96 protein-coding genes, 3 tRNA genes, 1 pseudogene and 1 other annotated feature (2 of these 101 only partly in view) are annotated in these 115,343 nt (G+C 59.8%); of the genes and pseudogenes, 40 read left to right on the top strand and 60 right to left on the bottom strand.

Translation table 11 applies throughout. From position 1 onward, the window contains the following. The 3 genes from NKT35_RS21855 to NKT35_RS21865 all read left to right on the top strand — a co-directional run. Window positions 1-2,334 carry the 3' portion of an NfrA family protein gene (locus NKT35_RS21855; RefSeq protein WP_254297265.1) on the top strand. 300 nt of this gene lie to the left of the window's left edge, so only the last 2,334 of its 2,634 coding nucleotides appear in the window; the start codon falls outside the window, past its left edge; it ends in the stop codon at window positions 2,332-2,334. Then, the gene (locus NKT35_RS21860; protein ID WP_254297267.1) at window positions 2,331-3,218 is read left to right on the top strand and encodes a DUF4434 domain-containing protein; all 888 of its coding nucleotides are present in this window, start codon (window positions 2,331-2,333) and stop codon (window positions 3,216-3,218) included. The genes NKT35_RS21855 and NKT35_RS21860 overlap by 4 nt, the downstream gene beginning before the upstream one ends. Window positions 3,219-3,314: 96 nt before the next feature. Beyond that, window positions 3,315-3,390: transfer RNA gene (locus NKT35_RS21865), tRNA-His, on the top strand. A gap of 387 nt (window positions 3,391-3,777) precedes the next feature. Here the strand turns inward: NKT35_RS21865 and NKT35_RS21870 are convergent. Beyond that, the gene (locus NKT35_RS21870) at window positions 3,778-4,059 is read right to left on the bottom strand and encodes a hypothetical protein (RefSeq protein ID WP_254297269.1); all 282 of its coding nucleotides are present in this window, start codon (window positions 4,057-4,059) and stop codon (window positions 3,778-3,780) included. A 660-nt stretch (window positions 4,060-4,719) separates the two neighbouring features. On the opposite strand from NKT35_RS21870, the gene NKT35_RS21875 reads away from it, so the two are divergent. From NKT35_RS21875 to NKT35_RS21905, 7 genes are all read left to right on the top strand, one after another. Further along, a complete protein-coding gene (locus NKT35_RS21875; RefSeq protein WP_254297272.1) occupies window positions 4,720-5,502 on the top strand; it encodes a methyltransferase domain-containing protein in 783 nt (260 codons plus the stop codon). After that, window positions 5,499-5,786 (top strand): hypothetical protein, encoded by a 288-nt coding sequence (locus NKT35_RS21880; protein WP_254297274.1) that lies wholly within the window; start codon window positions 5,499-5,501, stop codon window positions 5,784-5,786. The genes NKT35_RS21875 and NKT35_RS21880 overlap by 4 nt, the downstream gene beginning before the upstream one ends. Next, window positions 5,764-6,444, top strand: a complete 681-nt coding sequence (locus NKT35_RS21885; RefSeq protein WP_254297276.1) for a queuosine precursor transporter — start codon at window positions 5,764-5,766, stop codon at window positions 6,442-6,444. The genes NKT35_RS21880 and NKT35_RS21885 overlap by 23 nt, the downstream gene beginning before the upstream one ends. 42 nt (window positions 6,445-6,486) lie before the next feature. Beyond that, window positions 6,487-7,272: a helix-turn-helix domain-containing protein gene (locus NKT35_RS21890; protein WP_254297278.1), complete on the top strand. Its 786-nt coding sequence runs from the start codon at window positions 6,487-6,489 to the stop codon at window positions 7,270-7,272. 280 nt (window positions 7,273-7,552) lie between these two features. Further along, window positions 7,553-7,628, top strand: a tRNA-His gene (locus NKT35_RS21895). A 48-nt stretch (window positions 7,629-7,676) separates the two neighbouring features. Continuing rightward, window positions 7,677-7,752, top strand: a tRNA-His gene (locus NKT35_RS21900). 169 nt (window positions 7,753-7,921) lie between these two features. After that, complete coding sequence (locus NKT35_RS21905; RefSeq protein ID WP_254297280.1) at window positions 7,922-8,596, top strand: GntR family transcriptional regulator; 675 nt, start codon at window positions 7,922-7,924, stop codon at window positions 8,594-8,596. On the opposite strand, the gene NKT35_RS21910 is transcribed toward NKT35_RS21905, so the two are convergent. Continuing rightward, window positions 8,590-9,501 carry a LysR family transcriptional regulator gene (locus NKT35_RS21910; RefSeq protein WP_254297282.1) on the bottom strand — a complete coding sequence of 304 codons (912 nt, stop codon included), beginning with the start codon at window positions 9,499-9,501 and terminating at the stop codon, window positions 8,590-8,592. The two genes, NKT35_RS21905 and NKT35_RS21910, sit on opposite strands and share 7 nt — an antisense overlap. Before the next feature lie 100 nt (window positions 9,502-9,601). Here NKT35_RS21910 and NKT35_RS21915 point away from each other — a divergent pair, with 100 nt between their 5' ends. After that, window positions 9,602-10,441: a pirin family protein gene (locus NKT35_RS21915; RefSeq protein ID WP_254297284.1), complete on the top strand. Its 840-nt coding sequence runs from the start codon at window positions 9,602-9,604 to the stop codon at window positions 10,439-10,441. 78 nt (window positions 10,442-10,519) lie between these two features. Here the strand turns inward: NKT35_RS21915 and NKT35_RS21920 are convergent, their stop codons facing one another. From NKT35_RS21920 to NKT35_RS21930, 3 genes are all read right to left on the bottom strand, one after another. Then, the gene (locus NKT35_RS21920; RefSeq protein WP_254297286.1) at window positions 10,520-10,939 is read right to left on the bottom strand and encodes a response regulator; all 420 of its coding nucleotides are present in this window, start codon (window positions 10,937-10,939) and stop codon (window positions 10,520-10,522) included. Window positions 10,940-11,043: 104 nt separating this feature from the next. Beyond that, the gene (locus tag NKT35_RS21925; protein ID WP_254297288.1) at window positions 11,044-15,942 is read right to left on the bottom strand and encodes a hemagglutinin repeat-containing protein; all 4,899 of its coding nucleotides are present in this window, start codon (window positions 15,940-15,942) and stop codon (window positions 11,044-11,046) included. Window positions 15,943-16,102: 160 nt separating this feature from the next. Beyond that, on the bottom strand, window positions 16,103-17,758 hold the full coding sequence (locus NKT35_RS21930) for a ShlB/FhaC/HecB family hemolysin secretion/activation protein (protein WP_254297290.1): 1,656 nt from the start codon (window positions 17,756-17,758) through the stop codon (window positions 16,103-16,105). A 205-nt stretch (window positions 17,759-17,963) separates the two neighbouring features. Here NKT35_RS21930 and NKT35_RS24125 point away from each other — a divergent pair, with 205 nt between their 5' ends. Continuing rightward, entirely contained in the window at window positions 17,964-19,283 is a 1,320-nt protein-coding gene (locus NKT35_RS24125) for a methyl-accepting chemotaxis protein (RefSeq protein ID WP_305883444.1), read from the top strand. 84 nt (window positions 19,284-19,367) lie between these two features. Here the strand turns inward: NKT35_RS24125 and alr are convergent, their stop codons facing one another. Continuing rightward, a complete protein-coding gene (alr, locus tag NKT35_RS21945) occupies window positions 19,368-20,438 on the bottom strand; it encodes an alanine racemase (protein ID WP_254297292.1) in 1,071 nt (356 codons plus the stop codon). A 4-nt stretch (window positions 20,439-20,442) separates the two neighbouring features. Next, entirely contained in the window at window positions 20,443-21,750 is a 1,308-nt protein-coding gene (locus NKT35_RS21950) for a D-amino acid dehydrogenase (RefSeq protein WP_254297294.1), read from the bottom strand. A 139-nt stretch (window positions 21,751-21,889) separates the two neighbouring features. Here NKT35_RS21950 and NKT35_RS21955 point away from each other — a divergent pair, with 139 nt between their 5' ends. The 3 genes from NKT35_RS21955 to NKT35_RS21965 all read left to right on the top strand — a co-directional run bounded on the left by NKT35_RS21955 (window position 21,890) and on the right by NKT35_RS21965 (window position 24,218). Further along, on the top strand, window positions 21,890-22,378 hold the full coding sequence (locus NKT35_RS21955; RefSeq protein ID WP_254297295.1) for an Lrp/AsnC ligand binding domain-containing protein: 489 nt from the start codon (window positions 21,890-21,892) through the stop codon (window positions 22,376-22,378). 176 nt (window positions 22,379-22,554) lie between these two features. Next, complete coding sequence (locus NKT35_RS21960) at window positions 22,555-23,682, top strand: methyl-accepting chemotaxis protein (protein ID WP_254297298.1); 1,128 nt, start codon at window positions 22,555-22,557, stop codon at window positions 23,680-23,682. Between the two features lie 68 nt (window positions 23,683-23,750). Further along, window positions 23,751-24,218, top strand: coding sequence for a YbaK/EbsC family protein (locus NKT35_RS21965; protein WP_254297300.1), 468 nt, complete (start codon window positions 23,751-23,753; stop codon window positions 24,216-24,218). Between the two features lie 6 nt (window positions 24,219-24,224). Here the strand turns inward: NKT35_RS21965 and NKT35_RS21970 are convergent, their stop codons facing one another. From NKT35_RS21970 to NKT35_RS22015, 10 genes are all read right to left on the bottom strand, one after another. Continuing rightward, window positions 24,225-25,268, bottom strand: coding sequence for an ABC transporter ATP-binding protein (locus tag NKT35_RS21970; RefSeq protein WP_254297302.1), 1,044 nt, complete (start codon window positions 25,266-25,268; stop codon window positions 24,225-24,227). A gap of 1 nt (window position 25,269) precedes the next feature. Continuing rightward, a complete protein-coding gene (locus tag NKT35_RS21975; RefSeq protein ID WP_254297304.1) occupies window positions 25,270-26,871 on the bottom strand; it encodes an ABC transporter permease in 1,602 nt (533 codons plus the stop codon). A 75-nt stretch (window positions 26,872-26,946) separates the two neighbouring features. Then, window positions 26,947-27,939, bottom strand: a complete 993-nt coding sequence (locus NKT35_RS21980; RefSeq protein WP_254297306.1) for an extracellular solute-binding protein — start codon at window positions 27,937-27,939, stop codon at window positions 26,947-26,949. 155 nt (window positions 27,940-28,094) lie between these two features. Beyond that, window positions 28,095-29,300: a flagellar assembly protein T N-terminal domain-containing protein gene (locus tag NKT35_RS21985; protein ID WP_254297308.1), complete on the bottom strand. Its 1,206-nt coding sequence runs from the start codon at window positions 29,298-29,300 to the stop codon at window positions 28,095-28,097. Window positions 29,301-29,363: 63 nt separating this feature from the next. After that, entirely contained in the window at window positions 29,364-30,077 is a 714-nt protein-coding gene (locus NKT35_RS21990; protein ID WP_254297310.1) for an LPP20 family lipoprotein, read from the bottom strand. A 113-nt stretch (window positions 30,078-30,190) separates the two neighbouring features. Next, window positions 30,191-31,105, bottom strand: coding sequence for a GlxA family transcriptional regulator (locus NKT35_RS21995; RefSeq protein ID WP_254297312.1), 915 nt, complete (start codon window positions 31,103-31,105; stop codon window positions 30,191-30,193). Further along, a complete protein-coding gene (locus NKT35_RS22000) occupies window positions 31,098-32,003 on the bottom strand; it encodes an EamA family transporter (RefSeq protein ID WP_254297314.1) in 906 nt (301 codons plus the stop codon). Before NKT35_RS22000 ends, NKT35_RS21995 begins: the two co-directional genes overlap by 8 nt. Beyond that, complete coding sequence (locus NKT35_RS22005; protein ID WP_254297316.1) at window positions 31,990-32,202, bottom strand: DUF1737 domain-containing protein; 213 nt, start codon at window positions 32,200-32,202, stop codon at window positions 31,990-31,992. The genes NKT35_RS22000 and NKT35_RS22005 overlap by 14 nt, the downstream gene beginning before the upstream one ends. Window positions 32,203-32,258: 56 nt before the next feature. After that, complete coding sequence (locus tag NKT35_RS22010; protein WP_254297318.1) at window positions 32,259-32,828, bottom strand: isochorismatase family protein; 570 nt, start codon at window positions 32,826-32,828, stop codon at window positions 32,259-32,261. A gap of 100 nt (window positions 32,829-32,928) precedes the next feature. After that, entirely contained in the window at window positions 32,929-33,546 is a 618-nt protein-coding gene (locus tag NKT35_RS22015) for a LysE family translocator (protein WP_254297320.1), read from the bottom strand. Window positions 33,547-33,726: 180 nt separating this feature from the next. On the opposite strand from NKT35_RS22015, the gene NKT35_RS22020 reads away from it, so the two are divergent. The 5 genes from NKT35_RS22020 to NKT35_RS22040 all read left to right on the top strand — a co-directional run bounded on the left by NKT35_RS22020 (window position 33,727) and on the right by NKT35_RS22040 (window position 43,115). Continuing rightward, on the top strand, window positions 33,727-35,169 hold the full coding sequence (locus NKT35_RS22020) for an aminotransferase-like domain-containing protein (RefSeq protein WP_254297322.1): 1,443 nt from the start codon (window positions 33,727-33,729) through the stop codon (window positions 35,167-35,169). An 86-nt stretch (window positions 35,170-35,255) separates the two neighbouring features. Next, window positions 35,256-39,632: an EAL domain-containing protein gene (locus NKT35_RS22025; protein ID WP_254297324.1), complete on the top strand. Its 4,377-nt coding sequence runs from the start codon at window positions 35,256-35,258 to the stop codon at window positions 39,630-39,632. 187 nt (window positions 39,633-39,819) lie between these two features. Then, a complete protein-coding gene (locus tag NKT35_RS22030) occupies window positions 39,820-41,139 on the top strand; it encodes a glycoside hydrolase family 19 protein (RefSeq protein ID WP_254297325.1) in 1,320 nt (439 codons plus the stop codon). Between the two features lie 194 nt (window positions 41,140-41,333). Next, complete coding sequence (locus NKT35_RS22035; RefSeq protein WP_254297327.1) at window positions 41,334-42,479, top strand: 50S ribosomal protein L11 methyltransferase; 1,146 nt, start codon at window positions 41,334-41,336, stop codon at window positions 42,477-42,479. A gap of 99 nt (window positions 42,480-42,578) precedes the next feature. Then, window positions 42,579-43,115 (top strand): P-loop NTPase family protein, encoded by a 537-nt coding sequence (locus NKT35_RS22040; protein WP_254297329.1) that lies wholly within the window; start codon window positions 42,579-42,581, stop codon window positions 43,113-43,115. A 68-nt stretch (window positions 43,116-43,183) separates the two neighbouring features. Here NKT35_RS22040 and NKT35_RS22045 read toward each other — a convergent pair whose 3' ends face one another. From NKT35_RS22045 to uvrA, 6 genes are all read right to left on the bottom strand, one after another. Beyond that, window positions 43,184-43,564, bottom strand: coding sequence for a hypothetical protein (locus NKT35_RS22045; protein ID WP_254297331.1), 381 nt, complete (start codon window positions 43,562-43,564; stop codon window positions 43,184-43,186). 129 nt (window positions 43,565-43,693) lie between these two features. After that, complete coding sequence (locus NKT35_RS22050; RefSeq protein WP_254297333.1) at window positions 43,694-45,121, bottom strand: hypothetical protein; 1,428 nt, start codon at window positions 45,119-45,121, stop codon at window positions 43,694-43,696. After that, a complete protein-coding gene (locus NKT35_RS22055; RefSeq protein WP_254297335.1) occupies window positions 45,118-45,879 on the bottom strand; it encodes an ABC transporter ATP-binding protein in 762 nt (253 codons plus the stop codon). Before NKT35_RS22055 ends, NKT35_RS22050 begins: the two co-directional genes overlap by 4 nt. Window positions 45,880-45,982: 103 nt before the next feature. After that, a complete protein-coding gene (locus NKT35_RS22060; RefSeq protein WP_254297337.1) occupies window positions 45,983-46,288 on the bottom strand; it encodes a thioredoxin family protein in 306 nt (101 codons plus the stop codon). 98 nt (window positions 46,289-46,386) lie between these two features. Further along, window positions 46,387-46,833: a VOC family protein gene (locus NKT35_RS22065; protein WP_254297339.1), complete on the bottom strand. Its 447-nt coding sequence runs from the start codon at window positions 46,831-46,833 to the stop codon at window positions 46,387-46,389. 62 nt (window positions 46,834-46,895) lie between these two features. Further along, window positions 46,896-49,727, bottom strand: a complete 2,832-nt coding sequence (gene uvrA / locus NKT35_RS22070; RefSeq protein ID WP_254297341.1) for an excinuclease ABC subunit UvrA — start codon at window positions 49,725-49,727, stop codon at window positions 46,896-46,898. A gap of 174 nt (window positions 49,728-49,901) precedes the next feature. Between uvrA and NKT35_RS22075 the strand changes: the two genes are divergently transcribed. Continuing rightward, complete coding sequence (locus NKT35_RS22075; RefSeq protein WP_254297343.1) at window positions 49,902-51,263, top strand: MFS transporter; 1,362 nt, start codon at window positions 49,902-49,904, stop codon at window positions 51,261-51,263. Window positions 51,264-51,338: 75 nt separating this feature from the next. Here the strand turns inward: NKT35_RS22075 and NKT35_RS22080 are convergent, their stop codons facing one another. Further along, window positions 51,339-52,013 carry a YiaD family glycine zipper/OmpA-like lipoprotein gene (locus tag NKT35_RS22080; protein WP_254297345.1) on the bottom strand — a complete coding sequence of 225 codons (675 nt, stop codon included), beginning with the start codon at window positions 52,011-52,013 and terminating at the stop codon, window positions 51,339-51,341. A 452-nt stretch (window positions 52,014-52,465) separates the two neighbouring features. Here NKT35_RS22080 and NKT35_RS22085 point away from each other — a divergent pair, with 452 nt between their 5' ends. Further along, entirely contained in the window at window positions 52,466-52,933 is a 468-nt protein-coding gene (locus NKT35_RS22085) for a single-stranded DNA-binding protein (RefSeq protein ID WP_254297347.1), read from the top strand. Between the two features lie 826 nt (window positions 52,934-53,759). Then, complete coding sequence (locus NKT35_RS22090; RefSeq protein ID WP_254297349.1) at window positions 53,760-54,017, top strand: hypothetical protein; 258 nt, start codon at window positions 53,760-53,762, stop codon at window positions 54,015-54,017. A 621-nt stretch (window positions 54,018-54,638) separates the two neighbouring features. On the opposite strand, the pseudogene NKT35_RS22095 reads toward NKT35_RS22090, so the two are convergent. The 4 genes and pseudogenes from NKT35_RS22095 to NKT35_RS22110 all read right to left on the bottom strand — a co-directional run bounded on the left by NKT35_RS22095 (window position 54,639) and on the right by NKT35_RS22110 (window position 60,011). Then, a pseudogene (locus tag NKT35_RS22095) lies at window positions 54,639-55,861 on the bottom strand (IS3 family transposase). Next, window positions 55,467-55,583, bottom strand: a sequence feature (AL1L pseudoknot). It overlaps the preceding pseudogene by 117 nt. Window positions 55,862-55,922: 61 nt before the next feature. Then, window positions 55,923-57,608, bottom strand: coding sequence for a YcaO-like family protein (locus tag NKT35_RS22100; protein ID WP_254297350.1), 1,686 nt, complete (start codon window positions 57,606-57,608; stop codon window positions 55,923-55,925). Further along, window positions 57,605-58,768 (bottom strand): hypothetical protein, encoded by a 1,164-nt coding sequence (locus tag NKT35_RS22105; protein ID WP_254297352.1) that lies wholly within the window; start codon window positions 58,766-58,768, stop codon window positions 57,605-57,607. The genes NKT35_RS22100 and NKT35_RS22105 overlap by 4 nt, the downstream gene beginning before the upstream one ends. A 34-nt stretch (window positions 58,769-58,802) precedes the next feature. Continuing rightward, complete coding sequence (locus NKT35_RS22110) at window positions 58,803-60,011, bottom strand: MFS transporter (protein WP_254297354.1); 1,209 nt, start codon at window positions 60,009-60,011, stop codon at window positions 58,803-58,805. Window positions 60,012-61,295: 1,284 nt separating this feature from the next. Here NKT35_RS22110 and NKT35_RS22115 point away from each other — a divergent pair. Genes NKT35_RS22115 through NKT35_RS22125 form a run of 3 tightly spaced genes read left to right on the top strand, consistent with a single transcriptional unit; the run spans window position 61,296 to window position 64,186 of the window. Continuing rightward, window positions 61,296-62,492, top strand: coding sequence for a hypothetical protein (locus NKT35_RS22115; RefSeq protein ID WP_254297356.1), 1,197 nt, complete (start codon window positions 61,296-61,298; stop codon window positions 62,490-62,492). Window positions 62,493-62,522: 30 nt separating this feature from the next. Then, entirely contained in the window at window positions 62,523-62,828 is a 306-nt protein-coding gene (locus tag NKT35_RS22120) for a hypothetical protein (protein WP_254297358.1), read from the top strand. Next, window positions 62,825-64,186 carry a hypothetical protein gene (locus tag NKT35_RS22125; protein ID WP_254297360.1) on the top strand — a complete coding sequence of 454 codons (1,362 nt, stop codon included), beginning with the start codon at window positions 62,825-62,827 and terminating at the stop codon, window positions 64,184-64,186. Before NKT35_RS22120 ends, NKT35_RS22125 begins: the two co-directional genes overlap by 4 nt. A 299-nt stretch (window positions 64,187-64,485) precedes the next feature. Here NKT35_RS22125 and NKT35_RS22130 read toward each other — a convergent pair whose 3' ends face one another. The 6 genes from NKT35_RS22130 to NKT35_RS22155 all read right to left on the bottom strand — a co-directional run bounded on the left by NKT35_RS22130 (window position 64,486) and on the right by NKT35_RS22155 (window position 71,166). Continuing rightward, the gene (locus NKT35_RS22130) at window positions 64,486-64,962 is read right to left on the bottom strand and encodes an FKBP-type peptidyl-prolyl cis-trans isomerase (RefSeq protein WP_254297362.1); all 477 of its coding nucleotides are present in this window, start codon (window positions 64,960-64,962) and stop codon (window positions 64,486-64,488) included. Between the two features lie 175 nt (window positions 64,963-65,137). Beyond that, complete coding sequence (locus NKT35_RS22135; protein ID WP_254297364.1) at window positions 65,138-66,286, bottom strand: branched-chain amino acid ABC transporter substrate-binding protein; 1,149 nt, start codon at window positions 66,284-66,286, stop codon at window positions 65,138-65,140. Window positions 66,287-66,385: 99 nt separating this feature from the next. Further along, window positions 66,386-67,645 (bottom strand): NAD(P)/FAD-dependent oxidoreductase, encoded by a 1,260-nt coding sequence (locus NKT35_RS22140; protein ID WP_254297366.1) that lies wholly within the window; start codon window positions 67,643-67,645, stop codon window positions 66,386-66,388. Window positions 67,646-67,648: 3 nt separating this feature from the next. Next, window positions 67,649-69,223: an aldehyde dehydrogenase (NADP(+)) gene (locus NKT35_RS22145; protein ID WP_254297368.1), complete on the bottom strand. Its 1,575-nt coding sequence runs from the start codon at window positions 69,221-69,223 to the stop codon at window positions 67,649-67,651. 20 nt (window positions 69,224-69,243) lie between these two features. Then, window positions 69,244-70,191 (bottom strand): dihydrodipicolinate synthase family protein, encoded by a 948-nt coding sequence (locus NKT35_RS22150; protein ID WP_254297370.1) that lies wholly within the window; start codon window positions 70,189-70,191, stop codon window positions 69,244-69,246. Between the two features lie 48 nt (window positions 70,192-70,239). After that, complete coding sequence (locus NKT35_RS22155; RefSeq protein WP_254297372.1) at window positions 70,240-71,166, bottom strand: 4-hydroxyproline epimerase; 927 nt, start codon at window positions 71,164-71,166, stop codon at window positions 70,240-70,242. 469 nt (window positions 71,167-71,635) lie between these two features. On the opposite strand from NKT35_RS22155, the gene NKT35_RS22160 reads away from it, so the two are divergent. The 6 genes from NKT35_RS22160 to NKT35_RS22185 all read left to right on the top strand — a co-directional run bounded on the left by NKT35_RS22160 (window position 71,636) and on the right by NKT35_RS22185 (window position 76,438). Beyond that, a complete protein-coding gene (locus tag NKT35_RS22160) occupies window positions 71,636-72,829 on the top strand; it encodes a tyrosine-type recombinase/integrase (RefSeq protein ID WP_071109815.1) in 1,194 nt (397 codons plus the stop codon). Next, window positions 72,816-73,412, top strand: a complete 597-nt coding sequence (locus tag NKT35_RS22165) for a hypothetical protein (RefSeq protein ID WP_071109814.1) — start codon at window positions 72,816-72,818, stop codon at window positions 73,410-73,412. The genes NKT35_RS22160 and NKT35_RS22165 overlap by 14 nt, the downstream gene beginning before the upstream one ends. Before the next feature lie 755 nt (window positions 73,413-74,167). Beyond that, entirely contained in the window at window positions 74,168-74,386 is a 219-nt protein-coding gene (locus tag NKT35_RS22170; protein WP_199153865.1) for a helix-turn-helix transcriptional regulator, read from the top strand. A 30-nt stretch (window positions 74,387-74,416) separates the two neighbouring features. Continuing rightward, entirely contained in the window at window positions 74,417-75,142 is a 726-nt protein-coding gene (locus tag NKT35_RS22175) for a hypothetical protein (protein ID WP_254297374.1), read from the top strand. A 14-nt stretch (window positions 75,143-75,156) separates the two neighbouring features. Continuing rightward, window positions 75,157-76,146 (top strand): P2 family phage major capsid protein, encoded by a 990-nt coding sequence (locus NKT35_RS22180; protein ID WP_254297376.1) that lies wholly within the window; start codon window positions 75,157-75,159, stop codon window positions 76,144-76,146. A 10-nt stretch (window positions 76,147-76,156) separates the two neighbouring features. Then, window positions 76,157-76,438: an Ogr/Delta-like zinc finger protein gene (locus NKT35_RS22185; protein WP_254297378.1), complete on the top strand. Its 282-nt coding sequence runs from the start codon at window positions 76,157-76,159 to the stop codon at window positions 76,436-76,438. A 38-nt stretch (window positions 76,439-76,476) separates the two neighbouring features. Here the strand turns inward: NKT35_RS22185 and NKT35_RS22190 are convergent, their stop codons facing one another. Continuing rightward, window positions 76,477-76,953 (bottom strand): hypothetical protein, encoded by a 477-nt coding sequence (locus tag NKT35_RS22190; RefSeq protein WP_254297380.1) that lies wholly within the window; start codon window positions 76,951-76,953, stop codon window positions 76,477-76,479. Window positions 76,954-77,275: 322 nt separating this feature from the next. Here NKT35_RS22190 and NKT35_RS22195 point away from each other — a divergent pair, with 322 nt between their 5' ends. The 6 genes from NKT35_RS22195 (at window position 77,276) to NKT35_RS22220 (ending at window position 83,835) form a co-directional block, all read left to right on the top strand. Continuing rightward, complete coding sequence (locus NKT35_RS22195) at window positions 77,276-77,452, top strand: hypothetical protein (RefSeq protein ID WP_167359404.1); 177 nt, start codon at window positions 77,276-77,278, stop codon at window positions 77,450-77,452. After that, entirely contained in the window at window positions 77,449-77,772 is a 324-nt protein-coding gene (locus NKT35_RS22200) for a DUF1484 family protein (RefSeq protein WP_254297382.1), read from the top strand. Before NKT35_RS22195 ends, NKT35_RS22200 begins: the two co-directional genes overlap by 4 nt. A 10-nt stretch (window positions 77,773-77,782) precedes the next feature. Continuing rightward, entirely contained in the window at window positions 77,783-80,584 is a 2,802-nt protein-coding gene (locus NKT35_RS22205; RefSeq protein ID WP_254297384.1) for a toprim domain-containing protein, read from the top strand. 784 nt (window positions 80,585-81,368) lie between these two features. Beyond that, window positions 81,369-81,965, top strand: a complete 597-nt coding sequence (locus NKT35_RS22210) for a toll/interleukin-1 receptor domain-containing protein (RefSeq protein WP_254297386.1) — start codon at window positions 81,369-81,371, stop codon at window positions 81,963-81,965. Then, window positions 81,966-82,370: a hypothetical protein gene (locus NKT35_RS22215; protein WP_254297388.1), complete on the top strand. Its 405-nt coding sequence runs from the start codon at window positions 81,966-81,968 to the stop codon at window positions 82,368-82,370. It abuts the gene before it with no gap. 298 nt (window positions 82,371-82,668) lie between these two features. Next, complete coding sequence (locus tag NKT35_RS22220; RefSeq protein ID WP_254297390.1) at window positions 82,669-83,835, top strand: toll/interleukin-1 receptor domain-containing protein; 1,167 nt, start codon at window positions 82,669-82,671, stop codon at window positions 83,833-83,835. A gap of 524 nt (window positions 83,836-84,359) precedes the next feature. On the opposite strand, the gene NKT35_RS22225 is transcribed toward NKT35_RS22220, so the two are convergent. Further along, window positions 84,360-84,569: a hypothetical protein gene (locus tag NKT35_RS22225; protein ID WP_254297392.1), complete on the bottom strand. Its 210-nt coding sequence runs from the start codon at window positions 84,567-84,569 to the stop codon at window positions 84,360-84,362. On the opposite strand from NKT35_RS22225, the gene NKT35_RS22230 reads away from it, so the two are divergent. Then, on the top strand, window positions 84,554-85,216 hold the full coding sequence (locus NKT35_RS22230; RefSeq protein WP_254297394.1) for an AraC family transcriptional regulator: 663 nt from the start codon (window positions 84,554-84,556) through the stop codon (window positions 85,214-85,216). The two genes, NKT35_RS22225 and NKT35_RS22230, sit on opposite strands and share 16 nt — an antisense overlap. A 92-nt stretch (window positions 85,217-85,308) precedes the next feature. Here the strand turns inward: NKT35_RS22230 and NKT35_RS22235 are convergent, their stop codons facing one another. After that, entirely contained in the window at window positions 85,309-85,881 is a 573-nt protein-coding gene (locus NKT35_RS22235) for a hypothetical protein (protein WP_254297397.1), read from the bottom strand. Then, window positions 85,874-86,158 carry a hypothetical protein gene (locus tag NKT35_RS22240; RefSeq protein WP_254297399.1) on the bottom strand — a complete coding sequence of 95 codons (285 nt, stop codon included), beginning with the start codon at window positions 86,156-86,158 and terminating at the stop codon, window positions 85,874-85,876. The genes NKT35_RS22235 and NKT35_RS22240 overlap by 8 nt, the downstream gene beginning before the upstream one ends. Before the next feature lie 635 nt (window positions 86,159-86,793). Between NKT35_RS22240 and NKT35_RS22245 the strand changes: the two genes are divergently transcribed. Further along, window positions 86,794-87,693 (top strand): helix-turn-helix domain-containing protein, encoded by a 900-nt coding sequence (locus tag NKT35_RS22245; RefSeq protein ID WP_505190933.1) that lies wholly within the window; start codon window positions 86,794-86,796, stop codon window positions 87,691-87,693. Window positions 87,694-87,760: 67 nt separating this feature from the next. Here the strand turns inward: NKT35_RS22245 and NKT35_RS22250 are convergent, their stop codons facing one another. The 22 genes from NKT35_RS22250 to NKT35_RS22355 all read right to left on the bottom strand — a co-directional run. Further along, window positions 87,761-88,510, bottom strand: coding sequence for a hypothetical protein (locus NKT35_RS22250; RefSeq protein ID WP_254297404.1), 750 nt, complete (start codon window positions 88,508-88,510; stop codon window positions 87,761-87,763). Next, window positions 88,507-91,521 (bottom strand): conjugal transfer protein TraG N-terminal domain-containing protein, encoded by a 3,015-nt coding sequence (locus NKT35_RS22255; protein ID WP_371926406.1) that lies wholly within the window; start codon window positions 91,519-91,521, stop codon window positions 88,507-88,509. The genes NKT35_RS22250 and NKT35_RS22255 overlap by 4 nt, the downstream gene beginning before the upstream one ends. A 4-nt stretch (window positions 91,522-91,525) precedes the next feature. Continuing rightward, a complete protein-coding gene (locus NKT35_RS22260) occupies window positions 91,526-92,461 on the bottom strand; it encodes an ankyrin repeat domain-containing protein (protein ID WP_254297406.1) in 936 nt (311 codons plus the stop codon). Next, a complete protein-coding gene (locus NKT35_RS22265) occupies window positions 92,445-95,819 on the bottom strand; it encodes a conjugal transfer protein TraG N-terminal domain-containing protein (protein WP_254297408.1) in 3,375 nt (1,124 codons plus the stop codon). Before NKT35_RS22265 ends, NKT35_RS22260 begins: the two co-directional genes overlap by 17 nt. Window positions 95,820-95,828: 9 nt before the next feature. Further along, a complete protein-coding gene (locus NKT35_RS22270) occupies window positions 95,829-97,286 on the bottom strand; it encodes a conjugal transfer protein TraH (protein WP_254297410.1) in 1,458 nt (485 codons plus the stop codon). Continuing rightward, a complete protein-coding gene (traF, locus tag NKT35_RS22275; protein ID WP_254297413.1) occupies window positions 97,286-98,278 on the bottom strand; it encodes a conjugal transfer protein TraF in 993 nt (330 codons plus the stop codon). Before traF ends, NKT35_RS22270 begins: the two co-directional genes overlap by 1 nt. A 193-nt stretch (window positions 98,279-98,471) precedes the next feature. Beyond that, the gene (traN, locus tag NKT35_RS22280) at window positions 98,472-102,338 is read right to left on the bottom strand and encodes a conjugal transfer protein TraN (protein WP_254297415.1); all 3,867 of its coding nucleotides are present in this window, start codon (window positions 102,336-102,338) and stop codon (window positions 98,472-98,474) included. A gap of 34 nt (window positions 102,339-102,372) precedes the next feature. Further along, the gene (locus NKT35_RS22285; protein WP_505190934.1) at window positions 102,373-103,578 is read right to left on the bottom strand and encodes a TraU family protein; all 1,206 of its coding nucleotides are present in this window, start codon (window positions 103,576-103,578) and stop codon (window positions 102,373-102,375) included. Next, on the bottom strand, window positions 103,536-104,678 hold the full coding sequence (locus NKT35_RS22290; RefSeq protein WP_254297419.1) for a TrbC family F-type conjugative pilus assembly protein: 1,143 nt from the start codon (window positions 104,676-104,678) through the stop codon (window positions 103,536-103,538). Before NKT35_RS22290 ends, NKT35_RS22285 begins: the two co-directional genes overlap by 43 nt. A 37-nt stretch (window positions 104,679-104,715) precedes the next feature. After that, window positions 104,716-105,231 (bottom strand): signal peptidase I, encoded by a 516-nt coding sequence (lepB, locus tag NKT35_RS22295; RefSeq protein WP_254297421.1) that lies wholly within the window; start codon window positions 105,229-105,231, stop codon window positions 104,716-104,718. After that, entirely contained in the window at window positions 105,212-105,874 is a 663-nt protein-coding gene (locus NKT35_RS22300; RefSeq protein ID WP_254297423.1) for a TrbI F-type domain-containing protein, read from the bottom strand. The genes lepB and NKT35_RS22300 overlap by 20 nt, the downstream gene beginning before the upstream one ends. Then, window positions 105,867-108,308: a type IV secretion system protein TraC gene (traC, locus tag NKT35_RS22305; RefSeq protein ID WP_254297426.1), complete on the bottom strand. Its 2,442-nt coding sequence runs from the start codon at window positions 108,306-108,308 to the stop codon at window positions 105,867-105,869. Before traC ends, NKT35_RS22300 begins: the two co-directional genes overlap by 8 nt. Before the next feature lie 4 nt (window positions 108,309-108,312). Continuing rightward, the gene (gene traA, locus NKT35_RS22310; protein ID WP_254297428.1) at window positions 108,313-108,699 is read right to left on the bottom strand and encodes a TraA family conjugative transfer protein; all 387 of its coding nucleotides are present in this window, start codon (window positions 108,697-108,699) and stop codon (window positions 108,313-108,315) included. Window positions 108,700-108,752: 53 nt separating this feature from the next. Continuing rightward, window positions 108,753-109,208 (bottom strand): TraV family lipoprotein, encoded by a 456-nt coding sequence (locus NKT35_RS22315; RefSeq protein WP_254297430.1) that lies wholly within the window; start codon window positions 109,206-109,208, stop codon window positions 108,753-108,755. A 7-nt stretch (window positions 109,209-109,215) separates the two neighbouring features. Beyond that, window positions 109,216-110,709, bottom strand: a complete 1,494-nt coding sequence (locus NKT35_RS22320; protein ID WP_254297432.1) for a TraB/VirB10 family protein — start codon at window positions 110,707-110,709, stop codon at window positions 109,216-109,218. Next, window positions 110,706-111,647 carry a TraK domain-containing protein gene (locus NKT35_RS22325; RefSeq protein ID WP_254297434.1) on the bottom strand — a complete coding sequence of 314 codons (942 nt, stop codon included), beginning with the start codon at window positions 111,645-111,647 and terminating at the stop codon, window positions 110,706-110,708. Before NKT35_RS22325 ends, NKT35_RS22320 begins: the two co-directional genes overlap by 4 nt. 3 nt (window positions 111,648-111,650) lie before the next feature. After that, window positions 111,651-112,370 carry a TraE/TraK family type IV conjugative transfer system protein gene (locus NKT35_RS22330; protein WP_254297436.1) on the bottom strand — a complete coding sequence of 240 codons (720 nt, stop codon included), beginning with the start codon at window positions 112,368-112,370 and terminating at the stop codon, window positions 111,651-111,653. After that, window positions 112,367-112,645: a type IV conjugative transfer system protein TraL gene (gene traL, locus NKT35_RS22335; protein ID WP_254297438.1), complete on the bottom strand. Its 279-nt coding sequence runs from the start codon at window positions 112,643-112,645 to the stop codon at window positions 112,367-112,369. The genes NKT35_RS22330 and traL overlap by 4 nt, the downstream gene beginning before the upstream one ends. Next, entirely contained in the window at window positions 112,646-113,380 is a 735-nt protein-coding gene (locus tag NKT35_RS22340; protein ID WP_254297440.1) for an OmpA family protein, read from the bottom strand. 229 nt (window positions 113,381-113,609) lie between these two features. After that, window positions 113,610-114,473, bottom strand: a complete 864-nt coding sequence (locus NKT35_RS22345) for a thioredoxin domain-containing protein (RefSeq protein WP_254297442.1) — start codon at window positions 114,471-114,473, stop codon at window positions 113,610-113,612. A 6-nt stretch (window positions 114,474-114,479) separates the two neighbouring features. After that, window positions 114,480-115,112, bottom strand: coding sequence for a thioredoxin domain-containing protein (locus NKT35_RS22350; RefSeq protein ID WP_254297445.1), 633 nt, complete (start codon window positions 115,110-115,112; stop codon window positions 114,480-114,482). Next, on the bottom strand, window positions 115,102-115,343 hold the final stretch of the coding sequence (locus NKT35_RS22355) for a GspE/PulE family protein (RefSeq protein WP_254297447.1). The gene runs 1,015 nt beyond the window's last position; only the last 242 of its 1,257 coding nucleotides appear in the window; its start codon lies beyond the right edge, outside the window; it ends in the stop codon at window positions 115,102-115,104. The genes NKT35_RS22350 and NKT35_RS22355 overlap by 11 nt, the downstream gene beginning before the upstream one ends.

The raw sequence follows: 115,343 nt of genomic DNA on the forward strand, positions 1-115,343 counted from the left end.
GCCACGCCCGGCGACGAGCGCATCGCCGAAGCGCTGCATCGATTGCAGACCGCCGACACGCAGCCCCCCTCCAAGCCCGCCCAATCGGCCACTCCCGCCAATAACAATGCCAGCCCTCCGCCTGCAAGCGCAGAAACCGCCGCTCCCTGCAAAGACCCGCTTTGCCTGGCCGAGCAAGGCATGCGCGCCTTGCAAGCCGGCCGGCTCTCCCAAGTCGAATCGCTGCTGGCGCAAACCGGCTTCGCCGCCAGCAAGCCCGGCCGCGCGCTGCGCCGCCAACTAGCGCAAAGCGCCATCGCGCAAAACCAGCCGCGGCTCGCCATCGCCCAACTGGACTGGCTGGCGCGGAACGACAGTCTCGGCGCGGCGGAAGCGGAACAGTGGCACCGGCTGCTGCGGCAACAAGGCCGCCAGGACGAGGCCGATGCAGCGCTCCGGCGCCTCCCCGGCCAATTTTTGCCAACAGAACGCTTCGATTTGGCCCTACGCGAAAACCAGCCCGTCCAGGCCGAATCGCTGGCCGGCAAACTGCTGGCGATCCATGGCGACACATTGCTGGACTCGCTGAGCTTCCGCCTGGAGCAAGCCGGCTACGGCGCGCCTGCCGCCCGCCTGCTGCTGGCAAGCTACCCATTCGCCCGGCAAGAGGAGGCGCTTCAACTGCGATTGCTGCACCGCCTGGCCGCCGTCATTCCGCCCACCGTCAACCCGGCTCAGCGAGACAAACTGGCCCAGCCGCTGCCTACGCCGGCCTTGCGCGAAGCGCAGGCCTTATTGCTGAAACAGTTGGATGATTGCCGCTCCATTCGCGCCGTGCTGGGCGACGGCTCCCCGCATTACGGCGCGCAAAGCTGGCTGCTGCTCGGCGACTGCTACCGCCAAGACGCGCCGGGGCTCGCCCAGCATGCCTATGCGCGGGCCAGCCAACTAGACGGCGGCGCACAAGCTGACAAGGCGCTGGCCTACCAAGCCTATGCCAACCGCGACTATGCAAGCTCGCTGGCCGGCTGGAAGCGGGTGTTGCTGAACGATATGAATGCCCAGGACAGGCTGGCGGCCGCGGCCAGCGCCGTGCAGTCCCACGATTGGCCTCAGGCTGAAATCTGGCTGGACGCCAGTCGCGACAGCGATCAAGCGGCCTATCACTGGCTGCGCGGCCTGTTGGCGGCCGACGGCCATGGCGACCAGCCGCTGGCCATCCGCGAAATCTCGCGCGCCGCCGCCATCGATCCGCAGCCCGCCTATTACGCGCGGCTGGCCTCGCTGCAAAACCAAAGCGGCCAAGCCACTGAAGCCTTGCAAACCTTGCGCCAGGCCACGCAGATCGCGCCGGACGACGCCGAACTGCTCAGCCAGCTGGGCTATGCCGAATGGCAGACGGGCCATGCCGCCGCCTCGGCAAGCGCCCTGGAGCGAGCCGCGACGCTGCGCCCCGGCGACCCGGCCTTGACTCGCCAACTGGTTTTCGTCCACGCCCGGCTGCAAAACAACAGCCAGGCGCTGAGCTATGCCGAGCAAGCGCTAGACGCCTGGCCCGCCCCGGCTGGCGATGAAGAAACGGAACAGCGCTTCGCCCTGAGCCGGCTGCACGAGGAACTGAGCCGCCGCTGGACCTTCAGCCTGGACGCCTGGAGCGGCAGCAATCCCTCGCCCTCCTCCGGCGCCAACGCCAGCCAGGCCTACCGCGGCTATTCGCAGATGATGCTGGATTACCGCCTGGGCGACCCGGCCTCGCGCGATGGCCGCACCCTGTCGGCCTATGCTCGCCTGTTCGCCGGCTCCAGCGAACAGGCCTTGCCGCTGGATGCGCCCATGCTGGGCGCAGGCCTCAACTGGAAGCCCTGGCGCGATCAGGTGATCTATCTGGCGGCGGAGCAGCAAACGCCATTAAGCGGCGCCGCCGGCCAACGCTCTGACCAGATGCTGCGCGTCAGCGCCTCTTTCTTCAACGCCGGCCGCTACAGCGACGACTGGCATCCTCTCGGCCAAGGCTGGCTGGCGCAGAATCTCTATCTCGATCTGGCGCGCTACCTGCAGGCGCAACGCACTGCCTTCAGCGCCGACTACCGCCTCAGCTACCACGCCAAGATCGCCGAAGGGCAAACGCTGGAACCCTACAGCCACCTGCAGGCCAGCGGCAGTCGCGAACCCGGCGCGGCCGACTACAACGATCTGCGCCTGGGCGCGGGGCTGCGCTGGAACCTATGGCAGGGACAAGACCGCTACAACGCCTATCCCAGCAAGGTCAGCGTCGGCATGGAGTTCCAACGCCCGCTGCATAGCAGCTACTCGCCCGGCAATGCGGTGATTTTCTCGATAGGAGGCCGCTGGTGAAAACCTGGATCGCGATTCTGCTGCTGGCGCTGGCCCTGCCCGCCCAGGCCATGCGCGCCGTCTTCTACCAGCCGCAATTGCGCGACCAAGCCGTGGCCGCGTCCGAATGGCCCGGCATCTTCAATGCCTTGCGGCAGCAAGGTTTCGACGCCGTGGTCTGGCAATGGACTCGCCATGGCGCGGCGTTTGCCGATGGCGAAGAGCGGAGCTGGCTGCTGGCGCGGATGAGCGAAGCGCGTGCCGCCGGACTGGCGCAGATCGTCGGTCTGGCGGCGGACCCGGATTTTTTCCAAAAACAGCAGGCCGGCAAGGAAACGCTGGCGCCTTATCTGCAAGCGCTGAGACGGCAAGACGCCAGCCAAGCCGCAGGCCTGCTGCATCAACTGGGCGTGGAGGCGATACAAGGCTGGTATTTGCCCGCCGAAGCGGATGACCGCAATTGGCGCGAGACGGACAGGCAGGCGCTGCTGACTGACTACTTGCGCCAAACGCGCGAGGATTTGTCCGCCTTGCTGCCGCGGCCGGTCTACATCAGCGCCTTTTTCAATGGCAATGCCGCGCCGGACGCTTTTGGCCGCTTGCTGGACGGCATCGCCGCCAGCGGCGTCAAGGTTTGGCTGCAGGACGGCGCCGGGGCCAGCCGCCTGAGCGCGCCGGAGCGCGCGCTGTATCTGGATGCCCTCGCTGCTTGCGGCCAGCCGCGCGTCGCCGGCATCGTGCATGAGCTGTTCCTGGACCAGGGACACGGCGAAGCGTTTTCCCCTTCCCGGCCGCCAGCCGCGCAAGCCGCCGCCAGCCTGGCGGCAGCGCCTTGCCCAAACCTCAATCAGCTATGGTTTTCCCTGCGCTACCTGCCCGGCGTGGGCGAAAAACTGCCGCTTTGAATGTCCGGCACGCAATTCGCAAAAAATGCTTGCGCAGATACTGATGTTCTCATATACTTCGCCTCCTCGCTGATCGGCAACCGGTCAGCAACGGCGGTGGATGTAGCTCAGTTGGTAGAGTCCCGGATTGTGATTCCGGTTGTCGTGGGTTCGAGTCCCATCATCCACCCCAAGCATTTCAGCAAAAAGCCCGACTTGATCGGGCTTTTTGCTTTTATGAATTGACCCGTCTCGATTCTTCAAATACGAAGATCCCAAGCCCGCCTCACAAGATCCGGCCTATATCCCGGGCATCGCTTCACGAACTGCTCCGCGCTTATATTTCATTACCCGGAACGCCGGCTAACGCGCATTGCCGCACAGCCCCCCCCTCCTCAGCAGCCCGCCTTTCCAAACCTGAATCCACTGCGGCTATAGCGCCGCTTTCTCACATCCATCACAGCCGCGCCACTGCAATCAACCGCCTATCCACCAGCCTTTGAAGAAAGAGAACTGTGCAAAGTGCGAGTGCAGTGCCGACAGGGATCATCTCGAAAATTTTCAAATCAAGCTCGCAACACTACTTGATCTCCCAACCCGGTGGCGAGTTCGGATAGCTTATCCAATATGTCAAGCACTCCTTATCAAGCGTATCACTCCATTGATAAATGCCCGCCTCGTTGTAATAAATGACAGGTTTGTGATCAATATAACCAATCACATTCAATTTTGTACGATAGTAGGGAGAAGAAAGCATATCGCTAATCGAAACTTCATCAACCAGAACCAAATCAGAAATATTTTCATGCGGCTGCGAGCACAATTCAAATTCCGTAAACTCTTCATCAGACAGGGAGGACACGTGGTCGCCAACGATTTTGGCAAAGATATTCTTAAATGACAGCAATCGCTCGCAAGCCGGGCTTCTACTTGTATATTTTCCTGATCTCATGATGAATATTTTCAAATAAGTGAATAGGAAGGTGTGAGTATTTAGTGTAGAAAACAAAAAACAAGCAAACTACGTTCCTGCCCCATAAAAGCACCGCGCTTCAAAATTAATCGACGCGACCTCCTAGTTTCAAATTTTGATTGTCTCACTGAAAAACAAGCGGTAGGCATAAAATGCTCTACCTCACTATCGAATCCACCATCCAAAAAATTGAATACCAGAGCGTATTAAAAATTAAAAAAACATGAATTTCATGCGCAAACAGAAACCAAGCCACATTCTGACCGATTAACCACCGCCACGAGCTCCCCACCCAAAAAGCAGGATTTATTTTAATCAATTCATTACTAATGAATATATTACGAATCAAGCCAATGACTGACTCCCCACGAAATCCTAACAATTTTGTTGCCAATGTCAATAATTTGTTTCTCAAGCTGTAAGATTTTCACATCACCATCATTTTATTTCTCTTGCAACTCAGGCAGGAAAGTCAGAAACCTGTGTGCCCTCCGATAAAAATATGGCATTATCAATATCTGAATTTTACAAATTAGCCCTTAAGACATTATGGATTTCAATGAAAAAGCCTCTGTTTACGAGCGAATCTCAACCTCTCAACGGCGAGCAGCGGAACACTTGGCATCCCTGCTCACCTTCATCAATGACGGCGATACCGTATTAGATGTCGGGTGTGGAACAGGCTACTTCACCGAACTGCTGCACAAGAAAACCACGCACGTGGAAGGCATTGATATTGCTGAGAAAATGATCAAAACAGCATTGGAGTTGCGTCCATTTATAAAATTCAGCATTGCAAACGGCGAAGAGTACGCATCAGAAAAGTCATTCTCTTTGATAACGACCAATTCAGTTACTTATTACTTTAAAGATCTACTTGGCACATTTAAAAGATTTTATAATCTTCTAAATCAGAATGGCGTATATGCATTGCAAGCGCAAACCATCGTCACGCCCGAATTCAGCATAGCCATCAATAACTTGCATCACAACGCAGTCACTGAGGATATCTTCTCCAGCTTCAAAATGCCAACCAATCAGCTGGAACAGTATGAATATGAAAGTCTTATACAAGCCGCCGGATTCGAGATATTTCATAGTGAAGAAATCTCATATAGAACAAAAGTCAGCATTGATGAGGCTTTAGATGTTTTCAAATCAGGCACAGCCACGCCGTTACTTGATCAGAAAGCATATGGCAAACAATTGACCGATCATTACATCAGGGAGTTCTGGAGCGTCATTCGTTCTGGAATTGAAAAGCAGGCCTCAAGCAGTAGCGAAGTGACCCTCACCATTCCACGCACTTACATCCTTGCAAGAAAACCATGAAAAAAATTCTCTCAATATTATTTCACACACTTTTTGAAATAAATTATGGGAGTCGATTCAAGGTGGATAGCGTGAGGTATGCGCCAGAAGAAAATAACTACATCATTAATTACATACAAACAGGAAAGCGGGTAGCCCTGGCGCAAACCGCACTTGAAATATATCGAAATGATTTTTTAATGAATGGATTTAGCAAAAAAGACTGCGCCGAAATTGGAAGATTTGCGGGCGAATCCATTGAAAAACAAAGGATGAGTAGATATGGAAAGCCAACAATCTCCTAAGTATTACGCATTTATAGGCATGCTATTGGTTACACTAAATACCACATCAAACATCATGGCCGGCCGCATAATACCAGCCGAAGTATTCGGCTTGAATATCATTCTTCCAGGCGGCATCATCGCCTTCCCCGCTACATTTTTTCTGCTGGACATTGTTACTGAGTTTTACGGGTACAAGAATGCCAAAAGACTGATTTGGTTCAACTTAATCTGCCAAGGTACTTTTGCGTTATTAATCACGCTGATCTTATCTTTTAAAACCAGCATCACTCCAGAGAAAGATGCTGCCTTCCAGTCCTCTCTAGGCACTTCCCTTCTGATTTTTGTCGCTTTCTTTAGCGCGTCACTGGTGGCTGACACATTTAATTGCAAGCTGATGGCCAAATGGAAAACATATACAAACGGTAAGCATCTCTGGGTTCGCGCATTTGGCAGCACCGCCTTAGGTGAACTATTGTTTAGCGTAGTATGGGTTTCGATTTACTTCTTCGGCACACTCCCATCTTCGCAAATGATGACCATCATCTTATCGCAATATGTCATAAAATTACTGTACGAAGCCTTCTGCCTACCGCTAACGTATCTTGCCGTTTATTTACTTAAAAAACACGAAACCTATCAACCAATCAGGTATGAAAACTTCAACCCGCAAGCGTAAATTAAAATGTTTAAAATAAAACGAAATGCGCTAGAAAACATCATGCAATCCAATGGTGTCTCCATCATCTCCTTAAGCGAGAAAATTGGGCTGGCAAAATCCACCCTTTCAAAGATTATTAATGGACACACCTCAAAACCTGATTACAAAACAATAGACTCCATCTGTCTGCACCTTGGCATTGACAGAAGTGACATCATTACATACGAAGATTTAGAATATACCGATCAGGCCTTTGATGTTGAGAAATTAAGAGAAAATCTACTAGACCTGATGAGATCACACCAGATCCTTAGCTCGCACGAGCTGAGCGTCAAATCTGGCGTGGCTCAAAATGGCATTGAAAGAATCCTAAACGGCGTAAACAAGAGCAAACCCTACTCAAAAACTTTATACGGAATTGCAAATTACTTCGGATTAACTGTTTCACAACTCAAGGGGCTTGATGAGATTCCACCCACAAGAAAAAAAGATGAAGCCGATAGGTTTTTATTTATCAATTCTTCTGAATTAAACATCTTAAGCAAACCGCGCTTTCCGGCGCATCCACGCAATCACACGCCCCCAATGCACGCCAAATTCATGGCCATTCACATTGATGGCGATGCCTACTTTCCGCACTTCAAAAAAGGAGCGACGGCAATCGTAGATTGCTCCGAAAAAGCGCAAGAAAATGACTATTTAGTCGCGATAGCCTGTGGCACAGAGGCTGATTTTTTCATACTTAAAAATGGAAATCTATTCTCCATTTCAAACTCAAATACATTCAAACTAGATAGTGTTGAAATTATTGGGAAAGTTGTCGAGTTAAAACTTTCATCACTGTAAATGACGCGGCAACGGCAAGCGAAATCCGATGAGCTTGGCATTTGCCAAACAAGCAGTCATGACCCGCTCCCGACACCAAGCCTTGCCCCTCCACCCGCCCATCTCCCCATCAAGCGCCGACAGACCCGAACAAGCCAAACCACATCACAAGCTTTCGGCTGCTGATATTAAAATGGCCCCTAAAAAAGGCTGCGGCGCGCGATTCACAAAAATGCTTGCGCGCCTGCCGATGTTCTCATATACTTCGCCCCTCGCTGATCGACACCGGTCAGCAACGGCGGTGGATGTAGCTCAGTTGGTAGAGTCCCGGATTGTGATTCCGGTTGTCGTGGGTTCGAGTCCCATCATCCACCCCAGACAATTTGCAGGATAGCGGCCTAGCCGAGATCCAAACCGTTTCGGCGGTGGATGTAGCTCAGTTGGTAGAGTCCCGGATTGTGATTCCGGTTGTCGTGGGTTCGAGTCCCATCATCCACCCCATTCCATTCGACAAAGCCCGGCCTTGCGCCGGGCTTTGCGCATTCCGCACACTATTTCTTATAAAATCGCGACAAGAATGTACAATTTTGCTGCTTGCCTGCCGCGCCCAGCTCCGTAATAATCGAATACATTTGCATGTATCCGATTGACTGACAGACAAGAACCCACCATGACCACCCTGCAGCCGATCAAGCGCCAGACGCTTACCAGTGCCGTAACCGAATCCCTGCGCCGCCGCATCCTGTCCGGCGAGTTTGCCGATGGGCAGCAGCTGCGCCAGGAAGCCTTGTCCAATGAATACGGCGTCAGCCGGGTGCCGGTGCGCGAGGCGCTGCGCCAGCTTGAAGCGGAAGGACTGATCCAGATCATCGACCACAAGGGCGCCCTGGTGTCCAAGCTGTCGCTGGAAGACATTCTGGAGTTGCTGGAAGTGCGCGCCATGCTGGAAGGCTCGCTGCTGAAAGCCGCCATCCCCTGTCAGACTGCGGCCGACCACGACGCGGCCGAGCAAACCCTGCGCGAGTTTGAAACCGCGCTCAACAACAATGATGTCCGCCACTGGGGCGAAATCAACTCCCGCTTCCACTTGGCGCTGTATCGCGCCGCTCGCCGCCCCAACACGCTGGCGCTGATCGAACAGCTGCACAACAAAACCGACCGCTATACCCGGATGCAGATCCTGTTCACCCGCACCATGGAGCGCGCCCATGAGGAGCACACCCGGCTGCTGGAGCTGTGCCGCCAGGGCAAGGCCGAAGAGGCCGCCGAATTCCTGCGCTTCCACATCCTGTCCGCAGGCCACGCGCTGGAAAGCTATCTGAAAGGCCAACAGGCCAATCACTGAGGCATGGCGGCCCGCTGCCGCCAACGCGCCGCCGCGCGGCGCAGCGCATCGGCGAAATAGCGGCAGGCCGGCCCCGCCGCCTCGTCCGCCAGCACCAGATGCAGCGAGGCCTTGCGCAGCGCGCCGTTTTTCAGCGGCAACGGTTTGAGCCGGCCATCGCGCAAAGCGCTACCTATGCGATGCCGCGCCAGCCAGCCGAAAGCCAGCCCCGCCTCCACCATGGCGATGCCGGTTTCCGGCTGCGACACCGTCCAGCGTTGGTGCGCGCCCAGCCAGCCCTCGTCGCGCGGCTGGCGGCTGCCGGAATCGCGCAACACCACCTGCACTTCGGCGCGCAGATGCGATTCGTCCAAAACCCCTCCCAGGCGATGCAAAGAGTGGGAAGGCGCCGCGCAGGCGACAAACTCGGCATCCAGCAGCCAATCGCCCAAAAAGCCTTGCGGCAGCCTCCCCGCCACCGCCAGGTCCGCCTCGCCGGCATGCAGCATATCGTCGGCGCCGGACATCACCACCTCGTGCAATTGCAGCCGCGTTTCGCGGCAATGCCCGGCGAAATCGGCGCAAGCCTCCAGCATGACCTCCGCCGGCAGCAGGCTGTCCAAAGCGGCGCGCAGAACCGGCTCCCAGCCTTGCGACAGGCCCACCGCCCTCTCCTCCAGCCTTTGCGCCTGCCGCAGCAGGTCGCCGGCCTCGCGCAACAGCGCCTCGCCTTCGACAGTCAAGCGCATGCGCCGGCCTTCCGGCCGCAATAAAGCCACGCCCAATTGCTCTTGCAGCCTCGCCACCGCATAACTCACCGATGACTGGCTGCGGTGCAACTGTTCGGCGGCCTGGGCGAAGCCGCCGGTTTCGACAATGGCTTGCAACACCTGCCATTGCTCCAAAGTGGTTTTCGGCGCTCTCATATATCTAATAATTAGATCAATAAGCGCTATATTTTGCGCTTTTCCATCCGATTTTTCACTGTGAAAATACAGGCATCGCAACCGCAAGCAGGAGCAAGCCATGAGCGCCATCAGCCGCAAAGTGGAGCAAATCGTCACAGGCAAGGAAGTATCGGATGGCGCGGGCGTGCGCCTGCTGCGGGTGCTGACCCAGCCGCTGCAACGCCGGCTGGACCCTTTCCTGATGCTGGACGAATTCCGCTCCGACAACCCGGACGACTATATCGCCGGCTTCCCCAGCCACCCGCACCGCGGCTTCGAAACCGTGACCTATATGCTGGACGGCCGCATGCGCCACCGCGACAACGCCGGCAACGAAGGGCTGCTCGGGCCCGGCGGCATGCAATGGATGACAGCGGGCCGCGGCATCGTCCATTCCGAGCTGCCGGAGCAAGAGGACGGCCTGATGCATGGTTTCCAGCTATGGATCAATCTGCCGGCCAAGGACAAGATGACCACGCCGGCTTATCAGGACATCCAGGCGAACGCCATCCCGCAATGGAGGGACGAAGACGGCAACACCCTCAAGCTGCTGGCCGGCCGATTCGACGGCCGCGTCGGCCCGGTGGAGCGCGAGGCGACGCAGCCCCTTTATCTGGATACCGCGCTGCCGGCCGGCGGCCGTTTGTGGCTGCCGCTGCCTGCCGGCCACCATGCCTTTCTGTACCTGTATCATGGCGAGGCCAGCGTCGCCAGCTCAGCCATCCACTCCAGACAGCTGGCGGTGCTGGGCAATGCGGGAGAAGGCGTGGCCATCGCCGCCGGCGAAACTGGCGCCAAGCTGTTGGCTTTGGCGGCCAAACCGCTGAACGAACCGATCGCGCAATGGGGACCGTTTGTGATGAACACTCGCGAGGAAATCGAAGCCACGCTGGCAGACTATCGCGACGGCCGGCTCTGACGCCTTCGCCGACCATGAAAAACGCCGCGCTCCATTGGGGAAACGCGGCGTTTTTTCATATTGTGGCTTCGAGGCCGGCTACTCCGCCCGCGCAGGCCCCTCTCCGGCCTGCGGCTCGTCATCCATCAGACAGCTATCCAGCACATGACGCAAATCGTCGAGCCTGAACGGTTTCACCAGCATGCCGTCCATGCCCGCCTCCAAACAGCGCTGCTTGTCTTCGACAAAGGCGTTCGCCGTCATCGCCACGATGCGCGGCTGGCGCTTCAGATCGCTATGGCGGATCTGGTAAGTCGCCTCCAAGCCATTCATCACCGGCATCTGCACATCCATCAGGATCAGACGGTAATCGGCATGCAAAGCCATCTCCACAGCCTGCTGCCCATCCTCAGCCTGATCCGCCTTCAACTCCAGCCATTCCAGCATCTGTTCAAGCAAGGAGCGGTTGAGCGGGTTGTCCTCCACCAGCAGGATGGTAGCCGCCTGCTCCATTGTCATAAACACTCCCATGTGAAAACGGCGGCGAACCATGTCGCCACCGTTATTTGCTTCAGTATAGCTTACCACGCGGAAAGCGCGCGGCTCCCCGCATGCTTGGACTATCAACTTCCAGACTGGATGCCGCCCGCCACTGTCTGCGGCTGATTATCGCGCTCGGCGTGAATCAGCGGCGCCTTGCCGGAAGTGACGTCCTTGACCGCCTGCTGGATGATCGCCGCCGGCGTGCCATCCACCTTGACGCCGCCGGCGCCGGTGTAGCTATTGGTCTGGATGTCGCTGCTTTCCACCTTGGCATCGCCCAGGCTCACCTTGCCGGCGCTGGATTTGATCTGGCCGCCGGTCAGTTCGGCCTTGCCGCCCACCGCCAGGTTGACGCCTTGGTCGCCGCTGATGGCGCTGACGCTGCCCACGCTATTGTCAGTCTTGACGCTGACGTCGATCACGCCCGATACCTGGGTGCCCTTGTCCTGCGGGTTCAGCAGCTTGTCTTTCAGGGTATTGCCGCCCTTGCGCAAGACGCTGTCGACCGCGCCGGACTTGGCCTCGCCGCTGGTCGGCTTCTCCGGCAGCGTCACGCTGCCGCCGTTGGCGTCCTTGCTGAAAGCCACCGGCTGGGTGGTGTCTTCCTTCAGGCCGTTCTTGAAGGCGAAGCTGTTGTACTTGTCTTCCACCTTGTCGGCCACGGTATTGACGGCCTCGGTCGCCTTGTCCTTCACCTTGCCGGACAGCGGGCCAGTCAGATTGGCCGCCTGATCCACCAGGCTGGGATCCTTGGCGTTGGAGCTGTTGACGTTCAGGCCAAGCTCCACATGGGTGCTGTTATTGCGGTCTTGCTGGCTTTGCACCACCACATTGCCGCCCACGCTGCCATCCACCTTGCCACCGGCGATATTGCCGCCCGCCAAGGTCAGCTGGCCGTCGGCCTTGACGTTGACTTGCTCGCCCTTCACCGTCGCGTTGGCGTTGATCAGCTTGTCTTGCTGGTCCACCTTGACGTTGAAGCCGCCATTCGCCTGGTAGGTCTTGGTGGCGCCGTCAGCCTTGGGCTGGCCGTTTTCCTTGGCCACCTTGTTGTCGCTGCCGCCGCCCAGATTGGCATTGGCGCTCCAATCATTCTTCTGGCTGCTGTTCTGCGCCGATTGCAGGCTGATGCCGCCGTTGTCCGCCGTCAGATTCACCGTTTTGCCGGCAAGCTGGCTGCCTTGCAGCGCAATGGCGTTGTTGCCGGTCCCGCCGGCATTGACGCTCAGCGCGCCGCCGCTGGTCAGCTGCGCGCCAGCCTGAGTGGCGCTGCTGTCGTTCTGGCTGGACAGCTGCACGCCGCCGCCTACATTAAAGCCCTTGGACGAAGCGTCCTTGCCGTTGCTGTTGCTGCCGCCGGCATTGACGTTGAAGCCCCAGCTGCTTCCGGTCTTGCTGTCGCTGCCGGTAGCCGCCTGCAGGCTGATCTTGCCGTCAGATTGCAGTTTGACGTCGCCGCCGCTGCTCAGGCTGCCGCCCTGCACGGTCAGGCCATTGCCCGAGCTCAAGGCGATGCCGCCTGCCGACTGCACCGAACCGGTCACTGCCTGGCTGCTGGCGGTTTGGCTTTGCTGGCTGTTCACCGCCAGATTGCCGCTGCCGCCCAGCTTGTTGCCGCCGTCTATCGGGCTGGTGCTGATGCTCAGGCCCGCCGAGCCGCCCACGGTGCGTTGCTGGCTGCTGCTGGTATTGTCGGCCTGGGTCAGCGCCAGCTTGCCGCCGGCTTGGATGGCCGCCTGGCCGCTGCCGCCATTGATGGCCACGCCCTGGTAGCTCGCGTCGTTGTTCACCTGGACGCTGACGCCGCTGACGGACTGGATCGAGCCGGTTACGGCATTGCTGGACGCGCTCTGGCTGCTGCTATAGCTGCCCTGGCCGCTGCCCTTGACGTTCACGTCTTCGCCGGTGGTGGTGTAGACGCGCACGGTGGCGCCGCCTTCGCTGGCCTGGCTGCTCTGGCTTTGGGTATTGGCCGCCGCCGTCATCTGATGGCTGTCGGCGCTGATATTCACCTGGCCTTGCGTGGCCTGGTATTGCGTCGCCTGATCCTTCAAGGCGCCGCTCGCGGCCACATTGATGGACGAACCGGCAATGCTGGTGGCCTGCGCCGTGCTGCTCTGGCTTTGCGACTGCGCGCTGCCGCCGGTCGCGCTGATGTCCACGCCGAGGTTGGCCGCGCCAAGATTGGCCGCCTGGCCGGCCGCGCCCGCCACGTCGCCCTTGGCCACGCTGCTTCCGGCGTTGACGATGGGACGGGTGATGCCGCTGTAATCGACATTGACGCCCACATCCACGCCCCAATGGCTGGAGGTCTGCTGGGTGGACTGCTGGTTGACCGCCGCCTGGTTGTCGACGTCGCCCGCGGCGATCGTCACCGCGCCGCCGGACTTGATCTGGCTGCCCTGGTTCTGCACCGCGCCCATGCCGTTGCCGGCGGTGATGTCCAGCTTGCCGCCGGTCTTCACTTCGGAAACTTGCGCCGTGCTGCCATCCGCCACCGTGCGGCTGCTGTTCTGGCCGAACTCCAGGCCGGCGCCGCTCTTGTCCAGGCCGCCGGTCAGATACAGGCCGCCGCCGCTGACGGTGGTGGAGCTATCGTTATGGCTGCTGTTCTGCACCGAGTTCAGGCTGACGCTCCGGCCGTTCAGGCTGGCGTCGCCGGCGCTTTCCAGCTTGGAGCCGGACAAGGTCAGATCATTGCCCGCCGCCAGCTTGACGCTGCCGCCCGACAATTGCGAACCGGTCTGGCCGGTCTGGTCCAGCTGTTGAGTGGCGCTGGTATGCTCCAGACGCACCCCGCCGCGGTACTGCTTGTCACCCGTCTCGGCGCCGACGCCGCGCCAGGCCAGCTGCGTATCCTGCGATTGATTATGCGTTTCCGCCGCCTGGCTGGTGGCCTTGATATCGCCCACCGCCTGGATGTTCAGCGCTTGGGCGGCCTTGACCAGGCTTCCGGTGATCGCCACATCACCAGCGGAAATCAGCTGTAGATCGGCGTCGGACTTCAGCGCCGAACCCACCGCGGTCTGCTGGCTGGTGCTGCCCTTGCTGGAGCTGCTGGTGATGTTGAAGGCGGTGCCGGTGCGCTGATCGGTGCGGGTCTGGCTCAGATCCAGCGCGCTGTCGATCACGATGCCGCCGGACTTGGCCATGCCGTACGCGCCTTGCGCGCCCTTGGCCTGGCTGCCGTTGATCGCCACGCCTTGGTCGCCGTTGATGAACAGCTTGCCGCCGGCATTGACCGCGCTGCCGGTGTTGACCGTGGCGTTGCTGCTATTGTTCTGGTTGCCGCCGCCGCCTATGCCGCCCCAATAGGTCTTGCCGTTTTGGGTGCTGCTGCTGTTGGCGCTGGACTGGGCAGCCAGCGTGGTCTTGCCCTGGGCGGACAAAATCGTGTCGCCGCCGGATTTCAGAATCGCCGCCTTGGCATCGATGTCGCCGCTGGCGGTGATGCCCAGCGCGCCGTCGGCGCGCAGTTGCGCCTGAACCAGCCGTTGCTGGCTGCTGCTATTGTTCCAGCTGCCGGTCTCCAGCGCCGCGCCGTCGTTCTTGCGATTGCCGACATCGCTGCTGCTGTCGGTTTCGGTCAGGGCGGACAGCTTTACCTGGCCAACCGCGTCCAGCTTGATCTGATTGCCCGCCTGCACGCTGGCGCCGGCGATGGCGATATCCCCGCCAGTGCTGGCGATGGCGGCATCGTGGCCGGCCTTGATCCGCGCCACCGATTGCTCTTGGGTGGCGGCGTTCTTGTCTTGATTGAAGGCCCAGGAATTTTTCCAGGCGTGGTCGCTGCTGCTGGTTTTGCTTTCCGCCAACTGGCCATCCAGATTCACGCTGGCGGCTTTGACCGTCACATCCTGGCCCTGGATGTCGGCGGCGCCGACGTGGGCGTTGCCGCTGGCGGTCACCGATACGGCGTCGCCCTGCAAGGACGCGCGCTTGACGCTGGCGTCGGTCTTGCTGGAGCTGCTATTGCTTTCGCCGGTTTTCCAGATGAACCAGCTCTCGTCGTGCTTGCTGTCCTTGCCGGTTTCGCTGTCCACCCGGCCGCTGATGTCCACGCTCGCGCCGCTCAGCGCCAGCTGCTTGCCGTTCAGCTTGGCGGCCTGCACCGCCAGCGCGCCGGCAGAGTTGACCGTCAACTCGTCGCCGCCGGCTAAGTTGCCGCCTACGTTCACCCCGGCCCCGGCCGCAGTGCTGACGATATTGATGCGACCGGCCTGCATCGCGCCGAGGAAATAGCTGTCCAGATTGCCGACACCCTGCGGAGCCGCCGCGGTCGCCGTGATCTGGCCGCTGGCGTAATCGACGGTATTGAAGCCGGCGCGGACGCGGATGGCGTTGTCCGCCGTCACCGCGCCGCGGATGTCCAGCTTGGGCGCGATCAAGTCCAGCACCTGGACGCCGGACGCGCCGGAGCCGGCCACGCTCAGCGCGTTGCCGTTATTGGCGGCTTGCAGGGAGGCGATGGCGCCGTTCTGCAAATTGGCGTTGCCGACAACCAGCGAAGCGCGCGGGATGTTGATGAAGCCGCAGCCATTGCAAGCGATGCCGTTGGGGTTGGCCAGCACATAATCGGCGGCCTTGCCGAACACTTCCTGCTTGCCCAGCAGCAAGGAGGGATTGCGGCTGACCACTTCATTGAGAATCACGCTGGCGGCCACGCCGTTCAGCTGGCCGTTGGCGCCGAGCTGGCCCGCCAGCACAGATTGGCCGGCTTGCAGGGCATTGTTGAACACCGCGCCCGGCTGATTGACGTTGAAATCCTGATATTGATTGTGCGATACGCCCGCCGCGCTCGGCGCGACGATGTTGACCACCTGGGCGCCGTTGCCCGCGGTGGAAACCTGCGGTTGCGCGCCTGCGCCGCCGGCCGCGGTGATGCCCGCAGCCAAAGCCGATTCCGCCAACACGAAAGCCAAAGTCAAGGCCGCGGCGATCTTGCCGCTGGCCGACAAGCCGAATTTTGTTGTTCTCATTTGTACCCCTCGTTACCCAATCACCTGCGCACCCACGCCGGCGCATCAATAAAACAAGTGTTTGGTTTGCAATCTAAAGTCTTTTTTAAATCAAATCAATTGAAATACAGATTTACAAAGCTGTGTCATTTTGTTTCGTCGGATTTACGCGACAAATCTTTCACCACTGCCAGCTAAAACGCGCGAGCAGGATGTGCCCCTCCGCCGGCCAGGCCGCCGGCTTGTACAAGGGCCGGCTGTAATCCAGGTCCAGCGTGAAGCCCCGCATGGAGAACGTCGCGCCCGCCGTCGCGCCGGCGATGTCCAGCCAAGCTTCCCGGCTATCGCTCTGCAACACCCGGCCGCCATCCAGCCCCAATCTCGGCGCGAGCGTCCAGCCGCCGAACTGCCAGCGCCGGGACAAGGTATTGCGCCAATACCAGCCGGTGTCGCCCGCCAGGCTGTTATTGCGAAACCCCCTCACCGCGCTGGCGTCGGCCGGGTCCAGCTTTTCCACGCCCGGCAGCGGGTTCCGGCTGCCCTGCCCGTTGAGGCTGCTTTGCCATTGATAGGGCCCGCCGGGCAGCGCCAGCGTCTGATACAGGTTGAGCCCCAGCTTCCACTTGGTGAATTGCGGCGTCGGCGCGCCGGGCTGCCGCGCATCCGGCGCGTCCGCGCCCAGCCAGCGCGTGCCGCGCTGCACCTCGGCCTCCCATTGCAGCAGACCCGCGGGCAACACTCTCATCTGCGACAACCCTGCCTCCAGCACCGTGAGATTGGGGCTGCTGATGCCCAGCTGCACATCCTGGAAATAATTGCGCACCCGCTTTTGCGTCAATTGCAGCTCGGCGCTGAGGATCTGCCCCTGATCCCGGGAGAGCACGCGGTCCAGCCGCATGCCGGTTTGCGAGGTATTGCCGGACAACTGCACACTGGAGGACGGCAGCTGCAAAGGGTTCAGATAGTCGGCGCGGCTGGCCATCAAGCTCATCGTCCAATAGCCGTAAGGCAAGGAGAAAAACAAGGATTCGCTGCGGCTGTGGCGGACCGCAGGGTTTTCAGTCGTGGATTGCGCCGACAGATTGAAAAAATCGGACCAGCCCAGCGCGTTATCGATGCCCAAAGAGGCGCCCGCCTGCATGCGGCCGGTCGATTCGCGCCCGGTATTGTCCAGCGACAGCGCGCCGGATATCCGGCTTTGCGGCAGATTATGCAATTGCAGGATGGAATCGCCGGCCGCCGCGCCCGGCAGCACATCCACAGTGACGCGATTGGAGCGCAGGCGGTTAGCCTGATCCAAACCCTGGTCCAGATCATGCACATTCAGCGGCTGCCCGATGAGGCCGGGAAACAGATTGGCCGTCCTCAAGCCCGCATCGTCGCTACGGACTTCCGCCACCCGCCCCTCCACCACGCGCAAGGTCAGCACGCCATCGGCGTCCGGCCCCTCCGCATGAACCCGCGCGGCGATATAGCCTTTCTCCACATACTTGGCCGTCAGGGCGCGGCTGAAGCGGTTAAGATCGCTCAGCTCCATGCACTGGCCTTGCGGCAGGCCAATCGCGCGGACCTCGTCCTGACTCAGCAATGCGATGCCTGCCAAACGAACGCCGCGGATGGGCAAACATCCATCTTGACCCGTCATCGCCGGCGACGTTTGCGCGGCAGGCGATCTGCCGCCGTCCATCTGCCGCATTTTCTGCTGGAGAATCAAGTCATCGAAACGCCGGCTATTATCCTGCATCAAACGTCTGGCATCGCCGCCGTCATCCAGCGGCCTATCCGGCGCCGCCGCAACCGGCTTGGCGCAGACCAGTGCCGCCCCCAGCAGCAACATCGACCTCCCCATACCCCCGCACTCCGCCGCAATACATAAAACCTAACAAATTAACCTATTTTTTAAAATCAATCAGCTAAAAACACCCGTCCCCATGCGCGGTCTGCGTCGCGCCGCCATGCCGGCCACGTATTTATACATATTTCATGCCCCTATCCCGCCACTATGCTTATAGAGTGTTTTCACATTTAACTGGAGCGCTCCCATGTGGTTTGCCGGCGACAAGATGATCAACCAACTGGAAAACGCAGCCGAGGCCGCGCTGCGCGGCGAATCCGCCCAATGGCGGATCCAGGGCAATGAGCGCTGGCGCGCGCTGGGCGAAAAGCTGTCGCGGGCATGGGAGCATCAGGACCGGCAGCTTTCGCAGGCCGATAGCGAAAAACAGGCGTCTGACCGCAACCTCAACCAATTGCAAGACCAGCTGCGGCGCGCCGAAACCCTGCTGGATCAACTGAATGTCCGTTTCGACCTGGTCAACCGCGCAGCCAGCGAAGGCTTGTGGGACATGTCGGTGATCGCCGGCGACCCGGTCAATCCGGACAATGTGTTCTGGTGGTCGCAAACCTTCCGCGCGCTGCTGGGTTTTTCCGACGAGCGCGATTTCCCCAATGTGCTGGGCAGTTGGGCCGGACGCCTGCATCCGGACGACAAACCCCGCGTGCTGGAGGCCTTCGCTTCCCACCTGAATGATCGCAGCGGCATGACGCCCTACGACATTGATTACCGCCTGCAATGCAAAAGCGGCGACTACCGCTGGTTCCGCGCCCGCGGCGCCACGCTGCGCAACGACAAGGGCGTGCCGATGCGCGTAGCGGGCTCGCTGGCCGACATCACCGAGCAAAGACAGCAAAACTTGCAGCTGGAACGGGCGATGACCCGCTTCGAACTGGGCAGCGCCATGATGGCGGAAGGCCTGTGGGACATGGAGGTGGACCCGGTCAATCCGGTCAGCGGCAACAACGCCTTCTGGTGGTCGCCGCAATTCCGCAGGCTGCTGGGCTTCGACAGCGAGCACGATTTCCCCAATGTGCTGGAGAGCTGGTCCAGCCGGCTGCACGCGGAAGACAAGCAGCGCGTGCTGGACGCGTTTTCCGCCCACTTGAACGACCGCAGCGGCCAAACCGTCTACGACCTGGAATACCGGCTGCAATGCAAGAACGGCGAATACCACTGGTTCCGCGCCCGCGGCCAGACCAAACGCAAACCGGACGGCTCGCCGCTGCGCGTAGTGGGCGCGCTGATAGACATCGACGCGGAAAAACGCTCCGAAGCGCTGAACAGCGAAAGCCAACAGCGGCAGCAGCTGGAGAAAAGCCTCAGCGAAATCGCCGCCATCGTCAGCACCATCCAGTCCATCGCCGATCAAACCAATCTCTTGGCGCTGAACGCCGCCATCGAAGCCGCCCGCGCCGGCGAAACAGGCCGCGGCTTCGCGGTGGTGGCCGATGAGGTGCGCAAGCTGGCCGAACGCACCCGCGACGCGACGCAACGGGTGGAAAAACTGGTGGTGCAACGCAGCTGAGCAACCGCCGCTCCGCATGGAAAAGCGACAAGCCCGGCGAAGATTCGCCGGGCTTGTCGCATGCTTCAACCTGCCGCGCAGGGATCAAACGTAGACGAAGTGCGCCCGCTTGACGTTGCACAGCGGCTCATAGCCAATGGTGCCGGCATTCGCCGCCACTTCGTTGACCGATACCGCCTCGCCCCACAGCTCCACTTCGCTGCCCATGCCCGCCTCCGGCAGATCGGTCAGATCCACCGTCAGCATATCCATAGACACCCGGCCGATCAGCTGGGAACGCTTTCCATCTATCAGCGCCGGGCTGCCGCTGGACGCCAGCCGCGGATAGCCGTCGGCATAGCCGCATGCCACCAGGCCGACGCGAGTCGGTCTGTGGGTGATGAAATTGTCGCCATAGCCTATCGGCTCGCCTATGCCCAGCTCGCGCACCCCGAACACCTTGCTGGAGAAACGCATCACCGGACGCAAAGCCTTGTCTTGCTCGAAACCGGCCGACAGCGGCGTCACGCCATACAGCGCGATGCCGACCCGCCCCCAATTGCGCTGCGCGCGGGGGTGGCACAGAATGCCCGCCGAATTGGCGACCGACTCGTCTCCCGCCGGCAAGCCGCGCGTGGCGGCGTCAAACATCTCCAGCTGCGAGAAAGTCATCGGCACATCCGGCTCGTCGGCGCGGGCGAAGTGGGTCATCTTGGTGATCTTGCCCGCCTTGCCGCTGGCTTCCAACCGGCGCCAGGCCGCCTGATAGTCCTGCGGCAGGAAGCCCTCGCGGTGCATGCCGGAGTCCATCATCAGCCAGATATTGAAGGGTTTGGACGGCTGCGCCGTCTCCACCATGGCCAATTGCCGCTCGCTGGCCACCGCCATCCACAAGTCCAGCTCATCCACAAGCTGCAGCTCTTCGGCTTCGAACACCCCTTCCAGCAGCAAAATGGGCTTGGCGATGCCGGCGGCGCGCAACTGTTGCGCCTCTTCCAGGCACGCTACCGCGAAGCCGTCGGCGATGTCGGCCAAGGCCTGGGCGCAGCGAACCGCGCCATGGCCATAGGCGTTGGCCTTCAGCACCGCCAGCGTTTTATCGCCGTGGGCGGCGCGGGCCAGCTCGTAGTTATGCCGCAGATTGTCCAGCTTGATTGTCGCGATCAGAGGGCGCATCGCATCAGATTCCTTGCACCGCCGGACGGTAAACCGGCACCACCAGCGTTTCGCCCTGCTTGGCGTAGCGCTGCATGGACAAGCCATCCACGCTGATTTCCGGCTTCACGCCGGTGATCAGGTCGGCCAGCACCTTGCCGGAGCCGGCGCACATGGTCCAGCCCAGCGTGCCGTGGCCGGTGTTCAGCGACAGATTGGCGAAGCGCGTGCCGCCGATAATCGGCGTGCCGTCCGGGGTCATCGGGCGCAGGCCGGTCCAGAACGAAGCCGCCGGAATGTCGCCGCCGTTCGGGTACAGATCGCCGACCACCATTTCCAGCGTTTCGCGGCGGCGCGGGTTCAGCTCCAGGTTGTAGCCGGACAGCTCGGCCATGCCGCCGACGCGGATGCGGTTGTCGAAGCGGGTGATCGCCACCTTGTAGGTTTCGTCCAGGATGGTGGAAGTCGGCGCGCCGGCCGAGTTGGTGATGGGCACGGTCAGCGAGTAGCCCTTGACCGGATACACCGGAATGTCGATGCCCAGCTCCTTCACCAGATCGCGCGAGTAGCTGCCCATCGCCACCACGTAATGGTCGGCCGTCAGCAATTCGCCGCCGACGCGCACGCCGGTGATGCGCTTGCCGTCGTGGCGAATGCCTTCCACCGTCACGCCGAAACGGAACTCCACGCCCTTGGCGCGGGCCAGATCCGCCAGGCGGCTGGTGAACAGATTGCAATCGCCGGTTTCATCGTTGGGCAGCTGCAGGCCGCCGGCCAGCTTGTGCTTGACCGCCGCCAGCGCCGGCTCGACGCGGGCGCAGCCGTCCGGGTCCAGCACATTGAAGTCCACGCCGCACTCGCGCAGCACGGCGATGTCCTTGGCCATGCCTTCCACCTGGGCCTGGCTGCGGAACAGCTGCAGCGTGCCGCCCTGGCGGCCTTCGTAGTTCAGGCCGGTTTCGGCGCGCAGCTCCTTGATCTTGTCGCGGCTGTACTCGGCCAGCCGCATCATGCGGCCCTTATTCACCGCATAGGCTTTTTCATTGCAGTTGGCCAGCATTTGGGCGATCCAACGCAGCTGGTACCAGCTGCCGTCCGGGCTGATGGCCAGCGGCGCGTGGCGCTGGAACATCCACTTGATCGCCTTTTGCGGAATGCCGGGCGCGGCCCAGGGCGCGGAGTAACCGGGGGATATCTGGCCGGCGTTGCCGAAGCTGGTTTCCAGCGCCACGCCGTCCTGGCGCTCCAGCACCGTCACCTGGCAGCCCGCCTTGGCCAAATACCACGCGGTGGACACGCCCAGAACGCCGCCACCCAGCACGATTACCTTCATTGTCTTCTCTCCGATTGTAGCCATACCGCTACGGCTAGTGATTTTCGCTAGTATATGAATTAGCTACTGGTTTTTTTCACTGAAATTGACCACAATCAACGGGTACTTTATAAAATTTTGACGTGCTAGCAGTGAAAATATGAAGACCATCACTACCACCGGCAAGACGCTGGACAAGATGGACCGCAAAATCCTGCGCATCCTGCAAAAGAACGGCCGCATCGCCATGACCGAGCTGGCCGAGAAGGTAGGCCTGTCCACCACGCCCTGCACCGAGCGGGTGCGGCGCATGGAGCGCGACGGCATCATCGAGGGCTATTACGCCCGCCTCAATCCGCACGCCGTCGGCGGCGCGCTGCTGGTTTTCGTCGAAATCAAGCTGGAGGCCAAATCCGGCAATATTTTCGACGCCTTCCGCCGCGAGATCATGAGCATTCCGGAAATCCTGGAATGCCACCTGGTGTCGGGCGATTTCGACTACCTGATCAAGGCGCGCATCGCCGACATGTCGATGTATCGCAAGCTGCTGGGCGACATCCTGCTGCAACTGCCGTCGGCCAAAGAGTCCAAAAGCTATGTCGTGATGGAGGAAGTGAAGGAAACGCTGTCCCTGCCCTTAAGCGACTGATCAGAATTCTTCTGGTGAAATTATTCTGATCAAAATCAAACCCGGCATCCTCCGTAAAACTTCGTATGATGGATTGAGCATGTCCCTGAACTGAGCACGGCGTCAGAAGAGACTGCCGCCGCGGCCCGATTCGACCATCAGCCCGGCAAAGACAAAATCTATCGCGGGAGGCAAAGATGGCGGGATGGTTCAACAAAGCGGACAAGACGGACGAACTGGAACAGACGCTGCACCAATTCCAATGCGTGCTGGACAATAGCGACAACCTGATCATGTTGTGCGACACCAGTCCGGACAATGCGATCTTCTACATGAACAAGACGGCGCGCGATGTCTTGAGCCAGCACCAGGCCGAGCTGAACCAGCGCTTCCGCTCCGGCGTCGACGTCAAGCAGGCGCAGGGAAAAACCATCCATCAGTTTCACCGCGACCCCTCGCATAACCGCAAGATCCTGGCCGACCTCGCCGCGCGGAAAATGCCCTTCCACAGCGCCATGATTCCCGTGGGCGGCATTGTGTTCATGACCAAGGTCTTCCCGATCTGGAGCAAGCAGGACAGCGGCAAACTGCTCTGCTTCATGGCCAGCTTCAAGGATGTAACGGCCGAAGAAACCGCGCGCCAGCTGAAAGAAGAACATGACAGCCGGCGCACCTTCCTGGAGAACCGCGTCAACGAGGTTTCTGAAAACATGCAGGCGATGAGCGCCACCATCGAGAACGTCGCGGTGCAGACCTCATCCGCCTCGCAATCCGCGGAACTGATGCTGAGCGAAAGCCGCAAAAGCGCGAAGATCGTCAATGAAACCAGTTCCGGGATGAAGTCGGTCGGCGAAATGGTGCGCGCCACCGCCGACAGCCTGGTCTCGCTGGGGCAGCGCTCGGAGACGATAGGCCGCATCATCAATGTGATCAAGGACATCGCCGATCAAACCAATCTGCTGGCGCTGAACGCCGCCATCGAGGCCGCGCGCGCCGGCGAAATGGGACGCGGTTTCGCCGTGGTGGCCGACGAAGTGCGCAAACTGGCCGAACGCACCACCAAGGCCACCCAAGAGATCAGCGACATGATCCACACCATACAGAGCGAGGTTCAGCAGAATGTCCAGGCCATTGAGAATGGCCGCGACAAGGTGGATTCCACCGAAAACGACTTCCTGCGGGCGGAAGAAGCGCTGACCGCCATCGTCCGGGAAGTCAACAATATGCGCGACTTCGTGGTGCAGATCGCCAATGCCGCCGAGGAGCAGGCCGCCACCTCGCAGGACATTGCCGACAAACTGACCGAGATCGCCCGCGGCCAGTAGCCGCGAAGGCTGGCGCGAGCCGGCGGCTTCCGTTATCTTGGCGTTTTCAGTCAAGATCAGGACCGTCCATGAGCCTGGAATCCGTCCGCGAATTCTTCGCCCTGCGCCAACTCGACATCGCCATCATCGAGCTGGGCGTCAGCACCGCCACGGTGGCGGAAGCCGCCGCGGCGCATGGCGTGGAGCCTGGCCGCATCGCCAAGACGCTGGCCTTCCGCCTGTCCGACAGCCGCGAGGTGATCCTGGTGGCCCGCGGCGACGCCCGCATCGACAACCGCAAATTCAAAGACACTTTCGGCAAAGGCAGGATGCTGCCGCCGGATGAGGTGGAGGCCATCACCGGCCACCCTGTCGGCGGCGTCTGCCCTTTCGGCCTGGCCAATGAACTGCCCATCTACCTGGATGTTTCCCTGCAAGGCTTCGATGAGATCCTGCCCGCCGCCGGCGCCACCCACAGCGCGGTGAGAATCAAGCCGCTGCAACTGCGCGAAGTCACCGGCGGCGTCTGGGTGGATGTCTGCCAGGACTTCGCCTAGGCCGCCTCAGGCCGAAAAGGCCAATAGCCGCTTAGGCTGCAGCTTGATGCCCACCCGCTCGCCCACGGCCAGCGGGTGCTCGTAGCTCAACTCGGCCAGCAGCCGCCTGCCCGAGGGCAAGGCCAAGACGTAGTGGCAGACGCTGCCGCGCAGCATGCGCTCAAGCACCCGCGCCTGCAAGGCGCTGCGCGGCTCCAGCTTCACCTCGTCAGGCCGCAGCAACACCTCCACCTCTGCGCCGGGCCGGAATGGCAACCCGCTCTCGCTGCGCAACGCTCCGGTCTCCAGCATCACGCTGCCGTCGTCGCCCGCCCTGCCAGGCAAGAAAGCGCCCTGGCCGATGAACCCGGCCACATAGCGGCTGGCCGGCGAACGGTACAATGCCTCCGGCGCGTCCCATTGCTGCAAGCGGCCGCCATGCATCACGCCCACCGTGTCGGCAAAGGCGAAGGCTTCGTGCTGATCATGCGTCACCATCAGCGCGGCGATGCCCAGCCGCTTCAGCACATCCCTCACCTCGCGCGCCAAGCGTTCCCGCAGTTCGGCATCCAGATTGGAAAACGGTTCGTCCAGCGCCAGCAGGCGCGGCCTTGGCGCCAGGGCGCGCGCCAAGGCCACCCGCTGCTGCTGCCCGCCGGACAGCTGATGCGGATAACGCCCGGCCTCCTCGCCCAAGCCCACCAGCGCCAAGGCTTCCGACACGCGCTCGCGACGGCCGGCCCGGCTCAAGGCGGACAGCCCGAAAGCCACATTCTCCGCCGCCGTCAGATGAGGAAACAGCGCGTGATCCTGAAACACCATGCCTACCCTGCGGCGATGCGCCGGCACTTTGACGCCCTCGCCCGCCATCGTTTCCCCGCCCAAGCGGATGGCGCCCGCGGACGGGGTTTCGAAACCGGCGATGCAACGCAGCGCGCTGGTTTTGCCGCAGCCGGACGCGCCCAGCAAGCAGGCGATCTCGCCCGGCGCCAGCGAGAAGCTCATGCCGGCAAGCACTGGGCGACCGGCGTAGTCCAGACTCACGCTGTCGAATTCAAGCAGTTTTTCCATATCAGGCTCCGGTTTTCCGCCGCGACAACAGCAGCACAGGCAACAGGCCGGCCAGCACGATGGCCGCCGACGGCAAGGCCGCGCGCTGCCACTCGCCCTCGGTTGTCAGATTGAAAATGCGCACCGCCAGCGTGTCCCAGCCGAACGGCCGCGTCATCAGCGTGATCGGCATCTCCTTCATCACATCGATGAACACCATCAGCATCGCCGTGGCCATGCCGCCACGCAGCAAGGGCAGGTGCAGCCGCCACGCCAGCCGCCAGCCGCTGACGCCCAGGCTCTGCGCCGCCTCTTCCTGGCTGCGGCCGATGCGCTGCATCGCCGCGTCCACCGCGGAATGGCCCACAGCGAGAAAGCGCGAGCAATACGCCAGCAGCATCACCAGCAAACTTCCTTTGAACACGGCCGTCGCGCCTGCCGGCAACCATCCCGCCGCATGCGCCAGCAGCCAGTTGTCCAAGGCCGCCACCGGCACGAACACGCCTACCGCCAACACGGTGCCTGGCACCGCGTAACCCAGCGTCGCCAACCTCGTCCACAGCCGACTGCCGGGGTCCCGCCGTCCGGCGAAGGCGAGCGCCATGGCCAGACTGGGCACCAGCGCGGCGGCAAGCGCGGCCAACAGCAGGGAGCTGCGCAAGGGCTCCAGCAAATCAGCCAGATCGCTTGCCGCTTGCTCGGCCGCCCAAACCAACACCAGCCCGAACGGCAGGATAAAAGCCAGCGACAAAACCAGCGCGCAGAAGGCGCAGGCCAGCCAGGCGCCCGCGCCGGACAATTTGACGCGCGGCAGCGGCGCCGCCCTGCCCGCCTCGCCATAGCCGCGGGCGCCGCGCGCTCTTTGCTCCAGCCACAGCAAGGCCAGCACCAGCAATACCAGCAAGGAGGCCAGCTGCTTGGCCGCCGGCAAGGAGAACAAACTGAACCAGGCCTTGTAGATGGCCGATGTGAAGGCGTCGTAATTGAAGATGGCCACCGCGCCGAAATCCGCCAGCGTCTCCATCAGCGCCAGGCTCAAACCGGCGATGATCCACGGCCTGGCCATAGGCAGCGCCACTCGGAAAAAACCGGCCAGCGGCGACAAGCCCAACGATTGCCCCACCTCCAGCGCGCGCCTGCCCATGGAGGAAAAAGCGTCGCGCGCCAATAAATAGACATAGGGATAAAACGCCAGCGACAGCACCGTCACCACGCCCGCAGCGGAGCGGATGTCCGGCACCCAGGAAGAATCGCCAAAAGCCTCTCGCAAAGCGGTTTGCAAGGGTCCGGTGAATTCGAACAGGCCCAGTTGGGCGAAGGCCATCACATAGGCCGGCATCGCCAGCGGCAACATCAGCGCCCAGGCGAACAAGCGCCGCCCCGGGAAGTCATGGACAGCGGTCAGCCAGGCCAGCGGCACGCCCAGCAACAGCACGCCGCCGCCGACGCCCAGCAACAGAATGGCGGTATTGCGCCACAGCTCGGGCAGCGCGTGCTCGGCCAGATGGCGCCAGACATCGACATCCGGCTGCAGCGCGCCCTGCGCGATGACGGCCAGCGGAATCAAGGTCAGCAGGCTGATCAAGGCCGCCGCCGCGCGCCAGCGGAAAAGGGAAGCGAACATAAGAAACATCCAACGACAACGGCCCGCCGCGATGAAGCCCGGCGAGCCGTTGAGAGGCAAGAAAGGCGGCCGGACTTACTTGTAGCCCATGCGGTCCATCAGTTTCACCGCCTCGGCCTGGCGCGCGCCGGCGTTGGAGACATTGATGTAGTTGTGCTTGAAATCGCCCCAGGCGGCGACCTTGGCATCCGGCTTCACCTTGGGATTGACCGGGAACTCCATATTGACGTCGGCGAACAGGTTTTGCGCCTTTTCCGAGCTCAGCCACTCCAGGAACTTCACCGCGCCCTTTTCGTTCTTGGCGTAGCGCGCCACGCCGGCGCCGGAGATATTGACGTGGGTTCCCTTGCCCGCCTGATCAGCCCAGAAAATGCCGAGCGGCAGCTTGGGCGACTTCTCCATCAGCCTTCCGTAGTAATAGGTATTGGCGATGCCCACCTCGCACTGTCCGGCGGCGATCGCCTCCAGCATCTTGGTGTCGTCCGGGAATACCGCCGTTGCCAGATTGCCGACCCAGCCCTTGACCACCTGCTCGGTCTTGGCCGGGCCCATGTCCGCCAGCATCATCGCCACCAGCGACTGGTTGTACACTTTCTTGGAGGTGCGCAGGCAGAGCTTGCCCTTCCACTTCGGATCCGCCAGGTCGGCATAGCTGGATAATTGGCCCGGCTTCACTTTCTGCGTGTTGTAGAAGAGCGTGCGGGCGCGGATGGACAGGCCATACCATTGATGATTGGGGTCGCGCAGATGCGCCGGGATGTTGGCATCCAGCGTCGGGGACTTGACGGCCCGCAGCAAACCCAGCTTTTCCGCCTGCCACAAATTGCCCGCATCCACGGTCAGCAGCAGATCGGCCGGGCTATTCGCGCCCTCGGCGCGCATGCGCTCCATCAAGGGGCCTTCCTTGTCCGACACCAGTTTCACCGTGACGCCGGTCTCTTTCTTGTAGGTGTCGATCAGCGGCTTCACCAATTGCTCGGCGCGCGCGCTGTAAACCACGACTTCTTCGGCCTGCGCCATGCCGGCCAGCGCCGACAGCGCGGCGGCGAACATCAGTTGCTGTTTCAAGGCGTATCCCCTCTGTCTATTTGAATAGCGGCTTCGGGGTGCACCCTAGCATTCCATGCTAATGCGAATCAATTCTATTTTGTGAACAGCTTCCTTACAAATTGCCGCCCCAAAATAGAAAATGGCGGCCCGGCGGCCGCCATTCATCGATAGGCTCAACGCGCTTGCGAGAAGCGGACGAAGTCGCCGTCCGACACCGGCGCGGTCGCGCCCTGCGCCACGCCTATGGAGAAGTTCGGCTGCACCTGTATCAGCGTCACATCGCCATTCAGGCTTTCCGGCATGCCCAGCGCGCGGCCGGAAATCAGGTCGCGCACCGGCTGGCCCGTCGAGCGTTTGTACAGCAGCAGCTTGTCGCCCACCGCCATGCCGTCCAGCAAGCCGGCATTGATATAGATGCGCTTGCCCTCTTGCTTGACGATGCGCGCGGAGAAGGGAATGCAGGAAATGACGTCATCCACTCGCGTGGCGGCCTTGTTCAGCAATTGATTGATCAACTTGCCGTAGTCCGTCATCCAGAAGGCCTCAGAGGCGAATGGCTTGGGCAGTTTGGGCACCACTTCGCCCTTGGCCTCGCCGCCGAAGCGTTCATTGGCCAACAGCGAACCGGTCAGGCCGTCGTAAATCCACACCTCGAAATCGAATTGGCGGCGAGTGGGCGCGTATTTGACGCCCATGCCGAACATGCCGGCGAAGGGGCCGTTATAGAACGCGCCCTGCTGGCTGGTATTGTTGGACTCGAAGAAAGATGGGCGCGGCTCCTTGTCGGTAATCGAACTGGACAATACCCGCCCCGCCACCACAAATTGCACATCCTCGCGCAAACCCAGCTGGCTGGCGATATCCCAGCCAGCGGCGGGCTCGGCCACCCTGCTATCGGCCAGCACGGAAATGGTATTGGCGTCGCGTACCATCAATTGGGCATTGCGCGACAAGCGCCGCGACAGCTCGGTCGGCAGCGCCGTCGCCAGATCGGACATGTCGGATGCCTCGGCCGGACGCGCCACATCGAAATACGTGGTGACCAGCCGGCGCCGCAGCGAGCGGCCAGGCGGAATCGCGCAAGCCGGGTCGCGGCGCTCCGCGCCTGCCTCGCTGCCGGTATCGACCTCGACCTTGACGTGGTAGAGCTTCCCTTGCTGAAACTCCTTGACCACCTTCATCGTCCCCTGGACCGGCGCGACCGGCCGCAGATTGCCGGACTCGCTCTGGCGGCCGTTTTGCAAAACCTGCACCGACTCCAGCGTCGCGCCCTGGCGGATGGAGATCAGTTGCAAAGCGTCGCGGATGGCCATCTCACGCGCCGTCACCGCGCCGTTGTCCAAGGGCGCCACGCCTTCGGCGGAGTAGATTTCCGCCATGGCCGGCGCCGATAAAACAAATGCCGCCACAAGGGCGGCAGCTGCCTGATGAATGCGCTTCATTTATTGGGTCACGTAGAAATTGTTGCTGTAGCGGTTAGGCGCCTGCATGGCGGCCGGCGCGGCCGTGGCCGGCACCACCTTGGTGGCGCCGCAATTGCCTTCCGGACACTGCGCGCCGACGGCGCCGGTTTCCTGCGCCGCGCGCATCACGCTGCCGGACTTGTCGAATACATTGCGGAACTGCTTGTAGAATTCCTGATCCAGCGTGATTTCAGCTATCGCCTCGCTGGTCCCGTCCGGCTTCATCGTAGTGGATACGATCACCACGCCGCGCAGATAGGCATCGACATAAGCGCGGAAGCTATCGCTGGTGGCGATCATGTTCGACACCGTGCTGTTGCCCACCAGGCGCATGCCCTGCACCTGTTCCGCTATCGAACGGAAAGCGTCCAGCCGCGCCGCCCGCATCGCCAGCAGCTTGCGCTGAGACGGCGTCAGGCTATTGGTATAAGGCGCCGCGCCGGTGCCGCTGACCCGCACGATGATGGGCTGGAAGGGATTGACCTCCTTGATCACCACCTTCACCTCTTCGCCGCTCGCGCCTTCGCTGCCGGAGCCAACATAGCCCACGCCGCTAGGCGTCATGCCCGACTCTCTCGCCGGCGAAGAACCCATGGACGGCGAAGAGTGCGGTTGCTGGGGCATCGAACAGGCGGACAAGGCCGCCGCCAGCAACACGGGCGCAAAACGGGACAGACAACGGGCAGTTTTCATGGCAGTTACCGATAGATATTGATGGAATGGTATGAACCATTCTCGCGACTCGTCAACCCGAACATCGGCCGCGCGCCATGAAACTTGAGATTTTTCCGGCATCGCCCTGCCCGTCACGCATGCGTCTGCTCGGCGCGGCTCATTTGCCGGGCGGAAGAAAAGCCCGCCGCCAAAGCCGCCTTTTCCTTGCCCCAGCCCGCGGTTTGCCATTGTCTGGCCAGCGCCAGCCGCAAGGCGCGATGGTAATCCAGCGCGGACACGCCAGCCTGCTCGCGGAACAAGCGGGTCAAATGGCGGGCGCTGACATGCACTCTATCGGCCAATTCCGCCAGGGGCCAATCGCGCACCGGATCGGAGCAGATCAAATCCTGCGCCCGATGCAAGGCCGGGTGCAGATGGTTGCGCCAGGCCAGCCATGGCGACAACTCCGGGTCTTGCGGCGAGCGGCGGAAATACACCACCATCTCGCGCGCTACCGAGCGGGCGATGGCCGGATCGAAACGCTCGCCTATCAAATGCAGGGCCAGATCGATGCCGGCGGTGATGCCGGCGCTGCTGTAACGGCCGCCATCCTGCACGAACACGCGGTTTTCCAGCACTCTGGCGGCAGGCGCCAAGTCCCGCAAGCGGGAAATCAAGGTATGGTGGCTGGTGCAAGCGCGGTCATCGAACAAACCGGCCTCGGCCAACAGCAAGCTGCCGGAGCATACGCCAGCCCAGCTCAAATCAGACCGCGCCTTGAAGCCCGCCAGCCAGGAGACCACGCGGCGGGCGTCCGGCTTGGCGTAGGCGATGGCGGACGGCGTAGATCCCGGCGCCACCACCAGACAGCCGACGGGCAGATCGTCCGGCAAGGGCTCGACTCGCGCCAGCGCCAGTCCCAAAGAAGTGCCGGCCTCCGCTGCCGGCCCTATAAATCGCAGCTTAAGCGGCGCGCCGAACTCCGCGGCCAAACGGAACGCCTCCGCCGGTCCGGCCAGATCCAGCAACAACACGTCCGGCGGCAGGACAAAACACACCTCAAGCACGGCTGGCCACCAAGGCGCGCCAGCCTGAAACCAGCCGCCCGCCAAACACCGACGCCGCCAAACCGGCCATCAGCATGCCGCTGCCGGCCATCTGCGCCAGGCTCAGGCTTTCGCCCAGCAATAAATGGGAGGCGATCAAGCCCACCACCGGCACCAGCAAGGAAAACGGCGCCACCTTGCCGGCCGCGTGGCGGGTCAGCAAGCGGCTCCACAAGCCATAGCCGAACATCGACGCCACCACCGCCAGATAGACCACCGCGAACAGCGATTGCGGATTGAAGCCGCGCAAGGCGGCCAGAATCTGCTCGCCGCCTTCCAATTGCCAGGACAGCAGCAGAAATGGGATAGGCGGAATCAAGCTCGACCAGATCACCAAGCCCAGCGGCGCGACACGGTATCCGGCCCGCCCCATGGCGCGCACCACCACATTGGACGCCGCCCAGCTGGACGCGCCGGCGATGGTCAGGCCAAAGCCCAGCGCTGTCATGCCGCCGCCCTTGCCGGCGCCGATCAGCGCCAGTCCCAGCAAGGCCAAGGCCGCGCCTATCAGCTGGCTGCGCTGCCAGCGCTCATCCAGAAACACGCGGGCGAACAACAGGGTGAAGAACGCTTGCGACTGCAGCACCACCGAGGCCAAACCCGCCGGCATGCCCAGCTTGATGGCGGTGAACAGGCAGCCGAACTGGCCCACGCCCACCGTCAAGCCATACAAGGCCAGATAGCGCCAGGGCAAGGCCGGCCGCTTGATGAAAAACACCGCCGGGAAAGCCACCAGGCTGAAACGCAGCGCGCCCAGCAGCAAAGGCGGCACCCCGGCCACGCCCCACTTGATCACCACGAAATTGACGCCCCAGGCCACCACGATGGCCAGCGCCTGGATCACGTCAATCAGCGGCATGGCTCGCCCCCGGCCACAATACCGGCTGCGCCACGATCACCCTTTCTCCGTTGAAGGTGGCGGCCGGCGAACCATGCAGCCGATAGCCCAGCGCCAGCGCTTCGCTGACGCGGCGGCAAAATGCCGCGTCGTCGGGTCCGGTCAGCAGGCGATAGACGGGCAAGCCCTCCGGCGGCGAAAGACTGAATGGCTGGGACATGGCAATTCCTTATTGAAATAAACAGGGGTCGAAGCACACCTTATGCCATGACGGCGTCAAACCGCAAGCGCGCCGGCCGCTTCCATTCTTTGCAAGGCCTGCTCCACCGTCACGATGGTCGCGAAGCGCCCCGCCAACACCAGCTCGGTCCGCTCCCGCAGCTCGGCTGCGCTATATACGCGGCCGCTGAGCGGATGGGTCATGGCAAAAGTCAGGGTCGCCTCGGTGACGTAATCCACCTCGTAACCCAGATCGGACGCCACCCGCGCGGTGGTTTCGCAGCACTGTTCGGTGCGGATGCCGGAAATCATCAATCTTCGGATGCCGCGCGCCTGCAGCCAGGGCTGCAAGCCGGACTCCGTCAAGGCGTTATGCACATGCTTGATGAAGGTGGTCGCCGGCTGATGCCTCAGCCAGGCTTGCGGCTTCACCAGGCCCGACTCCAGCCGGAACGGCTCGTCGCCGTCGGTATGCAGGATATTGATCACCGGCGCGCCGCGCGCCTCGGCCCCGGCGATCAGCGCCAGTTGCGCCTCGCGGTAAGGCGGCAGCTCGCCCTCGTCCCAATAGGGCCGATGCAAAAACGAATCCTGCACATCGATGACCAACAAAGCTGTCTGTCCCATATCGCCTCTCCTTGGCTGCGCTAAACATGGACCTCATGCTAAACGGCGGGCGATCAGGAAATAAGGCCATTCCCGGACAAGACAGCGTCAAAAAAGGACATCACACTCCACCATGCCAGGCTGCGCCCAGCTCATCGACAAGCAGCCACAATGCCGTCGCCGCCATCAAGCCGCCCATGGTCAGGTTGTAAGCCAGCAAGGCGCGCGGCGAGCCCAGCCAGCGGCGCAAGCGCTCGCCGGCATACGCCCAGACGCTGATGCAAGGCAGATTCACCAGGGCGAACACCAGCGCCAACAGCAAAGCGGCGGCCAGCTTGCCATTGCCGCCCGGCATGAACAGGATGGACGCGTTCAACACCATTACCCACGCCTTGGGATTGAGCCACTGGAACAAGGCCGCGCCGACAAAACCCAGCGGCCTGGCTTGCTCACGCCCCTCCGGCTGGCCGGCGCGGGCGATCTTCCAGGACAGCCACAGCAAATATCCGCAGCCCACCGCCGCCAGCCCCAGCCGCCAGGAAGCCAGCCAGCCCATCGCCTGCGCCAGCAGCAAGGCGACGATGAACACCTGCAAGGCGCAGCCCAGGCTGATGCCCAACAAATGCGGCACGGTGCGGCGGAAGCCGAAATTGACGCCGGACGACGCCAGCATCAGGTTGTTGGGCCCCGGCGTGATCGACATCAGGGCGACATAAGACAGCAAGGCAAACTCAGGCATAGCGCGCTCCACATAGCAAACCGCGGAGAGCGACAAGCCTCCGCGCAAACACCATGCTAAGCGCAGCGCCGCAATGGATACAGAATCAAAAATAGAGAATTGATCTGGTTACAGATAGGACTTTTCAAGCACTGTCACCCTACTCTATGATGACAGCTGTCACCCTTCTCCCGAGCCGCCATGACCAGCAGCGCCTCTACCTTGTATCAGCAGCTCGCCGACGATCTGTCGCTGGCGATCAGTCGCGGCACCCTGCAGCCGGGCGCCCGCCTGCCCTCGGTGCGCCGCACCGCCCACAGCCGCCAGCTCAGCCTCAACACCGTGGTCAGCGCCTACCGGGTGCTGGAAGACCGGGGGCTGATCGAGGCCAGGCCGCAATCGGGCTATTTCGTCCGCGCCCGCCTGCCCTCGCCGGCGCGCCAGACCGGCACCGAAAGCAGCCCGGCCTCGCCCACCAAGAACGCGGTGCTGGATCTGATCGGCACCGTGCTGCAGGCGCAGCAGACCGATGGCTTCATCGACCTGGCCCTGGCCTGTCCGCGCGGCGGCGACTTCTATCCCGGCAACAAGCTGGCGCGGCTGATGGGGCAGATCCTGCGCCGCCAGCCCGGCATGGTCAGCACCTACGCCTTGCCGCCGGGCTCGGAGCGGCTGCGCACCCAGATCGCCCGCCGCGGCATGGACCTGGGGATGGCGCTGCAGCCGGACAACATCATCCTCACCCACGGCTGCATGGAAGCGCTGCAACTGGCGCTGCGCGCCGTCACCCGCCATGGCGACGCGGTGGGGCTGGAATCGCCCACCTATTTCAACCTGCTGCCCTTGCTGGCCAGTTTGGGACTGAAGGCGGTGGAGATTCCCACCGACCCGCAAACCGGCCTGTCGATAGACGCGGTGGAAGTGCTGCTGGAGGAAAAACGCATCCAGGCGCTGGTGGCCATGCCCAATGTCCACAATCCGCTGGGCTGCTGCATGCCGCTGGAAAACAAGAAGCGGCTGGCGCGGCTGGTCAACCGCCACCAAGTGCCCTTGATCGAGGACGCGCTGTACGCCGAGCTGCAATTCGCCGATACGCTGGCGCCGGCGGTGAAGGCATTCGATGAAGACGGCTGGATCATCGTCTGCGCCAGCTACACCAAGACGCTGGCGCCGGATTTCCGCATCGGCTGGATGGAGGGCGGCCGTTTCGACGCCGCGCTGCGCAAGCTGAAGTTCGCCTCCACCGTGGCCCAGCCGGCGGTATTGGCGGAAACGCTGGGCGCGTTTCTGGAATCCGGCGGCTACGATCACCATCTGCGCTCATTGAAGCGCCGTTACGCCTCGCACGTGGAAAAAGTGCGCGGCCTGATCGCCCGCCACTTCCCGCCCGGCACCCATGCCACCCAGCCGCAAGGCGGCTTTCTGATCTGGCTGGAATTGCCGGAAGGCTGCGACAGCGTGGCGCTGTTCCACGCCGCCATGGCCGAGAAGATCAGCCTGATCCCCGGTCCGCTGAGCTCGCCCGGCGGGCGCTACCGCAACGCGCTGCGGCTGTCCTGCTGCTATCCATTGGATGAGCGCTACCTGGCGGCCCTGACCCGCGTCGGCCAACTCGCCTGCCAACAGGCGGCCGCGCCGGCATGACAATCTCTTGGTTTTTGCGGCATCGCGCCTAACAATGAAAGATATGCCGTTCTGGCGAACGCTGTTCATGGCCAACCGGGAGGAGCATGTCGATCTTCAGCTGGCGCGAGGCCTACCGCACCGGTCACGCCGAAACGGACCAGACGCATCGCCAGTTTCTGGAAAAACTGGACCGCCTCAAAGAGGCCTATGTCGCCGGCGCGCCGCCCTTCGAGCTGGATGCGCTGCTGAGCGAGGCCATAGGCTACGCCAGCAGCCATTTCGACAGCTCGCCCCCCGGCGACCCGCCAGACTGGCGCGCCCTCCCCGGCTGGCTGGATGCGCAGGCCAAACGCATCCCCGGCGCGGAAGGCGCCGCGGGCTTGCTGGAAGACGCCAGCCGGGAAATCGAATCCCGGCTGCGCAGTTTGGCCGAAAGCCTGCCCGGCCTGCTGTGGATCACCTTCACCACCGACGAGCGCATCGTCTGCTCCCGCCATTGGCATCAGCTGTTCGCCCACTCTCCCGCTCCGCCTTTGCCCCTCTGGGATGAGGCCATTCACCCCGACGATCGGGAACGGCGCCGCCAAACGATAGCGCATGCGCTGAAAACAGGCTTGGGGTTTCAGCTCGCCTATCGCTTGCGCGCCGAGGCGCAGCCGCTTTTCTGGGTCAAGGAAATCGCCACGCCCCGGCTGAAACAGGATGGCTGCTATCTGCGCTTTTGCCTGGACATCAGCGCGGAGCATCAGCGCGAAGAGTCGCTGGAAGGCATGCTGACGCAGCAGGACGGCAAGCTCAAGCAAACCGCCACCCAATTGCAGCTGATGAAATTGCTGCTCGAAGAAACCGACTTGCTCAAGGCGATGCAAACCGCCTGCCAATTGCTGCCGGCATGCTTGCGCCACCCCCAGTACGCGGCGGCCCGGATCCGTTATGGCGCGCTACAATCCGCCAGCAGCGGATTCCGCGAACAAGACGCCATGCTGAGCCTGCCGCTCTTCGAAGGCGGCGCCGAATCCGGCGAGATCGCCTTATGCTATCCCCGCCATCCCGATGGCAGCGCCGGCGCGCCGGCATTCGACGAAGAAGAGCGCCTGCGGTTCCGCCAACTGACGGACCTGCTCAGTCTGATCCTGCCCAGGCTGAAAGACGCGCGCCAAGCCGGGCGATGGCGAGACGAGCTAGGCCAGGCGCTGGAACATGCCGCCGACGCCATCATCCTGACCACGCCGCAGGGCCTGTGCCGCTACGCCAACGCGGCCGCCCGCTCGCTCACCGGCTACGACAACGACGCCTTGGCCCAATTGCCCTTGGCCAAACTATGCCCGGCCCAGGCTGCCTTCGCGCAGTGGCGCGAAATCAGCGAACTGCCGCCGCAGGGCAAACTGCTGAGCGAATGGACGCTGCAAAGCCAGGATCGCCAGCTATTCGATGTCGAGATTCATGCCGTTCGCCTGCCCGACGGCGGCTGCCTGGCCAGTTTTCGCGACATTGCCGGGCGCAAGCGGCGCGAAGCCGCCCTGCAAGAATCCGAAACGCGGCTGCGCGCCATGGTCGAAGCCATTCACGACGCCATCATCGTCATGGAGGGGCCCGCGCTGACGCCCGTTTACGCCAATCCGGCGATTTTCGACCTGCTGGGGATGCCGGAGCCGCGGCTGGAACAGCTCGACATGACGCGCCTGCTGCCGCCTGAGCTGCTGCAGAAGATCCGCCAATGCCAAGACCGGCAAACCCTGCCGCTGGACAGCGCCGCCATTTTGCGCAAGCCGGATGGCAAATCCTTGCATGCCGACCTGCGCATTTCGCCGCTATTCGACTCCGGGCGTCAGCTGCTGATGCTGGTGGCGCATGACGTCACCGACCGGCGGGAGGCCGAGCAACTGCTCAAGCGCCATCTGGACATCCTGTCCCTGCTCTCCTCGATGACCGACGAGCTGTCCCGGCTGGAGATCGACAGCCTGTGGGAGCGGATGGGCGACATGCTGGAGCGGGTGGGGCGTTTTCTCGGCGCCGACAGCTGCTTTTTGCTGCAGCCCGCGCAAGCCGGCAATATTTTGGCCTACACCCATGAGTGGAGCGCGTCCCCGGCGACGCCCCAGCGCCGCCAGCTGACGCTGGAGCGCCACAAGCTTTATTGGCTGGAATCCCAGCTCCGCCACAACGGCATTCTGGCCATCAACGATGCCCGCTCCCTGCCGCCAGAAGCCGAGGCGGCCACGGAGGCCTTGCGGCGGCTGGACAGCGCCGCCATCATGCTGGCGCCCATCCGCCAGCATGGCGAACTGCGGGGCATCCTGGCGGCCGACTGCAAAAACGCCCCGCGGCAATGGCTGTGGCTGGAAGGCAGAATGCTGCAATCCGTGGCCGACATCCTGGCCAACTGGATAGAAAAATACCTGCGCAACCGGGAGCTGGACGACAACCGCCGCCGCCTGATCGAAGCCCAGCGCATCGCCCAAGTCGGCAATTGGGAATGGGAGCCCCGCCAAGACAAACTGTTCTGGTCGGAGCAAACCTACGCTATCCTCGGCCTTGCCGCCGGGCAGCAACACATCAGCTACGAGTTGCTGCGCCAGATGGTGCATGCCGAAGACCTCCCCGCCGCGCGCCATGCCTTCCGCCGCGCGCTGCGGCGGCTGGCGCCTTTCTCGCTGGAATTGCGGATTCTGCGCAGCGGCGGCGAAGAACGCATCGTGCGCGTGCAGGCCATCATCGAATCCCGCGACAAGCGCCACGCCAGCCGCATCGCCGGCACCGTGCAGGACATCACTGAAAGCAAGCGGCTGGAGATGCGTTTGCGCCAGTCGGCCACCGTCTATGAAAACACGGTGGAAGGCGTGATCATCACCGATCGCCAAACCCGCATCCTAGATGTCAACCGCGCCTTCAGCGACATCACCGGCTACAGCCGCGACGAAATCATCGGCCTGACGCCGGCCACGCTCAACTCGGGCCAACACGACCAGCGTTTTTACCAGGACATGTGGCAAAGCATACGGGCCACCGGCACCTGGCAAGGCGAAATCTGGGACCGCCGCAAAAATGGCGAGGTCTACCCGGAATGGCTGAGCATCACCGCCGTGCACAACGATACCGGCGACGTCACCAACTATGTCGGCGTGTTTTCCGACATCAGCCAGATCAAACGCTCGGAGAGCGAGCTGGAGCAACTGGCCCACTACGACTCCCTTACCCGTCTGCCCAACCGGCTGCTGTTCCTGTCGCGGCTGGATCACGCCCTGCTCAACGCCAAGCGCGAGCATCGCCGCGTGGCGGTGATGTTCATCGACCTGGATAATTTCAAGCAGATCAACGACACCCGCGGCCACAGCGCCGGCGATACCTTGCTGATCGAAGTGGCGGAGCGGCTGACCGCTTGCCTGCGCACCAACGACACCGTGGCGCGGATAGGCGGCGACGAGTTCGTGGTGGTGCTGGAAAACCAGAAGGCCGATTACCCGGTGATCGACGTCGCCAACAAGATCGTCCAATCCTGCAACCAGCCGTTCTGGCTGGGCGGCCAGGAGATGATGGTGACGTGCAGCCTGGGCATCAGCATGTACCCGCGCGACGGACTGGACGCCGAAACGCTGATGCGCAACGCCGACACCGCGATGTATCAGGCCAAGGCCGAGGGCAAAGGCTGCTTCCGCTTTTATACCGAGGAGCTGACCCGGCGGGCGATCCAGCGCGTCCACATGGAGCAGGAGCTGCGGATGGCGCTGGAGCGCAAGGAGCTTTACCTGGTGTTCCAGCCCAAATTCCTGCTGGAGAGCGGCCAGTTGATCGGCGCCGAAGCGCTGCTGCGCTGGCAGCACCCCACGCTGGGCCAGGTTGGCCCGGAAACCTTCATCCCGCTGGCCGAAGAGACGGGACAGATCATTCCCATCGGCGGCTGGATCATAGAACGCGCCTGCCAGATCATCCGCGGCTGGCTCAACGCCGGCCTGTCGCCCGGCGTCATCAGCATCAATATCGCCGGGCCGCAGATCCATCGCGCGCCGATACGGGAAACCCTGCGCCAAGCGCTGGCCGACTATCAGATCCCACCGGCGATGATAGACCTGGAGGTGACTGAGAATTTCATCATGCACAATCCGGACGAGAGCCTGAAAGTGCTGGCCGGCCTGCGCGAACTGGGCGTCAGCCTGTCCATAGACGATTTCGGCACCGGCTACTCCTCGCTGTCCTACCTCAAGCAATTGCCCATCCAGACGCTGAAAATCGATCAATCCTTCGTCCGCGGCCTGCCCTACAACGAGAACGACACCGCCATCTGCCAGGCCATCATTTCGCTGGCGCGCAGCCTGCGGCTGGAACTGGTGGCGGAAGGCGTGGAAAACGAGGAGCAACGGCGCTTCCTGATCGACGCCGGCTGCCAATACGGCCAAGGCTATCTCTACGCCAAGCCCATGCAAGCCAATGAGTTCGCCAGCCTGCTGAAAATCGGCGGCGTGCCGATGCCCTACTCTCTTTGAATCCGCCGCACAGCCTCCGCCACCACGCCAGAACGGCGTCGCGGGAATGCGCAAGCCTTGCCTGAACCCAAATGACCTCAGTCAAAGCAATAAGATAGCCATTTTGAATTTGCATTTGACATATCAAAAAATGGTTCCATAGTGGTATTAAGCGCGCCAGACGCGCCCCACTCAAAGAGGAGCCGACATGAAGCCGTTTTTCCCGCTTGCCCTGTTGCTGCTGTCCCTGCCTGCGCTCGCCGCGCCATGGAATGCCCAAGCCCCCTATCAAAAAGGCCAAGTCGTGCAATGGCAAGGCAAGAGCTGGCAAGCCAAGTGGCCCACCCGCGGCGAAACACCGGGCGCCAATCCCAAGGGCTCCTGGATCGCCCATGTCGGCGGCACGCTGCGCAAGCTGGATGACGCCGCGCCGACCATCCCCACCTTGCAGCAAGCCTTGCAGCATGAGGCGGACCTGACCAACAACGACTTTTTCCGCAAGGTGAAAGCCTCCATCCGCACCCTGCCCAGCGACCAGGTGGAACTGGTGTCGCCCGGCCGCGCCGCCAATCCGCTCAACGTGCGCCGCGTGGAGCGGCTGTTGCCGTCGGCCAAATGGGACTACTACTTCACCCGCCGCGACCCCAGCTACACTTACACCCGCTTCCTGCAGGCGGTGGCCAAATTCCCGGCCGTCTGCGACGACTACAGCGACGGCCGCGACGCCGACGCCATCTGCCGCCACAGCCTGGCCACCATGTTCGCCCACTTTGCCCAGGAAACCGGCAACCACGACGCCAGCGACACCATTCCGCAATGGCGCCAGGGCCTGGCCTATCTGCGCGAAATGGGCTGCACCGACACCGGCCCCGGCTGCGGCTACAACACCGAATGCGACGACCCGGTGTTCAACAAGGTATGGACTTGCGGCAAGAATGCCGACGGCAGCTGGAAGAAGTATTTCGGCCGCGGCGCCAAGCAGCTGTCTTACAACTACAACTACGGCCCGTTCTCGCAGGCGATGAACAACGGCGACCAGTCCGTGCTGCTGCAAAACCCGGACCTGGTGGCTAGCACTTGGCTCAACCTGGCCTCCGCCACCTTCTTCTTCGTCTACCCGCAGCCGCCCAAGCCGTCGATGCTGCATGTGATAGACGGCACCTGGGTGCCGAACGCCGCCGACATCGCCGCCGGCGCCGGCAACAACTTCGCCACCACCATCCAGATCATCAACGGCGAATGCGGCGGCGGCACCGAGCGCCAGGCCGCTCAAAACCGCATCGACTACTACAAGCAGTTCGCCCACGACCTGGGCTGGGACTACGGCGCCGAGCAGCTGTCCTGCGCCAATATGCAGCGCTTCACCGCCGCCAGCTCCGCCGCCTACAACATCTACTGGGAAAAAGACTGGAAATGGGGCGACGACTACCAGTGCCAGCTGGTCAGCTACCAGACGCCGTACAGCGCGCTACAGGCCGGCAACTACCAGCACTGCGTGGAGGACAACTGGGGCATCAAGCTGCAATAAGCCCGCTGCCGCGCCGGACGGTCCGCCCGCGTCGTCCGGCGCGTTTTCCAGGTGACGGCCGCGCGCATTGCGTTTACCATTCAGCCCTTCCCCGCAGTCCCGCACACCCAAGCCCGCCGCCTCGCGGCGAGCCGCCCCTTATGGCCCTGCGCTGACGCGAACCCGCCTTTGGCCAACTTTTTCGACCGCAAGACATGACCCAGACACCGCAGCCCGGCGCCGCCGACCACCCCACCGCGCATTGGCAGGAAGCCGGCGCCGAACGCAGCGCCCGCTGGCGCTCCGAAGCCGGACTGCCGCCGCCCAAACGCATCGTAATCGCCGACGACAACCTGTCCGCCGACGCCGCCTACAAGCTGGCCTGCGAAGGCGGCACCCTGCTGTGGCGCGGCGACTACCAGAACGCCCGCCAGTTGCTGCAGGCATTGGCGCGGCGCGTGGACCGCAAGGGCGCCAAACCCGGCGCCACGCCGCTGGAGTCCTTCCACCTGCACCGCCAGGCGCAGGGCCGCCGCGCGCAGATCTTGTCGCGGCTGGTGCTGCCGCTGGACGCCGACTACGCCATCCCGCTGCGGCGCGCGCCCGACTTGCGCCAGGCCTGCCAGGAGGCGTACGGCGAAGGCGACGAAGCCTCGCTGGTGTCGCTGCGCGAGCTCTTGGGCCTGATAGGCGCGCACGAATGGCGCAAGAAAGGCGTGGAAGTGAAGGCGCTAGCCGCCCGCATCCATCCGCATTACGGCGTGTTCGCGCCGATACGCGGCGAATACGTCGACCTAGCGGCCGACGCCCCGCTGCCTGGGACGGAGCTGGCCTTCGACATCGGCACCGGCAGCGGCGTGCTGGCGGCGCTGCTGGCCAAGCGCGGCGTGGCCCGCGTAGTGGCCACCGACCAGGACCCGCGCGCGCTGGCCTGCGCCGCCGACAATCTGCAGCGCCTGCAGCTGGACGGCCAGGTGGCGCTGCAACGCGCCAACCTATTCCCGGAAGGCCGGGCGCAGCTGGCGGTGTGCAACCCGCCCTGGCTGCCGGCCAAACCCAGCTCGGCGATCGAATACGCGGTCTACGACCCCGACAGCGCCATGCTGCGCGGCTTCCTGGATGGCCTGGCGGCGCACCTGCTGCCAGGCGGCGAAGGCTGGCTGATCCTGTCCGACCTGGCCGAGCACCTGGGCCTGCGTTCGCGCGAGCAACTGCTGCAATGGATAGACCAGGCCGGCCTCACGGTGCTGGGCCGGCTGGACGTCAAACCCAGCCACAAGAAAGCGGTGGAGCAAACCGACGGACTGAGCGCGGCGCGCCGGGCCGAAATCACCAGCTTGTGGCGGCTGGGCGTCAAATAAGCGACAAAGGGCCGGCTTGCCGGCCCTTTTATGCAAAAGGAATTTACCGGGCGCGCCAGCGCGGCTAGAATCAGCGCCCCTCCCACCCCGAGCCCCGCCATGACCGACGCCAAACGCATTCTGATCGTAGGCTGCAGCTGCTCCGGCAAAACCACCTTCGCCGGCAAGCTGTCCCGGGCCACCGGCATCCCCGCCGCCGACCTCGACCCGCTGTACTGGGGCCCCGACTGGACGCCCCGTCCCGCCGAAAACTTCCTGCAGTCAGTCCGGCACGCCGCCGATCAGCCCAGCTGGATCATCAGCGGCAATTACAGCGCGGCGCGCCGCCTGCTTTGGACGCGCGCCACCGACATCATCTGGCTGGACTACGACTTCCCGCTGGTCTTTTTCCGCGCGGTCCGGCGCACGCTGGGGCGCTGCATCAGCCGCAGGGAGCTGTGGCACGGCAACCGCGAATCGTTTCGCCAGAGCTTCCTGTCGCGCGACTCCATTCTGCGCTGGGTAGCCACCAGCCATGGCCGCCTGCGCGCCGATTTCGGCCGCGCCAAAGCGCAAGCCGACTACCCGCAACTGCGCTGGCGGCATTTCCGCTCGCCGGCCGAAGCCGAACGCTTTCTGCGCCAGGCGGCCGCCTAGCCCCGCCTCAACGCGAACAGGCCGGACGCCGCTCAACCACGGCACCCGGCCCGCTCTTTCGCTTCATTTCAGAATTGCACCTGCTTCTCCAGCGTCAGCACCTGCTTGATCTGCCCTGCAGTCCAGGCGCTGCGGGCCGCGTGCGGCGCGCAAATATCCGGATGGGTCTCGCTGCTGACCACGCGGAACATGCCTTGATACTTCCAACTGCTGGCGGTTTCCTTCAGAAACACCGGAATCACGCCGCCCTGGCGAGCCAGTTGCTCCCCGGCCGCGCGCTCCGGCGGGCAGGAATTACACAGAATCACGTTCGGCGCGTCCGGGTTCAGGTCCGGGCGCAGGCAGGCGGCCACCACCTTGCCCTTCTTGCGCGGCAAGTAGGAGTGCTTGTTGCCGCCGACCACGGCGTGGATCTCTTCGCGGTTATAGCTTTTGCCGATTTCAAACATGGATATCTCCTGACAATGTTCCAGCCAGCCATCGCCCCTTGCGACGACCTTTGGCGGGACGGGCATGCAAGATATCCAAATCGCCTTAAAAAACGGATAAAACCGGAGGGGTTTCCTGCAAAGCCGGCATTAAATCGAACCCCGCACCCCAAAGTAAGCCCCTACGCCCAATAGCAAGGAAACCAACATGCTGGTGAAGATGCAGGCCATGCCCATATTGCCCAGATAGCCCTTGCGCCGGCTTTCCGTCGGTTTGCCCAAGACCAGGCAAATCCCATTGCCGCAGCCCACGGCGGCCAAGCCGCACGCCGCTAGCGCCAGAGCGGGCAAGACGCCTTGCCTGGCCGCCCATCCCCGCCAGGGGAGCAAGAGCGCCAGCAGCGGCAGCGAAACCGCCAGCGCGCGCGCCTGCCCCAGCCGGGCACGCGGCGCAGGCGACACGCCGGCCAGATCGGCGGCCTGATCCAGCAAGCGCAATTTGCCATGCAGATCGCAGGCCAGAAGGCCGATCAGGAAAATCGCCAGTCCCGCGCTCTTTTCAACCCAATTTGCCCCGCCAAGCAAGCCTATCGACACCGGCAGCAAGTACACCATCTCCACCAGGGCCTGCATCAGGGCCGGCGGATTGCGCCTCAGAATCCGCCAATCCTTGATCGCGATGGCCCAAAACGGGGCGGCGAAAGCCAGCGCCGTACGCGCGCGTTTCCGCGGCTGCGCCGCGCCTGCCGACTGCATGGCGGCGATGCCATCGACGAATGCCCGATACAGGCGCTGACGGCACAGCGCCAATCCGCCGGCCGCCAGCGCCAGCCACAAGACCAGCGCGAGCGGATCGCCCAGCGCCGCGCGGCCGGGCCACCACCACCAGCTGGTTTCATCAACCTGCCACCCCTGATGCCAGCGATAAAGCACAACGCCGCCATCCGAAGCAGTCATGCCCCGAAACAACAAAAACACCAATAGCCCCAGCGCCATGCCCAATATCTGCCCATAGCGCGACATGCGCCGGATGCCCAGCCGCCGCATCAACCACAGCGCCGCCGCCATGGAGAAGCAGGCGACCATCACCGACATCAAGGGCAAGACGCCATACAGGGCGAGCCACCCCCAGTGGCCGCGCGCCGCCTGCACATTGGCGATGGGAGGCAAGACAAACGACCAGGAAAAACACAGCACCAGCGCCAAGCCCGCCAGCTTGGAGACGAAGATCTCCCGCTCATCCACCGGCGACATGCGCAGCAAAGTCAGGTCGCCTTGTCCGCCCAGCATGTCGCAAGCCGACTTGAAGCCTTGCAAACCCATCAAAATCGCAATGCCCAGCAACTGCACGGTCAACGTGGAAGGCTGCCACACCTGATCTGGGATATTGCGGTAGATCGCCCAAATCATTCCATGGCTAAACAGCAACAAAAAAATTATCCAGGGGGAACGCAGCCAGGATATCCGCCGCTGCCCGCCCTCTTTGCGCGGCTTGACGCTGGAGGAGTCCAGCCACCACAAACGACACTCCTGCCACACCAGCCACGGCAAGCTGGCGGGCTTGAACGCTATCCTCATGCCGCCTGCCCCGTCATTTCCAGAAACACATCTTCAAGCGACCCCTGCGCCCAGCCCAGCTGGCTGCGCAAGGCATCCAAGGTTCCCTCGGCCAGCAGCCTGCCATCGCGGATAATGCCTATGCGCTGCGCCAGCCTCTCAGCCACTTCCATGATGTGGGTGCTGAAAATCACGGTGCCGCCTGTTTCGACATGGCTTTGCAGCAAGTCCTTGACCTGTTTCGCCGCCGCCGCGTCCAGCCCGGTCAAGGGCTCATCGAGAATGATCAATTCCGGCTCATGGATCAAAGCGCCCGCCAAGGCCAGCTTTTGCCGCATGCCGCGCGAAAATCCGTCCGCCACCTCGTCCACCACCGCGGACAGGCCTAACCAATTGATCAGCTCGACCGCCTTTTCCTGCGCCCGCGCCGGCTGCATGCCCCACAAACCGGCGACGTACTCCAGATACTCCAGCGGCTTGAGTTTGTCGTACAGCAAGGGCTCGTCCGGCAGAAACGCCAAGCGTTGCTTGATTTCCCGCGCCTCGGTCTTGAGATCGCGCCCAAGCAGCTGGATTTCTCCGCTGTCCGCTTGGGTCAGCCCCACGGCCATTCTCAAGGTCGTGGTTTTGCCGGCCCCATTGGCCCCTAGCAGGGTATAGAACTCCCCACGCCTGACGTTGAGATTCATGCCCTGGATCACCGGACGGCCAAAGCTTTTGTTGACCTCCCGCATCCGCAAGGCCCATTCCGCGCGGTCCGTCTGGATTGCCTGATTCAATTGCCACCTCGGGCCGGATGCCGGCCATATGTCGTTTGGGAATCCATATTTTAATCAAACGTCATCAAAAGGCAATGTGACTGACAGGCTCCTCCGCTCCGCGCTAGCCGTCGAGAAGGTTCAAGGCCTGCGCGTCCGCAGGCCGGACCGCCCTGCCGGCTTCCTTTCCCTCCCGCAGCAGAATGAAAGTCGGCCACAGCTTGACGCCGAACTGCCGCCCCAGACGCCGGCCGCGCCCGTCCTCCAGCGCCAGATGCCGCACCTCCAGATGCGTAGCCAGAAACGCGTCGAGCAAAGGCCGGGAACGCTGGCAATGCGGGCAGCTGTCGATGCCGAACTCCAGCAGCGTCAAGCCCGGCAGCGCCGCCACCTCGTCGGCGCCGGGGTGGTCTGATCGATAATGGTTCATTGCGCGCTCCATGCAAAACACCCGCAATACGCGGGTGTTTTCAGTGTGGTCCGGATGGACTGCGCCGGCAAGCCGGCAGCCAAGGCCCCAGTCAGCGCTCAAACCGCCAACGGGCTGCCCAGCTTCAGCTTGCCCACCAGCCAGGTGTGGTCGTAGCTGACGATCTCGAACGGATTGCCGAAGGGGTCGACGAAGGACAGCGCGCAGAAGAAACGGTGATCGCGCACCGAATCGCGGGCGATGCTCTGGCCTTCGCGGTTGACCACGCGCTCGCCGGCCAGTTGGTCTATCCATTCGACGAACTCCTGGCCGCTGACCACGAAGGCCACCGCGCCCTGCGCGCCGGACGGCGCCGCGTCGGCGTCTTCGCTGAGCGCCAGCCGCACATTGCCGCTGGCATTGGCCAGCATGGCGTTGTTATGCTCGCCGTCGGTCTTATAGCGGGCGTCCTGAGTCAGCCCCAGCACGCGCTGATACCATTTCAGGGCGACAGCCACGTCCTTGACGCGGATATGGATGTGATCGATTTTGCCTAAGCTCAGCATGCCTACCTCTTGATGTGCCGTGTGTCTGGCGCCGGCCGCGGCCGGCGCATCGTTTTAGTCTATCAGCCCTGATCCCGCGCCAGCAGCGGCGCCAGGTAACGGCCGGTGTGGCTGGCCGGATGGGCCGCCACTTGCTCCGGCGTGCCGCTGACCAGAATCTGGCCGCCGCCGGCGCCACCCTCCGGCCCCAAGTCGATCAGCCAGTCCGCGGTCTTGACCACGTCCAGATTGTGTTCGATCACCACCACGGTGTTGCCGCTCTCGCGCAGGCGATGCAGCACTTGCAGCAGCAGGTCGATATCGTGGAAGTGCAAGCCGGTGGTCGGCTCGTCCAGAATATACAGCGTTCGGCCGGTATCGCGCTTGGAGAGTTCCAGGCCCAGCTTCACCCGCTGCGCCTCGCCGCCGGACAGCGTGGTGGCGCTCTGGCCCAGGCGGATATAGCCCAGGCCCACGTCCATCAAGGTTTTGAGCTTGCGCGCCACCGGCGGCACCACGGCGAAGAATTCCAACGCCTGCTCCACCGTCATCTCCAGCACTTCCTGGATGCTCTTGCCCTTGTAATGCACTTCCAGCGTCTCGCGGTTGTAGCGCTTGCCGTGGCAAACGTCGCAAGGCACGTAGATGTCCGGCAGGAAGTGCATTTCCACCTTGATGACGCCGTCGCCCTGGCAGGCCTCGCAGCGGCCGCCCTTGACGTTGAAGGAGAAGCGGCCCGGACCATAGCCGCGCTCGCGCGCCAGCGGCACGCCGGAGAACAGCTCGCGTATCGGCGTGAACAGGCCGGTATAGGTGGCCGGGTTGGAGCGCGGCGTGCGGCCGATCGGGCTCTGGTCGACGTTGATCACCTTGTCCAGCTGATCCAGGCCCTTGATCTCGCGGTACGGCGACGGCTCTTCGCTGGCGCCGTTCAGGTCGCGCGCGGCGATCTTGTACAACGTGTCGTTGATCAGCGTGGACTTGCCGGAGCCGGACACGCCGGTGATGCACACCAGGCCGCCCAGCGGCAGGTTCAGCGTCACATCCTTCAGATTATTGCCGGTGGCGCCGATCAATTGCAGCATGCGCTCCTCGGAGAGCTCGCGGCGGCCGCCCGGCAGGGCGATCTTGCGGCGGCCGGACAGGAAGGCGCCCGTGACCGAGTTTTCGCAAGCCGCCACTTCATCCGGCGTGCCGGACACCAGCACCTCGCCGCCGTGCTCGCCGGCGCCGGGGCCCATATCCACCAGGTAGTCCGCCTCGCGGATGGCGTCTTCGTCGTGCTCCACCACGATCACGCTATTGCCCAGGTCGCGCAGCCGCTTCAGCGTGCCCAGCAGGCGGTCGTTGTCGCGCTGGTGCAAGCCGATGGACGGCTCGTCCAGCACATACATCACGCCGGTCAGGCCGGAGCCGATCTGGCTGGCCAGCCGGATGCGCTGCGCCTCGCCGCCGGACAAGGTATCGGCGGAACGGGACAGGTTCAGGTAATCCAGACCCACATTATTGAGGAAGGACACCCGCTCGCGGATTTCCTTGACGATCTTTTCCGCCACCGCCTGTTTCTGGCCGGTGAACTCCAGGCCGTCGAAAAAGGCCGCGGTATCCTTCAGCGGCAGCTGGTTGATGTCATGCAGGGTGCGCTTGCCGATGAACACATGGCGCGCCTCCAGCCGCAGACGCGAGCCGCTGCAATGCGGGCAGGCCTGGTTGTTTTGATACTTGGCCAGCTCCTCGCGCACCGCCATAGAGTCGGTTTCGCGGTAGCGGCGCTCCAGATTGGGAATGATGCCCTCGAAGGGATGGGCGCGGCTGAACTTGGTGCCCTTCTCCGACATATAGCTGAACTCGATGCTGTCGCGGCCGGAACCATGCAGCACCACATGCTTGACCTTCTCCGGCAAGTCTTCGAAAGACAGATCATTGACCGAGAAATCGTAATGCTCGCCCAGCGCCAGCAGCATCTGGTAGTAGAACTGGTTGCGCTTGTCCCAGCCCTTGATCGCGCCGGAGGCCAGGCTCAGCTCCGGATGCGCCACCACGCGCTTGGGATCGAAGAAGGTGATCTCGCCCAGGCCGTCGCACTTGGGACAGGCGCCCATCGGATTGTTGAACGAGAACAACCGCGGCTCCAGCTCCGGCAGGCTGTAGCTGCACACCGGGCAGGCGAACTTGGCCGAGAACCAGTGCTCCTTGCCGCTATCCATTTCCACAGCGATGGCACGGCCCTCGGCGTGGCGCAGCGCGGTCTCGAAGCTCTCGGCCAGGCGTTGCTGCATATCGGCGCGCACCTTGAGGCGGTCTATCACCACCTCGATGGTGTGCTTCTTGTTCTTGTCCAGCTTGGGCACCGCGTCCAGCTCGTACACCTCGCCGTCCACCCGCACGCGGACAAAGCCCTGCGCGCGCAGGTCGTCGAACAGGTCCAGGTTCTCGCCCTTGCGGCCGACGATGACCGGCGCCAGGATCATCATCCGCGTTTCTTCCGGCAGCGCCAGCACGTGGTCCACCATCTGGCTGACGGTCTGGCTGGACAATGGCTCGCCGTGCTCCGGGCAATGCGGATCGCCCACGCGGGCGAACAGCAGGCGCAGATAGTCGTGAATTTCGGTGACGGTGCCGACGGTGGAGCGCGGGTTGTGGCTGGTGGCCTTCTGCTCGATGGAGATGGCCGGGCTCAAGCCCTCGATCAAATCCACATCGGGCTTTTCCATCAGCTGCAAAAACTGGCGCGCGTAGGCCGACAGGCTTTCCACGTAGCGGCGCTGGCCCTCGGCGTACAGGGTGTCGAAGGCGAGCGAGGACTTGCCGGAGCCGGACAGGCCGGTAATCACGATCAGCTGATGGCGCGGCAGATCGAGATTGATGTTCTTCAGATTGTGGGTGCGGGCGCCACGGATGCGGATGCTGTCCATAAGAAGCTGTTACTCACCGTCGGTCAGGGAACCTGTTAATATACCCGACTTGACCGGGCAGGCTCCACCCATCTGTGCGGGAATGGCGTCAAACTCGTGGTTTCCGCGTCATCCTTTTGCCCTCCAGGTCGTTAAAACCAGAACCCAACACCGCCAACGAATCTCGATTACCGCATGAACGCCACCGAATTGCGGGCCAGCCTGGGGCTGGCCGGTATCTACGCCTTGCGCATGCTGGGCATGTTTCTGATTCTGCCCGTCTTCGCGCTTTACGCCAAAACGCTGCAAGGCGCCGACAACCATACCCTGATCGGCCTGGCACTGGGCAGCTACGGCCTGACCCAGGCCATTCTGCAGCTGCCGCTGGGCATGCTGTCCGACCGCATCGGCCGCAAAAAGGTGATCTACGGCGGCCTGATCCTGTTTGCGCTGGGCAGCTTCGTCGCCGCCGGCGCGCACGATATCGCCACGCTGACCATAGGCCGGGTCATCCAGGGCGCCGGCGCCATCTCCGCCGCCATCACCGCCCTGCTGGCCGACCTGACCCGCGAAGAAAACCGCACCAAGGCGATGGCGATGATAGGCATGTCCATCGGCACCACCTTCGCCGCCAGCCTGGTGCTGGGCCCCATCCTGGCCAAATACATAGGCGTCAACGGCATCTTCGCCCTCACCGGCGCGCTATCGCTGGCCGCGCTGATAGGCGTGTGGCTAATCATCCCGGACCCGGTGCAGTCCCGTTTCCATTCGGACACCGAAGCCAACGCCAAGCGCCTGCCGGCCGTGTTGAAAAACAGCCAGCTGCTGCGCCTCAATTACGGCATCTTCGCGCTGCACGCGGCGCAGATGGCCATGTTCGTCACCGTGCCCTTCGCGCTGATCAAAACCGCCCATCTGGACAAATCCCAGCACTGGCAGGTTTACCTGCCGGTAACGGTGATCGGCTTCATCCTGATGGTGCCGGCCATCATTTACGGCGAAAAGAAGGCCAAGCTCAAGCAGGTTTTCGTCGGCGCCATCGCGCTGATGACCGCCGCCCAGCTGGGCATGGCGCTGGCGCTGGACAGTTTCTGGATGATCGCCATCTGGCTGTCGCTGTATTTCATCGCCTTCAACATCCTGGAAGCCACCCTGCCCTCGCTGATCTCCAAGATCGCCCCGGCCGACGCCAAGGGCACCGCCATCGGCGTGTACAACACCTCGCAATCCTTCGGCCTGTTCCTGGGCGCGGCGGCCGGCGGCTGGCTGTACAGCCACTACGGCCCGGCCGGCGTGTTCGGCTTCACCACGCTGCTGATGCTGTCCTGGCTGGTATGGTCGTTAGGCATGCAGCCGCCCAAAGCGGTGCGCTCGGTGATGTTCCATATCGGCGAAGCCTGGCATGGCGACGCGGACACCCTATCGCACGAGTTGGCCAGCGTGGCCGGCGTGCACGAGGCCGTGGTGGTTCTGGCCGACCGCGTGGCTTATCTCAAGGTATCGCAACAGCAATGGGATGAAACGGAAGTGAAGCGCCTGATCGCCGCCACCTTCTAAACCCGGATGGCTGCAAACAACAAGGGCGGCCCGCTGCACAGCGGGACCGCCCTTGTTACATCCGCAGCCGGATGATTACTTCTGCGGCTGCGCCGGCTCGGCCACGTAGATTTCCACGCGGCGGTTCATCGCCCGGCCGGACACGGTGCCATTGTCGGCCACCGGCTCGCGCGAGCCTTTGCCGTCTATGCCGATGCGGCCGATGTCCACCCCGCGGGACGCGATATAGCTCTGCGTCGCCTTGGCGCGGTTGATCGACAGCGGCTCGTTGATGGCGTCGGTGCCGGTGTTGTCGGTATGGCCGATGATGTTGACCGAGGTCACCGGGTTTTGCTGCAGCGTCGTCGCCAGCTTGTCCAGCACCGGCTTCAGGCTGGGCTTGAGCGCGTAGCTGCCGGTGTCAAAGGAGGCGTCGCTAGGGATATTGATCTTCAAGCGGTTGTCGGCAGTCTGGCTCACGCCTATGCCGGTGCCCTTGGTGGCCTGCTCCATCGCCTCTTTCTGCTTCTGCATGTGCTGCGACCACATATAGCCGCCGCCCGCGCCCAGCAGGCCGCCGATGGCCGCGCCGGTAGCCGCGCTGCGGCCGCTATGGCCGCCCGCCGTCAAGGCGCCGATGGCCGCGCCCACAGTGGCGCCGATGGCCGCGCCGCCGCCCACGCCCTTCTGCGTGTCGCTCATATTGGCGCAGCCGCCCAAACCCGCCACGCTTGCGGCAACCAAAAGCGATACCAGCGTATTCTTCATCATGCTCTCATCCTTTCAAACAGATTCGAAAACAGACCGCGCGGAGGCCCACAGGTTCCCCTGCCGCTCGCCAAACTTGCACATTGTTTTACAGATTACGCCCAATCCCGCCGCAACCCAAGAAATGCCGCCGCGGCGGACATCCGCCCTGGCTGCCGCCCCGGCCCGGCGCAATCCATCGCCATAAAGCCTGGATCAAGGCGGCAAATTTCCCTCCAAAGCCATCCGAGCCGGAACCATAGCCGTGTATAATGCTCCCCAATCGCCAGGCTTGGTCCATGCGGCGAATGCGCGACAAGCGACCCCGCGCTCAGCTGGCCTTTTGGTAGAGGCGCTGCCGCTGCCGCGGAAAAGTTTGGGGTAAGATCAGCGGATGCCAGACCGCGCCCCCGCCCCAACAAGCGCATGCCGACCATGGCGCAGGCCGAACAGTTTGAATTTATCCGGAGAATTGAATGAACAGCATCACCTTTGACGGCCGCCTGGCCGCCGACGCCGAACTGCGCTACACCCCGAGCGGCGAACCCGTTCTGTCGTTCCGCGTGGCCAGCGACATCGGCTTCGGCGAACGCAAGTCCACCAACTGGTTCAGCTGCCAGGTATGGGGCAAGCGCGGTGAATCGCTGAAGAACTACCTGGCCAAAGGCCAACAAGTGACCGTATACGGCCAACTGACCCTGCGCGAATGGCAGGACAAAGACGGCAACAAACGCCTGTCCCCGGACGTGCGCGTCAACGAACTGAGCCTGCAAGGCGGCCGCAATGAAATGGGCGCCTCCTCCGGCGGCATGGGCGGCGGCATGGATGATGGCTACGGCTACAACGCCCCGGCCCCGCGCCAGGAAGCCCCGGCCGCCCCGCGCCGCCAGGAGCCGAAAGCCGCTCCGCGCATGGACGACATGGACGACGACATTCCGTTCTGAGAGGAACCAGATCGTTAGTTGTTAAATAAGACCGAAAAACTCTGTGCAATCAGTAGATTGCACTTGGTTTTCCCGGTCTTTTTCTTTACGTTCAAAATTTACATCACCGGAACCGTGCCGCTATCGTAAAGTCCTGTCATCTGACGAGCCAGGAGAAGTGCGGTGATCACGTTTTCCATTCGTGTAGTACGGATGCAGTCCGGTGAGCACATCCCCCTGCTCGTGTCCGGCGGCCCCCTCGGACTACCAGTTCCCCTCGCAACCCGTTATGTCCTGGCCCAGTTCCGGCCCAAGGGCCTGTAAAGTCAGCAGCACCCGCCAACGGCTCTCCGCCTTAGCCCTTGCCTACAACACTTTCTTTGCTAAGCATGGTATCCAACTTGACGAACGGGCAGCCAAGCATCAGTTCCCAAGTCAGAAGGAGTTGGTAGCCCTCTCCGATTACTGTCAGCAGTCGCAAAAGAATGGGCAACAACGCGCAGTCGGCTCCGACTATGCAGTGCTGACCCACTCAGATGAGCACGATTGCAAATCAGGACTTCACAAATGATTACTGTTTAATTACAACACAAGGACAAGCAGGAAAAATTTTTGTGTAACACCGTTTACAAAAATATGCCATTTAGTTATTATTGATTCGCTACACCATTTGACTCAATAACCAGTGCCATAGTTTTGCATCATTTATGGCTTTTGGTGAAAACTTGACATGTATTAATTAGCCTCATAAAAAGTACATTCAATTCAAGATTGAAAGTCAGAGCATAGCAACCGTGAGTCAATATTGCAGCACGTGTTAATTTTGGGAATTCTTAGGAGGAATAAAATGCAAGAACTGGACATCAATACAATTGACTACATTTCCGGCGGCGGATACGGAGATAATTTCAATCAATGCATGGCTACTAACCTAACCGGCAGTGGCTTGGCAAGGTCATTTGCATTTGGAGCTATCGGCGGTGCCGTCGGAGGCTTTGCTCTTGGCGGCCCAATTGGGGCTGCCATCGTTGGCTTTTCCGCCGGCGGAATAAGCGTAGGAAGATCTGCCCTGCGTACAATGGAAAGATGTGCCATCATGCAGTAATTTTTTCCAGAAAGGTCCGAAATTTTCGGATCTTTTCGCATCTAAATTAAATATTATGAAAAAAATATACCAATGCCCCAATTGCAAAAATGCCTCTTTTTCATTTTATGAAAAACTGAGCATCGGACCAGCATCCTATCGCATTTGCCCCTACTGCAAAGAAAACATTTCCGTACCTATCCTTGCTAGCACTATATCAATCGCACCATTTATACTATCAATAGCATCTCCTCTATACTTGGGCTGGCATTGGAAATGCCTTGTTATATTCGGACTTTCATTTTTACTGACCACCATTCTATGGAGTCGATTTACACCCCTTGTTATCAAAAAAAACCATGGCCTGAATATTTCAAAATGGTGGTAGATACATGACTATTGGTTAGTGAGATGGGCACCTCACTCCGCAACCAACTAGGCGTTGAACAATCACAAGATGATGCCGTAAGAAAGAGGCCAGCTGCTTGGCCGTGCGCGACGAATCGCCAGCCTCGACAGCCGCTCGCATCACCGTGAACTAGGCGCATAGCGGCAATGGCATTGCAAGGTCGTATGAAGAATACTGTGTAAACCAACCATTACTGAACCGCCCCGGGTTTCGCGGAGGCTGTTTTGTGTGAGTCAGACCAGCACGGCCTGCTCACTCAGACTGCGATAGTAGTTTGCTTCTGCCTCCGCCGGTGGAATGTAACCGATCGGCGCCAGCAAGCGGTGGTGATTAAACCACGCCACCCATTCCAACGTCGCCAGCTCCACCGCCTCCAGGCTCTTCCACGGCCCGAGCCCGTGAATGACCTCCGCCTTGTACAAGCCATTGATCGTCTCGGCCAGCGCGTTGTCGTAGCTATCGCCCGTGCTGCCGACTGAGGGCTCGATGCCCGCCTCGGCCAGCCGTTCGCTCTAGCGGATCGAGACATATTGCGAGCCGCGATCACTGTGGTGGATCAAAGCGTCGCGACTCGGCTGCCGCGCCCACAGCGCCTGCTCCAGCGCGTCGAGCACAAACTCGGTGTGCATGCTGCGACTGACGCGCCAGCCAACGATAAAGCGGGCGAAGACGTCAACGACGAAAGCGACGTAGACGAAACCCTGCCAGGTCGACACATAGGTGAAGTCCGAGACCCATAGCTGGTTTGGCCGCTCCGCGACAAACTGCCGGTTGACCCGGTCGAGCGGGCACGCTGCCGCCGGATCGGGGCGAGTAGTGCGAACCGCCTTGCCGCGGATCACGCCACGCAAGCCAAGCTGCCGCATCCGTCGCTCGACGGTGCAGCGCGCCACCGCGATCTGTTCGCGCCGGAGCTGACGCCAAACCTTGTCGGCGCCATACACCTGTTGGTTGATCTGCCAGACACGCTCAATCTCGACGCTTAATCTGTCGTCACGCTGGGCTCGAGGGCTGCGCAAGGCAGGGTCTCGCTGCCGGGCGATATAGCGGCGATAGGCGGACGGGGCGACCTGCAAGACCCGGCAGATCGGCTCGACCCCAAGCGTGTCGCGGTGCGTGTCAATGAAGGCCCTCACGACTTGAAGCGGCGGTCGAGCTCCGCCTGCGCGAAAAATGCGCTGGCCAGCCGAAGGATTTCGTTGGCCTTCTTCAGTTCGCGCACTTCGCGCTCGAGTTCTTTGACGCGGGCGGCTTCGGTGCCTGCCGGGCCATCGTTCTGACCGGTATTGCGCTCTTGCTGGCGAATCCAGCGGCGCAGTGTTTCAGCGGTGCAGCCGATCTTGGAGGTGATCGAAACGATCGCGGCTCACTGCGACTCGTACTGATCCTTAGCGTCAAAGACCATGCGCACAGCGCGCTCGCGAACTTCCGGGGAAAACTTGGTGGATTTGCTCATAGCTCCATTCTCTCAAGTGAGGGAGCCTCCGCGAAACCCGGGGCGGTTCAGTCCCACATCCTCAAAATGGCAGCACAAAAGGCAAATGATCTCCAATCAGGGTACGCCCTACGGGGGAACTGCCTGATTGGGATCGCGCGAAATCGGGCACGATAACCCTGCAGGCCCACCACGACGAAAATATCTTGGGAAAATCGTACACGTAGGCACTATAGCCGTGATCACGTAACGAACCCAGAGATGTTTCCAAATCGGTGGCATCGACCAGACGCTCAAATTTCTGCAGAGACAGAGTCGGCTGGCTCATCAAGTATCCATGCAGCAGGTGAAACGCAACGGGATCCACGCACCCTTGGTATTCCAGAGAGAGCTGGTCTCCACCATGAAGCTCAGCGGACAAGCGCAATAGCAGTTGCGCCGCCTCGATGTACGCAGCTTCGGCGGCAGCTTCCATCGAAATACCGCTACCAGTACCTCGTGTCCAGAGACCTCGAAGGTGGTCAAAGACAAAGCAGTGGGCCACGGGCGCATGAAGTCGCTCTGGATAGGTGAAAACCAAAGCCTGGTACTCAGCACCTCTGGATGTATGAGTCCTCCGCGAAGAAAAGGCCTGCTCCAATTCAGCGCATCGAACCGCCGACGCGAGATGGGTGATGCCTGGATAGAAGTTGTGTCGTTCGATACACTCATACAGCGCTGTACGATGCGCTTCGCGGAGCGAGGTGTGGGCAGCCAAGCCCGTAGTGTCCGAGCGGAAGCGCCGCCCAGCATCAAATGGCCCCAGAACGACCAATTCATGCGGGACGAGTCGGCGGTCGCTAGAGTCAAGCAGGTTCACAACCTCTACTTCTGGGCCTGCTTGGTCAGTTACGCCGACGATCCGCTCCACATGCCAGTGTTCGTCCGACAGTGCCTGCTTTGCTGTCTTTTCAGAGGTTCGCACACACGGTGCCGAACCCCACGCTGACAGGCGTTCGACACACTCCCCAATCAAACGAATAGCAGCTGCGGCAGGCTTTGAGCCTTTGCCTGAACAAACCGCCAATTCGTCCGGTTGAATATGAGGCACAAGGGCAGACCGGTGACAAATACCGAGCTCATCACACTGCTGATCGTCGGCACCGTATAGAACCCCCTTGCTCCATGCGTGCAAGTCAGCAGTATCAGTTGGCCGCAATGGTTCTAGATCCGTCGGCCAGCCCAGCGCCACCGTACGCCCGGACTCAAGCAACACTGCAGTGCGACACGGATCAGCACTATCAAGAAGTTGGACGACGGCGGCCTCCAGTCGTTGCGGGTGTCGGACCCAGAAGCCCGCACTGGTGGGTACTTCACGCCATCCGACAAGCGACTCGATTTCGGCGAGTGGACGACAGCGAGCAAGAACCTCAAGGTACGCCTGTACATCAGATTCTCCTGCAAACACCGGCCCAATGTGGAAGCCCTCTTCGCTCTCACCGCTCCAGACTATGGGGAACTCTAACGCGCCCTCCAAGGCCTGCTCTATCGCTTTCCGCCCGTCCGTCTGCATCAATACAACTTCACGCCCTGCAAAGCTCAAAAAGCTGGGACGAAACGGATCTTGTGGCAAAGGCTGGCTAGGTGGATCGCCGGCTCCATGCACTAGCACCAAATCTTCGTAGGCAACGTGATTGGGGTCATGGAACACACTGTTGGGAACACCATTTTCCTCCCCGACTTTAACCATCAGGTAGCGTGGGCACAGTTGCAGGTGTCCTTCGCTCATGGATGGCCACCCGCAGGTGACATCAACTCTTCAATGGCTGTCACAATTCCGTACGATTCTAGCGTGCGTAACAAAGGGGCAGATCGAATCAACGGTTCAGGGCCTGCTCCGAAATCAATCTCCTGCAGTTGCAGCCTGCCAGCTGCGGCAAGCATTCTTTGCTCCGCATCCACCAGCGATATTTTCAGAGCACGCGACAAAACTTCGATGACCATCATACGAGAACAAAGCATGGTCAAAAGCCAAGCAAACAAAACTTCGGACTCATCGAAATACTCGTCAACCATTCCAATGCGGGTCTTGTCCCCGAACCAATGCAAGCTGTCGACAACCGGTCCTGCCAAACCAGGGTGTCGATGCCCCAAAGCATCGCAGATAGTCTCCGTAAGGTACGAATTGGTTGCGAACGATTCGCTAGATGCTGCAGCCAGCAATTGGGCTGCGGGACGGTGATCGGCAAGATCGCTGATTAACGCAGGTAGGCGCTCAACCGCATTATCGCCCGAAAGCGAAGATTCAATAAACGTTGCCAGCTTCCGCGAATCGGCCCCCATGCCGGAACTCAAGCGCAGCGCCGCTAGGTAATGCCCCTCGTGAGGTTTGTAGACGATGCCTTTCGACCCTAACGCAGAGGTGTTGATGTCGCAAATTTGCCTAATCGACAGCGTGACAGCAATGTCGTCAAGGTAGAAGAGCGAGTGAATCAGACCATCATGAGGAGGAATCTCGCAGATGTAACCCGGATCGCAGACATGAGCATCATCAGCAACAAGCTCACCGGAGCATACACCGGGCGTGGTTTCTGGCCCATGCGGATGAAATTTGAACCGCACATGCACCCGTCGACCTACAACGACACCGAAGGCGCCACCAGCCATATGATCATGCACATACGCTTCAGATCCACGCCGCCAAAACAGCAGTTCAATGCGGAAGTCTCTCTCGCGGTGGATCGTGATTGTCGGATAGGCGAAGTCATTTTCAAGTGCAATGGCCGACGGCAGCTGCGTGCTCGCTACCTCACAAAAGAGGTCAAGTTTTGACAAGCGCTCGCATGCTTGGGTGTCGGAAATGGCGGTCTTGGCAATTTCATGAAACTGACGGTCGCCGCCCAATCCCTTCAAAACGGAGGCGGAAACATCAAGAGCAATGGCATGCAAGATGGATTTCATATGATTGAGTGAAGCAAACGAATCAGGATTGATTAGACGTAGGGATCGCGCCTACGGTGGCTGTTCGACTTCGCATGCACAACGGTACGACGGCCAAGGAAAGGGCCAGAAAAGCGTAGAGCCACCAGATGTCTTTTGGACGGACATGTAAAAGGAAGATCCACGACAAAGCGAACGTCATCGCCCCGAGTGCGTTCTCAACAAGGCCTTGTATAGAAATGGCACTACCGGAAATCGAGGCATCAATTGCCTCGTAAAATCGGTGGCGATAGTGCATCTCCGCGCACAACGCCGACACCATCATGATGGTGAAGAACAACCAGGCAGGCCAGCCGCTGGCAAGCGGAAGAATGATCAGCACGGGCAAAAACAACCACAGCATCAGATCACGCCAAGCCGGTCGTGCCTCGATATGTACGGAAACCTTGGGCGCGAACAGTGTCACAATCCCCGAAAGCAACTGTAGCGCTAATAGCAGAACCGGTGTTTTCTGCAAGGCGGGCACCAGTACCATGGCAGCGTTCGACATCGCTGCCGCAGATACTGTCCGCACCATTGAGATATTCAACACATCACCCCAGAGTTTGCGTCGGCGCAACTCGCGCGCGCAATCCCGGTAATGTTGGCTGATCGTTGCCTTCGCCAGAGGCTGCAGCTGTGGCCACAGGGCGTAAACATAACCGGCAGTCAACAGTGCCATGGCTATGCACAGCAACCAAACCGAATCCAGCCCCAGAATTAGGGTGGTGCCATATCCCAAGAGACTGCCGATCACCAGTGAGCCTGCGCGTACAAGCATCACCCAGCGAACCATCCTGGAGGCCTCGACCTCCGTACCAAGCTGTGCGGACCACACCATAATTTGAGTGGAAAACAGTCCGCTCATGAATGTTACGGCCAACCCCGCGAGCACGCTTGCGACACAAAGAGAAATAGTCGAGCCTTGCCCCCAGTAATACAAACCAAAGGCAACTGACCGGAGCAGCAACGAGCAAATCAGCGACCCCCTGGCTCCCCACCGATCCACAACATAACCAGTCGGCAGTTCAAAAATAAAAAGACTCATCCAAAACCAGAACAGGAGCAGGTTCGCGTCTGCTGCACTGCCCATCGACTGCGCAGCAAAGGCAGTAAACGCGAATCCCATGGCTGCCTCGAAAGCACCAATGGCGAATGCGGGAACATTAACGCGCAATAGAATGCGCTTGGTGATATCGGGGGAATGAACCATGAAATCTGCGCACCAGTGGGTCAAGAAAGTCGCGGTAAGTTAGGTCAATGACGCTGAAAAGAGGCCCACCGATGAGGGCAGGCCTCTGGGAGCCCAAAAAACCCTGCTAAAGATCAGTAGGGTTTGGCTTGAGCAACATTCTTCAGGGCCTTCTTGGTACTGACGCGAATAACATTAGGCTTTTGCATGGATTTCTCCTTGAGTGGGATTAGGATGAGCCGCCACTGCACATTGCGAGTAACGGCTTGAAGAATATAATCCTAAAAACCGCAGTCGCGCAATACCATTGGCATAAAATGTGAGCAGACCCGCCGATTTTGGAGGGCCCATTCCTGCCAGCATCTGTTTGAGATAGTTGCATGCCTGCTGTCAGACGGTGAGGACAGACAACTGCTCCGCAGCGCGGCTGGCCCAGCCCTGAAGCCAAACAGAGACTCGCATAAAGGCTGCCCGGGCGCTGGCGAGATGCGCGTGCATGCCCGTCAATGCGATGGTCGCTTTTCCGGCATGCTCCGTTTTCTGCCCTACCTGTAAGGGCTTGCAATCCAGAGCACGGCTGGCTCAAATTAATTGCACCCACCTGAAAGCTCCGGCTCAGATTACGTGCAACTGGAGTTGCAATCGACCCGCCTAGCTCACAATCCGTGTCGGCGGACTCAGATTATCTGCAACTACCAACTTGTCAGGTTGAAGCCTTGGACGATGCCATGTCTGGAAATGCCCGACGTCCCCCCACTTTCAGTAGCAGAGAGCTTTAGAGGTGTTAACAACCTTTTTGATCAACGGCACAGCTTGCTACAGACAAAAACCCGCGCTCATTGAGACGCGGGCTTTTTCATTTTCATTGACGTGGCAGGCGCTCTGCACTTATGTCGCGGCACGCCTAAGAATGGTCTGGTTGTGGCTTGCTCCTGCTTCTGCTCTTCGGCCGAAGCAGTCAGTCATGCCTTTGTGCTAGCATGGCTGTTCTTGATCCATTGCGGACATCTGCTTAAAGGGGCGAGGAGCTGATCCGCAGCGATAGCCACCCCATGGCCATCATGTGCCAACGCACCGTAATTTGTTGCCTCCCGGTCGGTCTACTGGGTGCTCGTGACCAACCACTACAACCGCGCGACTGCTACGCTGAGTCGCACTAGTTGACGCATTGATTAGAAATAGATCAGCCGCCTGATCATAGACAGCGTGTGCGACAACATTTTTATAGTAGATTCGTCAAGCAATCGGCCACGGAGGTACTTCGGTCGACGTGAGATGCAATCGAGGGGAGAAGGAGAGGCCTGCATGGAGGAGTTGGATCGCTTGGTCGATTCGTTGACATCCGAAGCGTCGGAGGCAGACCCTGAGGTCCTGCGGCAAAGAGCCAAGCTTGCAATGGTAGATGCATGGCGCGAGATCGTTCCCCAGCTTCGGTACAAGGCTGAGGCAGGCAGCATGGCCTGGCTGAGGCGTTATGAAGGCAGCGCGTTCGACCAATGCGCTCGGCGTATCACCCCGCTTACCAAATCGGACTATGGGCGGGGGCGCCCGACAGCCTCATTCCAGCGTTTCATCGACGAGGCAAACGCAATAGCCCGTGAGTCCAAGCTACTGGAAAAGCACTCGCTGGAGACTGTTGGGGTGCTACCGATAGGAACCGTCAATTCGTTTGCACTGTGGATCGCGCCAGACAGCGCCAATTCGAAGATGGCTGTCTTTCAACTCGGCCTTCATGAGTGCATCGACGGTCTGTTGCGCGCCGTAGTGGCCATCGAAGGTTGGCTGCCATTCGAGTTGTTCGACGACATCGACTTCAAATCAGACGGATGGCATGATAGCTACCGAGCGGCCATCGACGACTGCATCGACGCTCACGACGAAGTGATTTCCTTCGTAGAACACCTGCTGCTACGGACATTGTTCGTTGGCCACCCCCAGGGTATGCATCATTTTCCGCTGGCCACGTCTTCGAGGGAGCTGCACCGCATCCTCCTCCGCCACGTCGAGCTGTTTCGGATCGGCCACGAGATCGGACATGTCGTGGCTGCCGCCCAAGGCCCGCACGGGGCCGGTAGTTTACCGCTGCACATCGGACCTACAGTTGTGGCCGTTGCGCCATCGACACCGGAGGAAGAGTTCATCGCCGACATGATTGGGGGTGGAATATCCGATGCAGGCAGGCCGCAGCGTGGGCGGAGGATGTCTGCCGAGGTCTTCAGGTACGCAGGGGTAGCTCCGGATCTTTGCTTGTCTATGTTCGCGCTGCTAGAAGACGCCGTGACCGCATTAGGCGGTTGCCGAGTCGCCCTAGATTGGCACACGTCAGCACGTGCGCGCCGACAGGTCCGGCGAGACCTCCTCTCCGAGTGGGGAGACAAGCCAGGGATCGTACTCGGCCAGAGGCTGCAATTCGTGCTTGAGGCGGTGCAAAGGCTTATCCTGCCAAAGCTCAAAGAATGTATACAGCGCGGGGCCGCACTGAGTGCCGTGTGGCACGGCTAGAGGATTTAATCACGACAAAAGGGGAGCTTTATGAGCAAAACTCAATCCATTTCAATACAGGTACAGAAAAATGACGAGGACTTCCTTCAGGCGATGCGAGCGGAAACAGAGATCGGCTTCGTCGAGTTAGAAACCTCGAGCTTTGATGGGCAGTCCGAGATCACCACCGTCGTGGTAACGCTCACGCCCCTGGTAATCGGTCTTATCGGCAGGATCGTGTCTCAGCAACTGAAGGCGCGCCGGTACATAAAGGTGGTGTACAAGGGACTTCAGATCCAGGGCCTCAGCGACGAGAACGCTACGCGCCTGATCGAGAAGTTGATCGACAAGCAGTGAAAACAGCCGAAGAAGTGTTTCCCGCCCCCGTGTTGGCTTACATCGAGTCGACGCGGTTCTCGCTGCCAGAGGTAGTCTCGAGCAAGCAGACCATTGAGATCCGAGATGCGTTCTACGATCCATTTGTCCAGTACTTGAAGCGCATTGGCGACGCGTTTGGCATTCAAGCCACAGTCGGCCTAGTCTACACGGACATGATGCGTTCCGAGGCTATAACCATTGGAGGGCAGAGCTACATCGCGCACGACCAGTACTTCGGGCAAGTCATCAATATGATGAACCGCATGTTCCTATACGGCGCATCAAAGAAGACTAAGGTCATCTACTTCCACAAGGTGGCGTCGCAAGTGCTGAGCCGCTATGGCTTCTATCCGGAGTCCACCTTCGCCGCGAATCTCTATCGCGAGTCGCGCAAGGACATGGACCACATCATGAAGCAAAGGCGCGATGGCTCCTCGCGTCATGGTCTATACACCACGGTGCAGGAACTGTTTGTGCTGCTGCACGAGCAGTCCCATGTCATCTTCAAGCACCATCCCGACCTATTAAATGAGATGTCTGCTGATGTGAGAGCATGGTTGGTCGACTACGCGAAGCCGAGTCGTGCAAGCGCCACCGAGTTGCAGGCTGCGATGCAGGCGCAAGGTTGGTCCGAGGTAGAGCAGACCGAGTTCCGCGAGCAAGAAGCAGCGTACATGGCATCGATGCAGTTGCGTACCGCCTTCTGCGAAGAGATAGTGTCTAGGAAAGACTTGGTCGAGGAGTTCTGCTGCGATCAGCTCGCGCTAATTAACGTGCTCGGGTACTTTGCCGGTAGTACCTATCGGGTGCATGGAGAGAAAATGAGACGGGACTACAGCGGGACAGATAAGATCACTGCCGTCCTACTGTGCTTCCTAAATATGCGAACTTTGCAGATGATGGAGGCAATGTGTGCGCTGGAGAAGAACGCTGATTTTCTGAGCCGCTCACAAGGCTCCATTTCCGCCACCGAGGGTGTGTATGAAACGTTCTACAGCGCGCGCCTGCACCGTGCGAAAGATCTTTGCTACGACCTCGCGCTGAACGATGACGAAGATGCCACCTCCATTCACATGCAGGTGAGTAGGCTGATGGACCACCACACCGACGAGATCTTCGCGATGGCCGAGGGGACTTTGCGCCGCCTGCTGTACGAGAAAGAACTCCGTCCCGAAATAGAGCGTGTCTTTGAGCCGCTCACATCTGAGATTACTGACAACCAGCACCTTAAGCGCACCGTCACTGCGATGTTGCATCTGATACCGGATCGGCCGGAAGATGGCCGTACTACTTCCAAGAAAGCGAAGAAGCGTTCGCGAAATGGCAAGAAGCGCTGAGGCAGCCACAACACTTGAGTTGAAGCGAGTCAGCGACCAAGATTCAGTCCCAGATGCGGGTATGTCTGTAATTCTGTGTAAAACAGCCGCACAAGAGTCATACAACGACTGGCAGCTTTGGCCGATTAGCCGCCCAAGTTACCAATTTCCCACATCACCAGCTACTTGTTGCTTTCTCGTCAATCACTGCTAACGTATCAGAAACAGTGATCTGCCCCTCCCCACGCAACCAGCAAAATCCAGCCAAAACAAAACCCTCCCAAATCGGGAGGGTTTTGCTTGTGCGGGGGACGCCGGGATCAGTGCTGATGCCCGTGTTCGCCATGCACATGCTGGTGGGCGATTTCTTCGGCAGTGGCCTCGCGCACATCCACCACTTTAAGGGAGAAGCGCAGGTCTTTGCCGCACAGCGGGTGGTTGCCGTCCAGCAAGACGGTCGGGCCTTTGATCTTGGTGACGAAATAGTAGCGCGGCTGGCCGTCCGGGCCCAGGCGCTGGATCTGGCCGCCCACCTTGATTCCGGGCGGAAAGTCAGCCTTGGGCATGGTGGTGGACAGGGCTTCGTCGCGCGCGCCAAAGGCGTCTTCGGTAGCTAGCTCCACCGTGGTCTGGAAGCCGGGTTCCTGGCCTTCCAGCGCGGCTTCCAGCTTGGGAAACAGGTTGTCGTAACCGCCGTGCAGATAGGCGACCGGGTGCTTGCCGTCGTCGTAGACCAGACCTTGGCTGTCGGTGACTTTCATGCGCACGGTAACGGCGGTGTTTGCAGTGATTTTCATGGCGGGCAATGGCAAATAAAACAAAGCCGGAAGGGTGGCAGTTCAGCGCGGGAGTGTCAACTCATCCGCCCCAATCGAAACCAGCGAAGCATCAAAAAGAAGCCGGCCTCTTCTGAAGAGAGCCGGCCCAAGGCGGAGGAGTACGCCGGGGTAATATCGTCTTACCTGCCCGCGCTTAGTGGACCACAGTCTCCACGGTCCAGGCCTTGTTTTTCACCACGGACAAGGTGACCGGCGCCTTCAAGAGATTGCCGTTAGGCGCGAAAGCGAAATCCGCCGTCACGCCGCTGTAGCGGATGGCGGCCAGCTTGGGGAGATATTTGGCCGGCTCCACCGAGCCCGCCTGCTTCATCGCCGCGGCCACCAGCATCACGCCGTCGTAGAACTGCGGCCCCAGCAGCACCACGTCCTGATGGAAGCGCTCCTTGTAACGGCGCTCAAACGCCTTGCCCGCCGGACGGGCGCTCAGCACGCCGCCGGCCACCGCCGAGTAATGGCCGGCCGCGTCCTCTCCCGCCAGTTGGATGAAGGTGGGCGTATTGAGCATGTCCCCGCCCATCAGCTTGGCCTTGAGCCCCAGCCGCTTCATCTGCTTGACCATGGGCGCGGCCTGGGCGTCGGCGCCGCCGTAAAACACCACGTCTGGATTGACGGCCTTCAGCGAGGTGAGGATGGCGGTGAAGTCGGTGGCTTTGTCGGTGGTGAATTCGCGGCGCGTCACCTTGCCGCCGTTAGCGGCCACCGCCTTGACGAATTCATCTGCAATGCCTTGGCCGTAGGCAGTGCGGTCGTCGATGGCGACGATGGTTTTGGCCTTCATCGTTTTGACGGCGAACTGACCCAGCGCGCCGCCTATCTGGCTGTCGCTGCCCACCAGGCGGAAAGTGGTTTTGTAGCCTTGCTGGGTATAGGCCGGGTTGGTGGCCACCGATAATTGCGGAATGCCGGCGTCGGAATAGATGCGCGAGGCCGGGATGGACACGCCGGAGTTGAAGTGGCCGATAACGGCCTTCACGCCGGCGTCCACCAGCCGCTGCGCCGCCTGGGTGCCGATGCGCGGATCGGCCTGGTCGTCCTCGGACACCAGTTCGAACTGGATCTTCTGCCCGCCCACCACCAGGCCCTTGGCGTTGATGTCGTCCACCGCCATCTTGGCGGCGTTTTCGTTGTCCTTGCCATAGTGTGCCTGCGGGCCGGACAACGGCGAGGCGAAGCCTATCTTGACCACGGTATCGGCATGGGCCGCCGCCATGGCAAACGGCGCCATCATGCCGCCCAGCGCCAGCACCCAGTTCATTTCCGCAAACAGTTTGTTCCAAGCCATGAGATGTCTCCTGTATTGCTGCATTGATCAGGACAAGCCACCCGGCCGCCCTGCTACCGCTCCCCCGCCGCGGCCGGTCTGCGCCAGCCTGAGGCGGAGTCAAAAACGAGATAGCCGATACGGCTGCATGTCCAGCGCCGGCGGCCGCCCTTGCAGCATGTCGCGCAGCAAGGCGCCGGTGGTGGCCGCCAGGGTCAGGCCCAGATGGCCGTGCCCGGTGGCGAACCACAGCCCCGGCAGCGGCGCCGGGCCGATGATGGGCAGGGTGTCCGGCAGCGACGGGCGATTGCCCATCCACACCGTCATGTCTTCGGTGGAGAAATCGCCGACGATGCGCCTGGCCTTGTCCAGCAGGATGTGGGCGCGGCGCCAGTCCGGCGGCGCGTCGCGGTGCGCCAGCTCCACCGTGCCGGCCAGCCGCAGCCCGCCGTTGGCCATGGGCAAAATGACGAAGCTCTCACTGGCGCACTGGATGAAGTGGCGCAGCGCCACCCCGGCCTTGGGCAGGTTGACGTGATAGCCGCGCTCGCTTTCCAGCGGCACGCGGTATTGGCGCTGCTTGGCGAAACGGTCGCTCCACACGCCGCAGGCGATCACCGCCGCATCGGCGCGCAGGCGGCCGCCGCCGGCCGTTTCCACGCCGGCGACATGCCCGCCTTCCGTGGCGATGCCCAGCGCCTCGTCCCGGACAAAGCGGCCGCCCTCGCGGAGGAAGGCATCGAACAAGCCGCGGCTGAACACATAAGGGTCGTCCACATGCGACCAATCCGGCGCCAGGACCGCGTATTGCCACTCTTCGCGCAGCGTCGGCTCCCCTGCGCTGAGCGCATCTCGGTCCAGCGCCTGCCAGCGCACGCCGTGGCGGCGCTTGGCCTCCCAGGCTGGTGCGGCGGCGTCGAACTCCTCCCGGTTGCGATACAGCGTCAGGTTGCCATGCCGCCGCCACAGATGGCTGAGGCCGGCCTTCTCGATCAGCGCGGCGTAGTCGTCATTGACCCGGCCCAGCAGCGCCGCCAGCGCCTGCGTCAGCTCCTTCACTCGGCTCGCCCGGCTGGCGGCGAGAAAACGCAGCAGCCAGGGCGCCAACGTGGGCAGGTAGCGCCAGCGCAAGGCCAGCGGCCCCAGCGGGTCCAGCATCCAGCCTGGCACCTTGCGCAGCACGCCAGGCTCGGCCAGCGGGATGACGTCGCTGATGGCGAAAGCGCCGGCATTGCCGTAGCTGGTTTCCATCGCCGGCTCGCCGCGGTCCAACAGGGTCACCTCAAAGCCGGCCAGCCGCAGCTGCAAGGCGGAGGCGATGCCGACCACGCCGGCGCCCACCACGATGACCGCGGCTCCGGGTGCAAGCGGGGGGGCCATGATTCAACCCTCCCGGCTGCCGTCCAGCAGGCGGCGCAGCGCCAGCGGATTGGCGTGCCGCAATGCCGGCGGCAACAGCGCGTCCGGAAAATCCTGGTAGCAGACCGGTCGCAGGAAGCGCTGGATGGCCGCCGTGCCTACCGAGGTGGCGCGCGCGTCCGAGGTAGCCGGGAATGGCCCGCCGTGCACCATGGCGTCGCACACTTCCACGCCGGTGGGCCAGCCATTGGCCAGAATGCGGCCGGCCTTGCGCTCCAGCGTGGGCAGCAGCGCATGGGCCAAGTCCAGATCGCCATCATCCAATTGCAGCGTGGCGGTGAGCTGGCCTTCCAGTTGCTCGGCAAACTGGCGCAGTTCCGCCGCGTCCCGGCACTGCACGATCAAGGCCGCGGCGCCGAACACCTCGGTGCGCAGCGCCGGATTGGCCAGATAATCGCGCGCGTCGGCCAGCCACAACTGGGCCTGGCACTGGTTGAGCCCGGTTGCCGGCAGGCCGGCGGCCAACTGCCGCGCATGGCCGGACCAAGCCGCCACGCCGGCCTGGTAAGCCTGGAAGATGCCGGGCGTCAGCATGGTCTGCGCCGGGCTCTGCTGCAGGATGCCGGCCGCGGCGGCGATAAAGCCATCCAGCGCCGGCCCTTGCAGCGCGACGATCAGCCCGGGATTGGTGCAGAACTGCCCTGCCCCCAGCGTCAGCGAAGCGGCAAAACCCTGCGCCAGGGCCTCGCCGCGCGCCTGCAGCGCCATCGGCAGCAAAAACACCGGATTGGTGGAGCTCATTTCCGCATAAACCGGAATCGGCTCCGGCCGGCTTTGCGCCAGCCGGCACAAGGCCAGCCCGCCGCTGCGCGAACCGGTGAAGCCCACCGCCTTGACGCGCGGGTCCGCCACCAGCGCCTGGCCCGCTTCGCGGCCGTCGCCGAACAGCAGCGCGAACACGCCGGCCGGCAGCCCGCATTTCTCCGCCGCCCGCGCAATGGCCAGCCCGGCAAGTTCGCTGGTGCCGGGATGGGCGCTGTGCGCCTTGACGATGACCGGGCAGCCGGCCGCCAGAGCGGACGCGGTGTCGCCGCCGGCCACCGAGAAGGCCAAGGGGAAATTGCTGGCGCCGAACACCGCCACCGGCCCCACCGCCACTTGGCGCTGGCGCAAATCCGCACGTGGCAAAGGCTGGCGCTGCAGCAGAGCGGAATCCACCCGCGCGTCCTGCCACTCGCCGGCCCGCAGCGTGCGGGCGAACAAGCGCAGCTGACCGCAGGTTCGACCGCGCTCGCCCTGCAGCCGGGCGCGCGGCAGGCCGGTCTCGGCCATGGCGCGTGTTATCAATTCATCGCCCAGCACTTCTATCTCGTCGGCTATGGTTTCGAGCAAACGCGCCCGCGCTTCCGGCGCAGTTTCGCGGTAGGGGTCGAACGCGGCCCAAGCCAGCGCGCAAGCCTGTTCCACCTGCTCGCGGTCCGCACCGGGATAGCCTGGCTCCAGCACCTGGTTGGTGGCCGGGTCTATGGCCCGGATCATGGCGCGGCGGCCGGAGACGGCTTGGCCGCCGATCAACATCTTGCCTGTCAGATTCATCATGTTTCCTGCGGAATTGGGCTTCAGGCGACGTTTTGCTCGGCCGACCAATGGCGATACCACTCGCGGAACAGCGCGTACTGGGTTTCGGCATAGCGGCGCTGGGCGGCGCTCAGCGCGTCGGTTTCATTGAAATGCAGCGCGTATTCTTGGTCGCCGTTCAGCACCATCAGGTGCTTGTAATACAGCACCAGGTCGCAGCCTTCGTCGAAAGAGGACAGCACGGCCAGCGCCGACTCCAGCTCATGGGCGCGGCGGCGGGCGATGGCGTCTCCCCTGGCTGCAGCCTGGCTCAGCGCCACCAGGTGCAGCACTTCGCGCGGCAGCGCGTTGCCGATGCCGGTGATGGCGCCGGCGGCGTTGCAATTGACGAAGCCATGCACCACCTGGGTGTCCACCCCCACCATCAGGAGGACTTCGTCGTCTTGCGAGGTGATGTGCTCGGCGGCGTAGCGCATGTCGGCGGCGCCGCCGAACTCCTTGAAGCCAACCAGATTGGGATACGCGCGGCGCAGCTCGAAAAACAGGTCGGCGCGGGTGGCGAAGCCGTAGTAAGGGCTGTTGTAGATCACCGCCGGCAGTTGCGGCGCGGCGGCCAGGATGGCGGAGAAATGCGCCTTTTGCGCAGCCGGCGACGCGCCGCGCGACAGCACCCGCGGAATCACCATCAAGCCCTGCGCTCCCGCGCTGGCGGCATGGGCCGCATGGGAAACCGCCTCGCGGGTGTTGACTGCGCCGGTGCCCACTATCGTCGGCACGCCAGCGGCCGCTAGCCGCGCCACGCCCTCTTGGCGCTGGGCCTCAGTCAGCAGCGGCCAGTCGCCCATCGAGCCGCAATACACCACCGCGCTCATGCCCAGGGACACCAATTCCTTGCCCTTGGCCACCAGCGCGTCGAAATCCGGCTGGCGATCGACAGTGCACGGGGTCATCAGCGCCGGCATGCAGCCGGTGAAAATATTGTTATTCATGCTTTTTGCTCCTTGCGGCACTCATTGGAAAAACAGGGAAATACGGGTTCAGATGCCCCACGCGAATGGATCTTCTTCGTCGATCAGCAGCGCGCCGCGGGCGGTGATGTGGGCGCGGCCGGTGATATAGGGGCGGATGAAATCGCCTTCGCGCTGGTAATGGCCGGTGAAGCGGCTGCCGGTGATGCCGGCCTGCACCCAGCGCTCGCCTTCGGCCAGCTTGCCGTCAGCGGCCAGGCAGGCCAGCTTGGCGCTGGTGCCGGTGCCGCAGGGAGAACGGTCATAGGCCTTGCCCGGGCACATGACAAAGTTGCGGCTGTCGGCGTGCTCGTCGTCGGCGAACAGTTCGACATGATCGATGCGCGCGCCGTCGGCGCCGGTGACGCCCTGCGCTTCCAGCGCCTGCAGCACGGCCCAGGAAAACGCGCTCAGCTCCTCGACATTGTCCAGCCGCACGCTCAGGCCATGCTCGGCCACCAGGAAAAACCAGTTGCCGCCCCAGGCGATGTCCCCCACTACTCGGCCATGGCCGGGCACCTCCACTGCCGCCTGCCGGCGGTAGCGGTAGGCCGGCACATTGCGCAGCGTCACCGCGCCGTCCTCATGCAAGACGGCGCTGACCGGTCCCACCGGGGTATCGATCCGGTGCGTGCCGGGCGCGATGCGCCCCAGGTAATGCAAGGAGGCGATCAGGCCTATGGTGCCGTGGCCGCACATGCCCAGGTAGCCGGTGTTGTTGAAGAAAATCACCCCGCACACGGCGTCGGCCGAAACCGGCTCGCAATACAGCGCGCCCACCAACACATCGCTGCCGCGCGGCTCCAGCAGGCAGGCGCGGCGCCATTTATCGTGCCGCTCGCGCAATTCATCGCGCTGGTCCGCCATGGCGGCGCCCGCCAAGGGGGGGAATCCGCTCAGCACCAGCCGGGTGGGCTCGCCACCGGTGTGGGAATCGATGATCTCTAGCTGTTTCATTCGCCTGTCCATTCAGAAAACCGTCATCTCGGCCGGCCGCTGCGCAGGGCATGGATGCCATTGCATCCGCGCGCCGCAGCCGCATTCGCCGCCACCTCGCTAGCATGGCCGCGTTGCCGCCGACAATCTTGATGGCTATCATCAGTGGCGATGACGAAATCGGCACAATTCACGTTTTCAGGCGCTGGCTAGGGCACGGCGGCCGCGATGGCGCGCGCAGGGACATTCGGGATGGCGGCGTTTGCGTCGCGAGAAAGGCAGGAGCGATGACGGGTGCGACTCTGGGCACCAGCGATCACTCCGAGAGAGTCCAAGAAGTACCAGGAAACCCGCTCAGCACAAGGCTTTGCGGGTTTTTTGTTGTCCATTTCCGTCCAGCGCAATCCAGCCAAAGCCGGCGCAAAATGTTGGTATATATATTGGTACGAAGATACCATCACTGCTGATACCAACAGCAGGAAATGCCAACATGCCGCTTACAGACACCGCCATCCGCAATGCCAAGCCAAGAGAAGACGGCAAGCCTGCCAAGCTGGCAGATGGCGGCAGCCTCTTTCTTTGGGTCATGCCCAACGGGGCGAAGTACTGGCGCATGGCCTACCGCTTCGACGGCAAGCAAAAAACCCTCTCCTTCGGCGTCTACCCCGCCACTTCGTTGAAAGACGCGCGCGATAAGCGCGAAGCCGCGCGCAAACTGCTGGCCGCCGGGACCGACCCCAACGCAGCCAAGAAAGAGCAGAAGCGCGAGAGACAGCTCACCGTTGAAAACTCCTTCGAGATTGTCGCCCGCGAGTGGTACGACAAACAGCTGCCACGCTGGACCGATGACCACGCTGTCAGAATCCTCGACTCCCTTAAGGCTGACGCCTTCCCCGACCTCGGAAAACAGCCGGTTTCCCAACTCACCGCGCCGATGATCTTGGATACCATCCGCAAAATAGAAAAACGCGGCGCTGTGGAAACCGCCCAACGAGTGCTGCAACGGATCAGCGCCGTCATCCGCTATGCCATCCAGACCGGCCGAGCCGTCCACAACCCGGCAACGGACCTTACAGGCGCGATACGCGCAAAGAAGGTGGAACACCGCCCAGCGCTGCCACGCGGCGAGCTGCGCGAGTTCTACCGCCGCCTGGCGGCCGAACCACTCTACATCCCGACACGCATTGCCATGCATCTGCTGATGCTGACCTTTGTCCGCCCTGGCGAACTGCGCGCCGCACGCTGGGAAGAATTTGATGAAGAACGCGCCGAATGGCGTATCCCAGCCGAGCGCATGAAGATGCGCGAGCCTCACCTTGTACCGCTATCGCGCCAGGCGCTGGAACTGCTGAAAGAACTACGCCCGCTCACCGGCAAAAGCGCGCTGCTCTTCCCTGCGGTGACAGACCTTAAGAAGCCGATGTCCGAGAACACGCTGGGCTATGCCATGGGCCGCATGGGCTACAAAGGTACAGCAACCCCACACGGCTTCCGCGCCCTGGCCTCGACAGTTCTTAACGAAGAAGGCTTCGATCCAGATATCATAGAGAAGCAGCTCGCGCATGCAGAGCGCAACAAGGTTCGTGCGGCTTACCACCGGGCGGAGTATCTGGAAGAGCGTAGAAAGATGATGCAGTGGTGGGCTGAATTCTTAGGTAGGCATCAAGAGAATGGCCTCGCTTAGCAAGGCAGAAAAATACGGCTGCTTCCGGCCATTTGCGGTCATTGCAATTGACTTTAACCCATTTTCTAATTGTGAAATTTATAGCATGCGAAAACTACTCGCTATCCTTCTTTCAGTCATCGGCATCAGGGCGAATGCAACTGAGGTATTGATCCAAATGCAGGAACAGTTCGGTCCCTCACGTGTTTTCTCTGTAATGGTGCCAACTGATTGGGTGATTGGGACGGGAGAAAATTTCACCGCAAGCGCACCGAATGATGGCCCACATCTTAGTGGTATGGCTTATCGGATTGAGCGACGCCCAGAGTTGTCTGAGTTCTCAGGAGCCCGTTACCAGGGCGTCGGAGATATGGGGATCTACAAGCAGGTCGGACAGGAACGTTCTCTTGGAAATGATGGCGGTGTTATTCGTGAGTACGAGGGGCGGTGGCCAGGGGACAAGTTCATTACTTACTACATTGTTGCTTGCAAGAGTGCCGGGGATATATATGCGAGTATTTCGTTGGTTACAACCAAGGAGGACTATGACTCGCATCGAGTCTTTTATGCGCAGATGTTTTCGTCGTTTGCTATCCACCCCTGAAACTCCGGTCAATCACGCAATGGGTTCTCTGCCTGAATGGAACGCTCTGCAAGCCAACTTGCCTACGCCAGCAATTCGGTCAAAGTGGTCTATCACACCATCTGCTGTGAGCGTCCACTTTGGGTCGACTCCTGCCATTTCAGGCTAACGCTCAAGTTTCACCACCTGCCTGCCTCATAAACACCCGCCACTGAACGCCACCCTACAATGAACTGTCCCGCAGGTTTGCCGCACTAGGCAGCGCTACAGGGCATTAACGGCCTCTTTTTACCGCCAGCCCCCAGCGCGCGCCATCGAAGCCCCGCCTCGCCCCCACGCTTCATGTGCCGCTAATCATGCACCTGCATGAACCCGCGCCAGCCCCTTGCTGTATAGGCTGGCGCGTAGACTTTCCCCTGCCCTGATTCATGCGCTTTCATGCAGTCTATGCATGCAGTTGCCGTTTTGGCTGACTGAGGTTTCTACCCTTCTCTATATCTTCCCGCTTAAATCTGCCGCCAAGTATGTCCGGTGGCGTCCGTATGCTTCCGATGCTGTTTAGTGATTCACATTTTCCGCTGTCTATTTTGCTTTTCCCTCCTCTCGTCAATAGCCAAAACTGAGTTTTTCTGACTTTTCAAGTTTCGTTGTTGTGTGGCGATTCCACACAACAAGCCCGCCAAACTCGATTTGAAATTTCTGAAATACTGCATTCGCTGATCGGCGTATCCGATTGCATCCACAGATATTCAGATCAAACGATAAGGACAAATCCAATGACCGCCATTGCCCCTTCGCTCACCGCCCAGCCGCTGCGCTTTATGCGCTTGCCGGAAGTCATTTCCACCTGCGGCTTATCCCGCTCGTCGGTATACGACGCCATCAAGCGCGGCAGCTTTCCGGCTCCGGTGCCGCTGGGCGGCAAAAGCGTGGCCTGGCTGTCGTCCGAAATCGACGCCTGGATGGTGGATCGCATCGCGGCGCGCCACGCCTAAAACCCATAACCCCGCACCCGGACTCAGAACATGCATATTCAAAATCCCAACACCCAAGAAACCGTCGCTTTCGCCGTCGCCGCCCTGACTGAACGCCTGGCCGCCTTCGAGCAAGACCTCAATGCCTGGCAGGCGCTGGCCGACAACGCCGCCCGCCGTGTCCAAACCGCCGAAGCGCTGCGCAGCGAAGCCGAGCAAGCGCGCAAGGACTGCCGCCAGGCGATGCGCTCGACCTTGGGCATCCCCACCAAGGCAGTGCGCGAGCTGAAGAGCAAGGAAATGGCCAACCTGGAATTGGCCGAAGAAACGCTGAAGATCGCCGAGGAAGAAAAGATTCAAGCGGAAGTGCAGCAGGAGGCGCTGTTCGAGCAGCGCCAAGCCCTGGTGCAGGAGCGCGACGCGCTGCGCCGCCAGTATTGGGACGCGGTGCTGGACGACCAGATCGCGCAATGGGGGCAACAGCTGCCGGTGCTGGCGCTGCTGTTGGCTGAAGCGCCGAAGGCGTGCATCGAGCGGCTGTTCGGCCGCGCCGAGCTGCGCAGAAATCACGATGAACTCTATGCCGCGCTGCAGCCCGGCGAGCTGCAACAGGCGCTGAAATCCGCCGCGCAGGCGGAACCGGACGACTTGCTGACCCTGCTCAATAAGCCGCTGCCGGCGCTGGCGACGCCCTCCACCCAGCACCAGAGCCCCATCACCCGCATGCGCTATCAAGCCGAGCGCGACGCGCAATACCAAGCCCTGATCAACCGTTAAGCGAGCACCGCATCATGCAAAACACGACCCGCCAAGCTCTGGACCACTTCATCGGCCGCTACTTCAGCCATATGGACGCGCATCAATCCCCAGGCATTTGCCATGCCGCCCCGGAGCCGCAAGCCGCGCAGGCCCGCATTCAGGCGCTGAAAGCCAAGAGCCGGCTGCTGTCCGCCATCAATGTGCTGGGCGTGCCCGAGATCAAAGGCCGCTCTCAGAACTTCGACATCGCCGGCACCTTGGCCGCCACGGTGGATACCAACCGCCATCCGCGCCAGCCGGCGCAACAGACCTGGCGGCCGGCGCAGTATGTCTGCCAACAGACCAACTTTGACGCCGCGTTTGATTACGCCACCTTGGACGCCTGGATGAACGAGGCGCAGGACCAAGCCTTGTTCGAAGCGCGGGCGCGGCAGACGCTAGAGCGCCGCATCTTGTTGGATCGGGTGATGATCGGCTTCCGTGGCCTGATGCGCGCCCAGGACTCTGACCGCGAGCAGCATCCGCAGCTGCAGGACGTCAATATCGGCTGGCTGCAGCAAATCCGCGAGCAAGCGCCCAAAGCCTGCCTGGAGCGCGTGCGCGTCGGCGAAGGCCAGCGCTTCCGCAGCCTGCACCGCCTGGTGCGCCATGCCGTCAACAATCTGCTGGCGCCGGCCTGGCGCGATGATCCGCTGTTGGTGGCGCTGGTCGGCGCGGACCTGCTGCCGGACGCGGTATGCGAGCCAAGCGGCCAGGCCGAGCCGTGGAATGATCTGGTATTTCACAAGCAGCGCCTGGGCGGCCTGCAAGCGGCCACGGCCGCCTTCTTCCCTGGCGACAGCATCCTGATTACCCGACTCGACAACCTGTCGCTGTACTTCTATCAGCACGCCATGCGCTACCGCTATCAGGAAGAACCGTCCATCAACAGCGTGCTGTTCTACCACTCCAGCGCCGACGCCTACGTCATCGAGAACCTGGCCGCCTGCGCGCTGATTGAAGAAGTGGAAATCGTGGATTGAGGAGACAGAGATGGCCTTTCCCTGCCCGCTGTGCGGCGCGATGTCACGGGTCCGCACCAGTCGCATGCTGTCCGCCACCGCCAAGGAGATTTACTACAACTGCAGCAATGACGACTGCTGCCACCAGTACAAGACGATGGAGGGCGAACCGCGCACCGTGGCCCAGCCGATCAAGGGCGGTGCGCAGATACCGCCGGAGCGGCTGCGCAAGTTGCCGAGCGCGGCCCAACCGCCAGCCCCGCAGGCGCTGACCATAACGCCTGGCCGGATTCAACACCGCGTCTTGGAGTAATGAAAATGGCCCGCTGGAGGGCGGGCCATTTCTACGGGTTAGGTTTCACTGAAATTATATTCAAGACCGATGCTCAGCAACAAATCAAAAGTTTGGTCAACTTTCTCGGCTTCGAGCTTGGCCGCTTTCAGCTCAGCCTTAAGCCTAGCGATATTAGCCTTAGCCTCGCTAGCCCGCTCAATATAAACCTTATGAATTTCATCAATATGCTCAGCCACCTGCCAGGGTTTAAATTCACTGCGTATCTTTTGCTCATCCCAAAGTTTGCTTGGCCAAATACTCCCTTCAAACGACCAGACCGCTTTCATCTTTTCTTGGCAATGTTTGCAACGCAAATAATATTCGATAAATTTTTCAGTTACCGGGCGGCTCGTCCTGACTTTAACGCCTCCCGCTTTGCCACATTTAGGACATGCCACATCGCCAAATAATTCGTGCATCACCACTCCAAAAATAAAAAGGCCCCTGCCAGGGCCTTGGGTACAACAAAACCAACTCCAATCATCCAGCGCCATTATATCCCGATGAAATGCACCGCTCAAACGCAATATGTGAATCACATGCTTGACAGCCCTGCCCGATTCCCGCACCATTACCGCGTCGTGTTCAATAGCGCGACCGGGATTGGCGTCCTGATTACGAAGGCGGATAGCCGCCTATTGCGGCATTTTTTACGTCCGTTAAACACCATTGGTACGTCTTCTTCTATGGCGGGCCTTGGTGGGAGCGTGCATGCACGCGCCGGTTCCTTCGTACCGGTACGCCAATCCCGCCTTGTGCCTGCCACCCCCGATTGGCGTCGGGATGGCAAGCGTAACGCTTACGAAGGAGGTTCCCATGCCTGGCATCATCCTGCGCGCTTTCCGCGCCCTATTTCCGCAAGTCACCCGTCCCGTTTCCACGCTGCCCAACGAGGCCCAAGCCCGCGCGCTCGCCGCTTTGCTGGTTGCCCAGGGTCAACGCGCCTTGATTCACCGCACTGCCGCCGGTTTCGCCGTGGAGGTGATCGCATGAGCGCCCTTATTCTCGCCCCGCTGGCGTTGTCTGCCGTCCATCACCAATTGGCCCAGCTGCAATTGCTGGCCGACACCCCCGAACACGCCGCCTTGCGCGAGCCGCTGCACCAGCTGGCCGCGCTGTGCCAGGGCATCGAACACACCGTCAGCGCCGGCGTGTCGCGTCTATCTCGCACCGGCGACGGCCTGCAAGGGCTGGTCGAGCTGCTGGACTGCGCCGAGGACCAACCGCTGCCGGCGCAGCGCTTGGCCGGGCTGCTGGCTCCGCTGCAGCAGCAAGTCATCGACGCCAGCGCCGACATCGGCCAACTGCTCTAAGGACAAGACCATGAACGCAAGAAACCCTCTCCCGCGCACCGGGCGAGACGCCCCCGGCTTGTCTGGCGGTTCGCAAACGGCGCTTGGCCAGTGGTTCGACCAGTTGAAAGACAACATCGACTTGCACGACCTGGCGGCCCGGCTGGGCCTGAAACGCCAGGGCAAGGGCAACTATCACAGCCCGCATCACCCGGACAGCAGCGCCTCGCTGTCGATCTTCGCCGACGGCCGCGGCTGGAAGGACTGGAGCGGCGACGCCGGCGGCAGCTGCATCGACTTGCTGCGCTACTGCCGGCCGGAGCTGGACACCCCACTGGCGGCCGCGCGGCTGCTGGGTGACTGGTACGGCATGCCGCAACCGAAACCGGCGATGAAGGAAAGGGCCGCGCCAGCGCGCAAATCCACCCTCGACTACATCGCCGAGCGCTGCCTGGCTCAAGCCGATTCGGCCCTGACTTACCTGGCCGGCCGAGGCATAGACGAAGCAGTGATCCGCCGCGCCATCCAGGGCAAGACGCTGGGCTGGAACGATTGGCACAGCGCCAAGATCGCCGCCGGCGAAGTGGGCCATGGCGGCGCGGCCGTCGCCTTTCTGGTGCGCAGCGGCGGCCGGCTGGCGGCGGTGGACCTGCGCTATGTCGATCCGGCCTTGAATGGCGGCGTGAAGACGCAATGCCAGGGCGCGCGCGAGGGCCATGGCTGGTGCAGCGATCCGGCACGGCTGAAGCGGGCGCGGATGGTGGTGATCGTGGAAAGTCCGATCAATGCCTTGTCGGTGGAGTGCTGCGCGTCATCCGATGTGGCGGCGCTGGCGCTGCGCGGCGTCGGCAACGTGGACAGCATCGACTGGACCGCCTTGCGCGGCAAGCGGGTGCTGGTGGCGCTGGACCACAGCGACCCGGTCAACCCGGCCACCGGCTTGCGGCCGGGCTTGGCCGCCGCCTGGCGCTTGTCGGAGAAGCTGATTGCCGCCGACATCGGCCACTTGCTGGTGGACATGCAGGAATGGGACGAAGGCGAGGACATCAACGATGTGCTGCAGCGCCATGGCAAGGACGAGCTGACCGCGCGCTTGCGCAAGCTGGAGCCGTGGCTGGTGCCGGGCATGCCGGGCGGCGGCGAGCGTTTGGAAGGCACGCGGCGGGTGCAGCTGCCAGGTCATGATTTCGCGGTGTACTGGCGCTTCCGGGTGAAGGAGGATTTCACCCAATACGTGGACGAGTTCAAGACCGACGATGACGGCAAGCGCTCGGAAACCCTGGGCGATCTGTGTTCCTTCCGCGTGGCCAGCCTGTCGCGGCTGCGCATTCAGAGCCACTTGGCCACCATCAGCGGCGCGGCCGACCATCAGCCGGAAACGGTGTTCGGCATCAGCGCCCAGCTGGCGCGTCATGGCACGGTATTGCATCGGGAAGTGGCCACCGACGACAAGCTATACAACCTGGAATGGTGGAAAGGGCGTTTCGGCGCGATCTGGAAGCCGGCGCAGTTCCAACGCCTGGTCAATCTGATGGAGCGGGCGGCCGACCTGGGCGCGCGCGATGTGGTCAACTTCGTCGGCCTGTCGTGGAAGGCCGGCGCGCTGGCGGCGCAGGAGGGGCAAGACTGCTATTTCGTCGAGCCGCAGAAACAATGCCTCTACTACAACCTGACCTTCCCGCGCGGCACGCAGCAGCAGGCGCGGACGGTGATTCAAGCGTATCAGGACACCTTCCGCGACAATGCGGCCGCCATCGTGCTGGTCTGGGGCCTGGGCACGCATCTGAAGAACCTGCTGGGCTTCTATCCGCACTTCCAGATGCAGGCCGAGAAGGGATCGGGCAAATCCAAGCTGCTGGAGAGTCTGCAAACCACCCTGGCGTTTCAGGTGCTGTCCGGCCAGATGCTGAAAACCGACCACCGCCGGCGGGCGTCGGTGTCGTTCACTTCGCAGCCGGTGGGCTGGGATGAATTCTCCAAGCTGCCGAAGACGGTGCTGTCGGACATCGACGCGCTGCTGCAATCGACCTACCGCTTTGAGTTCACCCGCGTGGGCGCCAGCCTGACGCCTTATCTGATGTGCGCCCCCGTGCTGCTGGCCGGCGAGGAAGTGGACGCACAAAGCCTGCAATCCAAGCTGTGCCGCAGCAGCCTGTCGAAAGAGCGGCAAGGGGCGATCATTCCGCATGATCTGCCGGTCTTTCCGCTGTGGCCGTGGCTGCAATTCCTGGCCGATCTTGAGCCGGCCCGGCTGCGCGATCTGCATCGCCATTACCTGGGCGTGTGCGAACGGCACAGCCGCGCGCCGACCGGCGACGCCACCGCGCGGCGGATGATGGAGAACTACGCCGCCCTGCTGTGCAGCTGGGCCTTGCTGTGCGAGTTCGCCGACCTCGACCCGCAGCAAGGCGGCTTCATTGAAGACCTGCTGGCCGAGATGAACAGCCACATCGTGGACACCGACGGCAGCCGCCTGCCCTGGGTGTGGATCATGGAAATCCTGCTGTCCGAGCTGGAGGCCAGGCGCTACGACTACCCGCACTGCTGGGACCGGGTGAAGCAGGCCGACGGCCACACCGAAATGGCGCTGTTCATCCGGCCCAACCATGTGATGGACCATCTCTCCACCGCGCCGCATCTGCGCGCCAAGTTCGACGCGCTGCCGGTGAAGACCGGCCGCATCTTCAAGAACCAGCTGCTGCAAAGCCCGGTGGTGCTGGCCGACGGCGTAGAAAAGACCATCCACGGCCGCCGCCAGGGCCATCTGACCGCCATCAGCCTGGCGCAGCTGGAAAAGCTGGGCCTCTACGCCGCGCCGGACGTCCAGTCTTAAACCCAAACCTGTCCGCCCTCCCCCTCGACAGCCCGCCTTGTGTGGGCTGTCACGCTTTGCCCCGTTCAAACTGCGCAACAGCAAACCCTTCCCTACATGGAATATGACAATGGCACGCAAAAACCAGCAAGAACGGCCGGAATCTGCCGGTTTCCGCGCCATTGGGTGTGGGAGGATGTGAAAAAATTCCGTGGATTGCCCCCTCTTCACAGCCTAAGTCATTGATTGTTGAGAACAACCCATCCACGGTTTGCCCTCTGAAATCCACGGTTTCACCTCCCACTTCCACGGTTTGCCCCAATTCTTCCACATCGCCGTTTTACGGCTTCGCCCCTCTTCTTCTCTTCTTCTTTTATAAAAAACAAAGAGATAGGGAAGAAAAGCAGTGAAAAAGGAAGCAAGGGGCCATCCACGGTTTCGGAGCGCTGCTTAAAAATTAATCCACGGGTTTACCGGCCGATGTGGTGGAAATGGTGGATTCGCCCTTCCCTTCATGGCATTGATTTTATTGAGGTTTCTGGCGTACCCACGGAATCGGGGGGAGAGGTGGTGGACAAACCGTGGACGAAAAGCCATTGCAGGACAATGACTTAGGGGTCAATCCACGGTTTCGGAGGGATTTTAGGTGTGGGTGCCTGGCTGGGCGAGGGGGAAAGTGCGGTTTACAATCAACAGCTAACGGCCAAGAGCAGCCATTCAAAGTATAGATTGATTGGTTTAATCTTCGATTCAAAATCGGTGGCAGTGAATCAAATACTACGCCTCATGAAAGGAGTTGTAGTGCATGGCACTATTTACAGAAGCAAGTGTTCGCCAGCGAGCGCAGGCAGAGGTTCGTAAGTCTGGCACAGTCAAGAAGGCAAGTCAGATTGTTCTTGAGGCCTGCGCCTCGTACACACCATCTAAAACCTACGACATTTTCCTTTCACACAGTATCCGTGATGCTGAACTAATTTTAGGAATGAAAGGAATTCTAGAGGACCTAGGATACACAGTGTACGTAGATTGGATAGAAGATCCTCAAATGGATCGATCTACAGTCACTGCGAAAACAGCAGACAAGCTTCGGCAAAGAATGAACTCATCAAAGTCACTATTCTTTGTTACAACTTCTAATGCTGAATCATCACGATGGATGCCGTGGGAATGTGGATTCTTCGATGGAAAGAAGGAAAAAGTTGCGATCGTGCCAATTCAAGCGACATCTACGAGCAATAGTTATTCCGGACAAGAGTATCTCGGCCTATACCCATACGTAGTAAAACAACCGGATGAAAATAGAAAAGAGACGCTTTGGGTTAGGAAGAGCAGCTCAAGATATATTTCATACGATGAATGGGTCTCAACCCCAAATTCTCATATTTCATGGAGGGAAGGATAAATGGAAAAGACTATTGCACATCTTGGTTTTATCCAAGGAGTAATTTCTAGAATGGGAGCAAACTCTTTCCTCCTCAAGGGATGGAGTGTGACACTTGTTGCTGCAATATTTGCCTTGTCTGCTAAGGATGCAAATTTCAAATTTGTATTAATTGCATATTTTCCTGTGATAGTTTTTTGGGTTCTTGATTCCTACTTTCTTCATCAAGAACGGTTGTTTAGGAAGCTATACGAAGGCGTTGCTTCAGGTAGGATTTCAAGCGAAAAATTTACAATGGACACAACGATTGTTCGTAATGACGTTGCCTCCATCTGCTGTGCGGCTTTTTCAAAAACATTGCTTATATTTCACGGAGCCGTCATCGCAATAGTTTTGTTTGCGATGTTCTTCATCATGAAGCCATGATTTACATAGTGCATGAGGCTTAACCCTATTACGCATAGATAGCACTATTCCAAACAATGATTTTCTCTCTTAGATTCATGTTATCTTTCATTAGAAAATGCTTTAGAAAGGCATACAATGAGTTCGCGCAGAATTTATATGGCAATTATTTAAAAACAACCAATCCTTGCTCGGTCAATCCAAGAGAAAAAATGCCAAGTCATCAAGCCATGGCCATAAATTCACTTTCTGCTCGGGGGTCTATATTCCTCTTGCAGTGTTAATTTTTATCTCAAAATCAATCGTAATCGGTTAACTTATGGCAGGCATGCTTAAACGTAAATATTTTTCAGAAACACAAGCATTCAAAAGGGAATTCACAAGACCATTGAGTCAAATTTCAGCGGCGTTACCATCGGAGTACACTGAGCAAACCATTATTGACCTATATAAATATTATTTTCCTCTAGGCTGGATCAGATTAAACAAGAGATACGAAAGCTATAAAAAAAAAGACAGCTTTCTTCAAAACGTTGGCAAGAAGGCAAGATATTTCCATGAAGAACCCATTGCCTTCCTGCTAAATCTTCCAAAAGCAAAACACCTTTTATCAGCAGGTGTAAGAAAAACCCATAAATCAGAATTCTCTCATGAAAGAAGAATGCTGGCCATTAATGCGCTAGAAGAGCAAAGAAATAAAAATACAAACTCTCACAATGAAAAATCACGCAATGCACGAACTTTAGTGCAAGCAATTGAGCCGCTGCATATTGATATTTTTATTTATGCCTATCACAAAAAAGGCTCAACAACGCAAGACAAAGTGGAAATATTCAATGAACTCAAAAAATATGAATGCGAAAAATCAATCCAATTCTTTCATAAGTTAAACGACAGCGAGAGAAATGATCAAATAAGACGCATGGCATTCTCACACTTGCAAAAAATGGGAGAATTTGTAAAACTCAGGAAGCGCTTTAAAGGGAAGTCAAAGTCTTATATGACTGAACGAGAAGCCTTTGACGTAACGCCAAAGGACTTGGCAGATAGAATTGAAAGGAACTCCATCCAAAGCCAGAAGGCTTATGATGTATTTATATCTCATAGCTACCTAGATTCAAAGTTGGTGATCAGTATAAAAAATGAGCTCAACTCAAAAAACATAAGCGTTTACTGTGACTGGACAAATGATAATGACTTCCTGAAACGAGATCTGGCAAGTGAATATACAGAGGTTGTACTAAAGAAAAGAATTGAACAATCAAAGTACTTATTGCTCGTAATAACAGATAACTCCATAGGCCAAGATGGAGAAATAAAGTCAAAATGGGTTGAAATGGAAATTTCTCATGCTGAAAATATATCAAAACAAATATATTGCATAAACCTTAGCGGCGGAAAAACAAGATTTAGCGCCCTTAATCATATGATTACTGGGAAGAACTTATCCATTTCAGAATTTGATGCTGAAAAATTACGCACATAACAAATCATTCCTGGCGGGCTGTGGCCTGAATCTAACGTTAAGGCCGTAAAGGCGCACTCGAAGTGTAGCGTATTGCGCCGAATGTGTGACGATGATTAACTATCACTGAGCATTGTTGATAATCAAGCCCATTTCAATAAATTCCAGTGGTTCTTTGTTTGGCCTTCGGCAATCGTTATTCGACGGGCTGCCGGTTTGCGGCGAGATCGCCCACCATTGGGTTTTCTTCGTGGCTGGTTTTGGGTGGTATTCGTCCGCTATGGGTCGAACGTTGCCATTCAACAATGGCAATGACTCAGCGCTGGGGGCATCGATGGGGGCATTTAAAAAATCGATACAAAAGAAATATATTAAATATCAATAACTTGAAATACCAATTCCATTCCTGTCGGGGACGATGAAATGGCTTGAAAAAATTAAACTAAATAAATTCAATACATTAGAAAACCAATTCGATCCCTTCAAAGACTACCGACCTTCACACCGTCTTGAGTCCAAGAGAGCTGTCTTTGACCAAAGACGCATCAATGTTGGTACATTTGTTGGTATTTAATTTTTAAAATAAAAAATACTTCAATAGTTTCAACAAATTGAATGACGTTTTCGAGAGAGACTCTGGAATCCATCGCCAGCTGGCGGGACGGATTCCGTCCGGCGACGATGGAAGAGTTGCTGGCGGGCGTTGCCCCGCTGATGCCGGTGCTGGACCTGATCCCCAATGCGGCCATCTTCATCAAGGACCGCCAGGCGCTATCTCTGCGCCAACCAGACGCTGGCGCAGCGCTGCGGCCTGAAGGACTTGCCGCCGCTGCTGGGCAAAACCAGCGCCGAAGTGTTTCCCATCCAGCTGGGACAGGTCTACACGGCACAGGATATCAAGGTGCTGCAGGATGGCCAGGTGCTGGAGGGCCAGCTGGAACTGCATCTGTTCAAAAGCCGGGAGCCAGGCTGGTGCCTGACCTACAAATGGCCCTTGTACAACCGGCAGGAAGACATCATCGGCCTGATCGGCATCTCGCTGGATTTGCAGCCGGCCAGCAAGACGCACCCGGCTTACACCCGCCTGGCGGAGGTGGACGAATTCATCCGCCGCCGCTTCAGCCAGCCGATTTCAATGGCGGAACTCACCGCCATCGCCGGCATGTCCACCGCCCAGCTGGAGCGCTATTGCAAAAAGGTGTTCCACCTGTCGCCGCGGCAAATGATACTCAAGGCCAGACTGGAGCATGCGCATCGCTTGTTGCATCTGGAAATGGCCATCACCGAAGTGGCCCTGCGCTGCGGCTATACCGACCACAGCGCCTTCAGCCGCCAGTTCAAGGCCTTGACCGGCCTGACGCCGCGACAGTATCGGCAAGAGCTGGGGAAAAGCGGCAGCTAATGTGGCTGGAGGCGCCGCTAAAAACCTTTGCCATTGTTATACATCCACGTGACCACTCTATACTTCTAACACGCGGGCATGCCTCGACTGCTCTACTTTTCCAAATTTCTTCTAGCCACTTCCGCCCTAACCAAACCTTCACAATCCAAATATTTTTTGAATGGAGGGCGAATCACCCCATTTACCCAGCGAGAATAACTAGCCAATGAAACGGATAAGATAGAAGACATCTCCTTTGGACTACCATTCTCCATTCCTAACCTAGAGGCCCAGCCCTGTATAATTTCCACCATATCCGTGCTCTCATACCACCGCTCGAGCTGTTGCATTTCTTGTGTCTTAGAATCACAAATATTCTGAGCTTGCTCAATAATATGATTGGGCACCTGCTTAGTCCTACCGTAAAGGTAAGAAGACAGCCTGCTCAACCCAATGCCAATGGATTCTGCAAATTCTTTATGCCCTATTCCAGATCTTTCCAACAATTCTCGGAGTAAGAGATGACTAGAGTGGAGTGATTGCGTTGCCTTAGGACTCTCCTCTGCCACGACACCTCCTTCAACATTCCCTTCATCACACACCACCATTCTCACATAGCCCACAGTTGGTTTCATGCCAGATAACCAGCGTTCAACACCGTCCCACTTCCCATCCTTTTCAGCCATCACCATGCTCCTGAAATCGCTTATCTATCTCTTTCCCATAATATTCTATCATCGATTTCACATCCTGATTCGCATTTAAATAAGCGAAATACAATATTACATTCAACGCCTCGTGCGGCAAACTGTTGATAGCCACAACCACATTGCCGCCATGCTTTTCAAATCCCTCCCTCCCCACCTCCAGCTCAAAAGGAAGCTCCAAATCATCAACAGCACCGTCGGCAACCAGATTATTCCCTTCATTTAATTCAGAGTGATTTTCCATCACGGCCCACATTTTCTCCTCCTTTATTTTAAATAACTACCCGGGCACAAACATTGGAGATTGAAACACAATCGAACATAAACTTGACAACATATTAAAATTATCTACCAAAATCGCCCGCACATAAAAGTCAAGACATAAAATACTGAAAATGCAGCACCGCATGCAAAAACACTGCACCCGTTAAATTACCTCATTTCAAAAGCATTAAAGTCATACCAATAACATAGCAAAATCACATATTATCCAGTCATGTCCATCAGACGACTGTCTCAATAAAAATCACAGGCACGATGATCATCAAATACGCCCATTTGAAATTAAATGTCAGAAATTCCTCATAAGTTAACAATTTGCTTCCATCTTGACGCCCCAACACAAAAACCATTGCCAATAGAATAAATTTCCCAATAAAAACAATTGCTTACAATCAAAATCTTAAATAGCAATCTTTCGTTCAAAACAACACAACAAAGGAGAGGCCGCGATTGCTGAGTGTATTGAAAGTAGCAAAGTCAACAAAAAAAGTTTATTCTTTATCAACAACTCTTACTTAATCAAAGCACAGAAAGAAAGCCATGCCGAAACCTCGCCTATCTAAGGGTGTAACAGCACTTGAGGATGCTGACCTCCTGGGAGGACAGCTCATGTGGATGCTGGTTTATCGAGCAAAACGACTTGGCATCACCCAAAAGGAAGTTGCAGAAATCCTTGGAATCACTCGCGCATATTTGGAAGCACTAATGTGGGGACGGAGGCCTGTATCTGAGATAAGCGCAGACATCCTGAAAAAAATAGCAGAGTTCATCGACGCTCCAGTTTCACAGGTTTATTTACTTAGCGGCATATTGAAAATTAGCGACTTCTCCACCCAAGACAACCTTGACCATAGGATGTTGAGTCACTTCAAAACATTGCAACTATCAAACGAGCTAAAAAACATCCTTCCCGATGAAATAGAGTGGTCCACATGGCCACTTGAGCTTCGGCTGTCCATTTGCTTTTTACTAGATGGAATTAATCAAACCAATCACTTTGCACACACACAAATCTCATCAAACATAGAAAAGAAGCAAGTTCAAAATGACTTCCTGAACAAGTTGCGTAAAATCATTTCAGAAAACAATTGGACAATCAATCAAACAGCAGATTATCTTTCCATATCAGTAACTTTCCTAAGAGGCATTTTAAATCAGAAACGCCCCCTCACAGCCTTAAAGCGTGTTCATATAGAAAAGCTGGCTGAAATATTAAAACAACCAATCGCTCAAATTTACGTCTCCACCGGCATTCTTTGCAAAGAAGACTTCCAATGGAATACAACCATAGAATCCAGAGTCAATGCATCCTATGAAACCATGCGCATTGACAAGATCTGGAACGGCATCACCCCTTCATTACACACTTGGAACATCTGGCCTCTATCAGGAAAAATATTAATGACCCAACTTTATGAGAGTGGCGCGCGAACCAACCCGGTAATGGATATCATTCAGGCAGCAGACCAAATTACCCCCTTACCGACACAAACCACTCAACCATTTTAGAATCCACTCCATACATTTATTGCAGGCCGTTTAATCAACAACAATTAAACGGCACTCTATCAAAGCTCTACTTCACCTGAATAGTGAAATTAACCTCATGAAACAGACGTACAACACCTCCACGCTTGGCATTTAATATCGCAGGCAAGTTCACATCCTGCATTCTATACAAATTTGCAGAATACACTCCTGGAGGTGGGCAGGTATCGCCAAGATCTCTTAATAAAACTCCTTGCTCACTCCTCTGCGGACGCTTGCTAGCCTCATGAGAAGCCTTATCAATCACCCTAGTATTCAGATAGCCATCTCCCTCCCCCTTCGCTCCTCGAATTGTGAGACCATAAAGATCAAGCTCAACCTCTGAAGGGGGAGGATCATAATTAAGCGGCAACTCCAATATTCGAAACCTGCGATACTCACTAGGTAAAGATTTCTCAGCCAAAGCAGGCAAGACCATATTTTGCTTTATTACCTTTCCTTTCAACTGCAGCGTCACTTCAATATTACTGCTCTCTTTGGGAAATGCTGCCTTATAATAATAGCCATTCTTACTATCCATTCCTGCCATCATGACATGATTGACACTAATGCTATGTTCATCAAACCTAACTGACATGGCATCATGCTCATCATGAAATACGACATACATCACAATTTCTTTTTCACCACGAACATAGGAGACATTATACTCCGGCACAATAGACATTTTATCTTCATACCAGCGCCAGTTGCCATTCTTCATGCTGCCCCCCATAGCTGAAACACTTAGTCCCAAAATCCCTAAAAGCATAACTATAAGAAAACGGAATGCGCTCATTTTCTATTCCCATTTCTTCGAATAGAACTATCAGGGTCCCCGGTATTGTTCAGATTAAGGAAAAATGCCAATCCATCCACCTGTCCGGCCAATGGATTGCCTTTATCCAAAATCTGGACAGGATTATTAGGGACATAATGATAGCCTGGCCCACGACCATGATAGTTAAATAGGTACCCTGCCGCATCATGCGCAATGCCATGATTGGTTACGACTTCGCGACCACCGCCTGCCGCGTACACAGCATTGCCAATCTCCTTATTTCCCGGCCCCGCGATACCTCCAGTAGGGCTTAGCAATGCGCCGAATACAGGATCCAGACCCATTGCATCGCCAACCATTTTTCCAAAGCGTAGTTGATTATTGGAGGCCATATGATAGCTATTATCTGGAATCGACCCAGATTTCCTCATTGACAATAACGGAACACGCGCCTCTCCTTTTTCATCCTCTCGAAATGGACCGGTTTGAAAATCTCCTCTTTGAGTGGCACGATCTTCTGCCCCCCTAAATAAACCGACAAATTTACTATAATTGCTTGCCATCTCCTCAATCGGCAAACCACGAGCATGGGCAACCTGTTGTAGCGCTCGTTCCAGCTCCAAACCCTTGCTTGGCTCCCACTTTCCTGTAAGCGCATCACGACTGCCTTGCAAGATACTCATGGCTTGCTTCAATTCCTCGCTACCTTCTCCTTGAAAATGCCAACCAGGCAAGTTCATCAAATTCGGACGTGAGAAAACACGGTCAGTCCTCTGCCTGCTATTGAGTTCGGCTGACTCATTCGATATCAATCCTTGTGAGTCCATCCCTGCCGGCTGACTGCCAAGCGATTCACCACTGAAAGACCCCTTCATCTCCTGTTGCTCGCTACGGCGATGAAGTGAGCCCAATTGCACATCGGCTTTAGCTGCTTGGGCTTGTTGCGCATGCTCGGGCTGACTTCTCTGTAAAGCCGAATACCCGGCCGCTTGCGCCATCTCCTCCAACACCGCCCGCGCGCCCGCTCCGCCATCCCCTCGCCCCAACGCCCCATCCAGCTTCTGCGCGAACAGCTCCAGCGCCTCCGATGCGCCGCCTCCCATCGCCTTGGCCTGCCGCTCGCTCGAGGCGAGTTGCTGCTCCAGCCGCTCCGCCTCGGCTCCCGATGCCCGCCGGCCTATCATCCCCCGCACCGCGCTCAAGGCCGACTGCCCGCTGCCGCCATGGCCTTGCCGCTGAAACTGCCGCGCCAATTCCAGCGCCCCGCCTCCACCCTGGACCCTGCCGCCGCTGGCCAGCGCACTGCCCGCACTGCCATTGTCTGCCTCGCGAGCGCCGCCGCCTTCATCCCATCCTGTTGTCGAGGCTCCCACCGCCGAGGCCCCTCCCCTGCGTCGCGCCAGCGCCGCGCTCATCCCCGCCAGCAAACCACCGCCCGCCAAGCCGCCTCCCAGGCCGCCTAGCCCTGCGCTCATCGGCGGCGGCGCCAGCAGCGCGGGGCTGGACATTCCGCCGCTCGCCGCCTGCGGCGCTGCGGCCCCCTCGGATGCTCCGCTTGTCGACATCCCGGCCGCCATCATGCCGCCGGCCCGTTGCGCCAATTGCGCCATGCCATACAGCGAGCCCGTCAGCAGCATCATCGTGATCATCGGCGTCGCCGTGAACAAGGTGTCCGCCATCCCCAGCATCGCATCGACCTGCGCGTGAAAGTCGCGCAGCGCTTCCGGCGTGAACAGCGCCATCGGATCCGCCGTGCCATGCGCCAGATTGGCCAGTTGTTCCCGCATGCTCAGTTGCACATAGGCGTTGACGATCGCCGCCCCTGGCAGCCAGCTGTAAACCCAGACCCCAAACAGCAGGTAGCGCGCCAGCAGCTGGATACCTTGCAGCCCCAGCAGCAGCATCACCACCGCCATCACCGGCGCGAACGCGACGAACAGGAAGGTGCAGATATTCATGGCGTAGGTGATCGTGCCCCGGAACATGCTGCCGGGACCGCTTTCTCTCGCGCCGCTTTCCTGCAGCCCTATGGTGTAGGCGGTATCCGCAGACTGGGCGCTGCCCAGCTTCAGCGCCTGCATCACCAGCGGCGCAAAGACGATGTTCTGCAGGATCTGCGCTCGCGACAGCGGCAAGTTGCCCATTGCCTGCTCCAGCGCGTCATCCACATCCATCGGCGACAACCGGCATTGGCTGCCGCAATCCGGCTTTGCGCCGACCGCGACGCCCAGCTTGAAGGCCAGTCCGTCGTCGCTTTGGCTGCCCAGCCACTGCACGCCCCGCTCCCGCAGCCATTGCGCCGTTTCGCGGCAGGTCCGCACCAGGCTGGGGCCGGGATAGGGCGCGCTGTATGGAGGCCGGGCGTCCCAGACCTGGCTGTAGCCCTGCACCGGACTGCTGGCCAGGTAGTCCAGCACGGCGGCGCTGCGGCCCAGTTCGACGTAATTCAGGCTGTTGCCATTGCTGTCATGCGTGCAGTAGCGGCCGTAGCTGCTCAGCGTGGCGACATAGTCCGCCCCCAGCAAGGGCCCGGCTCTTTGCCCTATCTGGCGCAAACCCTGCGCCAGCCTCAGCGGACGGGCGAAACCGTCCCGCGTCAACACCGATTCCTGTCCGTCCACTCCGGAGAATGCGGTTTCCAATTCTTCGGTCACTTCGCGCGACAGGCCGGAGGCGAAGGCTGCGGTATAGGCGATGGCGATGGGCACGCCATCCACCGGCGCCACCGCCGCCGGCCCGCCATCCATCGCATACAGATTCTCCACCACCACCCGCTCGGTCGGCACGAAGGCCACGCCGTAGGCCACCGCCATCAGCAACACATGATGCACATTGACTTGCTGCCGCAACACGCCACCCACCAGCGCGGCCGTCAGCGTCACCAGCAGGCCCAGGCCGGCGACGGGCCCCAAGCCCAGCGACGATGCGCCATTGGCGAACACGCTGCCTCGGCCGAACAGCATCGCCAGCCCTTCCAGCGCCGCCCGCATCACATGCGGATCTCCCAGGGTGTAGACCGTGACCGACATGGGCTCAGTCCGCCACCGCGCCAGAGCCGCCGCCTGCCGTGTTTTTTTCCGGGAAGTCGTATAGGGATTTGCGCCCCATGATCAGGTCTTCGATCGCCGACTGCGGAATATCCCGTTCTTTCAGCGCATTCAGCAAAAGGTAAGAGCAAGGAAAAACCACGCCGCGGGCGCGCAAGGCCTGGATGGTTTTCTCCTTCCAGGGCTGCTGCTCTTCTGAAACCATGCTGCCCTCCGCCGCCCGCCCCAGTTCCTGCAAGCGATATTGATAGCCGTGCTCAAGCAGCCACAATGCGATATCAAATCTGCCTCTAACACCAATTGCGAGCACTGGCGCACTAGATGAAAGGTTTATGCTTTCATGTACGTGAATATCCGCACCGGCCGCCAGCAAAATCTTGATATTGTCGAATAGGCCGTAATAGGCCGCTAGCAATAGCGGCGCATTGGGCCTGGGCCGCTCCAGGTTCCGATCGCTATTCGGCGCGCCGCCATGTTTCAGCGCCTGCTTGAGAAAAGCGGGATCGGCCGTTCCCGCCGCCAACTCCATGGCGGAAAAGCCATCGTCGATTACCGTCAGATCCTCTTTCAAGCCATGGCCTTTGCCGGATCCCAGCCCATCGCCGCGGCCTCGCAAATTGGGATCGGCACCGTTTTCCAGCAAGACCTGGAAAGTTTTCGGTTGATCAGAGCAGATTGCCCACATCAATACCGGCACGGCGCCGTCCTCTAAATGATTAGGATCGGCCCCACCCCGGATTTGCCGCAATACCTCTTCTACGTCCCCAGCCGCCACGGCTTTCGCCAGTCGCGTGGCCAGGTCTTGCTGATAAGCTTGGCCAAGCGGTCTACCCGCGCACTGCACTTCGCCCGCCAGTACCTCGCATCCGCTCAATGCCGCCACCAGGATCCCTCCCAACAAACACTCAGTGATTTTTCGCATATGGTTGGCCATTTCTGGCGGCCCTGCCGCCTAATATCTTTTGCAAGGTATTCAGGACATTGCCGTTTTTGTGCAAGTCGGGACTATTCTTCAACCGAGCCCAGGTGCCGACAACCGGCTTTTCGTCCAGCCAAGGCGACAACGGGATCTGCAGGCCGGCCGCTTCCGGCACTCTGTCCGCGAAGCCGCCAGGGCCGCCCAAGCTCTGAGGGGACAAAGGCGACAGCAGATTCACCAAGGTATCGGCCACGGCCGAACCTTGGGCCCGATGCAATATCTCGCCATCCAGATAGTAGGCCTTGACGCTTTGTTTCAACCCCTGCAGGGTCCCGCCCAGTTGCCGCACCACATCCTGATGCAAGCCCGCTGCGTTGAAGGTTCGTGCAGGCGATCTCGTTCGCGCTGATGCCATGGAAGCCAAGCCTCCACCAAGAGAGTGCCCGGTATAACTTAAATGCCCTTGAAATTCAGAATTCATTGACAAGGCTACTGCCAAATTTGCAGCCAAACTGTATTGACTTGTCACCACTCCCGCTGCGTTCAAAGCATCGGTAACCATGTCATTTGTCTCACCCTCTGTGCCTCGAAAAGCCACCGTGTAGCGGCCACTGCCCTCATCCCGGTACAGCGCAGAGGCGAAGCCGCTTTTCGCATCCTCGAACATCGATGGACTCAGTCCACGACTTAGCAGCTCGTTCGCGCCCAGCCTATGAATGCCGAAGGCGGCCAGCGCCGATTCCATCTGTCGGATCTGGCTTTGCGTCACAGGATTGGAGGATTGGCGGTGCAGATAGACATCCTCCGATTTCAAATCATCTTTGTAGGCCTCAACCATTTCACTCAATGCCTTCTCTCCGCCCAGCCCGGCTGCAAGCCGGCTCCTGCTTGCCGGATCCGCAAGCTGCCTCGCCAATTGCTGGGATTGCTGATTCAGGCGAGCATATTTGGCCAGATCTTGCTTATCCTGGCTGGATGACGGGGCTTGGCTAGCTTGCGCCGCGCGAGCCAAGCCGCCATACATGGCGGCGTGGGGGGCGGCCTGAGGCGCTGACCCGCCAGCAGACAGCGCCCCTCCGCCATAGCTCATCACCTGCCTCGCGGCAAAAGCGGCCGCTTCTTGCGCTTGTCGCCGCACCTTTCTGTCTGCGGCGTCTTTTTTTGCTGCGTGAACTTTTTTCGCGCCCTCGGGGGGCCTACTGCTCCTATGCGGCAAAGGGCCAGATCCCGCGGTATGTTGCGCCACCTGGCCCTTGGGACTGGAAGGCTCCCCACCCTGTTGGGTTTTAAGAGCTGCCAGCGCGCCAGCATGCCCGCCAGCTTGCGCCATTTCCTCCAACACCGCCCGCGCGCCCGCTCCGCCATCCCCTCGCCCCAACGCCCCATCCAGCTTCTGCGCGAACAGCTCCAGCGCCTCCGATGCGCCGCCTCCCATCGCCTTGGCCTGCCGCTCGCTCGAGGCGAGTTGCTGCTCCAGCCGCTCCGCCTCGGCTCCCGATGCCCGCCGGCCTATCATCCCCCGCACCGCGCTCAAGGCCGACTGCCCGCTGCCGCCATGGCCTTGCCGCTGAAACTGCCGCGCCAATTCCAGCGCCCCGCCTCCACCCTGGACCCTGCCGCCGCTGGCCAGCGCACTGCCCGCACTGCCATTGTCTGCCTCGCGAGCGCCGCCGCCTTCATCCCATCCTGTTGTCGAGGCTCCCACCGCCGAGGCCCCTCCCCTGCGTCGCGCCAGCGCCGCGCTCATCCCCGCCAGCAAACCACCGCCCGCCAAGCCGCCTCCCAGGCCGCCTAGCCCTGCGCTCATCGGCGGCGGCGCCAGCAGCGCGGGGCTGGACATTCCGCCGCTCGCCGCCTGCGGCGCTGCGGCCCCCTCGGATGCTCCGCTTGTCGACATCCCGGCCGCCATCATGCCGCCGGCCCGTTGCGCCAATTGCGCCATGCCATACAGCGAGCCCGTCAGCAGCATCATCGTGATCATCGGCGTCGCCGTGAACAAGGTGTCCGCCATCCCCAGCATCGCATCGACCTGCGCGTGAAAGTCGCGCAGCGCTTCCGGCGTGAACAGCGCCATCGGATCCGCCGTGCCATGCGCCAGATTGGCCAGTTGTTCCCGCATGCTCAGTTGCACATAGGCGTTGACGATCGCCGCCCCTGGCAGCCAGCTGTAAACCCAGACCCCAAACAGCAGGTAGCGCGCCAGCAGCTGGATACCTTGCAGCCCCAGCAGCAGCATCACCACCGCCATCACCGGCGCGAACGCGACGAACAGGAAGGTGCAGATATTCATGGCGTAGGTGATCGTGCCCCGGAACATGCTGCCGGGACCGCTTTCTCTCGCGCCGCTTTCCTGCAGCCCTATGGTGTAGGCGGTATCCGCAGACTGGGCGCTGCCCAGCTTCAGCGCCTGCATCACCAGCGGCGCAAAGACGATGTTCTGCAGGATCTGCGCTCGCGACAGCGGCAAGTTGCCCATTGCCTGCTCCAGCGCGTCATCCACATCCATCGGCGACAACCGGCATTGGCTGCCGCAATCCGGCTTTGCGCCGACCGCGACGCCCAGCTTGAAGGCCAGTCCGTCGTCGCTTTGGCTGCCCAGCCACTGCACGCCCCGCTCCCGCAGCCATTGCGCCGTTTCGCGGCAGGTCCGCACCAGGCTGGGGCCGGGATAGGGCGCGCTGTATGGAGGCCGGGCGTCCCAGACCTGGCTGTAGCCCTGCACCGGACTGCTGGCCAGGTAGTCCAGCACGGCGGCGCTGCGGCCCAGTTCGACGTAATTCAGGCTGTTGCCATTGCTGTCATGCGTGCAGTAGCGGCCGTAGCTGCTCAGCGTGGCGACATAGTCCGCCCCCAGCAAGGGCCCGGCTCTTTGCCCTATCTGGCGCAAACCCTGCGCCAGCCTCAGCGGACGGGCGAAACCGTCCCGCGTCAACACCGATTCCTGTCCGTCCACTCCGGAGAATGCGGTTTCCAATTCTTCGGTCACTTCGCGCGACAGGCCGGAGGCGAAGGCTGCGGTATAGGCGATGGCGATGGGCACGCCATCCACCGGCGCCACCGCCGCCGGCCCGCCATCCATCGCATACAGATTCTCCACCACCACCCGCTCGGTCGGCACAAAGGCCACGCCGTAGGCCACCGCCATCAACAGCACATGATGCACATTGACTTGCTGCCGCAGCACGCCGCCCACCAGCACGGCCGTCAGCGTCACCAGCAGGCCCAGACCGGCGACGGGCCCCAAACCCAGCGACGATGCGCCATTGGCGAACACGCTGCCTCGGCCGAACAGCATCGCCAGCCCTTCCAGCGCCGCCCGCATCACATGCGGATCTCCCAGGGTGTAGACCGTGACCGACATGGCGTTTCCCTAGCGCATGACTAGCGTGGTTGGGCTGCCTGTTTGTCTGAAATTGCGCACCGCGGTAATGAAGGTGTTGTAATCCTCCGCCGTTTTTGCGGCCTCTTTCCGGAGCTGGCTCAATGTGGTTTGAATCGCCGTTCTGCGCGCCTCGAAATCCGGGAGTTTGGGCGTGGAGTCTTGCTTGCCGTTATTGCCGGTATAAGCCTTGTTCACCGATTGCAAAATGGACTCGCCCACCCGCATGGACAGTTCTCTGGCCATGAATGGCTTGCTCAACACCACGACGGTATCGAATCCAGAGGCGTCTTTCTGCGCCTCCAACAAGCCCCATAACACCGGTGTTTGGAAGGAGTTGAGAAAAGCCGTTTGCGAAGCGTTCAGCGGCAGCCCTTTGCGCATCGTATCGACTATCGATCCAGAACGCGGATTAATGTCGGTTTCATCATCCGTCCCATAGAACTTGTTATGCAAAACTGCGGAAATACCCTTGAAATTGAATGGAGTTCTTTCCATTTTGGTACAGCCGCTCACGGGGTCGGGATTACTCTCCGGGCAGCGCCAATACGTAGCTCCCTGGGAATTGCCGCTATCGGCGTTTCCCGTCAAGAACTGTTCAAAGGTCAATGAGAATTCATAAGGCACAGTTTGCGGCGAGCATTGCTTCCCAGCGGCGCAATTGCTGCCATCACTCAACTGCTTCATTTGCACCACGGTGCCGAACATCGAGATGATGTACTCCTTGATCTGCTTGGACTCCGAAGCGCTCAAGCCGCTGAATCCAAATGAATCGCCTGAATCAAGGCCCGTATGCTGGCGTGACAGCGCGCGCCATAGGAAATTACCCCAGGCCGGCATGGTTTCATTCGCATCGGCAGTGCCGTTTTCATTGATGCTTTTCTGCGCGGCGGCTTGGTCGCCCGTTTGGTTGTCTGCCACTTTTTGATCTTCGCTCTTCGCCTTCAGCCATTCAGGCAGCATGTCCTTGACCTCGCTGAAAGCCCCATAGCCGATTGCCTTGCTGATTCGGCAGGTATTCTGGAACATCTGGTTTAGCTGCTGCACTTTCTCGGCCAAGCCCGACAAAACCGAATGCAGCGAGCCGCTGAGCGTCTGCAGCGCCATTTCGAAGAAAAAACCAATCGCCGCGGATCCGATATTGCGCAGCAATTGCCGAAACTCTTCGGCATTAATGAAGGAGAAGGCGCCCATATACAGGGACACGCCACGGCAACCGGCCTCAATTCTCGGTGGATCAAAAGACACCAGGTTGAATTGGCGTTGTGGCGACCTCAAGGAAACAGACCCCAGCGATGCGCCGAAACGGCGTTGGGTCTCCCAGGTGGAAGGCGGCGTCATCGTCGACTTCCACATACCCTCCACTTCGTTTTTCAAACTCGCCAGCGCAGGCGCGGGACTGAATGCCAAGGACAGCATCAACAATGAAACAAGCAATTTGGGTTTCATCAGTAGCGCCCTTTCAAAGTCTGCCGCAAATAGCTGACCCAAGACTTGGGATCATCGGGATCTATGCCGCGCTTTTTCAGGTCGGCCAGATCATCCGCCTGCAACCGCCCTCTTTCGAATGGATTGATCTCCCGCGCCACTTCGGCCGAAAGCAATTTGCTGTGATTCGCCGCCAGCAAGATGCGGTCCTCCAGCTCGCTTTGCGCCAACGCGCCCTGAGCGACTATGGCCATAGTATTCGGCGGGGATACCATCACAATCGATGGCGTCAGGCTCAAGCCCAGTTTGGCGAACTGCCCTTCGTCGGCGACATAATCCGTCATGCCTTGCAACGGCACATTATCCAGACTGACATACTTGACCAGGAAGCCCCGCTTTTGCGCGACCGCTTTCACCGTCTCATACTGGATGGCGCAAAACTTGGGACAGCGCGACGAAAAGAAAAACCATAAGGCGGCGCGCTGGCTCAGATCCTCCAAAGCACGGCTCTTCGCTTTGGCGCTTTCCGCCATCACATAAAACGAAGCCGCGTTGGAAAAGGGAAACCGATTATTTTCATCCAGATAAGGATCGGTTTTCGCCACATAAGCCGCAACATCGGAGAAGGTTTCGGCTTTATCGAACATCACCCGCTGCGCATAGAGATAATTCGAGACATTTTCTTCGCTTGGTTCGTTGATTGCGATTTCCCGCAACTCATCCAAGTTCTTCTGGAACCACTTCACCGAAAACGGCACGCTGACATCGTCAACTTTTGGCGAAGTCTTTGCGGAAGCCGCTGTCTCCTGCGTGTCCTGAATGGCCGGCGCGATTGGCGGCTGCGTCGCCGCGGGCGCGGCTTGAACAGGTTTCGCCTTGGGATCCTGATACCAATACCAACCCTCCGCCTTACGGTCGAAAAAACCGCCGCGCGCGCTGCCCAGCAGCGCCAGCCCCAAAAGCACAGCAAGAGGTTTGACAAGACGGGAAGGAAATTTCACACGCAGCTCCAAGCTAAGGAACAGCTGAAAACCTTTCAGCACAAAAAATAATAAAGTATAAGACTACATTTGCACCAAACAATACACCAAGCAGCGATAAATGTCATATTTTTAATTATTTATCATCGTAAATTGCTGATTTACGCATTAAAAAAGCGCCATCCCGCAACACGGAGCAGCGCTTTAGCAAACGGATCCTGCGAAGTCAGAGGCTGGCGGGATCGACGCAATCCATGATGTACGCTGGGTTCTTGTAATAGACGCGAACGCGCCCGTAGCCTTCCCCATTGCCCCCTACCCGAACATGAGCCTCAGTCGATATCCTCCCCATCTTCTTGAAATAATCGGTCGCCACTACGCCTTTGGCATGATCTGGCTGCCAATAGTCGGACTGGCAGCCTTGACTATTGTCCAGTACCTGGCCGACGCACCAGTGGGCCTTTCTTTCGCAAACGCCACCCCATGAGCTGTCCTTCCAGACCTCTTTGCCGCCGACCAGAATTCTCAAGTGATCGTCGTACTGTCCTTCGACAAAATACGCCGCCTCGATCAAATCCGGACGCCCGACCCAGACATCGAAATACTGCCGATGCGGCGCCTCGACCGAACAGTTCTCACCCAGATAGTTATCGCCAACCTTGCCTATCCAGATATCAATGCACAGCAAAGATGGATCGCCGGAATTGCATTGATAACTGACCCCGCCCTGCTCGGAGCCGCCGATGGGGCGAATCACATCTTCCGGCTTGACCTCTTCCCCATACCAGTACTGCATGCCGCTGCCCTTTTGACGGCAAACTTTTTGATTCCGCAACAATGACTTATTGTCTTCCATGCGCTGAATCCGATCGGCGAAGCGCAGATCTTGCAACTTCTCGCGCGTCAGATCCGGCGAGCCGGCAATCACGGGCACCTGGTTGGCTGCCGGCAGCGGCTGGTCTATCCTGGCGCCCAGCTGGCTTGGGTTCTTGGGCAGAATGCCGGCCTGGTCCAACATATCCGTCCATTCGGACAAGTCCACTCGAGACCAGTCTGCGCGCTGGACTTCTTCAATGCTGAAGCCGCCGCAGCGGGGATTTTCCGGCGAACCGTAGCCTCCCCCCAGATTCTGTCCCTTGCGCAATTGCTCGCTGATGATTCGGGTCAGCGCGGACTTATAGCAGCAATAGGACTCCTTCTCGATCAGGCAATCGAAAGAAAGCGGGGCTTTCTTGGCGCAATACTTGCCGACATAGCTGCACAAACGCTGCTTTTTGCTTACCGCCAAACCGATGTCCTTTTCATCGCACTTCACCACCATGTGGCCTATCAGCTTGGCGATGGAGTAAACGAGCATCACGGTATTGAATGTCTGCAAAACCTGCTGGGCGCCTGCGCTGAGACCGTATTCTGTCATCGAGCTGCCACCAACCTCGACAACCCTCTCCTCAATCAGCTTACCGGCCAAATCCTTACCGAAAGTGTCTTTCAAAAAGTTGTAGGCCATCTTCATCATTTCTTGCTGCAACTGCCCCACCAGCCCTGACATGCCGGCATCCGCGGCAGCAGTCGAGGCCGCCTCGGTTCCGGCAGCCTGGGCCGCCGACGTGGCGGCCGCCTGCGATGTGCTGGACACCACCCGGCCAGTCAACTCCTGGTACATGGTGGTCGCGGCATTGCCCATCTGATTGAGGCCATTGGTCAGCGCATTGCTGATCGGCGTGGTTACCTGGCTGATCGCAGACGAAAGTTCGGATCTGGCGGTATCGAACATCTTCACCACGCCGCTGTAGCCAGGCGTTTGCGAAACAAATGCCTGGACTGCGGGCAGCTCGGTCGCCTTCTGCAAAGCGCGCATGCCATTGAGGTAATCCATCCAGGACACGCCCCCGGACATCTCCTCGCCTTTCTTGCAGCAATCCGGCGTAATGCCCACCTCATTGCCCAAACCGATCTTGCAGCTCATGTTCTCGCCGCCGAAAATCACCGGCGTGCACGGTTGGTTCTGCCCGGGCTTGGGTTTCTCATTGGTTTCCGCGCAAACATAGTCTTGCCGGATCATGTCCAGGGTCTGCGCGCCTGCCGCGGCCTTGCCGAAATCGGCATTCGGCGCATCCTGCTTGATATTGCTGCACTCCGTGCCCATGCAGCGTATCGGCGTGGCGCAGGAAACCAAATTGGCATCCGCAGCCCTCCCCGACGGCGCAGGCGCGGGTCCGCAATCGAAGAACTGTTTTTCCTCCAGGCACACTCCGGTATTGCCCCCTTGCTTCACACACTGCGACTTTCTCAAGCGGCAGGATTGGGCAAGCGTTCCGCAGGTGCCCACATAGCCGCCGGCATCCGGCGCGCCAAGCGCATCCCCTTGCCAGGAGGCGGAAGCGTTGAAACTCCAGCAGGACAACGGCGCGATTGGCTTTTCTCGCGGTCCCCAACTTTCGAACAGGCCAAGCGCGCCCAGCCCCGGCCCGGTAAACAGCACGCCATCCACGGCGGACGGCGCGGATCTGCACGCAGCTTGCGAGGAAAAGCCCGGCGCATCGTAAGCCGCTTTGATCATCTGCTCGCACCCCCGCGTCTTGCTTAGCATGATCTGGAACAGATCGGCGGCTACCGCGGCCTCGGAGCCTACATAAAGCTGGCCGCGGATGGTGTAGTTATCCTGCGGCCCGCCCCAGGTGTAAAAATTGCCCCCCACCGCATTTTGCACGGCATGGCTGTTGGCATCGACGGTAAACGGCTCCTGCTCGAAACGCACGGAAACCGGCGTGCCGTCGGCGGCGGTCATGGTTTCCTCCCAACGCTTGGAGACCCCCACCGATTGAATCGCCACCTGCAGCGTCCGATTGAGCGGATAAGGCTGATAGCCCTCTCCGACCTTGCGCCAGGAGGAGACGTAGAACACTTTGCGCTGCCGCGCGATGGCGCCAAACTTGACATCGCGCTGAGCCGAACAACTCTTTCCGCCAGGGAAGGCATATCGGCGGCTGCATTGCGTCCATTGCGCCGGGGAGGTTCGATTCATCTGCTCCCAGGTCATGCCGCTGCCGCAACCCTGGAAGATTTCGTTGAAGACTGGATCGCTGCCATCCAGCAAACCACTGCCTCGATTGAAAATGGCGCCGACGTCGCGATCGGAAGGGTTCGGCGCCGGATGGTCTTTCGCTTGCAGCATCAAATCCGTGGCCGCAGTCAGATTATCCGGTCGGCCATTGGTCTTGTATTCGAACACATCGCGCACGCCCAGCCCCGGTTCAGCGCAGAAATTGACGCCCTGCAAGCTGCACCCCGCCGGGTCTGGACTGCAAGCGCCACTGCTACGCGGCAGAAAATCCTTCTGCACCCGATACAGCGTAGCCGTCACCTGGCCGGAGCCGCCATTCATATAGAAGCTGCCCTGCGTGGCATATGCGTTTTTACGATTGCCATAACTGGCTACGCTGCCGCTCAAGGCGCCGCTCAAACGATGCGCATAGGTAAAGCTCGAGCCGTCGTTCACCCCATTGAACGGCGTCAGCCGGTATTTGAGAATACGTTCCCGGTTGCCTTCCAGCTTAACCGAGACGACAAATTCGCGACTGGCGCCTATGCTGGGATAGCTCAAGGAAACCTCCCCCTGGAAACTGTCGGGGGCCTCGGACAGCATCACCTTCTGTCCCTGGGCATTCTGGCCATAAGTGCGCAGCCAAGCCTGCACTGACACCACCACTTGCTCTCCCGCAGGCCGAAACTGCGTCAGCCGGCAACCCCGCTCGCGGGCCGTGGCGCTTAGCACCTGGCCTTGCGCCACCATATCTTCGGGGGAGTGGACTGCCCCCGCCAAGCGGTTCACATCGGCCAGGCCTGCTCCGCCATACATTTCATTCAGGTCCAGATTGCTTCGGCTGCTCCCCGCGCCCTCCGTCAGAGTGGGCAACGCTTGCATGGCGCCTAGCATGCCCATGCCCAGGCTTTGGGCATCGTTGGCGCTCTGGCTCACCGTCGGCATTGGCAACGGCGGCTTGTCCTCCGCCCAAACCACGGCTCCGCAGCCCATCCCCAGCTGGCACACCAGCACTAGCGCCAAGACCAGCTTTTGCAAAATCCGTTTCAACCGCCAAGCCTGCATTTTTCGGAATCCATGTTGATCACAGCGCGCCCATGCAGCAGTCCACCCATTGCCACATCAAGTAAATATGGTCCTCCCCCGTCACGGGCCGGGAGCGCCACTCGCCCCAGCGCATGGTCGCGGCGCCTATCGGATGCGTGCACGAACCCCTTGAGATAGCGCCAGGATCCACTTCGCCCACGCCGTCGCTGCGCTCGCCCGAAGACGGCAGGGATGGAGCATCGCCGGACTCGGTTTCGGGTACCGGATAGATCATCTGCATCTTGTACTGCGACTTTTTCAGGACGGGCATGTAAGGATTGGAACAATAGGCGTCATCCCCTACCGACCGCCGCAAAGCGCCCACGCGCGCCAGCATGGCCAGGCCCTTCGCCGCTGCCAGACTGGTGGATTGCACGCTGCTGCGATTTCCGGAGATAAACCCGGAATATGGATAGATGGCGCCCCAGCAACCCGCCATCCAATGGATGGAGTCCATGGGTTTGCCCGCCGTGCTGGCTATGCAATCGACCGGCTGGGCGGCGTAGGCGACAGGATTGGCAAACAGCATCGCTTCAGGATTCAGCAAGGCGCTCAGGCTCTCGTCATACCAGTTCGGATACATCTCGCTGAATTGCAGGATATCGAACTCCGTCGCGCCGTCCGGATTGCAACTATTGACATTCAGCAAGCCCATCATGGCCATCAACGGAAAGGTGTAATAGTGCATGTGATACTGGCCGAGATTCTTGCTGCCATTATCGTTGGAGCCTGCTTTGCGCCGATTCCCGCCTATTGTCCGGCTCCCCCCTGCCGAGGCAGAGGAGTTGGAGATCCGCGCGCCATTCATCGCCGGCATGCAATACGGCTGCCGCGTCAACTCCATCAGCCGAGTCGGCATCCACATGCCGGTTGTGAGGCCTATCGTTGGCAGCTTGCCTTCGGACAAATTGCCGCCGCAGACACAGATCCTGTCGCGGGTCGCACCCTCAGGCGCTTCGCCTTTCATCCCAAAAGACATCTCAAAACCCGCAAGCCGAATCGGAAACATCGCGCCCCAGCAGATATCCGTCACCAACTTGGAACTGAGCAATTTGCTGTTTGGACAAAGCGCATTGCCGCTCTGCCAAGTGTCTGCCCGAGCGGTTCCCATCACCAGGAGACAAAGCAGGCCAATCAGACTCAGCCATATCCTCGCGGCGCTCATGGCGATGCTCTCAAATCGTAAACCGTCACCTCCAGCCAATCGCCTAGCTGCACGATGCGGGACGGCGTCGCTTGCAATGCCAAACGCTTCACCAATTGAGAATTCAGAGGGAACAAGGAAGAACCGACCTGATCCGCCAGGCTCACGCCATTTTCGGGACGCGGCAATCTGGTCGCGAGCACCAGCCCATCTCGCTCCTGCAATCGCGCCTTGACCCAATCAAGCTGCCGGATCTGGCCGGGATCGAATACGTAAATAGGTCGCAGCAAAGGCAAGCTCCGCAGGGAATTCACTTTGCTCCCGGCAGCCGCGACAAGTTCGCCGCTGTCCATCCGAATATCCCTAGCCAGCGTCACGGTCGGATCAACCAAATAAGTCCGATTCGCATCGGCGACCGGCAAGTCCACCGATGGCAGCCGCGCATCGACTCGCTTCATCGCACCCTCTCTCGCGCCATCCCAATCAAACTCCGCGGTTCTCGCTTGGAGAATCTGCAATATGTCGGGCTCTTTGATTTGATATTGACTGCCTAATTGCTGACGGTTTTGCCCGCGCTCCAACGCGTCCTTCGCCGCGCTGATGGAAACCGCTCCGCCCGCTTTCTTCCATACGCCTTTCGCTGTCAGGACAAGATGAACCGGAACTGCGTCCACCTGATAGGCTCGGAACAGCGTAGGGTCGATGATCACATTGACCCGTTTGCCTTCCGGCATCAGCTTGGCGATGGCCGCCACTTGTTCACGGTAATGCGGCGGCGTCCAGCCACGGAAAACCAGCACGACATCCGGCCGCGACGCCGCCTCCAGGAAATAGCTCTTAAGCACGGTTTCAGGCATGCCAAGGCTGACAAAGACATAGAGCCGTATCTGCTGACGCAGCGTCGCCGCCAACTGCTGCGGCGTCTGCGCGCCCGGCGAGCTTATCCCGCTCCTTACCGCCCCCCTGCTCAGCCATGTCGCCGCCTCGTCGCGGAACTGGCCATTCTCCTCGGCCCGATCCGCGAGTTTCATGGCAATGGAGGCCGCCTCTTTGGCTTGAGGCGAGACCGGCGACAGGGATTGTTGGATCCATGGCTGCTCGGGTTTCAGCAACTCGCCCTTGGCTGCGCTAGCCTCCAACGACGAGGACAATTTCTCCATTTGCTGCAGAAAAGGATCCCTCGCCCAAGCTTGTAGGCTAAAAAATAGGCAACACGCGACCAATAATCTCTTCATGCCTGATCGGCCCCCAATAACGAGAGTCATACGAGTAGGGCTGCGACCCCATAAGAAAATACTCGCCTTCCCGCAAAGTGAACGCGCGGGCATAGTCTTGCGGTTTCTTCCCGAGCGCTTGCGACAAATTCAAACCGCCTACATAACGGCCATTGAGATATACGCGCCCCCCCTTGATCTGGACTCGATCGCCAGCCACGCCCATCACCAGCTTGGACATCGTGAAGGCTGCGAATCCTCTATCCAGCCGGGGATTACGGTATTGCACCAAGTCGCCTCGCTCCGGAAGCCAGGCTGCTGGTTTGCGCTCCATGAAAAAAACAGTCCATGGCAGGCAATGCACATTCTTTTGGAAGTCGATGCCGATTCGATATCGACCATCGTTCCAATACACCAATGCCTGGGCAAGTCCAAAACAGATCGCAGCCGCGATCAAAGATCTGACGGCAAATCGCTTTTTATCGGGACTTAAGGCCATAAGGATCTGCCGGGTCGTAATTTTCGCTTGAAGGATCATGCAAAGGCGCTGAGGCGGACTCCCCACCCAAGCCGGATGAAGGGGCCGTGCTCCACTGTTGCCTCATGCCGCTCTCCACTCCCACCCCCAGTTCCTGCACCCCATTGCGAATCGGCAGCGGCATTTTTCCGCCGGACACGGTTTCAACCGAAGTCAGCAGCGTGACGCCCAATTGGCGGGCCAACTCTGTGGTTTGATTACTCCCCACCGGCGCCGACAGGACATCTCGCGCGCGAAGCACCACATAGCCATGTTCGGCGTAACTTTTCATCACGGCAGCCAATCTGCCGACAAACTGCTGCGTCTCCGCTTGCGCCTGCGTAGGCGTCATTTTGGCGACAATCATGGATTGAATCTTGGCCTGCACCAATTGCTCGTCATCGACCACCACCACGCTAGGCGCCGTAGAAAACAGCGCGTTCAGCATATATCCGCCGGCAAGGCTGGCTCCGGCGGTCAATAGACACAACATGACGGCGCCGAAACGAGTGATATAGCCCTGTGGATTGACCCTCGGAGCGTCCGAGGAGGCTATGGGCGGCGCATTGGTTTCGAGGCCTGCAGGCAAAATGATTCCGCTGCTGGAACGGGAAGGTTTATCCATAATGCTCAATGAACTCCTCTATCGCGCGTTTGGGATCCTGGCCACGCTCCATGGCCTCGATCACGACATTCCGTTCCGCATCCTTGGTCGAATACAGCACTTGAGTGAATCGGTCCACAATCAACCTTGCCACGCCATATTCTCCGCCAGGGCCAATTACCATTACTTCCGAATAACGTCCTGGCACAGTGTGCACCGATCTCATCAATTGAAAGCCATATGGATCCAGTTCCAACAGGCGCTCGGTTTCAATGGACGCAATGGATTCCGGACGTTGGGCCAACACCAGCCGAAAGGGCGAGTTTGCGGCAATCGCCATGCCGGCTTTGGAGTGATACAGGTCGTCGATTTTCTGAGTGATGACCCCAAGCGCCCCTTTTTCTTTGCGCACTTTTCGCGCCAGCGCCGCCATGAACCCGGCAGCCATCGGATCATCCAGTTTTTCCCAAGCCTCATCGACCAGCAGCAATTTCTTGGCATTCAAGCCGGCCACATACATTTCATGGGAAACCCTCAGCATCAATGCAAACAGCACAACCTGAGCCAGATGCTTTCGATTGCCCAACTCCTTCATTTCCAGGACCATGAAGCGTTTGCTTAGATCCAGGCTGTTTTCACCCTCGAACCAGCGGCCATAATCCCCCCATTGAGTGAATGGATGCAGCATCTCTCCCAGTTTGATGGCTGACTCGTTATCCTGATTGCGTAAATAACCGTAAATATCGGTTACCGTCATCGCGGTGCCTCTAGCTTGAAAACTGGCCAGAATACCTTCGCGTATTCTTGCCCTCTCGTAATCCCCCAGCAGATCGGTGGGCGCAGCCATTTTGGCGACAATCTCGACCAGCCCATCCATTTCCTCTTCTAACGACACGATATTGGTAAAAGGATTAAGGCAGACATCGCTATCTGGCTTGAAAGCGATAAACTCCCCTCCCAGGCATTGGGCCAACTTGTAATACGACCAGCCATCATCGATCACATACACCCGTGTATCAGGGTCCTGCGACAAATAACTTTCAATGATATGGTTGGCCAATACCGACTTGCCCGCCCCGGACTCCGCATTGATCGTGAATGAATAAGCGGTGGGAGAATCATAAAAATCCAGCATGAAAGGGGAATTCCGCCGGGTATGCAGCATAATGGCTCCGCCCGTGCCCGTTCCTCTCCACTCACCCAACAAGGGCAAAAAATTGAGCGCCTGCTTTACGCTCATAGTCCGCCAACGCTGGCATTGGCTCATCGACTCGCCGCTGACAAAGCCGGGTAAAGAATTCCAGAACATTTCATAGCGAATGCGCGCCTCCTCTTGCACTTGCAAGTTGAAATCGCTGTAAATGGCCTGTACGCCCCCAGCCTGCCGGCTGACCTCCTCTTCGCTGCGTCCCCACAAGGTGATGGTGAGGAACATTTCGCACATCGTGCCGCCGCGGGCGATTTCATCGGAAAGCAGATCGAAGTCGCGTTTCTTCAATCCCAATATCGGGATAATCCTTGCCGTGGGCCCGAAATATTGCCAGTTGATGGCCGCGGCCTTGGTCTTGATCGCCGCCTTTTTCATTGCCTGATCTGGAAAGTGCAGGCAGGTCGTCACCATGAATGGAATCTTGATTTGATTGCTCATGCCAGCAGGATCGCCGGCAATACGCATCATCCTGGCAAGCGCCATATGCTCGGGCAGAATATGCGGACTCAACACCCGGATATGATTTTGGCCTGCCGGGGACTCCACAACGATGGACTCTCCGGTTTTACGGCTAGGATTGAGCGTTTGCCCCGGACTCAATATCTGTTCTCGCAACAACAGGTGAGGGTCCACGCCGATATCTCCATGATCGAGATATGGATTGAAGCAACGCCGCAGCAAGCGCAGGACGCTTTCCTCATCCATGGACTCGACCTGGATGTCCAGGGAACGCAGCGCGCTCTCGAATTTTCCCGACAGGTCGACGAATTCTTTGAAGTCGCTTGCTTGAGGCTTGTTTTTTTGACAAGGAATCTTCAAGCAAATAATGGCCTCAGGCTCCATCAGCAACGAGCCTTGCTCGTTCAGTACCGGCGCTTCTGTCGCCTGCCTGAAGAATTCGATGCGTTTTTCGCTAGTCGCCTCCAATAGCGAATTATCATAGCCCTGCACATATCCCTTGCGCCGGGGACGCGCATATATGCCGATGGCGCCGCTGATATTAGGCGTCATCAGGTAGTGAAACGATACCAGCGCGCCATCCGGCAAGCCGATGGACAATGCCGCAGCTATGCGCTTTCTGGTTTCGTCATTGCAGCCAGTCAGAAACTGGGAATGAAATATTCGGCATAAGAAGCCGTCATCGCTGACAAAACTATGGGTTTCCTCGTCGTAGCACAGCAACGGAAAGGCTTCGCTAGCGCGAAACCTTTCCGCTGCGCGAGCAACTCTTGTTGCAATAGCCATAGGATTACAGCAAGGTTCCGGCCAATTGAGCCGGCAGGATCGCCGCGCCGACGATGGCATCCAGAACATCAGGGCCATAGTTCGCAGCCAAAGCGATGCCGATCCCCACCATCACGCTGACAACCGATTGCCTCACGACCGCCAATCCCAAACCGACGGCCAGAGAACTCAGCGCGATCACCTTGCCCAAGATGCCCTTCATCCACCCCATCAAGGTCTGCTGAATCGCAGCGAATTCAGTCCCGGACCCTGCGCCGGCATATGCCATGGCGCTTAGACACAATAGGGCGACCAATGAAACCAACAACATCGCCAGCACCCACTTCTGCACCTTCTGCTTGGACCTTGCCTCCTGGCCTTGGCAAACGCCCTGCATGGTCATTGCTGCCATTTTTCTCCCTTTCCTTGGTTTATCATCACGGAAACACAAAAATACCAGCTTAATTATTCTTTTGCACCATTTTGTATGTCATTGGCTTTTTGTTCGACCTGCAAAGGGGTCAAAAGCGGTATTTCCGCCACAGACCTCTCTCCAAACGACCATTGACGAGGCGTAACTTCGGTAAACACGTAGCCTGGCCAATGCAATTGGCTGGCCTCATCGACATAAGGCGCAACCCAGACCCGCAGCACGCTGGCGGGCTCCAGCACCGGCGCCGGTCCCGCCAAGGCCGGAATCAGCGCGGAACGCGGGAATACGCCTCCGCCAAGCCGCGCGGCGTCCTTGCCCTCGCCCAAACTCCCTTCCGTCATTTGGTACACGGCGGAAGGCGTCTTGCACACCACGCCGCTGGGCATGCCGGGGCAGGAGAAGTCGCCGCTTCCCAGGCCTATAGACGAACAACCGCTTAAGACAACAAACAAAACCAAAAAGGTGAAAAAAAATCTAGCGTCCATCATGCCGTCCTCAATTTCTGATGTTCGGATCGCTCGCGCTGAACCGGCCTAGCTGGGTGCGCGCCGATGGTTTGGCGCTCTGCAACCTCAAGGAACTGCCTTTGGTGATAATGATTTCCACCTTGCGGGCCGCGTCTATCTCGATCACAGGAAACATTTCCTTGGCCATGTCCAGATAGAACTTGGACACATTGTCCAGCGCAGACGAAGCGCCTTGATAAGCCCCTGCCGATAAGATGTCGGAGGCATTGGGAGTCTGGGTCTGGATGGAGCCGCTCAAGGCGCTGGTATTCAAGCCTATGATGGGTTGCGGCTTCAGCGCCTGCGCCAAACCGCCAAAAAGACCAGATGCCATCGACGCGGCCAACAGCGAGCCCTGCTTGGACACCAGCCGCCCCCTCACGCCAACCTTGCCATCCTCGCCGACTACATAACCATTCAGCGCTGTTTCTATCACCCCGCCATCCTTGCGCACGCAGGACAGCAACTCTGTCCGCAGTTGCGCCCTCTCCGTCGACATCACGCCATAACCCGAGGCCATGGCGAAGCACTCCCGCAGATCCAACCTCGCCCGGTTTGGCAGAATGGAAACCGTCTTCAGCCTTATCAAAACAGGCGTGGGATTTTTCTGCGCATACGCGGCTGTCGGCGCATCCATGCCATTCAGCAGCACGCCGGTCATCATGGCGCCGGCGGGCAGCCAAACCGAGTCCCCTCCGGAAGCGCCCTCGCCCGTCACCGCACTCATCGCTTCGCCCAGCCCGCTGCCAGCTGGTTCGGCGCCATCCTTGCGCGCAGGTGTCTGCGCAGAAGCCGCTCCCTTGGCAAGCGGCCCATTTGGCTCATGCGACGCAGCCGGTTGGCTAGCCGCAGCCCTATCCGCCTCCCCCTTGGCTTGAGCCTGTTGCTGCAAGGCCTGCCGCGCGCTGTTGGACATCACTCGAAATCCGCCTTGCGTGACGGACCGACCCTCATTTTTGGCCGTCGCGGGAGGCGGTCCATCACTCAAAGGCACGGAAGGCGTCAGCGGCGAGCTCAAGGCCGGCGGGCCATTGCCTAGCGTGGATGGCGGGCCATTGCGCGGCGCATCGGACGGCGCCGGTTTAGCCTCCAACATCTTGACCCTGTCCCGCAATTGAGCCAACTCGCCGGAAGACGCCCCGGAGTCCGACTTCAACTGTTCGGCGACTTTCTCGCTGACATCGCTAGCCAGCTCGCTCATCTGGCGATCATTCTTGGTCAGGATCTGTTTGATCCTTTCAATCTCCCCTTGCTGAGCGGTCAACTGTCCGCCCAGGCTTTCCAGATTCATGTCCCGCCGGGAGCCGGTCATGACATGCGTTTCTATCGTGGTCGGTTTGACGACCGGCGGTTTGCGCATTTCGCCGAACCGCAGCACCAGATACGAAACCAGACCCAGCGCCGCCAATACCGAAACCACCATCAAAACGCGCTGACTCTGCGGGCTTAACTGCTCCCAGCGACTGCGAATGGCATCCTTCACTCCATCCCTCCTTCGCCGGGCTTGCCTCGCAGCAAGAACAAATTGGTCGCTTGGCCAGGCTCAAGGCGGAGCTGCGGATAGAAATAGACAGCCTTCACGCCCCGCTCGTAAAACGTAGGCTCGGTCAATGTCACCTCCCGCTCGCCACCGTTGACCACCCGGTATTGGTAGACATCGAACTCGGCGCCTGTCCAACGCGCCACCCCGCTGGCGACCAGGCTGCCAAGCCGAGCAGGCGGCGTCTGAATCGAGGCTTTGGTAAAACCTGCAGGTATGCGGTCACGGACAGTTTGCCGCGCGATCTCAGTCAGAGACCCGACATAAGTATCCTGTTTGGGACGATTTGAGCCATCCGGAGCGGAAAGACCGGCCCCCTCCGGTTGCGCGATGATGATCTGTCCCGGCACATCCCGCGGCACCAGGGTCAAGGCGATCACCGGCGAATGCGGATTCTGCTTATCCGTAATGAAGATACCGAATGGCTGCGCCCCCTTCGGCGCCACATATACATTGCTGCCAATCGCAGTGATGTCGGCATTAGCCTGGTTGTCCACCACTTCGGGATCGGCGAACGGCGTCCGGATCATGGACGGCTGGGTGGCGGAAATTGAGACCAGTTCATTCACGCCATCAGGCGAACGCAGAATCACAGGCCGGGAGCCGCTCGCGGCCATGCCAGGCAATGCCCCCCTTCCTTTTGCTGTGGCCGCCTTCTTGCTCGCCACGGGCACAGGCGCCAGGTTCGTCACAGGAAACCTCGGCAGAGCCCCTTCGCCGGCTGGCGGGGATGAAACGGCAGCGGGGCTGGCATTCTGCGGCGGCAAGCCATCTATTTTCACGACTTTGGGTTCGGCATCCACCGGCAAATCCGGAACCGCGCCCCACGCGCCCCCGCTTAGCAGGACGAGCCAGGCCATCTTCACGAATCGAAATCTCAAACCTCACTCCTTGCTGATAATCGGACGATCCACCCCATTGGGCATGCCTTCTCCACTGGGTTTCGGATTGGACAAATGCTCGGGAATCGGATCGCCTGGACGTAATTGATTCTGCCGATACCACTTGGCTGTACGCGGCGTCGTGCCTTTATAAGAGTTGAATGCCGTAATCAGCGGGCGGCCATTGGCCATTTCAAACCGAAATTCATACACCACGCTTTGCATGTCGGTGGAGGCCACGGATTTGCCGAACTCGACATTGGACTGGGCGGATGTCACCAGCGAACCGACAACAAACACCTTTCGCGACTCGACTTCATAAGACACCTGCGATGGCGTGAAAAAAGTGATGTTGGTGCCGCGCTGGAAAATAGGATCATCGGCCATCGCTGTCAGCTGGATGCGCACCGGTCCATAAACTTCCCGGCTCATCAGCGTGCCAAGCATGGCTTTGACGAATTCCACGGTCTTGGGCGTGACATTGGCGACCAGCGTCGCCACATAGAGTCCGAAGCCCTTGTAATAGTCGGCATTCGCCTCATCCCAGCTCAGCTCCAATTGTTTGTCCATATGCGGGGGCACCAGCACCAGCCGCTCGCGGCTGTCTATCAGCTTGACCACCAGACCGGCCAGGCAAATCGCCAGCAAAAAGTTCGACCAGGCGAGCAAGCGATTAGACGCGATCGTGCGGTCCCATGAGGATCGCAAGTCTGACCACTTCATTCGTGATATTCCTTGATCGTCCCGTAGGGGAATCGTTTATTCAAATCCAGCAAGCCCGCCGAGTACGCCATATGCATCAGCAATCCATTCAAATGCGCCAGCTTGAAGCGACTGAAACGCCAGGTGAAAAACAGCGCCGGCGGCATCAGATACGTCATGGAGTCCGTCAGAATGCCCACGCCCATCAAGAGAAACAGCGGCGCGACCTCGTCAATTTCCCAGAAAAAAAATTGGACCGGCCTGTCCACATAATTTGGAATCGCCACTTCTTCCATTTATCCCTCCTCCTTCATGACAATGCGCAGCTCCGCGCGCCGATTCAATGCTCTTCCCTGCTTGCTCCGATTGCTGGCGATCGGCCATGCCTCACCCTCGCCCCGCCAGCGGATGATGTCTGCGGCTACCCCTTTGTCCACCAGCCATTGCCTGACGCTCTGGGCTCGCTTCTGCGACAGCCGCTGATTCGCTCGGCGACCGCCAATAGAGTCGGTATGCGCGACGATCTCCACGCTATCCGCCTCTTGCGCCATGGCCCTCCATTGCCGCAATTTGCCTTGCGCTTCCGGAGACAGGCGCGCAGAGGCAAAAGCGAACGTCAGCACTTTTTGAACCGTGCGGACCTTGAGCGGCGCAGCCCCCCTCCCGACAGTTTCCGGATCCGACGCCACCTCCCACTCCCACTCGCCCTCTTGATCGGCGTAGGGCGATCCTTGCCACAGCACGGTTTGATATTCGCTGCGGATGATGGCCACATCGGAGGGATGCTCTAGCGCCAGCTCCCGAAATACCGCCGACGGCCTGTTTTCCCCTCTCCATCCGGGGTCTGTCGCCGTGCCGCACGCGCCCAGCGCCAGCAAGGCTATCGCGCCAGCCATGCGCGTTGATGTCTTACCCATCTTCTCCCCATCCACAAGATTCCGGCCCACAACAAGAAAATTCCAAAAACATAGCCAGAGAAAAACGCCTGCTCGACATGCTTCAGCAAAATGGGCGTAAAAGCGGGCGGCCAACCCTGATAGCCAGCCGGCCTGCGCGCGCACAGGCTGGCATTCGCCCCGCCCAGAGTCAGCCCCGAAGCCAGGCCCGACCAGGCGGGGTGCGCCACCGCCATCAAGGACTCGTATACGCCCGCTCGAGCGTCTCCCGGCGCCGCGCACATTGCCGCCGGCGCCGCATACTGACGCCAGCCTGCGCACCACATCAGGATGGCGCATGCCGCCATCGCGCATAGACGACGCATCATTGCAACCCCGCCACCACGTTCAAGCCTGGGTAGCCATTGAAAATCCGCACCGCCTTGCCATCGTGGAAAACCAGCAAAGGCGAAGATTTGACGGCGGATTTTTCGATGAAGCGAGAGACCTGCTCCAACTTGAACGCGCCCTTTGCGGCCCACTGCTTGTCCGTCGACAGCTGTCCGTTCCCCAAGCGTTTCAATGCCTCTATGCCGCCGCCGAAAATCGCCGCCGCGCTCTGCGTGGATGCCGGCGCGCCGAACGAAAACGGGATCCAGCGCACCCGCATCCGCCCGGTGTTTTGCGGCAAGCCCACCCAGGCATTGATTTCGCGTATCGCCGTCTGGCAGGCCGCGCATTGAGGCTCGACAAATACGCTCAATGTGCGTCGGCCGCTTCCGACATCGATGCTAGGCAACGCCAGCACCTCCTGGATGGCGACTCTCCGCTCCAGATCGCCGTTTTCGCGCTTCATATCGGCTATCAACTTGTCCGTCGCTTGCGAACGCGCCTCCATCTCTTTGCTTAAGCGCCCCGCCAGCTTGCCCACATCGCTGCCCGGGGAGAACATCGCCAAAGCGTCAGCGGTCAGATTCTTTCTTGACTCCAGATCGATGACCTGCCCGAACACGATCATTCGCGCATTGCTGTCGGTGTACAGCACCGCGGGTTGCCCAGGCTGCCCCTTCATTTCTCCCGCGATGCCTATCAGCCCGCCCGGAGCTCGGAAAAACTTGGGATTCTTGATGCCCTGCAACAAGATTTGCGCGCGCTGCATCCATGCCGCATCCGGCGTGAAAACATCCACCTTTGCAGCCTGCGCAGTCAGGCAGACTGACAAGAAGCCCAGAAGCCATGCTTTTTTCATCGACGCTCACCTTGCGACATATTGCGAAATCAGACCGTTAGCCAATTGCAGCAACAGCTTGTAATCACCATTGCTGTGCCCTGCATGAATCAGATAACGCCCCATGATGGCCAGCGAAGGGGTGTACTCCACCTTGTAAGCCCGGGTGCGTTGCAAGGCCATGTCCGCGAACGCCTGCACTTTGCCGCCTCGGACAGCTTTGTCGACAGCCGCGCGATTGATGCCAGCCCGATCGAGCGCCTCTAAATAAGTAGCCGGCAAGCTGGAGGGCCGATTGGCGTCCTGCACCAAGGAAAACGCATGGCCGCAGAAGATCCCTAACTTCTCGGGAGCGACCTCTCGAACCGCGTAGAAGAACAATGCGGGCGTCACATCCGCTCGCCCAGTCAGAACGGGAACCGACTCAAACAACAAACCGCCAGGCAAGCTTTTGCCCCAATAAGCGAAATTCCCGCTCATCTCACGACAATAAGGGCAGGTAAAAGTAAAGAATTCCAATACCTTTTTGCCGTCCACCATGAATGGCCTGGGCAATTCCATGCCCGGCATGGGCGGCTGTTCCCGCCCCCATGCCAAAGCCGATGCCAAAGGCAGCGCCGCCAGCGCCATGGCGCGACGGCGGGAAACATCAATCGTCACTGGTCAATCTCCTTACCTCGGACAAGGTCACCAGCCCTTCCCTGGCAAACCGCAAACCCGCCGCCACCAACTGCTCGAATTGCGGCTGCAAGCCGGCCGCCTCCTCAATCGCCTGCCTATCGCCTCTTTCCAAGGCCCGACGCACCGACTTGCTGTTCACTATCATCTCCATCACCGGCACGCGTCCGATCGATCCTCGTCCATCGCAACGCTCGCACCCTGGTGCGGCCA

The sequence above is a fragment of the Chromobacterium sp. IIBBL 290-4 genome (assembly GCF_024207115.1).
In the GTDB taxonomy this organism is placed as follows: Bacteria; Pseudomonadota; Gammaproteobacteria; order Burkholderiales; family Chromobacteriaceae; genus Chromobacterium.

Coding starts and splice junctions, on each gene's coding strand:
- NKT35_RS21875 (WP_254297272.1), top strand. CDS start 4,720: ATGGATTTCAATGAAAAAGCCTCTGTTTACGAGCGAATCTCAACCTCT.
- NKT35_RS21880 (WP_254297274.1), top strand. CDS start 5,499: ATGAAAAAAATTCTCTCAATATTATTTCACACACTTTTTGAAATAAAT.
- NKT35_RS21885 (WP_254297276.1), top strand. CDS start 5,764: ATGGAAAGCCAACAATCTCCTAAGTATTACGCATTTATAGGCATGCTA.
- NKT35_RS21890 (WP_254297278.1), top strand. CDS start 6,487: ATGCAATCCAATGGTGTCTCCATCATCTCCTTAAGCGAGAAAATTGGG.
- NKT35_RS21905 (WP_254297280.1), top strand. CDS start 7,922: ATGACCACCCTGCAGCCGATCAAGCGCCAGACGCTTACCAGTGCCGTA.
- NKT35_RS21910 (WP_254297282.1), bottom strand. CDS start 9,501: ATGAGAGCGCCGAAAACCACTTTGGAGCAATGGCAGGTGTTGCAAGCC.
- NKT35_RS21915 (WP_254297284.1), top strand. CDS start 9,602: ATGAGCGCCATCAGCCGCAAAGTGGAGCAAATCGTCACAGGCAAGGAA.
- NKT35_RS21920 (WP_254297286.1), bottom strand. CDS start 10,939: ATGACAATGGAGCAGGCGGCTACCATCCTGCTGGTGGAGGACAACCCG.
- NKT35_RS21925 (WP_254297288.1), bottom strand. CDS start 15,942: ATGAGAACAACAAAATTCGGCTTGTCGGCCAGCGGCAAGATCGCCGCG.
- NKT35_RS21930 (WP_254297290.1), bottom strand. CDS start 17,758: ATGTTGCTGCTGGGGGCGGCACTGGTCTGCGCCAAGCCGGTTGCGGCG.
- NKT35_RS24125 (WP_305883444.1), top strand. CDS start 17,964: ATGTGGTTTGCCGGCGACAAGATGATCAACCAACTGGAAAACGCAGCC.
- alr (WP_254297292.1), bottom strand. CDS start 20,438: ATGCGCCCTCTGATCGCGACAATCAAGCTGGACAATCTGCGGCATAAC.
- NKT35_RS21950 (WP_254297294.1), bottom strand. CDS start 21,750: ATGAAGGTAATCGTGCTGGGTGGCGGCGTTCTGGGCGTGTCCACCGCG.
- NKT35_RS21955 (WP_254297295.1), top strand. CDS start 21,890: ATGAAGACCATCACTACCACCGGCAAGACGCTGGACAAGATGGACCGC.
- NKT35_RS21960 (WP_254297298.1), top strand. CDS start 22,555: ATGGCGGGATGGTTCAACAAAGCGGACAAGACGGACGAACTGGAACAG.
- NKT35_RS21965 (WP_254297300.1), top strand. CDS start 23,751: ATGAGCCTGGAATCCGTCCGCGAATTCTTCGCCCTGCGCCAACTCGAC.
- NKT35_RS21970 (WP_254297302.1), bottom strand. CDS start 25,268: ATGGAAAAACTGCTTGAATTCGACAGCGTGAGTCTGGACTACGCCGGT.
- NKT35_RS21975 (WP_254297304.1), bottom strand. CDS start 26,871: ATGTTCGCTTCCCTTTTCCGCTGGCGCGCGGCGGCGGCCTTGATCAGC.
- NKT35_RS21985 (WP_254297308.1), bottom strand. CDS start 29,300: ATGGCGGAAATCTACTCCGCCGAAGGCGTGGCGCCCTTGGACAACGGC.
- NKT35_RS21990 (WP_254297310.1), bottom strand. CDS start 30,077: ATGAAAACTGCCCGTTGTCTGTCCCGTTTTGCGCCCGTGTTGCTGGCG.
- NKT35_RS22000 (WP_254297314.1), bottom strand. CDS start 32,003: ATGCCGCTGATTGACGTGATCCAGGCGCTGGCCATCGTGGTGGCCTGG.
- NKT35_RS22005 (WP_254297316.1), bottom strand. CDS start 32,202: ATGTCCCAGCCATTCAGTCTTTCGCCGCCGGAGGGCTTGCCCGTCTAT.
- NKT35_RS22010 (WP_254297318.1), bottom strand. CDS start 32,828: ATGGGACAGACAGCTTTGTTGGTCATCGATGTGCAGGATTCGTTTTTG.
- NKT35_RS22015 (WP_254297320.1), bottom strand. CDS start 33,546: ATGCCTGAGTTTGCCTTGCTGTCTTATGTCGCCCTGATGTCGATCACG.
- NKT35_RS22020 (WP_254297322.1), top strand. CDS start 33,727: ATGACCAGCAGCGCCTCTACCTTGTATCAGCAGCTCGCCGACGATCTG.
- NKT35_RS22025 (WP_254297324.1), top strand. CDS start 35,256: ATGTCGATCTTCAGCTGGCGCGAGGCCTACCGCACCGGTCACGCCGAA.
- NKT35_RS22030 (WP_254297325.1), top strand. CDS start 39,820: ATGAAGCCGTTTTTCCCGCTTGCCCTGTTGCTGCTGTCCCTGCCTGCG.
- NKT35_RS22035 (WP_254297327.1), top strand. CDS start 41,334: ATGACCCAGACACCGCAGCCCGGCGCCGCCGACCACCCCACCGCGCAT.
- NKT35_RS22040 (WP_254297329.1), top strand. CDS start 42,579: ATGACCGACGCCAAACGCATTCTGATCGTAGGCTGCAGCTGCTCCGGC.
- NKT35_RS22045 (WP_254297331.1), bottom strand. CDS start 43,564: ATGTTTGAAATCGGCAAAAGCTATAACCGCGAAGAGATCCACGCCGTG.
- NKT35_RS22050 (WP_254297333.1), bottom strand. CDS start 45,121: ATGAGGATAGCGTTCAAGCCCGCCAGCTTGCCGTGGCTGGTGTGGCAG.
- NKT35_RS22060 (WP_254297337.1), bottom strand. CDS start 46,288: ATGAACCATTATCGATCAGACCACCCCGGCGCCGACGAGGTGGCGGCG.
- NKT35_RS22065 (WP_254297339.1), bottom strand. CDS start 46,833: ATGCTGAGCTTAGGCAAAATCGATCACATCCATATCCGCGTCAAGGAC.
- uvrA (WP_254297341.1), bottom strand. CDS start 49,727: ATGGACAGCATCCGCATCCGTGGCGCCCGCACCCACAATCTGAAGAAC.
- NKT35_RS22075 (WP_254297343.1), top strand. CDS start 49,902: ATGAACGCCACCGAATTGCGGGCCAGCCTGGGGCTGGCCGGTATCTAC.
- NKT35_RS22080 (WP_254297345.1), bottom strand. CDS start 52,013: ATGATGAAGAATACGCTGGTATCGCTTTTGGTTGCCGCAAGCGTGGCG.
- NKT35_RS22085 (WP_254297347.1), top strand. CDS start 52,466: ATGAACAGCATCACCTTTGACGGCCGCCTGGCCGCCGACGCCGAACTG.
- NKT35_RS22090 (WP_254297349.1), top strand. CDS start 53,760: ATGCAAGAACTGGACATCAATACAATTGACTACATTTCCGGCGGCGGA.
- NKT35_RS22100 (WP_254297350.1), bottom strand. CDS start 57,608: ATGAGCGAAGGACACCTGCAACTGTGCCCACGCTACCTGATGGTTAAA.
- NKT35_RS22110 (WP_254297354.1), bottom strand. CDS start 60,011: ATGGTTCATTCCCCCGATATCACCAAGCGCATTCTATTGCGCGTTAAT.
- NKT35_RS22115 (WP_254297356.1), top strand. CDS start 61,296: ATGGAGGAGTTGGATCGCTTGGTCGATTCGTTGACATCCGAAGCGTCG.
- NKT35_RS22120 (WP_254297358.1), top strand. CDS start 62,523: ATGAGCAAAACTCAATCCATTTCAATACAGGTACAGAAAAATGACGAG.
- NKT35_RS22130 (WP_254297362.1), bottom strand. CDS start 64,962: ATGAAAATCACTGCAAACACCGCCGTTACCGTGCGCATGAAAGTCACC.
- NKT35_RS22135 (WP_254297364.1), bottom strand. CDS start 66,286: ATGGCTTGGAACAAACTGTTTGCGGAAATGAACTGGGTGCTGGCGCTG.
- NKT35_RS22140 (WP_254297366.1), bottom strand. CDS start 67,645: ATGGCCCCCCCGCTTGCACCCGGAGCCGCGGTCATCGTGGTGGGCGCC.
- NKT35_RS22145 (WP_254297368.1), bottom strand. CDS start 69,223: ATGATGAATCTGACAGGCAAGATGTTGATCGGCGGCCAAGCCGTCTCC.
- NKT35_RS22150 (WP_254297370.1), bottom strand. CDS start 70,191: ATGAATAACAATATTTTCACCGGCTGCATGCCGGCGCTGATGACCCCG.
- NKT35_RS22155 (WP_254297372.1), bottom strand. CDS start 71,166: ATGAAACAGCTAGAGATCATCGATTCCCACACCGGTGGCGAGCCCACC.
- NKT35_RS22160 (WP_071109815.1), top strand. CDS start 71,636: ATGCCGCTTACAGACACCGCCATCCGCAATGCCAAGCCAAGAGAAGAC.
- NKT35_RS22165 (WP_071109814.1), top strand. CDS start 72,816: ATGGCCTCGCTTAGCAAGGCAGAAAAATACGGCTGCTTCCGGCCATTT.
- NKT35_RS22170 (WP_199153865.1), top strand. CDS start 74,168: ATGACCGCCATTGCCCCTTCGCTCACCGCCCAGCCGCTGCGCTTTATG.
- NKT35_RS22175 (WP_254297374.1), top strand. CDS start 74,417: ATGCATATTCAAAATCCCAACACCCAAGAAACCGTCGCTTTCGCCGTC.
- NKT35_RS22180 (WP_254297376.1), top strand. CDS start 75,157: ATGCAAAACACGACCCGCCAAGCTCTGGACCACTTCATCGGCCGCTAC.
- NKT35_RS22185 (WP_254297378.1), top strand. CDS start 76,157: ATGGCCTTTCCCTGCCCGCTGTGCGGCGCGATGTCACGGGTCCGCACC.
- NKT35_RS22190 (WP_254297380.1), bottom strand. CDS start 76,953: ATGGCGCTGGATGATTGGAGTTGGTTTTGTTGTACCCAAGGCCCTGGC.
- NKT35_RS22195 (WP_167359404.1), top strand. CDS start 77,276: ATGCCTGGCATCATCCTGCGCGCTTTCCGCGCCCTATTTCCGCAAGTC.
- NKT35_RS22200 (WP_254297382.1), top strand. CDS start 77,449: ATGAGCGCCCTTATTCTCGCCCCGCTGGCGTTGTCTGCCGTCCATCAC.
- NKT35_RS22205 (WP_254297384.1), top strand. CDS start 77,783: ATGAACGCAAGAAACCCTCTCCCGCGCACCGGGCGAGACGCCCCCGGC.
- NKT35_RS22210 (WP_254297386.1), top strand. CDS start 81,369: ATGGCACTATTTACAGAAGCAAGTGTTCGCCAGCGAGCGCAGGCAGAG.
- NKT35_RS22215 (WP_254297388.1), top strand. CDS start 81,966: ATGGAAAAGACTATTGCACATCTTGGTTTTATCCAAGGAGTAATTTCT.
- NKT35_RS22220 (WP_254297390.1), top strand. CDS start 82,669: ATGGCAGGCATGCTTAAACGTAAATATTTTTCAGAAACACAAGCATTC.
- NKT35_RS22230 (WP_254297394.1), top strand. CDS start 84,554: ATGCGGCCATCTTCATCAAGGACCGCCAGGCGCTATCTCTGCGCCAAC.
- NKT35_RS22225 (WP_254297392.1), bottom strand. CDS start 84,569: ATGAAGATGGCCGCATTGGGGATCAGGTCCAGCACCGGCATCAGCGGG.
- NKT35_RS22235 (WP_254297397.1), bottom strand. CDS start 85,881: ATGGCTGAAAAGGATGGGAAGTGGGACGGTGTTGAACGCTGGTTATCT.
- NKT35_RS22240 (WP_254297399.1), bottom strand. CDS start 86,158: ATGTGGGCCGTGATGGAAAATCACTCTGAATTAAATGAAGGGAATAAT.
- NKT35_RS22245 (WP_505190933.1), top strand. CDS start 86,794: ATGTGGATGCTGGTTTATCGAGCAAAACGACTTGGCATCACCCAAAAG.
- NKT35_RS22250 (WP_254297404.1), bottom strand. CDS start 88,510: ATGAGCGCATTCCGTTTTCTTATAGTTATGCTTTTAGGGATTTTGGGA.
- NKT35_RS22255 (WP_371926406.1), bottom strand. CDS start 91,521: ATGTCGGTCACGGTCTACACCCTGGGAGATCCGCATGTGATGCGGGCG.
- NKT35_RS22260 (WP_254297406.1), bottom strand. CDS start 92,461: ATGCGAAAAATCACTGAGTGTTTGTTGGGAGGGATCCTGGTGGCGGCA.
- NKT35_RS22265 (WP_254297408.1), bottom strand. CDS start 95,819: ATGTCGGTCACGGTCTACACCCTGGGAGATCCGCATGTGATGCGGGCG.
- NKT35_RS22270 (WP_254297410.1), bottom strand. CDS start 97,286: ATGAAACCCAAATTGCTTGTTTCATTGTTGATGCTGTCCTTGGCATTC.
- NKT35_RS22290 (WP_254297419.1), bottom strand. CDS start 104,678: ATGGAGAAATTGTCCTCGTCGTTGGAGGCTAGCGCAGCCAAGGGCGAG.
- lepB (WP_254297421.1), bottom strand. CDS start 105,231: ATGGCCTTAAGTCCCGATAAAAAGCGATTTGCCGTCAGATCTTTGATC.
- NKT35_RS22300 (WP_254297423.1), bottom strand. CDS start 105,874: ATGGATAAACCTTCCCGTTCCAGCAGCGGAATCATTTTGCCTGCAGGC.
- traC (WP_254297426.1), bottom strand. CDS start 108,308: ATGGCTATTGCAACAAGAGTTGCTCGCGCAGCGGAAAGGTTTCGCGCT.
- traA (WP_254297428.1), bottom strand. CDS start 108,699: ATGGCAGCAATGACCATGCAGGGCGTTTGCCAAGGCCAGGAGGCAAGG.
- NKT35_RS22315 (WP_254297430.1), bottom strand. CDS start 109,208: ATGATGGACGCTAGATTTTTTTTCACCTTTTTGGTTTTGTTTGTTGTC.
- NKT35_RS22330 (WP_254297436.1), bottom strand. CDS start 112,370: ATGAAGTGGTCAGACTTGCGATCCTCATGGGACCGCACGATCGCGTCT.
- traL (WP_254297438.1), bottom strand. CDS start 112,645: ATGGAAGAAGTGGCGATTCCAAATTATGTGGACAGGCCGGTCCAATTT.
- NKT35_RS22345 (WP_254297442.1), bottom strand. CDS start 114,473: ATGAAAAAAGCATGGCTTCTGGGCTTCTTGTCAGTCTGCCTGACTGCG.